The organism is Paracoccus sp. R86501 (assembly GCF_042466435.1).
Classification (GTDB): Bacteria; Pseudomonadota; Alphaproteobacteria; order Rhodobacterales; family Rhodobacteraceae; genus Paracoccus.
The window spans coordinates 2250420-2363308 of record NZ_JAXHPZ010000001.1 but is presented as its reverse complement, the minus strand read 5'-3'; the positions used below and the strand labels follow the sequence as shown (position 1 = coordinate 2363308).

General features: G+C 59.4%; 115 protein-coding genes, 2 tRNA genes, 9 pseudogenes and 1 other annotated feature (2 of these 127 cut by a window edge). Of the genes and pseudogenes, 84 read left to right on the top strand and 42 right to left on the bottom strand.

From position 1 onward, the window contains the following. A protein-coding gene (locus SJY40_RS11540) for a catalase (RefSeq protein ID WP_378946417.1) crosses the window boundary here: on the top strand, positions 1-633 show its final stretch. The gene continues 1392 nt to the left of window position 1, outside the view; 633 of the gene's 2025 nt are visible here — the last part of the coding sequence; its start codon lies off the left edge, out of view; the stop codon is at positions 631-633. 79 nt (positions 634-712) lie between these two features. Here the strand turns inward: SJY40_RS11540 and rocF are convergent, their stop codons facing one another. From rocF to metG, 3 genes are all read right to left on the bottom strand, one after another. Beyond that, the gene (gene rocF / locus SJY40_RS11535) at positions 713-1642 is read right to left on the bottom strand and encodes an arginase (RefSeq protein ID WP_378948407.1); all 930 of its coding nucleotides are present in this window, start codon (positions 1640-1642) and stop codon (positions 713-715) included. 67 nt (positions 1643-1709) lie between these two features. Continuing rightward, positions 1710-3767, bottom strand: a complete 2058-nt coding sequence (locus SJY40_RS11530; RefSeq protein WP_378946415.1) for a TonB-dependent receptor domain-containing protein — start codon at positions 3765-3767, stop codon at positions 1710-1712. A gap of 156 nt (positions 3768-3923) precedes the next feature. After that, positions 3924-5642: a methionine--tRNA ligase gene (gene metG, locus SJY40_RS11525; protein WP_378946413.1), complete on the bottom strand. Its 1719-nt coding sequence runs from the start codon at positions 5640-5642 to the stop codon at positions 3924-3926. 186 nt (positions 5643-5828) lie between these two features. On the opposite strand from metG, the gene SJY40_RS11520 reads away from it, so the two are divergent. Then, on the top strand, positions 5829-6473 hold the full coding sequence (locus tag SJY40_RS11520; RefSeq protein ID WP_378946411.1) for a hypothetical protein: 645 nt from the start codon (positions 5829-5831) through the stop codon (positions 6471-6473). A 43-nt stretch (positions 6474-6516) separates the two neighbouring features. On the opposite strand, the gene SJY40_RS11515 is transcribed toward SJY40_RS11520, so the two are convergent. Then, positions 6517-7146, bottom strand: coding sequence for a GcrA family cell cycle regulator (locus SJY40_RS11515; protein WP_378946409.1), 630 nt, complete (start codon positions 7144-7146; stop codon positions 6517-6519). Between the two features lie 117 nt (positions 7147-7263). Here SJY40_RS11515 and SJY40_RS11510 point away from each other — a divergent pair, with 117 nt between their 5' ends. The 3 genes from SJY40_RS11510 to argF all read left to right on the top strand — a co-directional run bounded on the left by SJY40_RS11510 (position 7264) and on the right by argF (position 10479). Next, positions 7264-8082 carry an ABC transporter permease gene (locus SJY40_RS11510; RefSeq protein WP_378946407.1) on the top strand — a complete coding sequence of 273 codons (819 nt, stop codon included), beginning with the start codon at positions 7264-7266 and terminating at the stop codon, positions 8080-8082. 165 nt (positions 8083-8247) lie between these two features. Further along, entirely contained in the window at positions 8248-9420 is a 1173-nt protein-coding gene (locus tag SJY40_RS11505; RefSeq protein WP_378946405.1) for an aspartate aminotransferase family protein, read from the top strand. 132 nt (positions 9421-9552) lie between these two features. After that, positions 9553-10479, top strand: a complete 927-nt coding sequence (argF, locus tag SJY40_RS11500; RefSeq protein WP_378946403.1) for an ornithine carbamoyltransferase — start codon at positions 9553-9555, stop codon at positions 10477-10479. Between the two features lie 119 nt (positions 10480-10598). Here the strand turns inward: argF and SJY40_RS11495 are convergent, their stop codons facing one another. Continuing rightward, positions 10599-12194, bottom strand: a complete 1596-nt coding sequence (locus tag SJY40_RS11495) for a phosphoenolpyruvate carboxykinase (protein ID WP_378946401.1) — start codon at positions 12192-12194, stop codon at positions 10599-10601. 201 nt (positions 12195-12395) lie between these two features. On the opposite strand from SJY40_RS11495, the gene SJY40_RS11490 reads away from it, so the two are divergent. From SJY40_RS11490 to SJY40_RS11465, 6 genes are all read left to right on the top strand, one after another. Next, on the top strand, positions 12396-12809 hold the full coding sequence (locus SJY40_RS11490) for an HPr kinase/phosphorylase (RefSeq protein ID WP_378946399.1): 414 nt from the start codon (positions 12396-12398) through the stop codon (positions 12807-12809). Between the two features lie 30 nt (positions 12810-12839). Then, positions 12840-13805 (top strand): RNase adapter RapZ, encoded by a 966-nt coding sequence (gene rapZ / locus SJY40_RS11485; protein WP_378946397.1) that lies wholly within the window; start codon positions 12840-12842, stop codon positions 13803-13805. Between the two features lie 31 nt (positions 13806-13836). After that, positions 13837-14259 (top strand): PTS sugar transporter subunit IIA, encoded by a 423-nt coding sequence (locus SJY40_RS11480; RefSeq protein ID WP_378946395.1) that lies wholly within the window; start codon positions 13837-13839, stop codon positions 14257-14259. After that, on the top strand, positions 14256-14534 hold the full coding sequence (locus tag SJY40_RS11475) for an HPr family phosphocarrier protein (RefSeq protein ID WP_378946393.1): 279 nt from the start codon (positions 14256-14258) through the stop codon (positions 14532-14534). The genes SJY40_RS11480 and SJY40_RS11475 overlap by 4 nt, the downstream gene beginning before the upstream one ends. Then, positions 14534-15148: a TetR/AcrR family transcriptional regulator gene (locus SJY40_RS11470; RefSeq protein ID WP_378946391.1), complete on the top strand. Its 615-nt coding sequence runs from the start codon at positions 14534-14536 to the stop codon at positions 15146-15148. Before SJY40_RS11475 ends, SJY40_RS11470 begins: the two co-directional genes overlap by 1 nt. 85 nt (positions 15149-15233) lie before the next feature. Beyond that, complete coding sequence (locus tag SJY40_RS11465; protein ID WP_378946389.1) at positions 15234-15644, top strand: DUF2852 domain-containing protein; 411 nt, start codon at positions 15234-15236, stop codon at positions 15642-15644. A gap of 40 nt (positions 15645-15684) precedes the next feature. Here SJY40_RS11465 and betC read toward each other — a convergent pair whose 3' ends face one another. From betC to SJY40_RS11420, 9 genes are all read right to left on the bottom strand, one after another. After that, positions 15685-17181, bottom strand: a complete 1497-nt coding sequence (betC, locus tag SJY40_RS11460) for a choline-sulfatase (protein ID WP_378946387.1) — start codon at positions 17179-17181, stop codon at positions 15685-15687. Further along, positions 17181-18116, bottom strand: coding sequence for a choline ABC transporter substrate-binding protein (choX, locus tag SJY40_RS11455; RefSeq protein ID WP_378946385.1), 936 nt, complete (start codon positions 18114-18116; stop codon positions 17181-17183). The genes betC and choX overlap by 1 nt, the downstream gene beginning before the upstream one ends. Positions 18117-18189: 73 nt before the next feature. After that, entirely contained in the window at positions 18190-19065 is an 876-nt protein-coding gene (locus tag SJY40_RS11450) for a 3-hydroxybutyryl-CoA dehydrogenase (protein WP_378946383.1), read from the bottom strand. Positions 19066-19202: 137 nt separating this feature from the next. Then, positions 19203-20129 carry an electron transfer flavoprotein subunit alpha/FixB family protein gene (locus SJY40_RS11445; RefSeq protein ID WP_378946381.1) on the bottom strand — a complete coding sequence of 309 codons (927 nt, stop codon included), beginning with the start codon at positions 20127-20129 and terminating at the stop codon, positions 19203-19205. Further along, entirely contained in the window at positions 20129-20887 is a 759-nt protein-coding gene (locus SJY40_RS11440; RefSeq protein ID WP_378946379.1) for an electron transfer flavoprotein subunit beta/FixA family protein, read from the bottom strand. The genes SJY40_RS11445 and SJY40_RS11440 overlap by 1 nt, the downstream gene beginning before the upstream one ends. A 135-nt stretch (positions 20888-21022) precedes the next feature. Next, entirely contained in the window at positions 21023-21595 is a 573-nt protein-coding gene (locus SJY40_RS11435) for a cob(I)yrinic acid a,c-diamide adenosyltransferase (RefSeq protein WP_378946377.1), read from the bottom strand. Between the two features lie 3 nt (positions 21596-21598). Next, entirely contained in the window at positions 21599-21796 is a 198-nt protein-coding gene (locus tag SJY40_RS11430; protein WP_072296372.1) for a twin transmembrane helix small protein, read from the bottom strand. A gap of 25 nt (positions 21797-21821) precedes the next feature. Next, positions 21822-22646, bottom strand: a complete 825-nt coding sequence (locus tag SJY40_RS11425) for an SDR family NAD(P)-dependent oxidoreductase (protein ID WP_378946374.1) — start codon at positions 22644-22646, stop codon at positions 21822-21824. Continuing rightward, positions 22643-23155: an SH3 domain-containing protein gene (locus SJY40_RS11420; RefSeq protein ID WP_378946372.1), complete on the bottom strand. Its 513-nt coding sequence runs from the start codon at positions 23153-23155 to the stop codon at positions 22643-22645. The genes SJY40_RS11425 and SJY40_RS11420 overlap by 4 nt, the downstream gene beginning before the upstream one ends. 117 nt (positions 23156-23272) lie before the next feature. Here SJY40_RS11420 and parC point away from each other — a divergent pair, with 117 nt between their 5' ends. Then, complete coding sequence (gene parC / locus SJY40_RS11415; protein WP_378946370.1) at positions 23273-25513, top strand: DNA topoisomerase IV subunit A; 2241 nt, start codon at positions 23273-23275, stop codon at positions 25511-25513. Positions 25514-25552: 39 nt separating this feature from the next. On the opposite strand, the gene SJY40_RS11410 is transcribed toward parC, so the two are convergent. From SJY40_RS11410 to SJY40_RS11395, 4 genes are all read right to left on the bottom strand, one after another. Continuing rightward, entirely contained in the window at positions 25553-26461 is a 909-nt protein-coding gene (locus SJY40_RS11410) for an SDR family oxidoreductase (protein WP_378946368.1), read from the bottom strand. A gap of 68 nt (positions 26462-26529) precedes the next feature. After that, complete coding sequence (locus SJY40_RS11405) at positions 26530-27114, bottom strand: cytochrome b/b6 domain-containing protein (RefSeq protein ID WP_378946366.1); 585 nt, start codon at positions 27112-27114, stop codon at positions 26530-26532. Next, positions 27114-27563, bottom strand: coding sequence for a c-type cytochrome (locus SJY40_RS11400; RefSeq protein ID WP_378946364.1), 450 nt, complete (start codon positions 27561-27563; stop codon positions 27114-27116). The genes SJY40_RS11405 and SJY40_RS11400 overlap by 1 nt, the downstream gene beginning before the upstream one ends. Positions 27564-27695: 132 nt before the next feature. Beyond that, positions 27696-28514, bottom strand: coding sequence for a tellurite resistance TerB family protein (locus SJY40_RS11395; protein WP_378946362.1), 819 nt, complete (start codon positions 28512-28514; stop codon positions 27696-27698). A gap of 248 nt (positions 28515-28762) precedes the next feature. Here SJY40_RS11395 and tuf point away from each other — a divergent pair, with 248 nt between their 5' ends. From tuf to rpmD, 21 genes are all read left to right on the top strand, one after another. Continuing rightward, the gene (gene tuf, locus SJY40_RS11390) at positions 28763-29938 is read left to right on the top strand and encodes an elongation factor Tu (protein WP_378946360.1); all 1176 of its coding nucleotides are present in this window, start codon (positions 28763-28765) and stop codon (positions 29936-29938) included. Between the two features lie 271 nt (positions 29939-30209). Further along, positions 30210-30518 (top strand): 30S ribosomal protein S10, encoded by a 309-nt coding sequence (rpsJ, locus tag SJY40_RS11385; protein ID WP_042247848.1) that lies wholly within the window; start codon positions 30210-30212, stop codon positions 30516-30518. An 11-nt stretch (positions 30519-30529) separates the two neighbouring features. Beyond that, entirely contained in the window at positions 30530-31384 is an 855-nt protein-coding gene (rplC, locus tag SJY40_RS11380) for a 50S ribosomal protein L3 (RefSeq protein ID WP_378946358.1), read from the top strand. Then, a complete protein-coding gene (rplD, locus tag SJY40_RS11375; RefSeq protein ID WP_378946356.1) occupies positions 31384-32004 on the top strand; it encodes a 50S ribosomal protein L4 in 621 nt (206 codons plus the stop codon). The genes rplC and rplD overlap by 1 nt, the downstream gene beginning before the upstream one ends. Next, positions 32001-32297 carry a 50S ribosomal protein L23 gene (locus SJY40_RS11370; RefSeq protein ID WP_378946354.1) on the top strand — a complete coding sequence of 99 codons (297 nt, stop codon included), beginning with the start codon at positions 32001-32003 and terminating at the stop codon, positions 32295-32297. The genes rplD and SJY40_RS11370 overlap by 4 nt, the downstream gene beginning before the upstream one ends. 92 nt (positions 32298-32389) lie before the next feature. Next, positions 32390-33229, top strand: a complete 840-nt coding sequence (gene rplB, locus SJY40_RS11365) for a 50S ribosomal protein L2 (protein ID WP_378946352.1) — start codon at positions 32390-32392, stop codon at positions 33227-33229. Between the two features lie 3 nt (positions 33230-33232). Continuing rightward, a complete protein-coding gene (gene rpsS, locus SJY40_RS11360) occupies positions 33233-33511 on the top strand; it encodes a 30S ribosomal protein S19 (protein WP_378946350.1) in 279 nt (92 codons plus the stop codon). 5 nt (positions 33512-33516) lie between these two features. Beyond that, positions 33517-33897, top strand: a complete 381-nt coding sequence (gene rplV / locus SJY40_RS11355; RefSeq protein ID WP_378946348.1) for a 50S ribosomal protein L22 — start codon at positions 33517-33519, stop codon at positions 33895-33897. After that, on the top strand, positions 33897-34607 hold the full coding sequence (gene rpsC, locus SJY40_RS11350; RefSeq protein ID WP_378946346.1) for a 30S ribosomal protein S3: 711 nt from the start codon (positions 33897-33899) through the stop codon (positions 34605-34607). The genes rplV and rpsC overlap by 1 nt, the downstream gene beginning before the upstream one ends. A 12-nt stretch (positions 34608-34619) precedes the next feature. After that, entirely contained in the window at positions 34620-35033 is a 414-nt protein-coding gene (rplP, locus tag SJY40_RS11345; RefSeq protein WP_304620596.1) for a 50S ribosomal protein L16, read from the top strand. Positions 35034-35242: 209 nt separating this feature from the next. After that, positions 35243-35449, top strand: coding sequence for a 50S ribosomal protein L29 (gene rpmC, locus SJY40_RS11340; RefSeq protein ID WP_304620595.1), 207 nt, complete (start codon positions 35243-35245; stop codon positions 35447-35449). 12 nt (positions 35450-35461) lie between these two features. Then, complete coding sequence (rpsQ, locus tag SJY40_RS11335; RefSeq protein ID WP_378946343.1) at positions 35462-35707, top strand: 30S ribosomal protein S17; 246 nt, start codon at positions 35462-35464, stop codon at positions 35705-35707. A 76-nt stretch (positions 35708-35783) separates the two neighbouring features. Beyond that, positions 35784-36152, top strand: a complete 369-nt coding sequence (gene rplN, locus SJY40_RS11330) for a 50S ribosomal protein L14 (RefSeq protein ID WP_072295573.1) — start codon at positions 35784-35786, stop codon at positions 36150-36152. Beyond that, on the top strand, positions 36152-36457 hold the full coding sequence (gene rplX / locus SJY40_RS11325) for a 50S ribosomal protein L24 (protein ID WP_378946340.1): 306 nt from the start codon (positions 36152-36154) through the stop codon (positions 36455-36457). Before rplN ends, rplX begins: the two co-directional genes overlap by 1 nt. Continuing rightward, a complete protein-coding gene (gene rplE / locus SJY40_RS11320) occupies positions 36457-37017 on the top strand; it encodes a 50S ribosomal protein L5 (RefSeq protein ID WP_378946338.1) in 561 nt (186 codons plus the stop codon). Before rplX ends, rplE begins: the two co-directional genes overlap by 1 nt. 20 nt (positions 37018-37037) lie before the next feature. Further along, a complete protein-coding gene (gene rpsN / locus SJY40_RS11315; protein WP_378946336.1) occupies positions 37038-37343 on the top strand; it encodes a 30S ribosomal protein S14 in 306 nt (101 codons plus the stop codon). A 16-nt stretch (positions 37344-37359) separates the two neighbouring features. Beyond that, entirely contained in the window at positions 37360-37752 is a 393-nt protein-coding gene (gene rpsH, locus SJY40_RS11310) for a 30S ribosomal protein S8 (protein WP_378946334.1), read from the top strand. Positions 37753-37764: 12 nt separating this feature from the next. Beyond that, positions 37765-38298 carry a 50S ribosomal protein L6 gene (rplF, locus tag SJY40_RS11305; protein WP_378946332.1) on the top strand — a complete coding sequence of 178 codons (534 nt, stop codon included), beginning with the start codon at positions 37765-37767 and terminating at the stop codon, positions 38296-38298. 12 nt (positions 38299-38310) lie between these two features. Further along, positions 38311-38670 (top strand): 50S ribosomal protein L18, encoded by a 360-nt coding sequence (gene rplR / locus SJY40_RS11300; RefSeq protein ID WP_111557843.1) that lies wholly within the window; start codon positions 38311-38313, stop codon positions 38668-38670. A gap of 116 nt (positions 38671-38786) precedes the next feature. Next, positions 38787-39353: a 30S ribosomal protein S5 gene (gene rpsE / locus SJY40_RS11295; protein WP_072295565.1), complete on the top strand. Its 567-nt coding sequence runs from the start codon at positions 38787-38789 to the stop codon at positions 39351-39353. A 12-nt stretch (positions 39354-39365) separates the two neighbouring features. After that, positions 39366-39551: a 50S ribosomal protein L30 gene (rpmD, locus tag SJY40_RS11290; protein ID WP_378946329.1), complete on the top strand. Its 186-nt coding sequence runs from the start codon at positions 39366-39368 to the stop codon at positions 39549-39551. Positions 39552-39613: 62 nt separating this feature from the next. On the opposite strand, the gene SJY40_RS11285 is transcribed toward rpmD, so the two are convergent. After that, a complete protein-coding gene (locus SJY40_RS11285) occupies positions 39614-40228 on the bottom strand; it encodes a hypothetical protein (protein ID WP_378946327.1) in 615 nt (204 codons plus the stop codon). Positions 40229-40462: 234 nt separating this feature from the next. Between SJY40_RS11285 and rplO the strand changes: the two genes are divergently transcribed. The 18 genes from rplO to SJY40_RS11195 all read left to right on the top strand — a co-directional run bounded on the left by rplO (position 40463) and on the right by SJY40_RS11195 (position 56335). Beyond that, on the top strand, positions 40463-40939 hold the full coding sequence (gene rplO, locus SJY40_RS11280) for a 50S ribosomal protein L15 (protein ID WP_378946325.1): 477 nt from the start codon (positions 40463-40465) through the stop codon (positions 40937-40939). A gap of 108 nt (positions 40940-41047) precedes the next feature. Continuing rightward, complete coding sequence (gene secY / locus SJY40_RS11275) at positions 41048-42418, top strand: preprotein translocase subunit SecY (protein ID WP_378946323.1); 1371 nt, start codon at positions 41048-41050, stop codon at positions 42416-42418. A 67-nt stretch (positions 42419-42485) separates the two neighbouring features. After that, positions 42486-43133 (top strand): adenylate kinase, encoded by a 648-nt coding sequence (locus tag SJY40_RS11270; protein ID WP_378946321.1) that lies wholly within the window; start codon positions 42486-42488, stop codon positions 43131-43133. A 179-nt stretch (positions 43134-43312) separates the two neighbouring features. Next, positions 43313-43681 carry a 30S ribosomal protein S13 gene (gene rpsM / locus SJY40_RS11265; RefSeq protein WP_378946319.1) on the top strand — a complete coding sequence of 123 codons (369 nt, stop codon included), beginning with the start codon at positions 43313-43315 and terminating at the stop codon, positions 43679-43681. An 11-nt stretch (positions 43682-43692) separates the two neighbouring features. Further along, on the top strand, positions 43693-44082 hold the full coding sequence (gene rpsK / locus SJY40_RS11260) for a 30S ribosomal protein S11 (protein WP_042247912.1): 390 nt from the start codon (positions 43693-43695) through the stop codon (positions 44080-44082). A 115-nt stretch (positions 44083-44197) separates the two neighbouring features. Further along, positions 44198-45214 carry a DNA-directed RNA polymerase subunit alpha gene (locus tag SJY40_RS11255; protein ID WP_072295554.1) on the top strand — a complete coding sequence of 339 codons (1017 nt, stop codon included), beginning with the start codon at positions 44198-44200 and terminating at the stop codon, positions 45212-45214. A 117-nt stretch (positions 45215-45331) separates the two neighbouring features. Then, a complete protein-coding gene (gene rplQ, locus SJY40_RS11250) occupies positions 45332-45751 on the top strand; it encodes a 50S ribosomal protein L17 (RefSeq protein WP_378946316.1) in 420 nt (139 codons plus the stop codon). A 286-nt stretch (positions 45752-46037) separates the two neighbouring features. Next, on the top strand, positions 46038-46649 hold the full coding sequence (locus SJY40_RS11245; protein WP_378946314.1) for an autoinducer binding domain-containing protein: 612 nt from the start codon (positions 46038-46040) through the stop codon (positions 46647-46649). A 58-nt stretch (positions 46650-46707) separates the two neighbouring features. Further along, complete coding sequence (locus SJY40_RS11240; RefSeq protein WP_378946312.1) at positions 46708-47298, top strand: acyl-homoserine-lactone synthase; 591 nt, start codon at positions 46708-46710, stop codon at positions 47296-47298. Between the two features lie 54 nt (positions 47299-47352). After that, positions 47353-48675, top strand: a complete 1323-nt coding sequence (locus SJY40_RS11235; RefSeq protein WP_378946310.1) for a replication-associated recombination protein A — start codon at positions 47353-47355, stop codon at positions 48673-48675. Between the two features lie 31 nt (positions 48676-48706). Further along, positions 48707-49081: a fluoride efflux transporter FluC gene (locus tag SJY40_RS11230; protein WP_378946308.1), complete on the top strand. Its 375-nt coding sequence runs from the start codon at positions 48707-48709 to the stop codon at positions 49079-49081. Next, the gene (locus SJY40_RS11225; protein WP_378946306.1) at positions 49078-50127 is read left to right on the top strand and encodes an RluA family pseudouridine synthase; all 1050 of its coding nucleotides are present in this window, start codon (positions 49078-49080) and stop codon (positions 50125-50127) included. The genes SJY40_RS11230 and SJY40_RS11225 overlap by 4 nt, the downstream gene beginning before the upstream one ends. Then, positions 50124-50780 carry an HAD-IA family hydrolase gene (locus SJY40_RS11220; RefSeq protein WP_378946304.1) on the top strand — a complete coding sequence of 219 codons (657 nt, stop codon included), beginning with the start codon at positions 50124-50126 and terminating at the stop codon, positions 50778-50780. The genes SJY40_RS11225 and SJY40_RS11220 overlap by 4 nt, the downstream gene beginning before the upstream one ends. Beyond that, entirely contained in the window at positions 50777-51490 is a 714-nt protein-coding gene (locus SJY40_RS11215; protein ID WP_378946302.1) for an ATP12 family chaperone protein, read from the top strand. Before SJY40_RS11220 ends, SJY40_RS11215 begins: the two co-directional genes overlap by 4 nt. A gap of 173 nt (positions 51491-51663) precedes the next feature. Then, on the top strand, positions 51664-52689 hold the full coding sequence (locus SJY40_RS11210) for an amino acid ABC transporter substrate-binding protein (protein ID WP_378946300.1): 1026 nt from the start codon (positions 51664-51666) through the stop codon (positions 52687-52689). Positions 52690-52821: 132 nt separating this feature from the next. Continuing rightward, on the top strand, positions 52822-54078 hold the full coding sequence (locus tag SJY40_RS11205; RefSeq protein WP_378946298.1) for an amino acid ABC transporter permease: 1257 nt from the start codon (positions 52822-52824) through the stop codon (positions 54076-54078). Positions 54079-54080: 2 nt separating this feature from the next. Continuing rightward, the gene (locus SJY40_RS11200; protein WP_378946296.1) at positions 54081-55535 is read left to right on the top strand and encodes an ABC transporter permease subunit; all 1455 of its coding nucleotides are present in this window, start codon (positions 54081-54083) and stop codon (positions 55533-55535) included. An 11-nt stretch (positions 55536-55546) separates the two neighbouring features. Next, complete coding sequence (locus SJY40_RS11195) at positions 55547-56335, top strand: amino acid ABC transporter ATP-binding protein (RefSeq protein ID WP_378946294.1); 789 nt, start codon at positions 55547-55549, stop codon at positions 56333-56335. A 54-nt stretch (positions 56336-56389) separates the two neighbouring features. Here SJY40_RS11195 and SJY40_RS11190 read toward each other — a convergent pair whose 3' ends face one another. The 10 genes and pseudogenes from SJY40_RS11190 to rpmH form a co-directional block, all read right to left on the bottom strand. Then, positions 56390-56908, bottom strand: coding sequence for a SixA phosphatase family protein (locus SJY40_RS11190; RefSeq protein WP_378946292.1), 519 nt, complete (start codon positions 56906-56908; stop codon positions 56390-56392). Positions 56909-57028: 120 nt separating this feature from the next. Continuing rightward, positions 57029-57928 (bottom strand): acetylglutamate kinase, encoded by a 900-nt coding sequence (gene argB / locus SJY40_RS11185; RefSeq protein ID WP_378948404.1) that lies wholly within the window; start codon positions 57926-57928, stop codon positions 57029-57031. A gap of 62 nt (positions 57929-57990) precedes the next feature. After that, on the bottom strand, positions 57991-58641 hold the full coding sequence (gene yihA, locus SJY40_RS11180) for a ribosome biogenesis GTP-binding protein YihA/YsxC (RefSeq protein ID WP_378946290.1): 651 nt from the start codon (positions 58639-58641) through the stop codon (positions 57991-57993). Next, the gene (locus tag SJY40_RS11175) at positions 58638-59399 is read right to left on the bottom strand and encodes an MOSC domain-containing protein (protein WP_378946288.1); all 762 of its coding nucleotides are present in this window, start codon (positions 59397-59399) and stop codon (positions 58638-58640) included. The genes yihA and SJY40_RS11175 overlap by 4 nt, the downstream gene beginning before the upstream one ends. Further along, the gene (yidC, locus tag SJY40_RS11170; protein WP_378946286.1) at positions 59396-61243 is read right to left on the bottom strand and encodes a membrane protein insertase YidC; all 1848 of its coding nucleotides are present in this window, start codon (positions 61241-61243) and stop codon (positions 59396-59398) included. Before yidC ends, SJY40_RS11175 begins: the two co-directional genes overlap by 4 nt. Positions 61244-61379: 136 nt before the next feature. Next, positions 61380-62720 (bottom strand): EAL domain-containing protein, encoded by a 1341-nt coding sequence (locus SJY40_RS11165; RefSeq protein ID WP_378946284.1) that lies wholly within the window; start codon positions 62718-62720, stop codon positions 61380-61382. 58 nt (positions 62721-62778) lie between these two features. After that, entirely contained in the window at positions 62779-63666 is an 888-nt protein-coding gene (gene ttcA / locus SJY40_RS11160; RefSeq protein ID WP_378946282.1) for a tRNA 2-thiocytidine(32) synthetase TtcA, read from the bottom strand. Between the two features lie 12 nt (positions 63667-63678). Further along, the gene (gene yidD, locus SJY40_RS11155) at positions 63679-63969 is read right to left on the bottom strand and encodes a membrane protein insertion efficiency factor YidD (protein ID WP_378946280.1); all 291 of its coding nucleotides are present in this window, start codon (positions 63967-63969) and stop codon (positions 63679-63681) included. Continuing rightward, positions 63966-64377: pseudogene (gene rnpA / locus SJY40_RS11150) on the bottom strand (ribonuclease P protein component). Before rnpA ends, yidD begins: the two are co-directional and overlap by 4 nt. Before the next feature lie 42 nt (positions 64378-64419). Then, on the bottom strand, positions 64420-64554 hold the full coding sequence (gene rpmH / locus SJY40_RS11145) for a 50S ribosomal protein L34 (RefSeq protein ID WP_072295533.1): 135 nt from the start codon (positions 64552-64554) through the stop codon (positions 64420-64422). A 261-nt stretch (positions 64555-64815) separates the two neighbouring features. On the opposite strand from rpmH, the gene SJY40_RS11140 reads away from it, so the two are divergent. The 7 genes and pseudogenes from SJY40_RS11140 (at position 64816) to SJY40_RS11110 (ending at position 71194) form a co-directional block, all read left to right on the top strand. Beyond that, positions 64816-66228, top strand: a complete 1413-nt coding sequence (locus SJY40_RS11140; RefSeq protein WP_378946278.1) for a sensor histidine kinase — start codon at positions 64816-64818, stop codon at positions 66226-66228. Positions 66229-66311: 83 nt separating this feature from the next. Beyond that, positions 66312-66388: transfer RNA gene (locus SJY40_RS11135), tRNA-Arg, on the top strand. 986 nt (positions 66389-67374) lie between these two features. Continuing rightward, positions 67375-67653 (top strand): hypothetical protein, encoded by a 279-nt coding sequence (locus tag SJY40_RS11130; RefSeq protein ID WP_378946276.1) that lies wholly within the window; start codon positions 67375-67377, stop codon positions 67651-67653. Positions 67654-67692: 39 nt separating this feature from the next. Next, positions 67693-67959 carry a hypothetical protein gene (locus SJY40_RS11125; protein ID WP_378946274.1) on the top strand — a complete coding sequence of 89 codons (267 nt, stop codon included), beginning with the start codon at positions 67693-67695 and terminating at the stop codon, positions 67957-67959. 853 nt (positions 67960-68812) lie between these two features. Next, positions 68813-69997: pseudogene (locus SJY40_RS11120) on the top strand (IS3 family transposase). A gap of 18 nt (positions 69998-70015) precedes the next feature. After that, positions 70016-70453 (top strand): annotated as a pseudogene (locus SJY40_RS11115) (transposase); the annotation flags it as partial. 204 nt (positions 70454-70657) lie between these two features. Beyond that, positions 70658-71194 (top strand): YaeQ family protein, encoded by a 537-nt coding sequence (locus tag SJY40_RS11110; RefSeq protein ID WP_378948401.1) that lies wholly within the window; start codon positions 70658-70660, stop codon positions 71192-71194. Positions 71195-71199: 5 nt separating this feature from the next. Here SJY40_RS11110 and SJY40_RS11105 read toward each other — a convergent pair whose 3' ends face one another. Together SJY40_RS11105 and SJY40_RS11100 are read right to left on the bottom strand one after the other, a co-directional pair. Further along, entirely contained in the window at positions 71200-71802 is a 603-nt protein-coding gene (locus SJY40_RS11105) for a poly-gamma-glutamate hydrolase family protein (RefSeq protein ID WP_378946272.1), read from the bottom strand. Between the two features lie 55 nt (positions 71803-71857). Further along, on the bottom strand, positions 71858-72808 hold the full coding sequence (locus SJY40_RS11100; protein WP_378946269.1) for a class II glutamine amidotransferase: 951 nt from the start codon (positions 72806-72808) through the stop codon (positions 71858-71860). Positions 72809-73619: 811 nt separating this feature from the next. On the opposite strand from SJY40_RS11100, the gene SJY40_RS11095 reads away from it, so the two are divergent. After that, a tRNA-Arg gene (locus SJY40_RS11095) sits at positions 73620-73696 on the top strand. Between the two features lie 213 nt (positions 73697-73909). Then, positions 73910-75394, top strand: a complete 1485-nt coding sequence (locus SJY40_RS11090) for a TniQ family protein (RefSeq protein ID WP_378948398.1) — start codon at positions 73910-73912, stop codon at positions 75392-75394. Between the two features lie 134 nt (positions 75395-75528). Here SJY40_RS11090 and SJY40_RS11085 read toward each other — a convergent pair whose 3' ends face one another. Continuing rightward, positions 75529-75858, bottom strand: coding sequence for a hypothetical protein (locus SJY40_RS11085; RefSeq protein ID WP_378946267.1), 330 nt, complete (start codon positions 75856-75858; stop codon positions 75529-75531). A 546-nt stretch (positions 75859-76404) separates the two neighbouring features. On the opposite strand from SJY40_RS11085, the gene SJY40_RS11080 reads away from it, so the two are divergent. Together SJY40_RS11080 and SJY40_RS11075 are read left to right on the top strand one after the other, a co-directional pair. Continuing rightward, positions 76405-77763: a P-loop NTPase fold protein gene (locus SJY40_RS11080; protein WP_378946264.1), complete on the top strand. Its 1359-nt coding sequence runs from the start codon at positions 76405-76407 to the stop codon at positions 77761-77763. 482 nt (positions 77764-78245) lie between these two features. Further along, a pseudogene (locus SJY40_RS11075) lies at positions 78246-78485 on the top strand (VOC family protein); the annotation flags it as partial. A 39-nt stretch (positions 78486-78524) separates the two neighbouring features. Here the strand turns inward: SJY40_RS11075 and SJY40_RS11070 are convergent. Further along, positions 78525-79753, bottom strand: a protein-coding gene (locus SJY40_RS11070; RefSeq protein WP_378946261.1) for an IS3 family transposase whose coding sequence is annotated in 2 segments (ribosomal slippage) — positions 78525-79465 and positions 79465-79753 — 1230 coding nt in all. Because the reading frame shifts where the segments join, the coding sequence is not laid out codon by codon here. Continuing rightward, positions 79356-79472, bottom strand: a sequence feature (AL1L pseudoknot). It overlaps the preceding gene by 117 nt. A 49-nt stretch (positions 79754-79802) precedes the next feature. Here SJY40_RS11070 and SJY40_RS11065 point away from each other — a divergent pair. Then, a pseudogene (locus SJY40_RS11065) lies at positions 79803-79928 on the top strand (IS6 family transposase); the annotation flags it as partial. Between the two features lie 204 nt (positions 79929-80132). Here the strand turns inward: SJY40_RS11065 and SJY40_RS11060 are convergent. After that, positions 80133-83234, bottom strand: coding sequence for an efflux RND transporter permease subunit (locus SJY40_RS11060; RefSeq protein ID WP_378946258.1), 3102 nt, complete (start codon positions 83232-83234; stop codon positions 80133-80135). Positions 83235-83238: 4 nt separating this feature from the next. Then, positions 83239-84510 (bottom strand): efflux RND transporter periplasmic adaptor subunit, encoded by a 1272-nt coding sequence (locus SJY40_RS11055; protein WP_378946255.1) that lies wholly within the window; start codon positions 84508-84510, stop codon positions 83239-83241. A gap of 248 nt (positions 84511-84758) precedes the next feature. Here SJY40_RS11055 and SJY40_RS11050 point away from each other — a divergent pair. Then, positions 84759-85010: pseudogene (locus tag SJY40_RS11050) on the top strand (IS6 family transposase); the annotation flags it as partial. On the opposite strand, the pseudogene SJY40_RS11045 reads toward SJY40_RS11050, so the two are convergent. Continuing rightward, a pseudogene (locus SJY40_RS11045) lies at positions 84978-85346 on the bottom strand (integrase core domain-containing protein); the annotation flags it as partial. The pseudogenes SJY40_RS11050 and SJY40_RS11045 overlap by 33 nt on opposite strands. A gap of 120 nt (positions 85347-85466) precedes the next feature. Here SJY40_RS11045 and SJY40_RS11040 point away from each other — a divergent pair. Continuing rightward, positions 85467-86626, top strand: a protein-coding gene (locus tag SJY40_RS11040) for an IS3 family transposase (protein WP_378943025.1) whose coding sequence is annotated in 2 segments (ribosomal slippage) — positions 85467-85716 and positions 85716-86626 — 1161 coding nt in all. Because the reading frame shifts where the segments join, the coding sequence is not laid out codon by codon here. Between the two features lie 22 nt (positions 86627-86648). Here SJY40_RS11040 and SJY40_RS11035 read toward each other — a convergent pair. Both SJY40_RS11035 and SJY40_RS11030 read right to left on the bottom strand, forming a co-directional pair. Next, positions 86649-87179: pseudogene (locus SJY40_RS11035) on the bottom strand (IS481 family transposase); the annotation flags it as partial. A gap of 312 nt (positions 87180-87491) precedes the next feature. After that, on the bottom strand, positions 87492-88706 hold the full coding sequence (locus SJY40_RS11030) for a multidrug effflux MFS transporter (RefSeq protein ID WP_378946252.1): 1215 nt from the start codon (positions 88704-88706) through the stop codon (positions 87492-87494). Between the two features lie 329 nt (positions 88707-89035). Between SJY40_RS11030 and SJY40_RS11025 the strand changes: the two genes are divergently transcribed. From SJY40_RS11025 to SJY40_RS11010, 4 genes are all read left to right on the top strand, one after another. Beyond that, positions 89036-89668, top strand: a complete 633-nt coding sequence (locus SJY40_RS11025) for a tyrosine-type recombinase/integrase (RefSeq protein WP_378946250.1) — start codon at positions 89036-89038, stop codon at positions 89666-89668. Positions 89669-90032: 364 nt separating this feature from the next. Further along, the gene (locus SJY40_RS11020; protein WP_378946247.1) at positions 90033-91010 is read left to right on the top strand and encodes a YHYH protein; all 978 of its coding nucleotides are present in this window, start codon (positions 90033-90035) and stop codon (positions 91008-91010) included. Further along, entirely contained in the window at positions 91007-91612 is a 606-nt protein-coding gene (locus tag SJY40_RS11015; RefSeq protein WP_378946245.1) for a YbhB/YbcL family Raf kinase inhibitor-like protein, read from the top strand. Before SJY40_RS11020 ends, SJY40_RS11015 begins: the two co-directional genes overlap by 4 nt. 32 nt (positions 91613-91644) lie before the next feature. After that, positions 91645-92292 (top strand): PEBP family protein, encoded by a 648-nt coding sequence (locus SJY40_RS11010; RefSeq protein WP_378943078.1) that lies wholly within the window; start codon positions 91645-91647, stop codon positions 92290-92292. 435 nt (positions 92293-92727) lie between these two features. Here the strand turns inward: SJY40_RS11010 and SJY40_RS11005 are convergent, their stop codons facing one another. Further along, the gene (locus SJY40_RS11005) at positions 92728-93333 is read right to left on the bottom strand and encodes a helix-turn-helix domain-containing protein (RefSeq protein WP_378946242.1); all 606 of its coding nucleotides are present in this window, start codon (positions 93331-93333) and stop codon (positions 92728-92730) included. A gap of 222 nt (positions 93334-93555) precedes the next feature. Here SJY40_RS11005 and SJY40_RS11000 point away from each other — a divergent pair, with 222 nt between their 5' ends. The 11 genes from SJY40_RS11000 to SJY40_RS10950 all read left to right on the top strand — a co-directional run bounded on the left by SJY40_RS11000 (position 93556) and on the right by SJY40_RS10950 (position 107469). Beyond that, positions 93556-93813 carry a transcriptional regulator gene (locus SJY40_RS11000; RefSeq protein ID WP_378946239.1) on the top strand — a complete coding sequence of 86 codons (258 nt, stop codon included), beginning with the start codon at positions 93556-93558 and terminating at the stop codon, positions 93811-93813. Positions 93814-94186: 373 nt separating this feature from the next. Next, complete coding sequence (locus SJY40_RS10995) at positions 94187-94705, top strand: TnsA endonuclease N-terminal domain-containing protein (protein ID WP_378946236.1); 519 nt, start codon at positions 94187-94189, stop codon at positions 94703-94705. Then, complete coding sequence (locus SJY40_RS10990) at positions 94705-96864, top strand: hypothetical protein (RefSeq protein ID WP_378946233.1); 2160 nt, start codon at positions 94705-94707, stop codon at positions 96862-96864. The genes SJY40_RS10995 and SJY40_RS10990 overlap by 1 nt, the downstream gene beginning before the upstream one ends. Further along, positions 96845-97813 (top strand): ATP-binding protein, encoded by a 969-nt coding sequence (locus tag SJY40_RS10985; RefSeq protein ID WP_378946230.1) that lies wholly within the window; start codon positions 96845-96847, stop codon positions 97811-97813. Before SJY40_RS10990 ends, SJY40_RS10985 begins: the two co-directional genes overlap by 20 nt. Next, complete coding sequence (locus SJY40_RS10980) at positions 97806-99647, top strand: TniQ family protein (RefSeq protein WP_378946228.1); 1842 nt, start codon at positions 97806-97808, stop codon at positions 99645-99647. The genes SJY40_RS10985 and SJY40_RS10980 overlap by 8 nt, the downstream gene beginning before the upstream one ends. A gap of 431 nt (positions 99648-100078) precedes the next feature. After that, positions 100079-101527 (top strand): N-6 DNA methylase, encoded by a 1449-nt coding sequence (locus SJY40_RS10975; protein WP_378946225.1) that lies wholly within the window; start codon positions 100079-100081, stop codon positions 101525-101527. Continuing rightward, positions 101524-102660, top strand: a complete 1137-nt coding sequence (locus SJY40_RS10970; RefSeq protein WP_378946222.1) for a restriction endonuclease subunit S — start codon at positions 101524-101526, stop codon at positions 102658-102660. Before SJY40_RS10975 ends, SJY40_RS10970 begins: the two co-directional genes overlap by 4 nt. A gap of 81 nt (positions 102661-102741) precedes the next feature. Beyond that, entirely contained in the window at positions 102742-103455 is a 714-nt protein-coding gene (locus tag SJY40_RS10965) for a hypothetical protein (RefSeq protein WP_378946220.1), read from the top strand. A 29-nt stretch (positions 103456-103484) separates the two neighbouring features. Beyond that, on the top strand, positions 103485-105809 hold the full coding sequence (gene hsdR / locus SJY40_RS10960) for an EcoAI/FtnUII family type I restriction enzme subunit R (protein WP_378946217.1): 2325 nt from the start codon (positions 103485-103487) through the stop codon (positions 105807-105809). Between the two features lie 474 nt (positions 105810-106283). Then, on the top strand, positions 106284-106967 hold the full coding sequence (locus tag SJY40_RS10955; protein ID WP_378946215.1) for a TniQ family protein: 684 nt from the start codon (positions 106284-106286) through the stop codon (positions 106965-106967). After that, positions 106939-107469: a hypothetical protein gene (locus SJY40_RS10950; RefSeq protein WP_378946212.1), complete on the top strand. Its 531-nt coding sequence runs from the start codon at positions 106939-106941 to the stop codon at positions 107467-107469. The genes SJY40_RS10955 and SJY40_RS10950 overlap by 29 nt, the downstream gene beginning before the upstream one ends. A 171-nt stretch (positions 107470-107640) precedes the next feature. On the opposite strand, the gene SJY40_RS10945 is transcribed toward SJY40_RS10950, so the two are convergent. The 3 genes and pseudogenes from SJY40_RS10945 to SJY40_RS10935 form a co-directional block, all read right to left on the bottom strand. Beyond that, the gene (locus tag SJY40_RS10945) at positions 107641-108099 is read right to left on the bottom strand and encodes a DUF305 domain-containing protein (protein WP_378946210.1); all 459 of its coding nucleotides are present in this window, start codon (positions 108097-108099) and stop codon (positions 107641-107643) included. 47 nt (positions 108100-108146) lie between these two features. Beyond that, positions 108147-108962 (bottom strand): MauE/DoxX family redox-associated membrane protein, encoded by an 816-nt coding sequence (locus tag SJY40_RS10940; protein ID WP_378948395.1) that lies wholly within the window; start codon positions 108960-108962, stop codon positions 108147-108149. Positions 108963-108990: 28 nt separating this feature from the next. Beyond that, positions 108991-109455 (bottom strand): annotated as a pseudogene (locus SJY40_RS10935) (DUF305 domain-containing protein). A 199-nt stretch (positions 109456-109654) separates the two neighbouring features. Here SJY40_RS10935 and SJY40_RS10930 point away from each other — a divergent pair. The 4 genes from SJY40_RS10930 to SJY40_RS10915 form a co-directional block, all read left to right on the top strand. Next, the gene (locus tag SJY40_RS10930) at positions 109655-109903 is read left to right on the top strand and encodes a metal-sensitive transcriptional regulator (RefSeq protein WP_378946207.1); all 249 of its coding nucleotides are present in this window, start codon (positions 109655-109657) and stop codon (positions 109901-109903) included. 427 nt (positions 109904-110330) lie between these two features. Further along, a complete protein-coding gene (locus tag SJY40_RS10925; RefSeq protein ID WP_378946204.1) occupies positions 110331-111425 on the top strand; it encodes a GSCFA domain-containing protein in 1095 nt (364 codons plus the stop codon). After that, positions 111409-112152 (top strand): hypothetical protein, encoded by a 744-nt coding sequence (locus SJY40_RS10920; RefSeq protein ID WP_378946201.1) that lies wholly within the window; start codon positions 111409-111411, stop codon positions 112150-112152. Before SJY40_RS10925 ends, SJY40_RS10920 begins: the two co-directional genes overlap by 17 nt. 640 nt (positions 112153-112792) lie before the next feature. Further along, positions 112793-112889, top strand: the start of a protein-coding gene (locus SJY40_RS10915) for a Hint domain-containing protein (protein ID WP_378946198.1). It continues 1070 nt past the right edge of the window; only the first 97 of its 1167 coding nucleotides appear in the window; its start codon is at positions 112793-112795; its stop codon lies off the right edge, out of view.

The window sequence follows — 112889 nt, the reverse complement described above, 5'->3', positions numbered from 1 at the left end:
CAGCGTCACATTGCCGATGCCATCGTGTTCGAGCTGTCCAAGGTCGGGCTGGGGCATGTGATCCAGCGCGTGCTGGGGCATCTGCGCGTCATCGACGAGGATCTGGCGGTCATGGTCGCCGAAGGTCTGGCCGAGGATCTGCCCGAGGCAGCCAAGCCGCACCGCGATGTGGTGGACATGCCGGTCTCGGACGCACTGTCGATCGTGAAGAGCGCCAAGCATACGTTGAAGGGCCGCAATGTCGGTATCCTGATCGGCGACGGTGGTGACATGGCCAAGGCCGATGCCATCAAGTCCGCAGTCGAGGCGCAGGGTGGCATGGTCACCATGATCGCCAAGGAGCGCGGCAAGGCCGAAGCGCAGCTGGCCGGGACGCCCTCGGTGCTGCTGGATGCAGTGGCGCTGGTTCTGGGGCAGGACGACGGGGCGAAGTTCGCCAAGTACAAACCGGCCATCGATTTCGTCTCGGATGCCTTTGCGCATCTCAAGGCGATCGGTTGCGACGATGCGGCGGCGCCGTTGCTGAAGGCGGCCGGTGTCGAAGCCGATGAGGGCGTGACCGGTCTTGATGCCGAGGCCTTCGTCAAGGCGGCGGCCATGCGGTTCTATGCCCGCGAAGAGAAGCTTTGGTAAGCTGACAGCCGGGGGTGCGATGCCCCCGACATGCCATCTGGTAAGGGGCGGGCGGTTGTCTGCCCCTTACCCATAAGTGTTATCCGTAACTGCGGGTCGGACGGTCGAAGACCTTGCGGCCCATCAAGCTGCCGACCAGATCGACCATCAACTTGGCCGTGCGCCCGCGTTCGTCGAGGAACGGGTTCAGCTCGACCAGATCCAGCGATGTGACCAGCTCGGATTCGTGCAGCAGCTCCATCACCAGATGCGCCTCGCGGAAGGTGGCACCGCCGGGGACCGTGGTGCCCACGGCGGGCGCGATCGAGGGGTCCAGGAAATCCACATCCAGACTGACATGCAGCAGGCCGTTGGCCGCCCGCACGCGGTCAAGGAAGGTGCGCAAAGGCGCGACGATGCCCTGTTCGTCCAGCACGCGCATGTCGTTGACGGTGATGTCGGTTTCCTGCATCGCTGCATATTCCGCCGGATCGACGCTGCGGATGCCGAACATGCAGATGTTTTCGCCGGGGATCGGGTTGGGGAAGGCCGGGAAGGGGTCGAAACCCGCCTGGCCATTGGCATAGGCCATCGGCGTACCGTGCAAATTCCCCGAGGTGGTCGAGGCGACCGTGTGGAAGTCGCTATGCGCATCCAGCCAGATCACGAATTGCGGGCGCCCGATGTTGGCCGCATGCGAGGCCACCCCCGCGACGGTGCCAAGGGCCAGCGAATGATCGCCCCCCATGATGATCGGCATGCCGTCCGGCAGCGCCGCTTGCGTGGCGGTGGACAATGCGCGGGTCCAGGCGATGGTCTCGGGCAGGTGGTGGACGGCGGTGTTGTCGCAGGTCTGGTCGCCGGGGGCGTCCGGGGCGACATCGCCGCGGTCCTCGACGCTGTGGCCAAGCGCGCCCAGGGTGCCCGCCAGCCCTGCGGTCCGATAGGCGGCAGGGCCCATCAGGCAGCCGGGGCGACGCTGCCCTTCGTCCACGGGCGCGCCGATGAGGATGCAATGGGTCATCCGGATCTCCGTTCTTGATATCCGGATAAGACCCCCCGGGGCGGCGAATGTCCACCGGCCCCGGGGAATGGCGTCAGAAGTTCGCCGTCAGGCCCATCCACAGCTGGCGGCCTTCGCCGACCGTGTTGCTGCTGCCCGCGGTGATGTCGCGGTCCAGCACGTTGTAGATGGCGCCGTTCAGGGTGACGCGGTCATTCACCTGATAATCCGCACCCATGTCGACGGTCAGATAGGATCCGTATTCATAGGCGATGGCTGTGCCGTTGTCGTCAAAGGCATAGGGCGTGCCATTGGTGCCGATCCGCGCACCCGCCGCGACTTCGTTCCCTTGATAGTTCACGGTGCCCCATGCGCCCAGACCGGTGACGGGCGTCTGCCAATCGGCGCTCAGGCTGGCCATGTGACGCGGCGTCCGTTCCAGCGGCAGCCCGCGATAATCGCCGGTTTCCTGTTCGCTGTCGGTGAAGCTGTAGCTGGCGCGGAACGACAGATCGGCGGTGGCATCCCACGACCCGGTCAGCTCGACCCCCTGCAGGCGGGCCTCGCCGACGTTGTACCAGCCCCAACGGTTGAAGGTGGTGCCGCCGACGGTGATCTGATCGGTGGATTTGGCGCTTTCGATCTTGTTCTTGAAATCGGTGCGGAAGACCGTGGCGCCGACATCCCATGTGCCGCCGTTGTACAGCGCGGCCAGTTCGTAGTTGGTGCTTTCCTCGGGCTGCAGGTCGGGGTTCGACACGATCGCCCCCGCACCGCCTTCGGTGGTGTAGTAGTAGCCCGGAACGATCGACCGCAGATCGGGCGCACGGAAGCCGGTTGACACACCGCCCTTGATCGTCAGATCCGCCGTCGCGTTCCACACCGCATAGGCACGCGGGGTGACATGGTTGCCGAATTCGTCGTGTTCATTATAGCGCGCGCCCAAGGTCAGCGCGAAATCGTCGCGCAGGCGCCATTCGTCCTCGGCAAAGATCGCCCATTGCGAGGTCGAGAAGTCGTAATCGACGCCATCGCCCAGACCGGGGTTCTGATCGCGCAGGCCCGTGCGGTCCAGCTGGCCACCGAAGACGACGGTATGTTCGCCATGGAAGGACAGCGGCGCGGTGAACTTGGCGTCATAGACGGTGTTCGTCACCTCAGGGCTGCGCGGATCGGCCGAAAGCGCCAGCGCGCCGTTGCCGGCATAGGTGGTGCGTTCGCCCTTTTCTCTCAGCACCGATAGGTCGGCGGTCACATCGCCCCACTGGCCGGTATAGGACAGCGACGCATGTTCGCGGGTGTTTTCCTGCAGGCTGTCGTTCTGGGGCGCGCCGCGGAAGTCGAAGGCTGCCAGAGTGCGGCCGACGCGGGCCAGATCCTCGATCCGGGTGCGGCCACCTTCCAGACGGAACAGGTGATCGGGGTCCGGGGTCCAGGTCAGGCGGGCCGACAGATCGGTCAGGTCACGGTCGCGCAACCCGTCGACCTGGCGTGCCTCGCTGCGCTGGAAGCTGCGGCCCCAGACCTGCAGGCCCAGCTGGTCGGCAATCAACGGACCACCGGCCTGGAACGACAGCTGCCGGGAATTGGCATCGCGGTCATGCTGGGACAGCGTGGTTTCGGCCGTGACCGAGCCGCTCCACTGATCGCCGACCGGCTTGGTGATGATGTTGATCACGCCGCCCATCGCGTCCGAGCCATAAAGCGAGGACATCGGGCCGCGCACGACCTCGATCCGGTCGATGGCGCCGACGGGGGGGATGAAGCTCTGCTCGATGCCGGCATTGCCATTGGTGCGCGATTCCCGCGTGCCCTGCCGTTTGCCGTCCACCAGGATCAGCGTGTATTGTCCCGACAGCCCGCGGATATAGATGTCTTCTTCATTGGCATTGCCGGTGGTGGCGACGCCCTGCACCTCGGTCAGTGCGTCGGTCAGGCTGGAAATGCCGCGCTTGGACAGCTCATCCCCCGAAATGACCGAAACGCTGGCCGGGGCCTCCGAGAGGTTCTGTTCGAACCCCGATGCCGTCAGGATGATCGGTTCCAGCATCACCGGCTGTTCGGCCATATCCTGCGCAAGCGCCGGGTGAACCAGCGCGGTCACGGTCAGAAGGGTTGCGATGACGGGGCGACGGCGCGTGCTGAACGGCATATCTGTGATCCTGGACTGTTGATTTCCTGCCTTGGGTCAACAGCCAGAGAGACGAACCGCATTACCTGGGTAATTCAGTCGGGAATAGAAGCCTGTCACGGCGGGGGCAAGATGACACCCCGCCGTGATCGTGATTGTTGCGCAAATGCAACGGTATCAGGCGCGGACGCCCTTGAACCGCTCTTCCCATTCAGCGCGGTTTTCGTCCGAGATCTTGGCGAACAGAACCTCGGGGACGGTAAAGGCGTGACCTGCGGGCAGGGCCTGCAGCGCGGCGGCGACATCGTCGGGCCAAGCGGCGTCTTCGGCATTCATCGCTTGCAGCGTGGATTTCGCTGCGAAGGGGATGAAGGGTTCGGACAGCACGCCGTAAAGGCGGATCAGGTTCAGGCCCATGCGCACCTGCATCGCGGCCTTTTCGGGGTCAGTCTTGAAGGCCGCCCAAGGGGCCGCCGCCTGCAGGTATTCGTTGCCGCGCACCCAGATGCCGCGCAGTTCGGCCGAGGCCTTGCGGATCTCCATGTCGTTCATCATCCGCTCGTAGTTGCGGATGCGGGCGGTCAGATCGGCGATCAGCTGCTGTTCCTCGGGACCGTAATCGGGGCTTTCGGGGACAGCCTCGCCGAACTTGCTGCGGCAGAACTTGGTGATGCGGCTGACGAAATTGCCCAGCACATCGGCCAGATCCTTGTTCACCGACTGCTGGAAGTTTTCCCAGGTGAATTCGCTGTCACCCAATTCGGGGGCGTGGGACAGCAGCCACCAGCGCCAGTAATCGGCGGGCAAGATCGACAGCGCGTGGTCCATGAAGACGCCGCGCCCCTGGCTGGTGCTGAACTGGCCGCCGTCATAGGTCAGATAGTTGAACGACTTGATGTAATCGACCATCTTCCACGGTTCGCCCGAGCCGATCAGTGTGGCGGGGAATGACAGGGTGTGGAAGGGGACGTTATCCTTGCCCATGAACTGGGTATAGGTCACGTCATCCGCGCCTTCATCCGTGCGCCACCAGCTGCGCCAGTCGGCATCGCTGCGACCGTTCGCATCGGCCCATTCGGCGGTGCCGGCGATATATTCGATGGGGGCGTCGAACCAGACATAGAAGACTTTACCCTCCATCCCCGGCCAATCCTTGTCGCCATGCTTGACCGGAACGCCCCAGTCCAGATCGCGGGTGATGCCGCGATCCTGCAGGCCGTCGCCGTCGTTCAACCATTTCTTGGCGATCGAGGTCGTCAGGATCGGCCAGTCCTTCTTGCTGTCGATCCATGCGGCGATGTCGGATTTCAGTTCGGACTGGCGCAGATAGAGGTGCTTGGTCTCGCGCACTTCCAGATCGGTGCTGCCGCTGATGGCGCTGCGCGGGTCGATCAGGTCGGTGGGATCCAGCTGCTTGGTGCAGTTTTCGCACTGGTCACCGCGTGCCTTGTCGTAGCCGCAATTGGGGCAGGTGCCCTCGATATAGCGGTCGGGCAGATAGCGGCCGTCGGTGATAGAATAGACCTGCTTTTCAGACACTTCGCGGATATAGCCCTGATCGGCAAGGCGGCCTGCGAAATGCTGGGTCAGGGCGCGGTTCTGGGTGCTGGACGACCGGCCGTAATGGTCGAAGGACAGCCCGAAGCCGCGCGCCAGTTCGGCCTGTTCGCCATGCATGCGGGCGCAGTAATCATCCACCGCCTCGCCGGTCTTGGCGGCGGCCAGTTCGGCGGGCGTGCCGTGTTCGTCGGTGGCACAGATGAACATCACCTCGTGTCCGCGGGCGCGCTGATAGCGGGCGAACAGGTCGGCGGGAAGCTGGGACCCGACAAGGTTCCCCAGATGCTTTATGCCGTTGATATAGGGCAGGGCAGAGGTGATCAGATGGCGGGCCATGGAATGCGTCCTTTTCAGTCGGCGCATCTCTAGCCCTTGTGGGGGGCAAATGAAAGATCTGCGCTGATCTGCGGGTCATATGCGCCGGACTTGCGACTAACCTGACGTCAATCCGGCGGGGTAGTTGCAAATATCGGTCCGATACGGCAGATGCGCAGGCTTTCACACAACTGTCACAGAGATCCCTTGTCCCAGAACGCCTCACTTCGATTCCCCGACCCGCTGCTGGTTCTGGCCGCTACTTGCATGACGACGCTGGTGGTGCTGATGGCCGGATTGGTCCTGTCCCACACCCCCAAAGAGGTCTTTGCCGAAAGCGGCCCGATCGAGCGTCTCTCGGCGGCCTATCTGATCGCATCGGCGCTGCTACTGGCGACGCTGCGCGGGACGGGTCGCTGGCACCAGGTGGTGCTGCTCGGTGCGGCAGGCTTGCGCGAACTGGATTGGGACAAGGCCTTTACCGACAGCGGCGTGCTGCAGCTGCGCCTTTATTCCGGGGATGCGCCGCTGGTGCAGAAGGCCGTGGGCTTGCTGGTGCTGGCCGCGCTGATCACCGCCGGTATCCGGCTGCTGCGCCGTGATCTGGGGCCGTGGCTGCGGGGCCTGCGGGGCGGGCAGCTGCGCGCATGGCTCATCGCGCTGATCCTTGCGCTGCATACGGTCGCCAAATCGCTGGACGGTCTGGGTCGCAAGCTGGCCCCTTGGGGCGTCGAGTTGGCCGATTGGACCAACAAGGTCGCCGGACGCAGCGAAGAAGCGCTGGAGCTGATCGCCGCGATTCTGATCCTGCAGGTCGTCGTCCTGATCCGGCACGATCACCACCGCGCATGAAAAAGCCGCCCCGAGGGGTGGCTTTTCCAATTTCCCTAATACCTTAGCGGCGGCGGTCGCGACGCGAACTCATGGGTTGGAAGGCGACGCCCACATGGGCCTCGCAATAGGGTTTGCCCGCTTGGCTGGGCAGACCGCAGAACCAGAACTTTTCGGTCGCCGGATCGCCGATGGGCCATTTGCAGGTCCGTTCGGTCAGCTCCATCAACGACAGCTTGCGCGCGCGCTTTTCCACTTCGCGGACCGAGGCCAGCGCTTCGGGGCTGATCTCATTCGCGGAAGGCTGCGGCGGCAGGGGTTGGCCTGCGGGCACGATCGGACGGCGCGGCACCGGGGTAAAGACCGGCTGCGGCGCGGGTTCTTCGGCCTCTTCGGGTTCAGGCTCGGGCTGGGCCGCGGGCTTGGGGGCTGCCGGAGCGGGCTGCGGCGCGGGGGCTGCGGCCTTGGGGGCTGCGGGTTTCTTGGGTGCCGCAGGTTCGGGCGCGGGGGCTGCCGCTGCGGGTGCAGGGGCGGCCTCGGCCTCGTCGTTGCGGTTGGACAGGCCAAGGCGATGCACCTTGCCGATCACGGCGTTCCGGGTGACGCCCCCCAGTTCTTTTGCGATGGCACTGGCCGACTGGCCCTCGGACCACATGCGCTTCAGCGTCTCGACACGTTCATCCGTCCAGGACATGGCTGCCTTTCCGGGCGGGTCTGACCTGCCGCCCCATCTTGTAACCTGCGATTGGTCCCGTCAGAAACGGGATGCCGAGATTTAGCTGTCGGTGCGCAGAAATTCAAGGACCGCATGATGACCCCGCAAATGATCCCCGACCGCCCCGCGATGGGTGTCCGCCGCTTTGGCCGCGTCAACTGGCTGGGCCTGCGAACGCTGGCCCGCCGCGAGGTGATGCGCTTCATGGCCGTCTGGCAGCAGACCATCTTTGCGCCGCTGATGACGGCGGGGCTGTTCGTGGTGGTCTTTGCGCTGGCGCTGGGGCAGGGCCGCGGAGAGATCATGGGCCTGCCCTATCTGGTCTTTCTGGGGCCGGGCATCCTGATGATGACGGTGATCCAGAACAGCTTTGCCAACACCTCCAGCAGCATCACCGCCGCCAAGGTGCAGGGAAATATCGTCAACACGCTGATGCCGCCCCTGTCGGCGGGCGAACTGCTGGCGGGATACCTGTCGGGATCGGTCGTGCGGGCGGGACTTGTCGCAACTGTGATCGGCACCGGCATGATGCTGGTGACGCAACGGGGCATCAGCCATCCGCTGTGGGCGCTGTGCTTTGTGCTGCTGGCGGCGGTGCTGCTGGGGGGCCTTGGCATCCTGGCCGGGATCATGGCGCAGAAATTCGACCAGATGGCGGCGATCACGAATTTCATCATCACGCCGCTCAGCTTTCTGTCCGGCACGTTTTATTCGGTGCAGACTCTGCCGCAGCCCTTCAACACGTTGTCGCATTGGAACCCGATCTTTTATCTGATCGACGGCGCCCGCTATGGCGTGACCGGTGTCAGCGACGCGCCGCCCCTGCGTGGCGCGTTGATCTGCGCCGCTGTGGCGACGGTGGTTCTGTATATCGCGTGGCGCTGGCTGAAGACCGGCTATCGCATGAAACCGTGACGGGCGCGCAAATAGCGCTTGCGTCGCGGGTGCATCCTGCGCATCTTTCCGCGCATGAGCAAACGACGTGCCCGCATCAACCGACGCTGACGCAGCCCCCGCGGGCCGCGTCCCGCCCTCGTTTTGCCTATCCGCTTCCCCTGATCCCGTTGCCGGAGCATTCCCATGATTTCGCATGTCTTGCCGACCTATAACCGCGCCCCTCTGTCCTTTGAACGGGGTGAGGGCGCTTGGGCCATCACCGCCGACGGAACCCGATATCTGGATCTGGGGGCGGGGATCGCGGTGAACGTGCTGGGCCATGCCAACCCCGATCTGGTCGCGGCGCTGACCGAACAGGCGGGCCGGATCTGGCATGTCTCGAACCTGTACCAGATCCCGCAACAGGAACAGCTGGCCTCGGCGCTGGTGGAAAACACCTTTGCCGATACGGTCTTCTTTACCAATTCCGGCACCGAGGCCGCCGAGCTGGCCATCAAGATGATCCGCAAATACTGGGATCACGCAGGCGATCCAGACCGGATCGAGATTATCACCTTCGAAGGCGCCTTCCATGGCCGTTCCACCGGTGCCATCGCGGCATCGGGTGCGGAAAAGATGGTCAAGGGCTTCGGCCCGCTGATGCCCGGCTTCCGCACCCTGCCTTGGGGCGATCTGGATGCGCTGAAGGCCGCCATGTCCGACCGCACCGCCGCGGTGATGCTGGAGCCCGTGCAGGGCGAGGGTGGCATCCGTCCCATTCCCGACGAAGACCTGCGCGCCATCCGCGAATTGTGCGACGAAACCGGCGCGTTGCTGGTTCTGGACGAGGTTCAATGCGGCGTTGGCCGGACCGGGCGTCTGTTCGCGCATGAATATGCAGGCATCACCCCCGATGTGATGATGGTCGCCAAGGGCATCGGCGGCGGCTTCCCCTTAGGTGCGGTGCTGGCGACTGAAAACGCGGCCGCTGCCATGGTTGCGGGAACGCATGGCTCGACCTATGGCGGCAACCCGCTGGCCTGCGCGGTGGGCAACCGCGTGATGCAGATCGTCGCCGATCCGCAGTTCCTGTCGGAAGTGAACCGCAAAGGCGGGCTGTTCCGGCAGAAGCTGGAGGGGCTGATTGCAGCCCATCCCGATATCTTTGAAGCCGTGCGGGGGCAGGGGCTGATGCTGGGCCTGAAATGCAAGGTCGCGCCCGTCGATCTGGTCAAGGCAGGCTATGACCAGAACATCCTGACCGTGCCCGCTGCCGACAACACATTGCGCTTGCTGCCGCCCCTGAACATCTCGGACGGGGACATCTCCGAGGCCGTGGCCCGTCTGGACCGCGCCGCCAGCGCCTTGGCAGCCTGAGATGGGCGGCGTGTCGCATCGCCGCCTCCGATGAGGGCATCTGCGTCGTGAAACCTTTATCCGGGGGCAGGGCCCTCTTGACCCCGGGGCCTCAAGCGGGCTTGCTTGCGAAAATCGCCGAAAGACAGACAGATGACCCATTTTCTGGATATCCACACAACCGACCGCGACGATCTGCGGACCATCATCGACAACGCCAAGGCGATGAAGCAGGCCCGAAAGGGGCTGCCCAAAGGTACACCCGATCAGGACCAGCCGCTTGCCGGACATATGGTGGCGCTGATCTTCGAAAAGCCCTCGACCCGGACGCGCGTTAGCTTCGATGTGGGCGTGCGGCAGATGGGCGGGCAGACAATGATCCTGTCGGGATCGGAAATGCAGCTGGGACACGGCGAAACCATCGCTGACACGGCCCGCGTCCTGTCCCGCTATGTCGATCTGATCATGATCCGCACCTTCGAGGAAGCGACCCTGCTGGAAATGGCCGAGCATGCCACCGTGCCGGTCATCAACGGCCTGACGAACCGTACCCACCCCTGCCAGATCATGGCCGACATCATGACCTTCGAGGAGCATCGCGGCCCCATCGCAGGCAAAAAGGTGGTCTGGTCGGGCGACGGCAACAACGTTTTTGCCAGCTTTGCCCATGCAGCCGGTCAGTTCGGCTTTGACCTGACCTTCACCGGCCCGCCGCCGCTGGATCCGGAACGCGAATGGCTGGACTATGCGGCCTCAAAAGGGCATCCGGTCACGATCGAGCGTGATCCCAACAAGGCCGTCATCGGCGCCGATCTGGTCGTCACCGATACTTGGGTCAGCATGCACGACCCCCAGTCCGCCAAGGAACGTCGCCATAACCAGCTGCGCGGATATCAGGTCAACGCCGATCTGATGGCCAAGGCGCGTGGGGATGCGTTGTTCATGCACTGCCTGCCGGCCCATCGCGACGACGAGGCCACCAGCGAAGTAATGGACGGCCCCCATTCCGTCATTTTTGACGAAGCGGAAAACAGGTTGCATGCCCAAAAAGCGATCATGCGCCATTGCCTGCAACGCTAGCACGCGTCATGATGGACCAATGCCCCGATGCGCCTGATCATGCCGCGTCGGGGCATTTCCATTGAATGCCTTGCCTATGCGGCCCGGATCACCCTGATGGCGATCCGGGCCTTTTGCGATCAGCCGATGGCTGCGGCACGGATTTCGTCATCGATGCCGTCCAGATATTGCGCGAAATTATCGCAGAACATCTGGACCAGCTTTCTGGCCTGCGCGTCATAGGCCGCGGGGTCGTCCCAGGTGCGGCGCGGGTCCAGCAGCACGTCGCTGACGCCGGGGACGCTGACGGGAACCTCGAAGCCGAAGTTCGGGTCCTTGCGGAATTCCGCCTCGTTCAGGCTGCCGTCCAGGGCGGCCGACAGCAGGTTGCGCGTCGCTGCGATGGGCATGCGTGACCCGGTCCCGAAGGCGCCGCCGGTCCAGCCGGTGTTCACCAGCCAGCAGGACGCGCCCAAGGTGGCGATCTTTTGCTGCAGCAGCTTGCCATAGACCTCGGGGCGGCGCGGCATGAAGGGCGCACCGAAGCAGGTCGAGAAGGTCGGGATCGGCTCGACCACACCCACCTCGGTTCCCGGCGTCTTGGCGGTGAAGCCCGACAGGAAGTGGTACATCGCCTGCGCCGGCGTCAGGCGTGCGATGGGCGGCAGCACGCCATAGGCATCGCAGGTCAGCATGATGACGTTGCGGGGATTGCCACCAAGGCTGGTCGGCGATGCGTTCGATATCGCATCCAGCGGGTATGCGCAGCGCATGTTATCGGTGATCGAGTTGTCCTCGAAGTCGAGTTCAAGGCTGTCGGGATCGCTGACCATATTCTCGATCACGGTGGCGAAACGCGAGGTGGTGGCAAAGATCTCGGGCTCGGCCTTGGGCGACAGGTTGATGGTCTTGGCATAGCAACCACCTTCGAAGTTGAAGATGCCATCGTCCGACCAGCCATGTTCGTCGTCACCGATCAGCACGCGCGAAGGATCGGCCGAAAGCGTCGTCTTGCCTGTGCCCGACAGGCCGAAGAAGACCGCGCTGTCATCGGGATCACCCGGTGCATGGTTCGCGCTGCAATGCATGGGCATGATACCCTTGCCCGGCAGGATGTAGTTCAGCAGCGTGAAGACCGATTTCTTGTTCTCACCGGCATAGGCGGTATTGGCGATCAGGATCAGCTTCTTGTCGAAGTTCAGCGCGATGACCGTTTCCGAACGGCAGCCATGGCGGGCCGGATCGGCCTTGAAGCCGGGGCAGTTGATAATGGTGAATTCGGGCGCAAAGGTCGCCAGCTCGTCGGCCTCGGGGCGGCGCAGCAGGTGGCGGATGAACAACCCGTGCCAGGCCATTTCGGTGATGACGCGGACATCCAGACGATGCGCGGGATCGGCGCCCCCGAACAAATCCTGCACGAAGTAGTCGCGGCCCTTCATGTGCTCCAGCATGTCGGCATGCAGCAGATCGAAGTTTTCGGGCTGCATTGGGGCATTGTTTTCCCACCAGATCGAATCCTCGACCGATGGCGTACGGACGACGAATTTATCCTTGGGCGAACGGCCGGTATGTGCACCGGTTGACACCAGGAAGGTCCCGCCAAGACCCAGCTTGCCTTCGCCACGCGCGACGGCCTCGGTCATCAGGGCGGGTTCCAGAAGGTTGTAATAGACCTGGCCCAGCCCGTTGATGCCTTGATCTTCCAGTCGGCAGTTCGGGTTCACGCGCGTCGTCATGTGGGGCTCCTGATCCATGAAATGTTCGCCGTCATGTGCGTTGCAATGGAATCGGCTATAGCATGGCGGTTTTCGCGCGAAACAAGTCAGCGCAAACGGTTAGCGCAAACTGTGAATGTTATCGCCAACACGATGGTTTTTGGACCCGACAGGGCAGATCATGACCGCCAAGCGCCCAGTTTTCGACCCAAGGTGATTCGCATGCGGCAGATCCACGCAACCACGGTGGCCTTCGAAGGTCGGGGTCTGGTCATCACCGGCCCCTCCGGGTCGGGAAAGTCAACGCTGGCGCTGCAACTGATGGCCGTGGGTGCTCTGCTGGTGGCGGACGACCGGACCGATCTGCGCCTGTCGGCCGGTCACCTGATCGCCCAATCCCCTGCGCCTTTGCTGGGCAAGATCGAGGCGCGGGGCGTCGGCATCCTGTCGGCAGTTCCTTCGGCGCCCGTTCCGGTGGCCGCCGCGGTCGATCTGGGGCTGGACGAACAGGATCGTCTGCCACAGGTGCAACATCGCGAATGGCTGGGCATCCGGGTTTTGCTTGTATCGGGACCGTATCGCCCGCATCTTTACGCTGCGCTGCGGCAGTTGATGCTGGGCCAACGCCTGGCATAGCCGCCCGACCCGACATGCGAAGGAAGACGGATGGCCCAAGACGATCCGACCCCCGATGATGCGCCGCAGGGCGTGCAACGACTGGTGCTGGTCACCGGCCCGTCCGGCGCGGGCAGGTCCACCGCCATCAACGTACTTGAAGATCTGGGCTTCGAGGCGATCGACAATCTGCCCCTGTCGCTGATCCCGCGCTTGCTGGACGGTCCCGCACGCCCCGTGCCGCTGGCGCTTGGGCTGGATGTGCGTAACCGCGATTTTTCATCCTCGAACGTGATCGAGTTGATCGACCGTCTGACCCGCATGCCCGGCTATTCGCCCGAGGTTCTGTTTCTGGACTGCGACGCCGATGTTCTGGTCCGCCGTTTCAACGAAACCCGTCGTCGCCACCCGTTGACACCCGACAGCGAACCCATGGCGGGCGTGCTGGCCGAAATCGACATCCTGAACCCGATCCGCGCACGGGCCGACGTTCTGCTGGACACCTCCGAACTGTCGCCGCACGATCTGAAGGCCGAACTGACGCGCTGGTTCGATCTGCGGCCGGGCAAGAACCTCAGCGTTTCGCTGCATTCGTTCAGCTACAAGCGTGGCGTGCCGCGGGGGGTGGACGTGATGTTCGATTGCCGCTTCCTTGCGAACCCGCATTGGGAACCGGCACTGCGGGCGCTGGACGGTCGTGATGCCCGCGTTCAGGACCATGTGACCGCCGATGCCCGATTCGACGAATTTTTCCAGCGGACCCGCGGTTTGGTTGAATTTCTGCTGCCCGCACATCTGCAAGAGGGTAAATCCCATCTTGCCGTCGGGTTCGGCTGTACCGGGGGGCAACACCGTTCCGTCACTTTGGTCGAAAAGATGGCCGTGGCGCTTGCGGATGCTGGCTGGCCAGTGTCAATAAGACATAGAGAACTCGAGCGTCGCAATGCGGCGCTGCATTCTGCCGGAGATGCATCGCCCAATGGCGAGGCACGACCGACGCAGAGGCAGGCGTCATGATGGCGCGGGCTTTTGGACTTGGTGGGGCGCGTTGATCGGAATTGTCATCGTAGCGCATGGCGGCTTGGCCCGGGAATATCTCTCGGCGGTCGAACATGTCGTGGGTCCGCAGGTTGGCATCGTTGCCGTCGCGATCGAAGACGATCACGACCGTGCGGCCAAGACTGCGGAAATCAAAGCAGCGGCGAATGCCGTTGATCTGGGCGACGGCGTCGTCCTTGTCACCGATCTTTTCGGAGGTTCGCCCGCGAACCTGGCGCTGCCTGCATGCGCGGTTCAGGACCGCACAATCCTTTATGGCGCCAACCTGCCGATGCTGGTCAAACTGGCCAAGTCGCGCAAGCTGCGTGTCGCGGATGCCGTGGCATTTGCCAAGGAGGCCGGGCGCAAGTACATCAATTCCTACAACGTCCCGCTTGAAGCGGGGATCGCGACAGGAACCCACGCCCGATGACCGGACCGATTGAACGAGACCTCTCCATCATCAACGTCAAGGGCCTGCACGCGCGGGCCAGCGCCAAGTTCGTCAACGTGGTCGAGAATTTCGATGCGCAGGCGCAGGTGGAAAAGGACGGGCATTCGGTTTCCGGCGATTCGATCATGGGACTGCTGATGCTGGCCGCATCGCGCGGCAGCGACATCCGCGTCACGACCACCGGCCCGCAGGCCGCCGAACTGGCCGACGCGCTCGAGGCATTGGTCAAGGATTACTTCGGCGAAGGCATGTAGTGGCCGACCGCAAGTCCTATCACCACGGCAACCTGCGGCAGGCGCTGGTTGACGCCACTGCGGCGCTGATCCAGGAAAAGGGTCCGCAGGCGTTCACACTGGCTGAGGCCGCGCGTCTTGCCGGCGTGTCCCCCGCTGCCCCCTATCGTCATTTCAAGGGCCGCGACGATCTGCTGGAAGAGGTCGCGCGGCAAGGCTTCGTCGATTTCGCCGACCGGCTAATGGCAGCCTTCGATGACGGCAATCCCCGGGCGCTGACAGCCTTCCTGCGAACGGGGCAGGCCTATCTGGATTTCGCGTCGGACAGGCCAGGCTATTACATGGCCATGTTCGAATCCGGCATCTCGGTCGCGGGCAATGCGGATCTGGCGTCGGCCTCGGACCGCGCGCAAGGCGTGCTGATTTCCGCGGCCGAGGCCTTGGCCACACGCCTGCCTGCGGACAAGCGCCCACCGGCGCGGATGGTCGCCAACCACATCTGGGCGCTAAGTCATGGCGTGGTCGAGTTGTTTTCCCGCGGCAAGCCCGGCAGCCGAAGCCCTGTCGCCCCTTCCGAGATGCTGGAAAGCGGTGCGATCATCTATCTGCGCGGGCTTGGCCTGATCCCTGAGTAAAATTCGTCGCCCGATACTTGACGAAACCGCACTCAACCCCAATCTATGTAAATGTGATTAACATTAACATTGGGAGTGACGACAGATGAACACCGCCACCCAGGCCCTTTATCCGGCAGAACCCGCCAAGGCGCGCTTCGGCGACTTCCTTGCACGGGGTCGCGACTGGCTGGACAGCAAGGGCCGCATCGCCTGGATCGCCGCCATGATCCTTGGCTTCATCGCCGCCTGGCCCGTGGGTCTGGCACTTCTTGTCTACATGATCTGGAGCAATCGCATGTTCGGATGCAGCAAACGTACCGCCCCTACGCGAACCCGCTATACCGCCCCCAGCACGGGCAACCACGCCTTTGACGCCTATCGCGAACAGACGCTGAAGCGTCTGGAGGATGAGCATAACGAATTCGTCGGCTTCCTGCAGAAGCTGCGCGAAGCCAAGGACAAGGCCGAATTCGATCAGTTCATGGACAACCGGGGTCCCAAGGACGCCGCCTGATGCGACAAGCGGGGCCGGGATGACCGGCCCCGCCGCCTGATTATTCCCCGCGTGGGAAGCGCTGGTTTTCCTCCAGCACGTTCAGATCCATGTGGTTGCGCATATAGCGTTCGGATGCCAACTGCAGCGGCTGGTGATCCCAGGGGTAATAGGCCCCGTTGCGCAGCGCCTCATAGACGATCCAGCGCCGCGCCTGTGATTGGCGCACCTGGCCGTCATAGGCCTCCAGATCCCACCGCTGATGCGCCAGCGAGCGCAGATGGCCAAGCGTCTCGGCATGTTCGGGATCGCCCGCGAGGTTCAGCCGTTCGTCTGGGTCCGCATTCAGATCGAACAGCATTTCCGGGTCGGCCATGCAGGCGATATATTTCCACCGTCCGTCGCGCAGGGCGACCAAGGGCGTGATGCTGCCCTCGGCCGCATATTCCATCGGCACGGGTTCGCGCGTACCACCCTTGGCCAGCGAAACGCCATCGGTCCAAGGCGCAATTTCGTCCATCGGCAGTCCTGCCAGATCGCATAGCGTCGGCAGCACGTCGATGGTGCTGACCGGCTGTTCCACCAGCCCCGCAGGCATGTCGGGGGCGCAGATCATCAGCGGCACGCGGGCCGATTGTTCATAGAAGCTCATCTTGAACCACATGCCGCGTTCGCCCAGCATCTCTCCGTGGTCGGACAGGAACAGGATGATCGGGTCCTGGCGTGTGGCCTCCAGCACGTCCAGAATTTCGCCGATCTTGTCGTCGATATAGCTGATATTGGCGAAATACCCCTGCCTTGCGCGGCGGATGTGTTCCTCGGTGATCTCCAAGGACCGCCAGTCGCTGGCATCCATCAGGCGCTGCGAATGGTTGTCCATCTGATCATAGGGGATGGGCATCGGCGCGGCCAGTTCGGGCGCGTTGTTATACAGATCCCAGTATTTGCGGCGTGCCACGAAGGGATCATGCGGGTGGGTAAAGCTGACCGTCAGACACCACGGGCGGTCATCGCGCCCACGCGCCAGATCATAGAGCTTGCGCCGCGCATGATGGGCGACCTCATCGTCGTATTCCAGCTGGTTGCTGATCTCGGCCACGCCTGCACCGGTGACGGACCCCAAATTGTGATACCACCAGTCGATGCGCTCACCCGGCTTGCGGTAATCCGGCGTCCAGCCGAAATCGGCGGGATAGATGTCGGTGGTCAGGCGTTCCTCGAACCCGTGCAGCTGGTCGGGACCGACGAAATGCATCTTGCCCGACAGGCTGGTGTGGTATCCCGCCCGACGCAGATGATGCGCATAGGTCGGGATGTCGGAGGCGAATTCTGCCGCATTGTCATAGACCTGCGTGCGGCTTGGCAGCTGTCCCGACATGAAGCTGGCCCGCCCCGGCGCGCAAAGCGGGCTGCCGGTATAGGCATTGGCAAAACGGGTGGACCGTTCGGCCAGCCGCTTCAGGTTCGGCGTGTGCAGGAAGTCGGCGGGGCCGTCGGGGAACAGCACCCCCGACAGTTGATCCGCCATGAGGATCAGGATGTTCGGCTTGTCGGTCATCAGCCCTCCAGCTCGGATTTGAGTGCGGGCAGGCCGGGCTGACCGTCCAGCGTGGTCACATCCTCCAGCCAGACGGACAGTTGTTCGGGGTTCGCGGCCAGCCAGTCGCGCGCGGCATCGGTGGGGGATTCGCCATCGTTCAGGATGGCGCCCATCAGGACGTTTTCCATCTTCACGTCGAAGGTCAGCTGGGTGAACAGCTTGGCAGCGTTCGGACAGGCCTCGACCCATTCCTTGCGGGCGAGCGTATGCACCGTCGCGCCACCGAAATCGGGGCCGAAGCGCTCGTCGCCGCCCGACAGGTAGGTGATGTCGATGGCCTCGTTCATGGGGTGGGGCGCCCAGGCCAGGAACACGGTGGGCGTGTCGCTGTTGCGCTGGACCTGCGCCAGCATGGCCTGTTCGCCGCTTTCGACCAGTTCCCAATCGCCCAGCCCGAATTCATCGGCATCGATCATCGACTGGATGTTCAGGTTGGCAGGCGCGCCGGGTTCGATGCCATAGATCTTGCCGTCAAAGGCATCCTTATGCGCATCCAGATCGGCGAAATCCTTGACGCCCAGTTCGGCAGCGGCGGGGTTGATGGCCAGCGTGAACTTGGCACCTTCCAGGTTCTGGACCAGTTCGGATACCGATCCATCCGCGTCCAGATCGGCGCGGAATTCCTGCTGGGCGGGCAGCCAGTTGCCAAGGAACACATCTGTCTGCGCGCCTTTCAGCGCCTCGTAACCGACGGGGACCGAAAGGGTGGCGATGTCGGGCTCATAGCCCAAGCCTTCCAACAGCACCGAGGCGATGCCATTGGTGGCCGAAATATCGCTCCAACCCGGGTCGGACAGGCGGACGGTGCCGCAGGTCTTGGCATCATCTGCCAAGGCGGGCACCGCCGACAACGCGGTCAGGGCAAGTACGGCGGCGGTGATGGGTCTGCTCATGGTCGCTCCTGTTGGATTGGCCTGTCGCGGGACAGACTGCATCCCGCAGCAAGACCGGAAAAGGCGCGGGGTCCTAACGGGTCGGGACCGGAGTTTCCCCGCGATAGTCGTAAAAGCCCCGGCCGGTTTTGCGACCCAGCCAGCCTGCCTCGACATATTTCGTCAGAAGCGGGCAGGGGCGGTATTTCGTGTCGGCCAGACCGTCATGCAGCACGTTCATGATGGCCAGACAGGTGTCCAACCCGATGAAATCGGCCAGCTCCAGCGGGCCCATGGGATGGTTGGTCCCGAGCTTCATGGCGCTGTCGATCGAGCTGACCGAACCTACGCCTTCGTAAAGGGTATAGACGGCCTCGTTGATCATCGGCATCAGGATGCGGTTGACGATGAAGGCGGGGAAATCCTCGGCGGTGGCCGAAGTCTTGCCCAGCTTTTCGACAACCGCGTGCAGTGCCTTATAGGTCGGTTCATCCGTGGCGATGCCGCGGATCAATTCGACCAACTGCATCACGGGCACGGGGTTCATGAAGTGGAAACCCATGAATTTTTCAGGCCGATCTGTGCGGCTGGCCAAGCGCGTGATCGAGATCGACGAGGTGTTCGAGGTCAGGATCGTGTCGGGCTTCAGGTGCGGGACCAGATCCTCGAAAATCGCCTGCTTGACAGTTTCGCGTTCGGTCGCGGCCTCGATCACCAGATCGGTCTGACCCAGATCGGACAGCTTCAGCGTCGTGCTGATGCGGGCCATGGCATCGGATTTGACCTGCGCGGTAATCTTGTCGCGGCTGACCTGGCGTTCCAGATTGCGGTCGATCAGGGACACGGCCTTGTCCAGCGCGTCCTGGCTGATGTCGTTCATCAGAACGTCGAACCCGGCCAAGGCAAAGACATGGGCGATGCCGTTGCCCATCTGACCTGCACCGATCACGCCAACCGACTGAATTGCCATTCCGCACCCCCATTATTCATGGGCCGGACGATAGGGCGGGCCGACATGTGCTGCAATGCAAAACCGCCCCCGGATCATCCGGGGGCGGTTTCATGCGAAGGTGCTGCGCTGCATGGTGTGGCAGCGGCGTTTCCGCCTTACAGCTTTGCGGTCAGTTCCGGCACGATGGTGAACAAATCACCGACCAAGCCGTAATCGGCGACCTGGAAGATCGGTGCCTCTTCGTCCTTGTTGATCGCGACGATGACCTTGCTGTCCTTCATGCCCGCCAAGTGCTGGATCGCACCCGAGATGCCGATGGCGACATAAAGTTCGGGCGCGACGACCTTGCCGGTCTGACCGACCTGCCAATCGTTCGGGGCATAGCCCGAATCGACGGCGGCACGCGATGCGCCGACGGCGGCACCAAGCTTGTCGGCCAGCGTCTCGATGATGGCGAATTGTTCTTTCGAACCAAGCGCGCGACCACCCGAGACGACACGACCGGCCGAGGTCAACTCGGGGCGGTCGCTTTCGGCGACCTCGTCCGAGACCCATTTTGACAGCGCCGGATCATCGGCCAGTGCCGCATCCGATACGCTGGCCGATCCGCCTTCGCCTGCCGCATCGAAGCTGGCGGTGCGGATGGTCATGACCTTGGTCGCATCGGTGGATTTGACCGTCTGGATGGCGTTACCGGCATAGACCGGACGCTCGAACGTATCGGCGTCGATGACGGCGGAGACATCCGACAGTACCATCACGTCCAGCAGCGCGGCAACGCGCGGCATGACGTTCTTGGCATCGGTCGTGGCGGGCGCCACGATGTGGCTGTAATCGCCCGCCAAGCTGACGATCAGCGCGGCGGTCGGTTCGGCCAGACGGTGACCATAGCGTGCATCCTCGGCGACCAGCACCTTGGCAACGCCGTCGATCTTGGCGGCTTCGTCTGCGGCGGCACGGGCGGATGCCCCTGCACAGAGCAGCGTCACGTCGCCCAGGGATTTGACCGCAGCGACGGCCTTGGCCGTGGCATCGCGGCTGAGTTCACCACTGGTGACTTCGGCAAGAAGAAGAACTGCCATCACACGACCCCCGCTTCTTTCAGTTTCGACACCAGCTCATCGACCGAGCCGACCTTGATCCCGGCCTTGCGGCCTTCGGGTTCGCGCGTGCTGACGACGGTCAGGCGCGGCGTGACATCGACGCCGTAATCGGCGGCGGTCTTTTCATCCAAGGGCTTTTTCTTGGCCTTCATGATGTTGGGCAAAGACGCATAGCGCGGTTCGTTCAGGCGCAGGTCTGCGGTGACGATCGCGGGCAGCGTGACCTCGATGGTCTGCAGACCGCCGTCAACCTCGCGCGTGACCTTGGCGGCCTCGCCCTCAATCTCCAACTTGCTGGCAAAGGTCGCCTGGCTCCAGCCCAGCAGGGCCGACAGCATCTGACCGGTGGCGTTCATGTCGTTGTCGATGGCCTGCTTGCCGGCGACGACCAGCTTGGGCTGTTCCTCGTCGATGATCGCCTTCAGGATCTTGGCGACGGCCAGCGGCTCGATGTCCTGATGGACGTCATCGGCGGCGACGACCAGAATGGCGCGGTCCGCCCCCATCGCCAGCGCGGTGCGCAGCGTTTCGGCGGCTTGCTTTACGCCGATCGAGACGGCGATAACTTCGCTTGCGACGCCTTTTTCCTTCAGACGGATGGCCTCTTCGACGGCGATCTCGTCGAATGGGTTCATCGACATCTTCACGTTGGCCAGATCGACCCCCGATCCGTCCGCTTTCACACGGGCCTTCACGTTATAGTCGATCACGCGTTTGACTGGCACGAGCACCTTCATCGGCCTCTCTCCCTTTGTTGCGTCATCTGTCTGGGCAAAGTGTTAGACATGAGAAGCCGGCAGGAACAGGGGAAAAACGTCACAAGACGTTGCGTTTGCGGCTGTCCGCTGCCGGAACCCCATTGATTTCAGGCGCTAACGGCTTGCACCGGGCACCCAGAGGATGTCATCGGCACCGCCGTTGTTGGCCACGCGACCCGCCACGAACAGCCAGTCCGACAGCCGGTTCAGATAGCGGATGGCCGAGGCGTTCACATCGCCCCCCGCCAGCATTTCCGTGGCCCGACGTTCGGCGCGGCGGGCGACGGTGCGCGACAGATGCAGATGTGCGGCCAAGGCGCTGCCACCGGGCAGGATGAAGCTGCGCAGCGGCTGCAGATCGGCGTTCATCACGTCGATTTCGGCCTCCAGTCGATCCACCTGGGCGTCAACGATGCGCAGCACCGGGTATCCGGCCTGATCGTCGGCGGCCATGTTCGGACGTGACAGATCGGCCCCCAGATCGAAGAGGTCGTTCTGGATGACCGCCAGACGTTCGGCCAACTGGCCCGTCGCGTGCTGGCGGCAGAGGCCAAGCGTGGCGTTCAGCTCGTCCACGGTGCCATAGGCCTCGACCCGCGGGTCATGCTTGGCGACGCGGCTGCCGTCGGACAGGGCGGTGTCGCCCTTGTCGCCGGTGCGGGTATAGATCTTGTTCAGCACGACCATGAATCAGGCCCTCCACCAGACGAATGCAAGCATGATGACGATGGCAGCCGCCTGCGCATAGATCCGCCAGCGCATCACCTTGTTCGCGTGTTTCTTGTTGAAATCCCCGCCGCGGGCAAAGCCGCCGATGCCGGTCATCAGGATGGCCACGACCACGCCGATTGCCAGCAGGGATACGATCATCAGGCTTTTGTCTTCCATGGCTCACCGCCTTTCGCGCCCGACCCTAGCTGCGCCGTGCAAACCAGTCCAGAGCACGTCCGGGCAGAACCCGCCGCCCAACCGCCGAAATCCGCGTCGGAGCCGTGACATAGTAGCGCGCCTTGGGGTTCGGGGTGGTCAGCGCCGTCAGGATGCGGTCGCTGACGGCGGATGGGGGCAGTTCGAACCGATCCTTGCCCGAGGGTTCGTAAAGCCGCTTCAGCAGGCTGGCGCGATACTGATCGGCGCGTGGGCTGGCCTGCCAGTTCACCCACCGTTCGAAATGCGGAATGGCGTTTTCGCGGATGCGGCTGGTGATGGGGCCGGGTTCGATCAGCACGACCTTGACGGGCGTGCCGTGCATTTCCAGCCGCAGCACATCGGTCAGGCCCTCCAGCGCGTACTTGCTGGCGACATAGGGCCCGCGCCACGGAATCCCCACCAGCCCCAGAACCGAGCTGATGGTCACGATCCGCCCCGCGCCGCGCTGGCGGAAATGCGGGATCAGCCGCGTGGTCAGGTCATGGGTGCCCAGCAGGTTGGTTTCCAGAATGGCGCGCATAGCGCCGCGCGGCATATCCTCGACCGCGCCGGGCAGGGCGAAGGCGGCATTGTTGACCAGCGCGTCGATGGGCCCACCCGCCAGCGCTTGCATGACGCAGGTCGTGACGCTGTCTTCGTCGGACAGGTCCAGATGCAGGCATTCCATCCCCTCGGCCTGACGGGCAGTGATGTCTTCGGGTTTGCGGCAGGTGGCAACGACGGACCAGCCTTCGGACTGCAGGCGGCGGGCGGCATCCAGACCGATGCCGGACGAACACCCGGTGATCAGAACGCGTCCGGCGCTCATTGCGCCTCGGCCGACAGGAATTCGCCCGAGGTATAGCCGACGACCCCCTGCGCGGTGCGGATCTGCACCCAATCGCCATCAGGCGGGCCAAGTGCCTCGACCCTGGTGCCGCGCGTCAGGCTCTCCAGCACGCGGTTCTGCGTCCCCGGCCCGGACCGCATGTTCAGCCGCGAAGCGGTGACAAACATGATCTGGCCATCCTCACCCAGTTCGACGACCGGCTCGGCGGGGGTCTGGCCGGCATATTCCGGCGAGGGCTCCAACTCGGGGCCGGGATAATCAACGGTCTTTTCGGGTGTCTGGGCCTCGGCCTGGACCACAGGGGCGGCTGGCTGATCGTCTTCGGCCGTATTGCCGGTCAAAGGGTCGGCGCCCGCATCCTGCGCGGCACTGACCGCAGGGGCGGGATCGGGCTTGCGGTCGGCACGCAGGTTCTCGGACCCAAGGCTCTGCATTACCAGGAACAGTCCCAGCAGCGTTGCCAGCATCAGCAGTCCAAGTCGGATCATATCGCAGCCCTTCGCTTCGCGTCGTCCAGCAGGTTAACCGAAAGCCGCGGCAGACGCCAACCGCAGCCCGTGCATTTCCGTCTGGACCGTCACCGCCGCGCGGCCTATCCAATGCGCATGTCCGATGATCAACTTCCCGCACCCGACAAGGGTTTCCAGACAGAACCACTTAGCCGCGCGATCGGTGAACGGTATCTGACCTATGCGCTGTCCACGATCATGCATCGTGCCTTGCCCGATGCCCGTGACGGCCTGAAACCGGTGCATCGCCGCATCCTCTATGCGATGCGCGAATTGCGCCTTGCGCCGAATGGGCCGTTCCGCAAATCGGCCAAGATCACCGGTGACGTGATGGGCAACTATCACCCGCATGGCGATGCGGCGATCTATGACGCGATGGCGCGTTTGGCGCAGGATTTTGCCATGCGCTATCCGCTGGTCGATGGTCAGGGAAACTTTGGCAACATCGATGGCGACAACCCCGCCGCCGCCCGTTACACTGAGGCGCGTCTGGCGCAGGCCTCGGAATCGCTGCTGACCGGCCTGACCGAGGATTCGGTCGATTTCCGCCCGAATTATGATGGCACGCTGACCGAACCGGTCGTGCTGCCTGCCGCCTTCCCGAACCTGCTGGCAAACGGGTCGTCGGGTATTGCGGTCGGCATGGCCACCAATGTGCCGCCCCACAACCTGCACGAGGTCGTGGATGCCTGTCTGCATCTGATCAAGACGCCCGAGGCCCGCGACGACACGCTGGCCGGCATCATTCAGGGCCCTGATTTCCCGACCGGCGGGGTCATCGTCGAAAGCCGGGAAACCATCGCCGAGACCTATCGCACGGGCCGCGGCGCCTTCCGGGTCCGCGCCAGTTGGGAACAGGAAGATCTGGGCCGCGGCCAATGGCAGATCGTCGTCACCGAAATCCCCTATCAGGTCCAGAAATCCAAGCTGATCGAGCGTCTGGCTGAGCTGATCCAGACCCGCAAGATCCCGATTCTCGCCGATGTGCGCGACGAATCCGCCGAAGACATCCGCATCGTGCTGGAGCCCAAGAACCGCACCGTCGATCCCGAACAGCTGATGGGCGCGCTGTACCGGTCCAGCGATCTGGAAATCCGGTTCAACCTGAACATGAACGTGCTGATCGACGGCCGCGTGCCCAAGGTTTGCAGCCTGAAAGAGGTCCTGCGCGCCTTCCTTGACCACCGCCGCGAGGTGCTGCTGCGGCGCACGAATTTCCGTCTGGACAAGATCGCCGCTCGGCTGGAGGTTCTGGAAGGCTATCTGATCGCCTATCTGAACCTTGATCGCGTGATCGAGATCATCCGCTATGAGGATGAACCGAAATCCGTGATGATGGCGGAATTCAAGCTGAACGATGTGCAGGTCGAAGCAATCCTGAACATGCGTCTGCGCGCATTGCGCAAGCTTGAGGAAATCGAACTGCGCGCCGAACGCGATGCGTTGATGGAAGAACGCGCCGGTCTGCAGGCCATGCTGGACAGCGAAGACGCGCAATGGGCCAAGATCTCGGACGAACTGAAAGAGGTGCGCAACCTCTTTGGCAAATCCAAGCCCGAAGGTCAGCGTCGCACCCGCATTCAGGAAGCGGGCGAAACGGTTGTGATCGACATGGACGCCATGATCGAGCGCGAACCGGTGACCGTCATCCTGTCCAAGATGGGCTGGATCCGCACGATGAAGGGGCATCAGCCGCTGGATGCGGAACTGAAGTTCAAGGATGGCGATGGGCCGGGTCTGGCGGTCCATGCCGAAACCACCGACAAGCTGATGATCTATGCCTCGAACGGGCGGTTCTATACGCTTCCGACCAATACGCTGCCGGGTGGACGTGGCATGGGCGAACCCCTGCGCCTGATGGTCGATCTGCCGAACGAGGCCGACATCATCGCCATGTTCCCGTGGCGCGAGGGCGAGAAATACCTGTTGGCTTCGAAAGAGGCGAACGGCTTCATCGTCAATGCGGGCGACATTCTGGCCCAGACCAAATCGGGCAAGCAGGTGCTGAACGGCGACGCGCTGCTGTGCAAGCCGGTCAGCGGCGATCATGTTGCTGTGGTGGCGGGGACTCGCCGGATGCTGGTCTTCCCGCTGGCCGAACTGCCCGAAATGACGCGCGGCAAGGGCGTCCGGCTGATGAAGCTGAAGCCTGGCGGGTTGTTCAAGGATGAGTTTCTGACCGACGCCATCACGCTGAACCTGTCCGAAGGTCTGTCCTGGCCGATGGGCGGTGGCAAAACGCGGACCGAGAGCGACCTTGGCGATTGGCTGGGCAAGCGGGCGACATCGGGCCGGATGGCGCCGCGCGGCTTCCCGCGCGACAACAAATTCGCCTGAAGATGGCAGAAGGGCGGGGATCATCCCCGCCCTTTGTCCTTACAGACCGCCGCCGCCGACCGATCCGAAGTATTCGCCGGTGATATAGCTGCCCTCATCCGAGGCCAGAAGCACATAGATCGGCGCAATCTCGACCGGTTGGCCGGGTCGCCCAAGCGGCTGGCTCTTGCCGTGTTCCATCGCCTTGTCGGTCGGTTGACCACCGCTGATCTGCAGCGCGGTCCAATAGGGGCCGGGGCAGACGGCGTTCACACGAATGCCGCGCGGGGCCAGCTGCTTTGCCAGCGACTGCGCGAAGGCCACATTCGCCGCCTTGGATTGCGCATAGTCGAAGAGATGCGCCGAGGGCGAGAACGCTTGAACCGACGACGTCACGATGATCGACCCGCCCTGACCTATATGCGGCAGGGCCGCCTTGGTCACCCAGAAGGGCGCATAGATGTTGGTCTTCATCGTCGCGTCGAAATCCTCGGTCGTCAGATCTTCGAGGTTGTTGCAAAACTGCTGGCGACCGGCGTTGTTGACCAGGATGTCCAGCCCGCCCAGCTGCGAGGCGGCGCTTTCGACCATCTCCTTGCAGAAGGCTTCCTCGCGCAGATCGCCTGGGATGGCGACGGCGGTGCGGCCTTCGGCGCGGATGGTGGCCACGACACGGTCGGCATCGGGCTGTTCGTCGGGCAGATAGGTGATGGCGACATCGGCACCTTCGCGCGCGAATGCGATGGCCGCAGCCGCGCCGATGCCGCTGTCACCGCCGGTGATCAGCGCGCGCTTGCCCGACAGACGGCCGCTGCCGCGATAGCTGGTTTCACCGTGGTCGGGCAGGGGCGACATCTCGCGGGCAAGGCCGGGGAAGCGCTGTTCCTGCGCGGGAAAATCCGGTTTGGGCAGGTTGGGGTTGTCGATGGCTCCGCTGCGGAACACAGGGTTCGTGGAATCGCTGGACATGATGACCTCGTGCGCTTGATTTGCACGAGGCCAACGATGGCGATGGGCCGTGGTTCCTGCGCGGGGTCTTAACCTTTGCGAACCCACTTCCAGCCGGTGATCATCGGGCGGATCAGATCCTCATGCTTCCAGATGCGGTAGAACAGGATGACCGCGACATGCAGAACGACCAGGGCGAAAATCAGGTTCGATCCCAGATCATGCCAACCCACCGCCGAACGGTTGATCCCGCGACCCACCTGATCGGCCAACGGGCCGACATTGATGAAATCATCGGGGTCCATGACCAGCCCGGTTCCGACCTGCCACAGCAGCACCGAAAGGATCGCCACCACCGACAGCGCCCCCATCGGATTGTGACCGGGCGACAGGCTGGGACGGCGTTCAGGCAGGTGCTGCAGATAGGCCAAGGTTGCCCGCGGCCCACGAATGAAGCTGGTGAAGCGGGCAGGCCCGGGGCCGATGACCCCCCAGACGATACGAAAGATCACCAGCCCAAGGATCGTGTAGCCGATCCAGAAGTGCAGCGTCATGACCGACGGCCCGAACTTGCCCAACAACCAGTTGGCAATGACCAGTCCAGCCAGCAGCCAGTGAAAGATCCGCAGCGCCGGGTCCCAGACCTTGACGCGCTTGGCCTCAGACGAGGCCATCAGTCATCCATGCGGTAAGGTTTGTGGCAATCGCGGCAGGCGGTTCCCAGCTGTTGCAGGACGGGACCGACGTTGTCCTTGCCACCCATCACGGCCTGATCGATGCCGGCTGTAGCATCGGCAAAGGCGGCGAATTGGGCGTTGAAGTCTGCCTTGTCTTCCCAGATCGCGGGAAGGGCATCTGAATCGTCCATGTCGTCCGAGGACGTGCCTTCGACGAACAGCTTGGGGGCATCGTATTGCGCCAGGGCCATCAGGTTCGCGGCGGCGGCACTGGCGGCGGCCTCGTCATAATCGATCTCGCCCTTGGCCATCCCGGCCAGCGTCAACATCTCGATCGAGATCATCTTCATATAGCCGTGCCGTGCTTCCAGCGCATCTTCGGCGGGCGAGGCAAGGACGGCGCTGCCGGCAAGGCAAAGGGCCGCAACAAGAATTGGCTGACGCATGGTTGGCTCCTGTCACTGACTGAACTGTGATCGCAGCTTGGCAGAGGTGCGATCACGGATCAATCCGGCGTGAGGGCCATCACGCGAATGCGAAAGCCCGCTGCCCGTCGTCGGGGCAGCGGGTAAGGGGCCTCAGCCCTGATTGTACAGCGGCATGACGCCCGCTTCGTCGTGGATGCCGTTGACGGTCGCGCGGTCCAGATCCATTGCCACCGCAAGGTCGTTCAGATAGCGGGCCTCGGCCTCGCTGTCGAAATCGATAGCCAGCAGCGACATCAGATAGACCTGCGTCTCCATTCCCTTGGGGACATCTGCTGCAAGACCCTTGGCGTCGACAGGGGCGGACATCTGTTCGCGGATGAACTGGCGTTCGTCGTCGTCCAGATCATCGCCGACATGTCCCAGCAGACGTTGTTTTTCGGCATCGTCGATCTTACCGTCCGATTTGGCGGCCTGGATCATCGCACGCAGCATCAGGCCTGCGATGGCGTTCTGTTCCGCCGTCGGGGCGGTCGTCGGTTCGCCATCGTTCGCGATGGAATCGTTGAACAGCTCGCCGAAGGTCGCGTTGTTCGACGGTTGCGCGCCTTTTTGTGCAAGGCTGCCCGCCGCGCCACCTGCGGCAGCGCCACCCAGCAATCCCCCCAGCATGCCGCCAAGGCCACCGCCGGATGCGCCGGACTTGCCCGACAGGCTGTCCAGCAGACCGCCAAGCCCGCCGCCCGATTGCCCCGACCGTCCGCCAAGCGCACGACCCAAGGTGTCCGACAAGCTGCCGCCCGAGGATGACCCGCCGGTGTTGTTCCCCAAGAGGCTGCCCAGCAACCCGCCCTGCGTCGATCCCGAGCTGCCGGACGTGCTGCCCTGCTGGCCCTTGTTCATGACGGCACCGATGCCTTTGGCCAGCATCACGCCGGCGGCGACCTTGGTCAGACTTCTCATCAGGCTCATGCGAATCCCCCTTATGGTGATAGGTGCCCGGTTGGGCGTCACTGACCAATGATATGGGGGCATTGTGGTTCCGGACAATCTTTGCGCCGGCAATCACGTCTTTCGCAGTGGCTTGCCTGTGTTCCGCGTGCTGAATCGGACCGTCGATCACCGTTCCGGCCCTTGATTTTCCCCCTGACGCCTTATACATCGCTGCGCACGTCAAATTCGGGGCCGAACAGCCATGCCCCGCGGATCAGGAGGCCCTCATGGCAAAGGCAAAGTTTGAACGGAACAAACCGCACGTCAACATCGGGACCATTGGTCACGTTGACCACGGCAAGACGACGCTGACGGCTGCGATCACGAAGTACTTCGGCGACTTCCGCGCCTATGACCAGATCGACGGCGCGCCCGAAGAGAAGGCCCGCGGGATCACGATCTCGACCGCGCACGTGGAATACGAGTCCGAAGCGCGCCACTATGCGCACGTCGACTGCCCCGGCCACGCCGACTACGTCAAGAACATGATCACCGGTGCCGCCCAGATGGACGGCGCGATCCTGGTCGTGAACGCCGCTGACGGCCCCATGCCGCAAACGCGCGAGCACATCCTGCTGGGTCGCCAGGTCGGCATCCCCTACATGGTCGTCTACCTGAACAAGGTCAACCAGGTGGATGACGAAGAGCTGCTGGAACTGGTCGAGATGGAAGTGCGCGAGCTGCTGTCCAGCTACGACTATCCGGGCGACGACATTCCGATCATCAAGGGCTCGGCTCTTGCTGCCATGGAAGGCCGCGACCCCGAGATCGGCGAGAACTCGATCAAGGAACTGATCGCAGCCGTTAACAGCTACATCCCGACGCCCGAGCGCGCCGTGGACCAGCCCTTCCTGATGCCGATCGAAGACGTGTTCTCGATCTCGGGCCGTGGTACGGTCGTGACCGGCCGCGTCGAGCGTGGCGCTGTCAACGTCGGCGACGAACTGGAAATCGTGGGTATCCGCGACACCAAGAAAACGACCTGCACGGGCGTGGAAATGTTCCGCAAGCTGCTGGATCGTGGTGAGGCTGGCGACAACGTCGGCGTCCTGCTGCGCGGCATCGACCGTGAAGGCGTGGAACGTGGCCAGGTGCTGTGCAAGCCGAAGTCGGTGAACCCGCACACCAAGTTCGAAGCCGAAGCCTATATTCTGACCAAGGAAGAGGGTGGCCGTCACACGCCGTTCTTCGCCAACTACCGCCCGCAGTTCTATTTCCGCACGACCGACGTGACGGGAACGGTGAACCTGCCGGAAGGTACGGAAATGGTCATGCCGGGCGACAACCTGAAGTTCGAAGTCGAACTGATCGCGCCGATCGCCATGGAAGAAAAGCTGCGCTTCGCAATCCGCGAAGGCGGTCGCACCGTCGGTGCAGGCGTCGTCTCGAAAATCCTCGCCTGATCGGTTTCACGACCGGGACGCGAAAGGCCGCCTTCGGGCGGCCTTTTTTTGTGACAGGGGCCGCTGCGGGGCCAAGCCCCCTTGACGCAAGCGGCCATATCGGGCAGATGGCGGCATCGCCGTCGGGACTGTCGCTTTTTCGACAGAATCGGCTGCTGCCCGTAGGGCCGCCTTTCCAAGGGCGGCCTCTACTATTTCATACGGTCCGATGCTGGCGCCGCGCGGTGCGATGTCAGCCTCTCGACTGGAACTCCCCACCAAGGGAAGTGCAATGCAAAGCCAGAATATCCGGATCCGGCTGAAAGCCTTTGACTATCGTGTGCTAGACGCCAGCACGCAAGAGATCGTCAATACGGCCAAGCGCACCGGCGCTACCGTTCGCGGCCCGATCCCGCTGCCGAACAAGATCGAAAAATTCACGGTTCTCCGTGGTCCGCACATCGACAAGAAGTCGCGCGACCAGTGGGAAATCCGCACGCACAAGCGTCTGCTGGACATCGTCGACCCGACCCCGCAGACCGTTGACGCCCTCATGAAGCTCGACCTCGCCGCCGGCGTGGATGTCGAGATCAAAGTCTGAGGAGGCAGATCATGTTGCGTACTGGTGTTATCGCCAAGAAAATGGGCATGACGCGTCTCTTCCTGGAAGATGGCCGTCAGGTTCCCGTCACCGTCCTGCAGATGGACGGTCTTCAGGTTGTCGCTCAGCGTACCGCTGACCGCGACGGCTATACCGCCGTCCAGCTGGGCGCCGGCACTGCAAAGGCCAAGCGGACCACCGCTGCCATGCGCGGTCACTTCGCCAAGGCTTCGGTCGCGCCCAAGCGCAAGATCGCGGAATTCCGCGTCGCCGAAGAAAACCTGATCAACGTCGGTGAGGAAATCACTGCTGACCACTACTTTGCAGGTCAGTTCGTGGACATCGCCGGTATCTCGATCGGTAAGGGCTTTGCGGGCGCGATGAAGCGTCACAACTTCGGTGGTCTTCGCGCGTCGCACGGCGTGTCGGTCAGCCACCGTTCGCATGGTTCGACCGGTCAGTGTCAGGATCCCGGCAAGGTCTTCAAGGGTAAGAAGATGGCTGGTCACCTGGGTGCGGTTCGCGTCACCACGCAGAACCTGCAGGTTGTCCGGACCGATGCCGACCGTGGCCTGATCATGGTCAAGGGTTCGGTTCCCGGTTCCAAGGGTGGCTGGGTCACGATCAAGGATGCGGTCAAGAAGGCCACGCCCGAGAACGTCATCTATCCCGCCGCGCTGAAGTCGGCTGCGGAAGAAGCGAAGCGTCTGGCCGAGGAAGCAGCGAATGCCGCTGCAGCCGAGGAAGAAGCAGCACGCGTCGCCGCGGAAGAAGCTGCAGCCGCCGAACAGGAAGCTGCGCTGAAAGAAGCCGAGGCATCGACCGAGTCCGACAACGGCGAAGCCGCGCCGGAAGGAGACAAGTGATGAAACTCGATGTGATCAAGCTGGACGCCGGCAAAGCCGGGTCGATCGAGCTGGCAGACGACATCTTCGGGTTGGTGCCGCGTGGCGACCTCCTGCAGCGTGTCGTGCGCTGGCAGCGTGCGAAGGCACAGGCAGGCACCCACTCGGTGCTGGGCCGTTCCGACGTCAGCTACTCGACCAAGAAGATCTACCGCCAGAAGGGCACCGGTGGTGCTCGTCACGGTTCGCGCAACGCGCCGATCTTCCGTCATGGTGGTACGTACAAAGGCCCGACCCCGCGGTCGCACGCCTTTGATCTGCCCAAGAAGGTGCGGGCCCTGGGTCTGCGTCATGCCCTTTCGGCAAAAGCAACCGCTGGTGAACTGGTGATCATCGAGGACCTGAACCTCGACAACGCCAAGACCTCGGCAGTCGCGAAGGCCGTGAAGGAAAACGGTTGGAAGCGCGTGCTGGTGATCGACGGTTCCGAAGTGAACGAAAACTTCGCCCGCGCCGCCCGCAACCTCGAAGGCGTGGATATCCTGCCGTCGATGGGTGCCAACGTGTATGACATCCTCAAGCGTGACACGCTGGTGATCACGCGCGCTGGTGTCGAAGCTCTGGAGGCTCGTCTGAAATGAGCGCGAAAGCTGAACATTACGACGTGATCGTCAAGCCGATCATCACCGAAAAAGCGACCATGACCGCCGACAACAACGGCGTCGTGTTCCAGGTGACGAAGGATTCGACCAAGCCGCAGATCAAGCAGGCCGTCGAAGCCCTGTTCGGTGTCAAGGTGAAGGCGGTCAACACCACCATCACCAAAGGCAAGACCAAGCGTTTCAAGGGTCAACTTGGCCGTCGGGTTGACGTCAAGAAAGCTTATGTGACGCTGGAAGCCGGCAACACTATCGACGTGTCAACCGGTCTCTGATAGCAGAGCACGATTCTGCGGCCCCGGGCACGACCCGGGGCCGCATCGACTGAAACGGACCACCTCGGTCCAAAGCAACGGAAGACAGAAAGATGGCATTGAAGTCGTATAAACCGACGACGCCTGGCCAGCGTGGGCTGGTTCTGATCGACCGTTCGGAGCTTTGGAAAGGTCGCCCGGTCAAAACCCTCACTGAGGGTCTGACCAAGAAAGGCGGCCGGAACAACACCGGACGGATCACCATGCGTCGCCAAGGCGGCGGTGCAAAGCGCCTGTATCGCATCGTCGATTTCAAGCGGACGAAATTTGACGTCGCAGCTGTTGTCGAACGTATCGAATACGATCCCAACCGCACGGCATTCATCGCGTTGGTCAAATACGAAGACGGCGAGCAGGCTTACATTCTTGCCCCTCAGCGTATGGCCATCGGCGACAAGATCTTCGCTGGCAAGAAAGTCAACGTGAAGCCCGGTAACGCCATGCCCTTCAGCGGCATGCCGATCGGTACGATCGTCCACAACGTCGAACTGAAGCCCGGCAAGGGTGGCCAGATCGCACGTTCGGCCGGTACCTACGCCCAGTTCGTCGGTCGCGACGGCGGCTATGCACAGATCCGCCTGTCCTCGGGCGAGCTGCGTCTGGTCCGTCAGGAATGCATGGCCACCATCGGTGCCGTGTCGAACGCCGACCACTCGAACCAGAACCTGGGTAAAGCAGGTCGCAACCGTCACAAGGGCATCCGTCCTTCGGTTCGCGGTGTTGCGATGAACCCGATCGACCACCCGCATGGTGGTGGTGAAGGTCGCACGTCGGGTGGCCGCACGCCGGTCACGCCCTGGGGTAAAGACACCAAGGGCAAGAAGACCCGCAGCAACAAGGCGACCGACAAGTATATCTTGCGTTCGCGCCACGCGAAAAAGAAGGGGCGTTGATCCATGGCACGTTCTGTTTGGAAGGGCCCCTTTGTTGACGCCTATGTGCTCAAGAAAGCGGAAAAGGCCCGTGACGCGGGAAAATCCGACGTCATCAAGATCTGGTCGCGTCGTTCGACCATCCTGCCGCAATTCGTGGGTCTGACCTTCGCAGTCTACAACGGGCACAAGCATATCCCCGTTGCCGTCAGCGAAGAGATGATCGGTCAGAAATTCGGTGAATATTCGCCCACGCGCACCTACTACGGTCACGCTGCGGACAAGAAAGCCAAGAGGAAGTAATCGTCATGGGTAAGGAAAACAATCCGCGCCGCGTGGCGGAGAACGAAGCCTTCGCAAAGACGAAGATGCTTCGCACCTCGCCGCAGAAGCTGAACCTGGTTGCGCAACTGATCCGCGGCAAGAAAGTCAACAAGGCCCTGGCCGACCTGACTTTCTCGCACAAGCGTGTCGCCGGCGACGTGAAGAAATGCCTTCAGTCGGCAATCGCCAACGCTGAGAACAACCACGGCCTGGACGTTAACAACCTGATCGTCGCCGAAGCCTGGGTTGGCAAGAACCTGGTGATGAAGCGTGGCCGTCCGCGGGCACGTGGTCGTTTCGGCAAGATCATGAAGCCGTTTTCGGAAATCACCATCAAGGTGCGCCAAGTCGAGGAGCAAGCGTAATGGGTCAGAAGGTCAATCCGATCGGCATGCGTCTCCAGGTCAACCGCACCTGGGACAGCCGCTGGTACGCCGACGACAAGGACTATGGTAACCTGCTTCTTGAAGACCTGAAGATCCGGGACTTCATCAAGACGGAAGCCAAGCAGGCCGGCATCAGCCGCGTCATCATCGAGCGTCCCCACAAGAAGTGCCGCGTGACCATTCACGCAGCGCGCCCCGGTGTCATCATCGGCAAGAAGGGTGCGGACATCGAGGTCCTGCGCAAGAAGCTGGCGAACTTCACCGACAGCGAATTGCACCTGAACATCGTCGAAGTGCGCAAGCCTGACATCGACGCGGCGCTGGTCGCCGAATTGATCGCTCAGCAGCTGGAGCGTCGCGTTTCGTTCCGCCGCGCCATGAAGCGCTCGGTCCAGAACTCGATGCGTCAGGGTGCCTTGGGTATCCGCGTGAACGTCGCAGGCCGTCTTGGCGGCGCCGAGATCGCACGTACCGAATGGTACCGCGAAGGCCGCGTGCCGCTGCACACCCTGCGTGCGGACATCGACTATGCCCTGTGCGAAGCCACGACCCCCTACGGGATCATCGGCGTCAAGGTGTGGATCTTCAAGGGCGAGATCATGGAACATGATCCGCAAGCCCGCGATCGCCGCGCTGCCGAGGCCCAGGAAGGTCCGGCACCCCGTGGTCCGCGCCGCGACGCTCGGTAAGGAGTAACCAAAATGCTGCAACCGAAACGCACTAAGTACCGCAAACAGCACAAGGGCCGTATCCACGGTGATGCGAAGGGTGGTTTCGACCTGAACTTCGGCTCGTTTGCACTGAAGGCCGTCGAGCCCGAGCGTGTGACCGCGCGCCAGATCGAGGCGGCTCGCCGCGCGATCACGCGTCACATGAAGCGCCAGGGCCGCGTCTGGATCCGTATCTTCCCGGATGTCCCGGTTTCGTCGAAGCCGACCGAAGTCCGTATGGGTAAGGGTAAGGGCTCGGTCGATTTCTGGGCTGCCCGCGTCCACCCGGGCCGGATCATGTTCGAAATCGACGGTGTCAACGACACCATCGCCCGCGAGGCCCTGCGCCTTGGCGCGATGAAGCTGCCGGTCCTGACCCGCATCGTCGAACGCGAAGACTGGTAAGTCGGCGGCGCGCCAGTCGCGCCATCTGACGACGCCTTGACCCCGCCGGGAAACCGGCGGGGTTTCCCTTTTCCCGGCGGCGTCGGGATAAAGGGTTGCAAAAGCCCGGAATCGCCTGTATGCGCAGGCCTTCATCACGAAACTCCACCGGAATCAGGGTGGCCCTGGATGTCAGGGGCCCTCCGGTGATGTTGAAAGGAAGAGGCGTCATGGACGCGAATGAACTCAGGAATAACACGCCTGACCAGCTGAAAGACCAGCTGGTTGCGCTGAAGAAAGAAGCCTTCAACCTGCGTTTCCAGCAGGCCACCGGCCAGCTTTCAAGCACTGCTCGCATGCGCGAAGTCCGTCGTGACGTCGCACGTGTGAAGACCATTTTGAACCAGAAAGCGGCGGAAGCCGCGGCCTCTAACTAAGGAGCCCGGCACATGCCCAAACGCATCCTGCAAGGCCGCGTCACCAGCGACAAGAACGAACAGACCGTCACCGTCCTGGTCGAACGCCGCTTCAAGCACGCACTTCTTCACAAGACCGTCCGGTCCTCGAAGAAGTACCGCGCACATGACGCCGAGAACAAGTTCAAGGTTGGCGATATCGTCCGTATCACGGAATGTGCGCCCATCTCGAAGACGAAACGCTGGACTGTCCTGCTGGACGAAACCGCTTCGGCATAAGTCCATCATCACAGATCAGAAATGATCGAAACCCTGGGGCCGGACGATCCGGTCTCCAAAGGTCGGGAGAAACCAAATGATCCAGATGCAGACCAATCTGGATGTTGCTGATAACTCGGGCGCTCGCCGGGTTCAGTGCATCAAGGTTCTGGGTGGTTCGCACCGTCGCTATGCGTCGGTGGGCGACATTATCGTCGTGTCCGTCAAGGAAGCCATCCCGCGGGGCCGGGTCAAGAAAGGCGACGTCCGTAAGGCCGTTGTCGTCCGCACCGCAAAAGAAGTGAACCGTGAAGACGGCACCTCGATCCGTTTTGACCGCAATGCTGCCGTTATCCTGAACAACCAGGGTGAGCCGGTCGGTACGCGTATCTTCGGACCGGTCGTTCGTGAACTTCGCGCCAAGAGCTTCATGAAGATCATCTCGCTCGCGCCGGAGGTGCTGTAATGGCTGCCAAGCTTAAAAAAGGCGACAAGGTTGTCGTTCTGGCCGGCAAGGACAAGGGCAAGCAGGGTGAAATCACCGCTGTCATGCCCAAGGACGACAAGGCCATCGTTGACGGCATCAACGTCGCAATCCGCCACACGCGCCAGACCCAGACTTCGCAGGGCGGTCGCGTGGAAAAATCCATGCCGATCCACCTGTCGAACCTGGCATTGATGGACGCGAACGGCAAAGCGACCCGCGTCGGCTTCCGTGAGGAAGACGGCAAGAAGGTCCGTTTCGCCAAGACCACGGGAGACGTGATCTGATGCTGGACGCAACCAAATACACGCCGCGTCTTCGCGGGCAGTTCAACGACACCGTTCGTCCTGCTCTGAAAGAAGAGTTCGGCTACAAAAGCGACATGCAGCTGCCCCGTCTGGACAAGATCGTCCTGAACATGGGTGTCGGCGAAGCTGTCAAGGACACCAAGAAGGTCAAGCAGGCTGCTGAAGAGCTGTCCCTGATCGCTGGTCAGAAGGCTGTCATCACCTATGCCAAGAAGTCGATTGCCGGCTTCCGCGTTCGTGAAGAAATGCCCCTGGGCTGCAAGGTGACCCTGCGCGGCGACCGCATGTACGACTTCCTGGACCGCCTGATCAACATCGCGCTGCCGCGCGTCCGCGACTTCCGCGGCGTGAAGCCGACCTCGTTCGATGGTCGTGGCAACTACGCGATGGGCCTGAAGGAACATATCGTCTTCCCGGAAATCAACTTCGACAAGGTCGACGAAGTTCTGGGCATGGACATCATCATCTGCACCACCGCGAAGACCGACGCGGAAGCGAAGTCGCTGTTGAAGCATTTCAACATGCCGTTCACCAGCTGAGTCGCGGAGGGAAAGAAGATATGGCAAAGAAATCCATGGTCGAGCGCGAGAAGAAGCGCGAGCGTCTGGTTCAGAAGTATGCTGCCAAGCGTGCCGAACTGAACGAGATCGTTCATGACCAATCCCGCCCGATGGAAGAGCGCTTCAAGGCCACGCTGAAGCTGGCCGAACTGCCGCGCAACTCTTCGGCTACGCGTCTGCACAACCGGTGCCAACTGACCGGTCGTCCGCATGCGTATTACCGCAAATTGAAACTGTCGCGGATCATGCTGCGCGAGCTGGGCTCGCAAGGTCAGATCCCCGGCCTGGTCAAGTCCAGCTGGTAAGGGGGAACACAGAATGATGAACGATCCTCTCGGCGATATGCTGACCCGCATCCGCAATGCGCAGATGCGTGGCAAATCGACCGTTCGCACCCCCGCCTCCAAGCTGCGCGCTTGGGTTCTGGACGTGCTGAAAAACGAAGGTTACATCCGCGGATACGAGGAAGTGACCAGCGCCGCCGGCCATAACGAGCTGGAAATCGGCCTGAAATATCACGACGGCATTCCGGTTATCCGTGAAGTGGCGCGTGTCTCGAAGCCTGGTCGCCGCGTCTACACCGGTGCCAAGGCAATCCCGCAGGTTCGTCAGGGTCTGGGCGTTTCGATCGTCTCGACTCCGAAGGGCGTCATGTCGGATGCAGCGGCTCGCAGTGCCAATGTTGGCGGCGAAGTCCTCTGCACCGTGTTCTAAGGAGGGCAGCAGATGTCTCGGATTGGTAAAAAGCCGGTCGAACTGCCCACGGGCGTGACGGCCGAGATCAAAGGTCAGCAGATCGAAGTGAAGGGGCCGAAAGGCACCCGCAGCTTCACTGCGACCGATGAAGTGAACATCTCGCTTGACGACAACCTCGTCAGCGTGGAGCCGCGCAACAACACCAAGCGTGCTCGTCAGCAGTGGGGTCTTACCCGCTCGATGATCGAGAACCTGACGGTCGGTGTGTCAACGGGCTTCAAGAAAGAGCTGGAAATCCAGGGCGTGGGTTACCGCGCCACGATGCAGGGCAATGTCCTGAAACTGGCTCTGGGTTATTCGCACGACGTGAATTTCGATGTGCCCGCAGGCGTGACCATCACGGCTCCGAAGCAGACCGAGATTGTTGTCGAAGGTATCGACCAGCAGCTGGTCGGCCAGGTTGCGGCGAACATTCGCGAGTGGCGCAAGCCCGAGCCCTACAAGGGCAAGGGAATCCGCTACAAGGGCGAGTATGTTTTCCGCAAGGAAGGCAAGAAGAAGTAAGGGGCGCATGAAATGGCACTGAAGAAGCAAGAGCTGTTCCAGAAGCGTCGCTTGCGCGTGCGGAACAAACTGCGGGCAATGTCGAACGGGCGTCCGCGCCTGTCGATCCATCGCTCGTCCAAGAACATCTCGGTTCAGGTCATCGACGATCTGAAGGGCGTGACCCTGGCTTCGGCCAGCACGCTGGAGAAGGATTTCGGCCTGGTCGGCAAGAACAATGTCGAAGCAGCTGCAAAGATCGGCGCGGCAATTGCCGAGCGCGCGAAGGCAGCTGGCGTGGAAGAAGTCGTCTTCGACCGCGGTGGCTTCATCTTCCACGGCAAGGTCAAGGCATTGGCCGAAGCCGCCCGCGAAGGTGGTCTGAAGTTCTGATATTGCGGGTGGCGCGTTCCCTTGGGGACGCGCCACCCCGATGATCCGGGGATGTTTCATCCACCTGGATCGGTCAACACGGCGCGGTCTGCGCGCCACCGTATAAGGAATGCCTCATGGCAGAACGTGACAATCGCCGGGGCGGTCGCAACGACCGCGAAGAAAACCCGGAATTCCAGGATCGTCTGGTCGCGATCAACCGCGTGTCGAAAACCGTCAAAGGTGGTAAGCGCTTCGGCTTTGCTGCTTTGGTCGTTGTCGGTGATCAGCGCGGTCGTGTCGGTTTCGGCAAGGGTAAGGCCAAGGAAGTTCCGGAAGCCATCCGCAAGGCGACCGAACAGGCCAAGCGTGGCCTGATCCGCGTGCCGCTGCGCGACGGTCGTACGCTGCATCACGATATCGAAGGCCGTCATGGCGCCGGTAAGGTGATCATGCGCACCGCCGTTCCGGGTACCGGCATCATCGCCGGCGGTCCGATGCGTGCCGTATTCGAAATGCTGGGTGTCCAGGACGTCGTGGCCAAGTCGCAGGGTTCGCAGAACCCCTACAACATGATCCGCGCAACCCTGGATGGCCTGAAAAAGGAATCCAGCCCCCGTTCGGTCGCGCAGCGTCGCGGCAAGAAAGTGGCTGACATCCTGCCCTCGAACGACAAGCCGGCTGACGCCGCTGTCGAAGCGTAAGGAGCGAGGCACATGGCAACCATCGTCGTCAAACAGATCGGTTCTCCGATCCGTCGTCCCGCCATTCAGCGTGCAACGCTGAAAGGTCTGGGCCTGAACAAGATGAACCGCACCCGTGAACTGGAGGATACTCCTTCGGTTCGTGGCATGGTCGCGAAGATCCCCCACATGGTGGTGATCATCGAAGAAAAAGCCTGATCCTTTCCGGATTGGCAGATGAAGGCGCCCCGCGAAAGCGGGGCGTTTTTCGTTTCGTCAACCTATTCCGCCACGCGGCAGGCATAGACGGTGCCACCGACGGCCACGACCGAAACCGCGGCGCCTGTCAGCAGAACGGGCGATGCCGCGACAGCTGCCGCCGCGCCGCCAAGCGATGCCAAGGCGCCCGATATGGCGCTGCCCGTTCCCGAAACGATCACCGCGCCCGATCCATCAGGCATGGCGCGCAGCCCCTGAACCGACTTGCGCGCTGCCGCCGATCCGATGGCTGCCGCCCCGCCGCTGGCCTGATTGACGCGGCTGCACAGCGTGGCCGAGGCGGTCTTGCAGCGGCCCCATGCGTCGCGTTCACCCAGATCATATCCCGCCACCGAATCGGTCTGACTGTCCTGACGCAGGCAGAATGGTTGTCGCTGGTCGTCGCTAAGCTCGGGCGTCACACTGCGCAGGACGACATAACTGGGGCAATCATGCTGGCCGATGCGTGCGGCCAGCCGTTCACGGCGGGAATAATCGGCGACCATGCCGGCTTCCTCGCGGTCGTAGCCAAGGACGACGTCCTTGCCGTTGATGCGGGCGTGGCACATGGTCGGTTCGGCCGCAGCCGCAAGGGTCGTCAGGAAGGGCAGGGCCATCGCGGCCAGGAAAATGCGCATGTCGGGGTCTTTCGGGTCTGCTGTCCGTCCTGAGTAGCGCGGGTGGTGGTACGCTCAAGACACAAGGGCGTGGGGCGCACGCGAAAGGCCGCGACTGTGGCGCGCGGATCGCTTGAATGCCATGCGGTTTGCGCGTATAGGCCCACGGTGCCTTGAAGGCATCACGATTCACAAAACGATATGCCGTGTCCCCCTGTATCGCTTCTGGGGTGTGTCCGGCGAAGGAGAAGCGACATGAAACTGCATGAAATCCGCGACAACGAAGGCGCGAACCGTACCAAGAAGCGCGTTGCGCGTGGTCCCGGCTCGGGCAAGGGCAAGATGGCTGGCCGTGGTATCAAGGGTCAGAAGTCGCGTTCGGGCGTCGCTCTGGGCGGCTACGAAGGCGGCCAGATGCCGCTGTACCGTCGTCTGCCCAAGCGCGGCTTCACCGCGCCGAACGCAAAGTCATTCGCCGTTGTGAACCTGGGCCAGATCCAGGGCTTCATCGATGCCGGCAAGATCGACGGCAAGGCCGAGCTGACCGAAGACGCGCTGGTCGCATCGGGTCTGGTCCGCCGCAAGCTGGACGGTATCCGTCTGCTGGCCAAAGGCGAACTGAAGGCAGGTCTGACCATCGTCGTCACCGGCGCATCGAAGGCCGCTGTCGAGGCTGTCGAGAAGGCCGGCGGCAAGGTTTCGCTGCCCGCTCAGGCCGCGGCTGCTGAATAAGCTGTTGATCAGGGGTTTCGCGCCCCTAAGATAGCATCTAGGTTTTCAGGCGCCGCCGGTCCCCGGAATACGGGTCGGCGGCGCTGTCATGACACGGGACGGACACACATGGCGTCAGCCGCAGAACAGATGGCCGCGAACCTCTCATGGGGTCAGCTTGGAAGGGCCACGGAACTTCGCCAACGGATCTGGTTCACGATCGGTGTTCTGATCATGTATCGCATCGGCACCTATATTCCCGTTCCGGGGATCGATGGCGCCGCGTTGCGCAACTTCATGGATCAGGCCCAATCCGGGATCGGCGGCATGCTGTCGATGTTCACGGGTGGCGCGCTTGGCCGCATGGGCGTCTTTGCCTTGGGCATCATGCCCTATATTTCGGCCTCGATCATCGTCCAGCTTCTGACTTCGATGGTTCCCTCGCTGGAACAGTTGAAGAAAGAGGGCGAGCAAGGCCGCAAGAAAATCAACCAATACACGCGTTACGGCACGGTCGCGCTGGCGCTGTTCCAGGCCTATGGTCTGGCACGCAGCCTCGAGGCAGGTGGTCTGGCGCATGATGCCGGCCTGTTCTTCCAGGCTTCGGTCGTCATCACGCTGGTCGGCGGCACGATGTTCCTGATGTGGCTGGGTGAACAGATCACGGCGCGCGGCATCGGCAACGGCATTTCGCTGATCATCTTCGTCGGCATTCTGGCCGAGATCCCCGCGGCGCTGGCGAACTTCTTTGCCCAAGGCCGTTCGGGTGCGATCTCGACTCCGGTGATCCTGTTCGTGATCGTCATGCTGATCGCGGTCATCGCCTTCGTGGTCTTCATGGAGCGGGCGCTGCGCAAGATCCGCATCCAGTATCCCCGGCGTCAGGTCGGCATGAAGGTCTATGACGGCCAATCCAGCCACCTTCCCGTCAAGGTGAACCCGGCAGGCGTGATCCCCGCGATCTTCGCCAGCTCGCTGCTGCTGCTGCCGATCACCATCTCGACCTTCTCGGGGAATGAGGCCGGTCCGATCATGTCGACGATCCTGGCCTATTTCGGTCCGGGTCAGCCGCTGTATCTGCTGTTCTTCGCAAGCATGATCGTCTTCTTCACATATTTCTATACGCAGAATGTGTCGTTCAAGACCGATGACGTGGCCGACAACCTGAAAAATCAGGGTGGCTTCATTCCGGGTATCCGTCCGGGCAAGCGTACGCAGGAATATCTGGATTACGTCGTGAACCGCGTGCTGGTCATCGGCTCGGCCTATCTGGCGATCGTCTGTCTGATGCCGGAAATCCTGCGCACGCAGTTCTCGATCCCGGTCTATCTGGGCGGTACCTCGGTGCTGATCGTCGTCTCGGTGACGATGGACACGATCAACCAGGTCCAAAGCCACCTTCTGGCCCACCAATACGAAGGGCTGATTGAGAAATCCCAGCTTCGCGGTAAGCGTAAGCCGGGGACCGCCAAGCCGCGTCGCGCACCGTCGCGCCGCTGACTGTCGGCAAGCCTTTAACATGACGCGAAAAATGGCCCGATACCGGCCAGCCTGAGGGGGACACGCCATGACCATCAACATCATCCTGCTGGGGCCTCCGGGTGCCGGCAAAGGCACCCAGGCCCGCCGCCTTGTCGAAGAGCGTGGCCTGGTTCAGCTGTCCACCGGCGATATGCTGCGCGCCGCGCGCAGTTCGGGGACGGAAATGGGCAAGCGCGTGGCCGAGGTCATGGACCGCGGCCAGCTGGTCACCGACGAGATCGTTATCGGCTTGATCCGCGAACAGCTTGCCAAGGGTGGCAACGGGTTCATTTTCGACGGCTTCCCCCGCACGCTGGCGCAGGCCGACGCGCTTGGGGATCTGCTGGCCGATACCGGCATGGCCCTGGATGCTGTCATCGAGATGCAGGTCAACGATGAGGCACTGGTGCGTCGCATCACTGGCCGCTTCACCTGTGGCAGCTGCGGTGAGGTCTATCACGATCAGACCAAGCCGACCGCCGAGGAAGGCGTCTGCGATGTCTGCGGCTCGACCGATCTGAAGCGTCGCGCCGACGACAATGAGGACAGCCTCAAGACGCGCCTGCTGGAATACTACAAGAAGACCTCGCCGCTGATTGGCTACTACTATGCCAAGGACAAGCTGGCGCAGGTTAACGGTCTGGCCGCGATGGATCAGGTCGGCGCCGAGATTGCCAAGGCATTGGATGCCTGAGTGACGCTGTGCGGAACCGGGCTTGACCCGGCTTCGCAGTCTGGATAGATCACGGCATCTCGCAAGAGAATCGCCCGGTCACGGGTGGTCATCGATTTGGCCCGAAGGCATGGCTTTCGGGCCTTGCGTTGTGAAAAAAGGTTCCGGTGCTACGGAACCGCAACTGAAAAGGAAAACGCGTGGCTCGTATTGCTGGCGTCAACATTCCGACGGGGAAACGCGTCCCCATCGCACTGACCTATATCCACGGCATCGGCGACATGTACGCCAAGCTGATCTGCGAAGAGACGGGCATCGACCTGACCCGTCGCGTCAACGAACTGTCGGACGCCGAAGTCCTGCAGATCCGCGAATACATCGACGCGAACCTGACCGTCGAGGGCGACCTGCGCCGCGAAGTTCAGATGAACGTCAAGCGCATGATGGATCTGGGTTCCTATCGCGGTCTTCGCCACCGTCGCGGCCTTCCGGTCCGCGGTCAGCGCACGCACACCAATGCGCGCACCCGTAAAGGCCCGGCAAAAGCCATTGCCGGCAAGAAGAAGTAAGGGGTAGCGACATGGCACGTGATAAAACTCGCATGAAGCGTAAAGAGCGCAAGAACATCGCCACCGGCGTTGCTCATGTGAACTCCAGCTTCAACAACACCAAGATCCTGATCTCGGACGTCCAGGGCAACGCGATCGCGTGGTCCTCGGCCGGTACCATGGGCTTCAAGGGTTCGCGCAAATCGACCCCCTATGCCGCTCAGATGGCTGCTGAAGATGCAGGCCGCAAGGCGCAGGAACACGGCGTTCGCACGCTGGACGTCGAAGTTCAGGGCCCGGGTTCGGGTCGCGAATCGGCTCTGCGCGCGCTGGCCGCTGCCGGCTTCAACATCACGGCAATCCGTGACGTGACGCCGATCGCGCATAACGGCTGCCGCCCGCCGAAGCGTCGCCGCGTCTGATTTCGGACCAACAACGACCGGACCGCACGTATTCCGTGCGGTCCGGATTTTCGCATTTCACCTCGGGCGTTTCCGACTTTGGTCATGAGACGGGGACAGGTATGGAGGCAAACCCATGATCCACAAGAATTGGGCCGAACTGATCAAGCCGACTCAGTTGGCCGTCAAGCCGGGCGCTGATGCGACCCGCACGGCGACCGTGGTCGCCGAACCGCTGGAACGCGGTTTCGGTCTGACGCTTGGCAACGCGCTGCGCCGCGTTCTGATGTCGTCGCTGCAAGGCGCGGCCATCACCTCGGTTCAGATCGACAACGTCCTGCATGAATTCAGCAGCGTCGCCGGCGTTCGTGAAGATGTCACCGACATCGTCCTGAACCTGAAGGGTGTCACGCTGAAGATGGACGTCGAAGGCCCCAAGCGTCTGACGCTGTCGGCCAAGGGTCCGGGCGAAGTCAAGGCAAGCGACATCCAGGAAACGGCCGGGATCACCATCCTGAACCGCGACCATGTCATCTGCCATCTGGACGACGGTGCCGACCTGAACATGGAACTGACCGTGCAGACGGGCAAGGGCTATGTCGCGGCCGACAAGAACCGTCCGGAAGATGCGCCGATCGGCCTGATTCCGATCGACGCGATCTTCTCGCCGGTCAAGCGCGTCAGCTATGAAGTCACCCCGACCCGCGAAGGTCAGGTGCTGGATTATGACAAGCTGACCATGAAGATCGACACCGATGGTTCGCTGACCCCGGAAGATGCCGTGGCCTATGCCGCACGCATCGTTCAGGACCAGCTGTCCGTCTTCGTCAACTTCGACGAGCCGGAAGCCGCAAGCCGTCAGGACAGCGATGAAGGTCTGGAATTCGATCCGCGTCTGCTGAAGAAAGTCGACGAGCTGGAATTGTCGGTCCGTTCGGCAAACTGCCTGAAGAACGACAATATCGTCTATATTGGCGATCTGATCCAGAAGACCGAAGCCGAGATGCTGCGCACCCCGAACTTCGGCCGCAAGTCCTTGAACGAGATCAAGGAAGTGCTGTCGGGCATGGGTCTGCACCTTGGTATGGACGTGGTCGACTGGCCGCCGGAAAACATCGAAGATCTGGCTAAGCGTTTCGACGACCAGTTCTGAGATAGCGGCGGGGCGCCTGCGGGCGCCTTGCCACACGATGGGTTCACAGCCCCAAGGAGAGCGGCCCGCTACGCATGGGTCGCCGGACAAAGTAAAAGACGTTTTTAGGAGAATAACATGCGTCACGCACGTGGCTATCGCCGCCTCAACCGTACCCATGAACACCGCAAAGCGCTGTTCGCCAACATGTCCGGCTCGTTGATCGAGCATGAGCAGATCAAGACGACCCTGCCCAAGGCGAAAGAACTGCGCCCGATTATCGAAAAGCTGATCACGCTGGCAAAGCGTGGCGATCTGCACGCCCGCCGTCAGGCTGCTTCGCAGCTGAAGCAGGACATGCATGTCTCGAAACTGTTCGACGTTCTGGGTGAGCGTTACAAGGATCGCCAAGGTGGTTACGCCCGCATCCTGAAGGCCGGTTTCCGTTATGGTGACATGGCTCCGATGGCGATCATCGAACTGGTCGACCGTGATACCTCGGCCAAGGGTGCAGCAGACCGTGCACGCTTGGAAGCGGAATTCACTGCCGAAGATTGATCCTTGGATCGATCGATTTTCGAAAGCCCCGTCATGCAGCCGCATGGCGGGGCTTTTTCGTCACAATGATGACGTGACGTTACGCAAGCTTGAGCATGTGAAACTTTCACGTGAGCAGCAGCTTGGAGTAAGCTTGCGCGATGTGGCTGCGTAAGCCGCATTTGTTTTACGGAGGATATTCGATGACGCAGGCGGAATTATCACGCCCGTTAACTTGCTGGAAACTATATCCCAGCAAGGTGACTTTGAAGATCGCCCCCATTCATTTCAACTTGTATAAAAAACCATGTCCTCTCGTGCAGATATAAACGCCGGTCTTGCGAAGTTGGGCAAACTTGCCCAATCGGGGTATTTCGTCGGTCTGCACATCCGCTTTGCAGCGCCCCTGATGCAGTTCCAGACCTATTCCGAGGAATGGTCGGAATTCTATTCGCAGAATGGCTATGCCTTGCGTGACCCGACCATTGCCTGGGGGTTTTCGACGACCGGTGCCTGTCGCTGGTCGGCCCTGCCTATTCCCGATCCGTTCAATATTTTGCGCGAAGCGGCGAATCATGGCCTGACATATGGGTTGACCGTATCCAACGGCCCCATCTCTTCGCGGACGATCGCCTCATTCGGGCGGGCCGACCGTGAATTCACCACAGACGAGATCGAACAGATCTCGGTCACGATAAAGCGGCTTCACGAAATTACCGAGCCGCCCGCGAGCCTTACAAAAGCTCAGAAAGAAGCCCTTCGCTGCATCGCGCAGGGTGACCGTCACGCGGCGGCGGCTGCAAAACTTGGCATTACCGAAAGCGCGTTCAAGGCGAGGCTTATTTCAGTCCGTGAACGGCTGAAGGCGCGTACCACCGCCGAGGCGCTGCAACGGGCCAAGGAATACCGTCTGTTGTAGATGTCACCCTGGGGTCCACGTGGCAGGGAAGGGGGCCCTTACACCTCAGGAGCACCGAATGCAGATCACGACCCTGTCTTTTTCAAACCTTCACAACCACGGTGAATTATTCGCCAATCTTTTCCGGGCCAGAAAGCAGAGCTTTATTGTTCACAAGAACTGGGACCTGCCCGAATCCGACGATATGGAGTTCGATCAGTACGACACCCCGCAAAGCCGCTGGATCGCCATCCATGACATGGGTGAGGTTCTGGCCGGCATCCGTCTGACGCCGACGACGGCGCGTTGCGGCATCTATTCCTATATGATCCGCGATGCGCAGGAGGGTATTCTGGGCGGCTCGATCCCGCAGGACCTGTTGACCGATGCGGCACCGGTGGATCCGCACATCTGGGAATGTTCGCGTGTCTTCGTCAGCCATTCGATCCCGCAGATGTATCGTCGCAAGGTCCACTTCAAGATGGTCGAGGCGATGACGTCGTCGGCCCGCGATCTTGGCGCGACCAAATTGATCGCGCTGACGGGGTCGAACTGGCCGCGGTGGTACGGTCGCTGCGGTCTGACCGCCGAAGCATTGGGTCCGGAACTGTGGATCGATGACGGCAGCTTCCAATGTGTGGCCATCGATCTGGCATCGAAGATGCACTGACGGTTGCTGATGGGGGCTGTCGCATATGCTGCGACGGCCCTAGACTGCGCCATCATGGCTGATCTTTTCGACACGACCCCGCCCCAGACCCCGTCGCCCGCCGGCAAGGCGGGTCCGCGCCCATTGGCTGATCGCATCCGGCCCACCCGGCTGTCCGAAGTGATCGGTCAGGGGAAGGTCTTAGGGGCCGACGGTCCGCTTGGCAGCATGCTGGCGGCAAACAGTCTGTCATCGCTGATCCTGTGGGGGCCTCCGGGGGTGGGAAAGACCACTATCGCGCGGCTTCTGGCTGATGAAACCGATCTGGCCTTTGTCCAGATCAGTGCGATTTTCACCGGTGTTCCCGATCTGCGAAAGGTGTTCGAAGCGGCGCGCCTGCGGGCCAGCCAGGGACGCGGAACGCTGCTGTTCGTCGATGAAATCCACCGCTTCAACAAGGCGCAGCAGGACAGCTTTTTGCCGCATATGGAAGATGGGACCATCCTGCTGGTCGGCGCGACCACGGAAAACCCCAGCTTTGAATTGAACGCCGCTGTCATGTCGCGTGCGCAGGTCATCGTGCTGGAACGCCTGTCGCTGGCCGATCTAGAACTGATGGCGCAACGGGCCGAACGTGAGCTGAACCGCAAGCTGCCCCTGACGGCCGAGGCCCGCGAGGCCTTGCTGGAGATGGCGGACGGCGATGGCCGCGCGGCCCTGAACCTGATCGAACAGGTCGCTGCGTGGAAAACAGACACCAAGATCGACCGCGATGCGCTGGCGCAGCGGCTGATGAAACGCGCGGCGAAATACGACAAATCGGGGGATGAGCATTACAACCTGATCTCGGCCCTGCATAAATCGGTGCGTGGCAGCGATCCCGATGCGGCGCTTTACTGGTTCGCGCGGATGCTGGAGGGCGGTGAGGATCCCCGGTATCTGGCCCGCCGCATCACCCGTATGGCCGTCGAGGATATCGGTCTGGCCGATCCCGCCGCGGCACGTCATTGTCTGGACGCATGGGCGATGTATGAACGCCTTGGCAGCCCGGAAGGCGAATTGGCCCTGGGGCAGGCGGTTCTGTATCTGGCTTTGGCGCCGAAATCGAATGCCGGTTATGCCGCCTATAAGAACGCCCGCGCCGAGGCCAAGCGCACCGGCAGCCTGACGCCCCCCGCCCATATCCTGAACGCGCCGACCAAGATGATGAAAGAGCAGGGCTATGGCGCGGGCTATGCCTATGACCATAACGCCGAAGACGGCTTCAGCGGCCAGAACTATTTCCCCGACGGCATGAAGCGGCCTGTCCTTTACACACCTGTCGAGCGGGGCTTTGAACGCGAGTTGAAACGGCGTTTGGACTGGTTCGTGGCGCAACGTCTCAAGCGTGGCGGTTGACTTTGGCGGCTGCTGACGACACACACCCGCGATGATGAACCCCTTTCTTCAGGTCGCAATCGGCGGCGCGCTTGGCGCCACCGGTCGTTTTGCCGTTTACCGGATGATCCCGTCACATTGGGCCGCGCTTGGTCTTGCGACGGGGCTGGTGAATATTGTCGGATCGTTCCTGATGGGACTTCTGGCGGCGCTCTTCGCGCAGCGGCTTGGGAATGCCTATGCGCCCCTTCTTTTGACGGGGTTTCTGGGCGGGTTCACGACATTTTCGGCATTTTCCTTGGATGTGCTGACAATGTGGGAACGGGGTCAGGGCGGCATCGCCTTGGCATATGTGGCGGGCACGGTCCTGCTGTCGCTGGTCGCCGTCATGGCGGGGCTGGCATTGGGTCGAGGAATTTGGGCATGAGCGGCGTACAGACAATTCAAGTCACCGAAGAAGATGGCGAGCAGCGTCTGGACCGCTGGTTGCGCAAGCGTTTCCCGCATGTCTCGCAGGTCGCGATCGAAAAGCTGTGCCGCACCGGCCAGCTGCGCGTCGATGGCGGGCGGGTCAAGGGCGCCTCGCGCGTGCAGCCGGGGCAGGAAATCCGCATTCCGCCGATGCCCGAACCCGGTCCCGCGCGTGAACGCAGCGAACGCCCCATGGGCCCGCAGGTCAATGACGCCGATGTTGAGATGATTCAGTCCGCAGTCCTGTGGAAGGATGAACATATCATCGCGCTGAACAAGCCGCCGGGTCTGCCCAGTCAGGGCGGCAGCGGTCTGGGCGGTCGTCATGTAGACGGGCTGACCACCGCGCTGATGTTCGGCTTCAAGGAACGCCCCAAGCTGGTTCACCGGCTGGACAAGGACACCTCGGGGGTTCTGCTGCTGGCGCGCACCGACCGTGTGGCGCGCGCCCTGTCCGAGGCGTTCCGTCTGCGCAGCACGCGAAAGATCTATTGGGCCGCCGTTGCAGGCGTGCCCCATCCCCGCATGGGGACGATCCGCTATGGTCTGGTCAAGGGCGGCCATCGTGGCGGCGACGAAAAGATGATGGCGGTCCACCCCCGCGACATCGACAAGACCGAGGGCGCAAAGCGCGCCACCACCGATTACGCCGTTCTGGATGCACTTGGCACGCGGGCCAGCTGGTGTGCGCTGGTGCCGATCACCGGCCGCACCCACCAGCTGCGCGCCCATATGGCCGAACTGGGCCATCCCATCGTGGGTGATGGGAAATATGGCGGCTCGGGTCAGGAAAACCTTGGCGATGGCTGGGGTGCCCAGCTGGGCGGAGAGATCAGCAAGAAGCTGCATCTGCACGCCCGCAGCCTGACCTTCGATCACCCGATTACCAAGAAGCGCATCACCATCACCGCGCCCTTGGCCGAACATATGACCCGCACGTGGAAATCCGTGGGTTGGCATGAAAACGACGTCCCCGCCGATCCCTTTGCGGAGGACGAATGAAGCTTGTCGTCTTTGACGTTGACGGCACGCTGGTTGACAGCCAAGGCCTGATCCTGGCGGCGATGGACAGCGCCCTTGCCGGGGCAGGGCTGGCGCCTTTGCCGCGGGCGGATGTGCTGTCCATCGTCGGGCTGTCCCTGCCGGTGGCCGTCGCCCGTTTGCTGCCCGAAGCACCGCCCGGGGTGCAGCAGTTGGTGACCGACGGCTATAAATCTGCCTATGCCGCCGCCCGTTCGGCGCAAGCGGCGCCCTTGTATGACGGCGTCGGCGATTGTCTGGACCGTCTGGCGATGCGCGACGATCTGCTGTTGGCCGTCGCGACCGGTAAATCGCGCCGGGGTCTTGATGCGGTGATTGCCGCGCATGGTTGGCAGGGGCGCTTCATCAGCCTGCAGACCGCCGACGCCCATCCGTCCAAGCCGCATCCGGCGATGCTGCACGCGGCACTGTCGGAGTCCGGCGTCGATGCCGATGATGCGCTGATGATCGGTGACACCAGCTTCGACATGCAGATGGCGCGCAACGCCGGTATGGCGGGCTTTGGCGTCGCTTGGGGCTATCACCCGCGGGCCGAGCTGATGCAGGCCGGGGCCGCGCACATCTTCGACGATTACGCATCCCTCACCCAAGCCATCGAGGAGTGGTCGGCATGACCGAATGGAAAGCACGCCGGTTCTGGAAATCCGCCGAGCCCCGCCCCGCGGATGACGGATGGGAGGTCGCCCTGGACGACCGCCCCCTGCGCACGCCGGGCAAGAAACCCCTGATCCTGCCCACCCGCGACCTTGCACAGGCCGTGGCGCAGGAATGGGATGCGCAGGACGATATCATCCGTCCCGACAGCATGCCGCTGACCCGCGCCGCCAATTCCGCGGTCGAGAAGGTCGCCCCGCAATTCGACGGCGTTGCCGCCATGCTTGCCGAATATGGCGGCACCGATCTGCTGTGTTATCGGGCAACCGATCCGCAGCCCCTGATCCGCCTTCAGGCCGAGGCCTGGGACCCGCTGATCGAATGGGCAGCCACCCGTCACGATGCGCCGCTGACCGTCACCCATGGCGTCATTCCGGTCGATCAACCGGCCGAATCGCTGGCACGCCTTCATGCGCAGGTGGCGGCGCTGGACCTGTATGGGCTGACCGCGTTGCATGATCTGGTGACAATTCCCGGGTCCCTGGTTCTGGGTCTGGCGGTCGTTCAGGGCCGGATTGACGCCACGGAATCCTTCCGCCTGTCGCGTGTGGACGAGGAATTCCAGATCGCCAATTGGGGCGACGATGAGGACGCACAGCAGGTTGCAGCCTCGCGATTGCTGGCCATGAAACAGGCAGAACGCCTGTGGAGCTTGTCCCGCAAGGGTTGAAAGCGCTTGGCATCGGGGTTGGGGTTCTTGACGCGGGACTTTGTATCGGCACAATGTCGCCTATTGGGGCAACACTTATGCGCCGAGATAAAAGAACAAGGGCCGGAAATTCGGTCCATCCCGCGTCCGGTCCGATCATGCATCGGACCAGCCGCTCCAACACAGAGGTAGCAATGAAAAAATCGGTTTTCCTGGGGACAGTGGCCGCAGCGACGATGATCGCCGGCATGGGTATGGCCCAAGAGGGTTCGACCCTGTCCCAGGTCAAGGAACGCGGTGAGCTGAACTGCGGCGTGAACACCGGCCTGGTGGGCTTTGCCGCACCCGACGCCAACGGCAACTGGGCCGGCTTCGACGTAGCGCTGTGCCGTGCGGTCGCTGCCGCCGTGCTGGGTGATGCGTCCAAGGTGAAATTCGTGCCGACCACCGGCCAGACGCGCTTCACGGCCGTCAGCTCGGGCGAGGTGGACGTTCTGGCCCGCAACTCGACCTGGACCTATTCGCGCGACACCGACCTGAAACTGGATTTCGTGGGCGTCAACTATTACGACGGTCAGGGCTTCATGGTCAGCAAGGATCTGGGCGTGACCTCGGCCAAGGAACTGGACGGCGCGACCATCTGCATCCAGACCGGCACCACGACCGAGCTGAACCTGGCCGACTATTTCCGCGCCAACCAGATGGAATACACCCCCGTCAACATCGACAGCAACGCCGAGGGTGAACAGCAGTATATGGCCGGCGCCTGCGACGCCTATACCACCGACGCATCGGGTCTGGCCGCGACCCGTGCAGCTTTCGCCAACCCCGAAAGCCACATCATCCTGCCCGAGATCATCTCGAAGGAACCGCTTGGGCCGGCAGTTCGCCATGGCGACAACAACTGGGGCGACATCGTCCGCTGGACTCTGAACGCGCTGATCGCCGCCGAGGAATACGGCGTCACCTCGCGCAACATCGAGGAACTGGTCCGCTCGTCCGAGAACCCTGAGGTCCAGCGCCTTCTGGGTACGACCGACGAACTGGGCGCCATGATGGGGCTGGATGCCGAATGGGCCAAGCGCGCCATTCTGGCCAACGGCAACTATGGCGAGATCTTCGCCGCCAACATCGGCGAACAGACCCCCATCGGTCTGGCACGCGGGCTGAACGCACAATGGACTCAGGGCGGTCTGCTCTACGCGCCCCCGTTCCGCTGATCCGGACGGCATGAAGGACCGGGCCCGTTCGGGGCCCGGTCCGCACCCTTCGGGGCCCTTCCAACAACGACAAACCCGCCACCGATATAAAACGGCGCAAAGCCGTACCGGCGGGCCACAGGGGTAATCAAGATGACGGACGTCTCGGCATCGGCGCATGCGTCGTTCCGGCCCAGCATGCTGATCTATGATCGGCGCTATCGGTCCCTGACCTTTCAGGTCATCGTGTTCATACTGGTCATGGCCGCCATGTGGTGGCTGGTCGGGAACACGATCAGCAACCTCGACGCCATGGGCAAGAGCTTTGACTTCGGCTTCCTGTTCCAACGCGCGGGTTACGATATTTCCGGGACGCCGATCCCTTATACCGGCAATGACACACACCTGCGGGCCTCGATCGTCGGGCTGCTGAACACGCTGATCGTCTCGATCCTGGGCTGCATCGCGGCCACGATCCTGGGGGTTGCGGTCGGCGTGGCGCGCCTGTCCAAGAACTGGCTGTTCGCACGGCTGATGACGGTCTACGTCGAGATTTTCCGCAACATCCCGCTGCTGCTGTGGATTCTGGTGATCTATGCCGTCTTCACCGAGATCCTGCCCGCCCCCAATGCCTATCGTGGCGAAGATCCGGCATGGTCGATGATCCTGTTCGACAATGTCGCGCTGACCAACCGCTATACCGCGATCCCGACGCTTGGGATGACGAACGACCCGGGCAGTCTGGATCTTGGCGCGCGCATCACCTTCAACTGGGCCACCATCGCCTTTGTCGCGGTGCTGCTTGGGGGCTGGTTCATACGCAGGGCAATCAATGCCCATGCGCAAAAGGTTCAGGACCGCACGGGCGTCCGTCCCGCGACGCTGTGGAAAAACCTGGCGATCATGATCCTGCCGTCGCTGATCCTGATCTGGTATTTCGGCCTGCACCTGCTGCCGCCGTCGCTGAAAGGGTTCAACTTCACCGGCGGGCTGAACATCTCGAACTCGCTGGTCGTACTGTGGCTGGCGCTAACGCTTTACACCGCCGCCTTCATCGCGGAAATCGTGCGTGCCGGCATTCTGGCCGTCAGCCGTGGCCAGTCCGAGGCCGCATTTGCCCTGGGCATGCGCCCCAAGCGCACGATGAACCTGGTGATCCTGCCGCAGGCGCTGCGGGTCATCATTCCGCCGCTGATTTCGCAATACCTGAACCTGACCAAGAACAGCTCGCTTGCGATCGCGGTGGGCTACATGGACCTGCGCGGCACGCTTGGGGGCACGACGCTGAACCAGACCGGCCGAGAGCTGGAGGCCATCGTCCTGATGATGCTGATCTATCTGGCGCTTAGCCTGATCATCTCGGCGGGGATGAACATCTTCAATTCCCGCGTCAAACTGAAGGAGCGGTAAGGATGAGCGATACCCATGCCCAGACCGTGCCGTTCGTGCGGGACACGATGCTGCCCTCGGCCCCGCCGCCCAACACCCAGGCCGGCGTCATCCACTGGCTGCGCGAAAACCTGTTCGCCGGGCCGGTCAATACGATCCTGACCATCGTCGGCGCGTTGATCATCTGGTTCCTGTTTTCGCATTACTGGGACTGGTTCGCGCATTCCGTCTGGAACGCGAACAGCCTGAACGAATGCCGACAGATCATCATCGACACGTGGGGCGAGGGCGCACGCGGCGCCTGTTTCGCGGTCATCCGCGAACGCTGGAACCAGTATGTCTTCGGCTTCTATCCGCCCGATCTTTACTGGCGCCCGACCATGACCTTCGGGCTGCTGATCGTGGCGCTTGTGCCGGTGCTGTTCTCGACCTCGCTGACGATCCGTCGCGCGGTGTTGGCCATCACCACCATCACCACGCTGGCCTGCATGGTCGCGCTTGGCGCACCGGTCATCTGGCTGGCTTTTGCCGTCGCGGTCTTTGCGGGTGGCTTCGTCGCATCCGAGCGGAAGCTGGCGTGGCTGTTGCCCTTCTCGATGCTCTATCCGCTGATGATGGTCTGGTTCCTCTGGGGTGGCAGCTTGTGGGGCCCAATCTTCATCCTTGCCGGACCCGTGCTGGGATGGGTCGCTTGGCGGGTCCTTGTCAGTCGGGCGCCGATGATCGCCGTGCTGGCGGGCGTTCTGGTCACGGTGCTGTTCTGGCTGTTCCTGTCGGGGGCCGCCGCCGAAGACGCGCAACGCCTGCTGCCCATGGGCATCGAGGCCGTGCGTTCCGACCGTTTTGGCGGCTTCCTGCTGTCGGTGACCATCGGCGTGGCGGGCATCGCCATTTCGTTGCCGCTTGGCATTATTCTGGCCCTGTCGCGACAGTCGGATATGTTCCTGATCAAATCGTTGTCGGTGGTCTTCATCGAATTCATCCGCGGCGTGCCGCTGATCACGCTGCTGTTCGTGGCCTCCCTGCTGCTGAACTATTTCCTGCCGCCGGGGACCACCTTTGACATCATCCTGCGGGTCATCATCATGGTCACCCTTTTCGCCGCTGCCTATATGGCCGAGGTGATCCGGGGCGGTCTGGCCGCCCTGCCGCGCGGTCAGTACGAGGCTGCCGATGCGCTTGGGCTGGATTACTGGAAGGCACAGCGTCTGATCGTCCTGCCGCAGGCGCTGAAAATCAGCATTCCCGGCATCGTCTCGACCTTCATCGGCATGTTCAAGGATACGACGCTGGTGACTTTCGTGGGCCTTTACGATCCGCTGAAATCCATGTCGGACGCCGTTCGCGCCAATATCGAATGGAAGGGCATCTACTGGGAGCCTTTCATCTTCGTCGGCGCCATCTTCTTCATCATCTGCTTCGCCATGTCCCGGTACTCGATGTATCTGGAACGTCGCCTGCAGCGTGACCACAAGTAAGGATCAGATCCATGAGTGAAGCGATCAACCGGCAGGTTGACCAAAGCCATATGCAGGTCAGCGACCAGGTGGCCATCGACATCCGCAACATGAACAAATGGTACGGCACCTTCCACGTGCTGCGCGACATCGACCTGACGGTCTATCAGGGTGAGCGGATCGTCATCGCCGGACCTTCGGGATCGGGCAAGTCGACGCTGATCCGCTGCATCAACCGGCTTGAGGAACATCAGGCCGGTCACATCAGCGTCAACGGGGTCGAGCTGACCAGCGACATCAAGAACATCGACAAGGTCCGGTCGGAAGTCGGCATGGTCTTCCAGCACTTCAACCTGTTCCCGCATCTGACGGTTCTTGAAAACTGCACGCTGGCGCCGATCTGGGTCCGCAAGACCCCCAAGCGCGAGGCCGAGGCCACGGCCATGCATTTTCTGGAAAAGGTCAAGATCCCCGATCAGGCCCATAAATATCCGGGCCAGTTGTCAGGGGGCCAACAGCAGCGCGTCGCCATCGCGCGGTCGCTGTGCATGCAGCCCAAGATCATGCTGTTCGACGAACCGACCAGCGCCCTCGACCCAGAGATGATCAAGGAGGTGCTGGATACCATGATCCAGCTGGCCGAAGAGGGAATGACCATGATCTGCGTCACCCATGAAATGGGCTTTGCCCAGGCCGTGGCGAACCGCGTGATCTTCATGGATCAGGGTCAGATCGTCGAACAGAACACGCCGAGCGAATTCTTCAACAATCCGAAATCGGACCGGACCAAGCTGTTCCTCAGCCAAATTCTGGGGCACTGAACGAAAAAGGGCCAAGGCATCGACCTTGGCCCTTCCAATACGTCGGCGGGGCGCTCAGTCGCGCCCGTCGAAGCGGACGAAATCCATCACGCTGCCCTGACCGGGCTGGATCTGGTCCCAGCTGTCCACCTGAAAATCGACCACCAGCGTCGCGGCAGTCGCATAGCGGCGGAATTCCGGGTCCATCGGAACGCGCGCGGGCAGGCGGGACGCGAATTCGGATATGCCGGGATTATGCCCCAGCATCATTACCGTGGGCTGCGTCGCGCTGCGCAGAACAGCCAACATCTTGTCAGGTCCGGCCTGATAAAGCGACTGTTCGATCCGCAACTGCGGACGCACCTCCAGCGCGGCCGCCGCGATGACGTTCCAGGTTTCCTGCGTGCGCGCCGCCGAGGAGCACAGAACCTCTTCGGGTTCGTAGCCGCGGCTGGCCATCCAGTCGCCCAAGGCCAGCGCCGATCGGCGGCCCCGGTCGTTCAAGGGGCGATCGTGATCGTCCAGCGTCGGGTCGTCCCAAGCCGATTTGGCATGGCGGGTCAGGATCAGGCGTCGATGTCCAAGTGGGGTCATGGGGTGCGGCCTCTTGCTGCCATGCTGTCTGTCTTGGCAGACTGCCACAGGATTTGTGGATACGGCAAGCAAATCAAGGAGGTTGCCCGAAGTTGGCGGCAACCTCCTTGGAAGCGGGACTTAAAGGCCGGGGTCGACCTGACGCAGACCGCGGGGCACGACGCGCGGTTCGGTCTTGCGGATCAGCGAGCCCGCGCCATGTTCGGTGAACAGTTCCAGCAGGCAGGCGTTGGGCACGCGGCCATCCAGAATGACGACGGCACGGACGCCTTTTTCGATGGCCTGCAGGGCGGTTTCGGTCTTGGGGATCATGCCGCCGGCGATCTGGCCGTCGGCAATCATCGCGCGGACCTGATCGGGGTGCAGCTGGGTCACGACTTCTCCGCTGTCATCCTTGACGCCCGCGACATCGGTCAGCAGCAGCAGGCGGTCGGCCTGCAGCGCCCCCGCGATGGCACCGGCCGCGGTGTCGCCGTTGACGTTGAAGGTCTCGTTATCCTCCATGCCGGTCGCGACGGGGGCGATGACCGGGATCATGCCGGCGCCATAGAGGTCGCGGATGATCTGGACGTTCATCTCGATCGGGCGACCGACAAAGCCCAGTTCGGGATCGTTGACCTCGCAGACCATCATGTCGTCATCCTTGCCCGAGATCCCGACCGCGCGCCCGCCCGCGTCGTTGATCGCCTGCACGATGCGCTTGTTGACCAGCCCCGACAGCACCATTTCCACCACTTCGACGGTTTCCTTGGTGGTGACGCGCTTGCCGCGCACGAAGCGGCTTTCGATGCCCAGCTTGGTCAGCAGATCGTTGATCATCGGGCCGCCACCGTGGCAGACGATGGGGTTCATGCCGACCTGTTTCATCAGGACGATGTCGCGGGCAAACTCGGCCATGGCCTCGTCGTCACCCATCGCATTGCCGCCGAATTTGACCACGACGACCGAATTCGAATAGCGCTGCAGATAGGGCAAGGCCTCGGACAGGGTACGAGCGGTGGCGATCCAGTCACGGTTCATGGTCTGTTTTCTCATCCTCAAGTTCCCTGGGCGACGGTCGGACCCTATGGCGCAAGGCCGGTTCAGTCCAGTCCGGCGATGATGGTGCGCAAGGTGGCGATGCCCTCATTCTTTTCCGAGGATGTCACGACCAGTTCGGGATAGGCCGCCGGGTGCTTCTGCAATTCCTCGGCCACCTGGGCCAGGACAGGCTTCAGCGCGTTCGGGCCCAGCTTGTCGGTCTTGGTCATCACCACCTGGAAGGGCACGGCCGAACGGTCCAGCAGTTTCATGATCTCATGGTCGACTTCCTTGACGCCGTGGCGGGCGTCGATCAGGCAGAAGGCGCGCTTCAGCGTCTGGCGACCGGCCAGATAGGTTTTCAGCAGCGCCTGCCATTTGGCCACGATCGCCAGCGGCGCCTTGGCATAGCCATAGCCCGGAAGGTCGACCAGATAGGAGTGTTCGCCAAGCGTGAAATAGTTGATTTCCTGCGTCCGGCCCGGCGTGTTCGAGGCGCGCGCCAGACCCTTTCGGCCGGTCAGCGCATTGATCAGGCTGGATTTGCCGACGTTGCTGCGGCCCGCGAAGCAGACCTCGGGGCGGGTGGCGGGGGGCAGGCCGTCCATATGGACGACGCCTTTCAGGAAATCGACGGGACCGGCAAACAGCAGGCGCGCGGCCTCGGCTGCAGCGGGGTCGGGGGCGGGGGCGACGGGGAAATTGACTTTCATGAGGTGATCCGGTCCTGAAGGCGGATCGCGCCGCCCGTGACGACTTCGGCAAAGACGCCGAAATCCGTATGTCCGTAATGGCGCTGCAAACAGTCGATCATGTCAAGATCGACGCGCCCCGTGGCCGTGTCGGCATTGGTGGCGGTGCAGCGACCGATATGGTCGGTGATGCGCAGTTCGGCCTGTCCGATATGGATGATCTGGCCGATCAGACTGCGTTCGTGGAAGGGCGCCCAGCCTTCGACCCACAGGTTGCCGCGCCAGCGATGGGTCCCCAGATCAAGGCCAGTCTTCGCCGAAAGGTCCGCAAGGCTGTCCAGCGACAGGATCGAGATCCACGGCCATTTCTGGTCGGTCCAGATGGCAGCTCCGCGAACAAGGCGGGTCGGTTGCGGGGCATCGGCAGGCCAGAGCGGCCGCAGCCAATCCACCAAGGCTTCGCCTTCGGCTTCGGGATCGACGCAGATCGGGGCCTGGCGCGGGTGGGACAGGGTCAGCCTGTCGCCATCCCAGCCGCCGGTGACGGCCTGCAGATCGGGGCAGACGGCCCCGCGAAGGAAACAGGATTTGGGCAGCCAGCGATCCGGCTGCCCGTCCGATTGGCTGGCGAGCGCGTGACGCTCGCCGTTTTCGGTCAGGACCGCATAGCTGCGGTCGCCGGGCAGGCGGCGTGCCGCCTGCAGGGTCACGCTGTCCAGCCCTTCACCACCGACCGATTTGATCGGATGGCGGCGGATCAGGGCCAGATGCGCGGTCACTTTCCTTTACCCTTGGCACCCTTCGCAGGGATCTTGGGTATCGAGGACTTGATGTTGCCGAAGAGGTCCGGACGGTGCCCGTGCATCGACATGATCGTGTACTGCTGCAGGATCGTGATGGTGTTGTTCGTGATCCAGTACAGCACCAGTCCCGAAGCAAACCCGCCCAGCATGAACATGAAGACCCACGGCATCCACGCGAAGATCATCTTTTGCGCGGCATCTGCGGGCGCCGGGTTCAGGCGCTGCTGCATCCACATGCTGACACCCAGCAGGATCGCCAGTGCCGGCAGCGACAGCGAGTGCAGCAGCGTGCCCTGCGCCGGTGCCGCATAGGGCAGCAGACCGAACAGGTTCAGCAGGCTTGAGGGATCGGGGGCCGAAAGGTCCTTGATCCAGCCAAAGAACGGCGCGTGGCGCAGCTCGATGGTGACGAAGATCACCTTGTACAGCGAGAAGAAGATCGGAACCTGCAGGATGACCGGCAGACAGCCGGCTGCGGGGTTTACCTTTTCACGCTTGTACAGCTCCATCGTTTCCTTCTGGAACTTCATGCGGTCGTCGCCGGTGCGTTCCTTCAGTTCCTGGATCTGCGGCTGCAATTCCTTCATCTTCGCCATCGAGATGTAGGACTTGCGTGCCAGCGGGAAGACCAGCGTCTTCAGCACGAAGGTCAGCGCGATGATGGCCAGACCCATGTTGCCGATGATGGCATGCAGCCAGTGCAGCAGACGGAAGATCGGCTTGGTCAGGAAATAGAACCAGCCCCAGTCGATCGAATTGACCAGACCCTTGATGCCGACGCCTTCTTCGTAATCCTTGAGGACTTCCCAGACCTTGGCGCCCGCGAACAGATAGCTGTCGGCGGTGACCTGCGTGCCCGGTGCGACGGTCTGCATCGGGAAGCGGGCTTCCGTCTGATAGATGTCGGCGCCCTCGGCGTATTTCACGACCGCGGTGAAGGCCTGCCCGGGGGCGGGGGCCAGCGTGGTCATCCAGTATTTGTCGGTGAAACCGACCCAACCATCTGCCGCGACATCATAGACCTGCGCACGGCCTTCGCGGGCGATGGGGTCCAGATCGGCGATGTTCTTGTATTTTTCCTCGATCAGCGTGCCGTCATGCATGCCGACGACGCCTTCGTGCAGAACGAAGTAGTTCTGCGTATCAGGGCGACCGTGGCGGGCGATGATGCCATAGGGCGCGGCCGAGAAATCTGTGTCGCCGTCGTTCTGCAGGCTCTGCGAGACGGTGAACAGGTAATTCTCGTCCAGGCTGAAGGTGCGGCGGAAGATCTGGCCGGCGCCGTTGTCCCACGCCAGCGTCACCGGCTGGCCGGGGGCCAGGGTTTCACCCGATTCCTGCGTCCAGACGGTCGTCGGGTTGGGAACCAGTTCCGGGTCGGTGCCCGAGCCCGGGGTCCAGCCATAGACGGTGTAATAAGGCTTGGTCACACCCGTCCGGATGTTGTCGTCGGCCGTGGCCGAGGACGGCGACAGCAGCCGCACATCGGGCGAGCTGTCGTCCAGCGTTTCATGGTAGCGGCTGAGCAGCAGGTCGTCGATGCGACCGCCTGCCAGCGAGATCGAGCCTTCCAGCGCCGGCGACTTGATCTGGATGCGGCCCGCGGGCTGCGCCTGATCGGCCAGATCCGCCGGGGCGGCCGTCGTCGTGCCTGCGGGGGCATCTGCCGTCAGGGGCTGGTCGCCCACCGATTGCTCAGCCAGCGGCTGGCCCGAAGGTTGGTCCGATACGGGTTCCGGAGCGAAGACCGTATACCAGACCAGGATCACCAGAAACGACAGGACCGTCGCCAGGATCAGATTGCGGTTGTTGTCTTCCATTCCCTCACCACTGTCATCACGTCAGTCGGGCCGGTTCAACAGAACGGGCCCCGAAAGGTCAAGCGGATTTGGCCGAATGGGCAGGAATGCTTGGGGGAAATGGACGGTTCCGGCCCTTTGCAGGCCGATCCGGCGGTCAGCTGCGGCGTGCGATGCTGGGAAGATCGGCCGCGGCGGCGTTGTGACGGCGCAGGAAATCCATGCTGGCCGACAGCGGCATGGGCCGCGCGATGGCATAACCCTGAACCTCGTCGCAGCCCATCTGGGCCAGGAAGGCGTGTTCTTCGCGGGTTTCGACGCCTTCACCCAAGGCCGCGATGCCAAGCCGTTCGGCCAGCGCCAGGATGGCCAGGATCATCCGCTGCTGGGCCGGGTCGATGTCGCAGCCGGTGACAAAACTGCGATCCAGCTTGATGCGGTGGATGCCGAACTGGCGGATGGCATCCAGACTGGCATAGCCGGTGCCGAAATCATCCAGATCGATATGGCAGCCAGCTTTGGACAGTTTGCGTAGATTGACGCGGACATCGGCATTGCTGGTGACGGGGCCGACGCTTTCCAGAACCTCGATCACCAGGCGGTCGGGGCGGATTTCATGGCGGTCCAGCTCCCACAGCAGGCAATCGGCAAAGCCGCGTTCGGACAATTCGTTGTTCGAGATGTTGACCGAGACCGTCGGCACGCTGAACCCTGATTTGTCCCACTCTTTCAGCGCCATCAGGGATTGGGTCAGCATGGCCTGGGTCAGGGCGGTGTGATCGGCCTCGGACATCTGGGGCATGAAGACGCCCGGTGCAAGTATGCCGCGGACGGGGTGGTTCCAGCGGGCCAAGGCCTCGAAGCCGGTGATGGCGCCCGAATGGCAGCAGACCTGCGGCTGGAACCATGCCTCAACCTGATCGGCGCTGATCGCATCGCTGATCGTGGCGACAAGCGGCGCGCCGGTCAGCGTGGTGTCATAGGGATAAAGCCGCAGCCGCCCCAGATCATTGTCGGGCGTGGCCTGCAAACGGTGGCGGGCGTTGTCGATCAGCGTCTCGATGGTAGGAAGGTCGGGTTCGGGCAGATGGTCGCGCGCCAGATTGGGGCCCGACAGGCAGGTGCCATCGGCATGGACCAGCGCGCCGCTGATCACCGGCGTCAGCGTCTGACCCGCGATCGAAATCGGCGTCTGGCCCTTGCGGTGCAGCCTATGGGCCACCTGCATCGCATCGCGGTCGGTGCGATTGCGCAGTACGAAGGCGAACAGCCCCGGCGACAGCACCCGCACCGGATCATAGGGGCGCACCGCCCGGCCCAGGGTCATCGACAGCTGAACCAGCAGATGGCTCATGGCGGCCTTGTCCAGATTGCGCGACAGCAGTTCGGTGTTTTCAAGCTGAAGCAGCAGGACGCTGCGGGAAAGGTCGCGGGCCTGATCTGGGCGGCCCAGCAACTTGCGGATCGGAGCGAAGAGACGCGTTACATTCTTGGACATGCCGGACCTTTCACGGAATCACCGTGGTCAGTCCTAATCCCGAAAGCTTTGCGTTCCGTTAAAGTTCCGGTTCTGAATCGCGCAGAACCGGCACGGACACGTCGCCGGCGTCCTTCAGGCCGGGAACAAGGCCCGCGAAATCGAACAGCGCCGGGTCCAGCAGATGCGAGGGGCGCACGTTCATCAGCGACCGGAACATCACCTGACGGCGGCCGGGGGTCCGTGTTTCCCATTCGTCCAGCAGCCGCTTGACCTGCACGCGCTGCAGCCCTTCCTGACTGCCGCAAAGATCGCAAGGGATGATGGGATAGTTCATCGCCTTGGAAAACCGCTCGCAGTCGGCCTCGGGGACATAGGCCAGCGGGCGCAGCAGGGTCAGATCGCCGTCTTCGTTCAACAGCTTGGGCGGCATGGTCGCCAGCCGCCCGCCGTGGAACAGGTTCATGAAGAAGGTTTCCAGAATATCGTCGCGGTGATGGCCCAGTACGACCGCCGAACAGCCTTCCTCACGCGCGATGCGATAGAGGTTGCCGCGGCGCAGGCGCGAACACAGCGCACAATAGGTGCGGCCGGCCGGAGTCTTGTCCTTCACGATGGAATAGGTGTCGCGATATTCGATGCGATGTTCAACGCCTCTGTCCTTCAGGAATTCCGGCAGGACGGTGGCGGGAAAGTTCGGCTGGCCCTGATCCAGATTGCACGCCAGCAGATCCACCGGCAGCAGGCCGCGCCATTTCAGCTCGTGCAGGATCGCCAGCAGGGCATAGCTGTCCTTGCCGCCCGACAGACAAACCAGCCAGCGATCGCCGGGGCGGACCATGCCGTAATCCTCGATCGCGGCGCGGGTCTCGCGGACCATGCGCTTGCGCAGCTTGCGAAACTCGGTCGAGGCGGGGGCACCTGCGAAAAGCGGATGGATATCCTTGTCGTCCAGTTCGTCCAGCATGATGGCCCCCGTTCAGTGATGTTGGTCGCGGTCTTCGGTACAGGCGTCGTTGGTGCAGCCGCTGTTGGTGCAGGTCGTGTCGGTTCCGGGCACGGGGTCGAAACCCGACCCGCCCCAGGGATGGCAACGTCCGATGCGTCGCAGCATCAGCCACGTCCCGCGCAGGGGGCCATGATGTTCCAGCGCCTGCAACGCATAGGCCGAACATGTCGGCTGGAAGCGGCAGCCGTTCCCGACCCAGGGCGATGCGACCAGGCGATAGGCCCGCACCGGCAAGGCCACGACCTGCGCCAGCGGTTTCACTTGTGAACCTTGCGCATGGCGCGCGCGAAATCTTCGCACAACTGGGCAAAATCGAGGCTGGCGGTGGCACCGGGGCGACCGACCAGCACATAATCCCATCCCGCTTGTGCGGTTTGCGGCATGATCAAGCGGGCGATTTCACGCAGACGACGCTTGGCACGATTGCGGGCGACCGCATTGCCGACCTTCTTGGAGCAGGTGAAGCCGATTTCGGGCAGGGCCGGCATCGTCGCGGTTGCGGGCCTGCAACAGAAAGCCGGGCATCGCCTGACGACGTGCCTTGGCAGCAGCCAGAAAATCGGCGCGCTTGCCGATCACGGGGGGCATCTTGAAGCCATAGGCCACGCGAAATGCCGCCCCGCCGGCATCCGTGGGCTGAGTGTCAGCAGGATGGGGCAGTGGCGGCATGTCGAAAGCCTTCATGTGGCAGCACAAGGCTGCCGGGCGCTATCAAGCCGACAGGCTCTTGCGGCCTTTGGCGCGGCGTGCGTTCAGAATGCGACGGCCGCCTTTGGTGGCCATGCGTGCGCGAAAGCCGTGACGGCGCGCACGAACAAGGTTCGAAGGTTGGAAGGTGCGCTTCATAATCAGTCTCCGGGTCGTATCTTGCGGGTGGCATCAAGTCAGGGCAGGGTAGCAGGATACTGCCCCGCGCGACGGCGCTGGTTGTTCGAAGCCCGCTCATTAGGGGACAAGCACGCCTGCGTCAACCGATTCCGGCAGCAAACCACCTGATCTTCGCGCGAACGCACAAGATGGAACCATGATACGATCACATTCGTTTGATCGGCACATACCACATTCGTCGGCTGACAAGTTGCACCGGCACAACCATATCCGGACACCATGCGACTGAACACGATCTCTGGCCGATTCGCCGCGTTGACGATGATGTTCGTCATCCTGGCAGAATTGTTCATCCTCTTGCCTTCACTGGCGTCCTTCAGGTTGGATTACCTCGAATCGCGCCTCGAGCGTGCGCAGATCGCAAGTCTGGCGCTGCTGGCGACGGATGAATTGTTGGCATCAGACCTCGAGGCCGAATTGCTGCAGAACGCCGATGTCTTCAACGTGGTCCTGCGCCGGAACGACATCCGCCAGCTTGTCCTGTCCTCGCCGATCCCCGGGCCCATCGCCGCAACTTATGACCTGCGTGAAGACGGTGTCTTGCAGACTATCGACGATTCGCTGGCAACGCTGGTCAGTCGCCAGAATCATGTCGTGCGCGTGATCGGGGCGCCGGTGAACCAAGCCGGTCAGCTGATTGAGATCACCATGCAGACTGCCCCCTTGCAGCAGGCGATGATGGACTATGGGCTGCGGTTGCTGGGGGTGTCGGCGGCCTTTTCCATCCTGACGGCGGTTCTGCTGTTCCTGGCGGCGCAAAGGCTGATCCTTGTGCCGATGCGTCGCGTCATCAGTCATATGTCCGCCTATGCCAGCGCCCCCGAGGACGCCCGTCACATCATCATCCCCGGCGCACGCCTCGAGGAACTGCGCGAGGCCGAGGACGCGCTAAGATCCATGCAACAGACCGTGACGTCGTCCCTGAAGCAGAAGGAACGCATGGCCCAATTGGGTCAGGCGGTCGCCAAGATCAGTCACGATCTGCGCAATATCCTGACCACGGCGCAGATATTTGCCGACCGGTTGGAGGATAGCGCCGATCCCAAGGTGCGGCGTGCGGCGCCCAAGCTGGTGAACTCGATCACGCGGGCGGTGAACCTGTGTGAAACCACGCTGGCCTTCGGCAAGGCCGAGGAACCGGCCCCCACGATGTCGCGCTTCAACCTGCACCAGCTGGCCGCCGAGGTGATCGAGGCCGAGGTTCTGGCCGCCGAAGCCGCCGGGCAGGTCGATTTTCTATCGGACATTCCTGCGACACTGATCATCCGCGCCGACCGCGATCAGCTGTATCGCGTGCTGTCCAACCTGATGCGCAATGCCCGTCAGGCGATCGAGGCCACCGGCAAACCCGGCACAGTCGAGGTCGGCGCAGGCGAGGGGGACAACGACTGGTGGATTCGCGTCGGTGACAGCGGGCCCGGCCTGCCCGACAAGGCCAAGGAATACCTGTTCAAGCCCTTCACCGGCAGCACGCGTCGCGGCGGCACCGGGCTGGGCCTGACCATTGCCGCCGATCTGGTGCGCGGTCATGGCGGCACGCTGGAACTGCTGCGCAGCGATGCCGAGGGCAGCCAGTTCTGCATCCAGATCCCCCGTGGCGTCGCCCGATCCGAACTGCGCCAGACAGCCTGAGACGGTTTTTTGGAAATTTGGCGAATTTTTTGTTTTCATCCCTTGCACCCCTCGAACACTGCAGCTATTCACCCCGTCATGTTGCACCCGTAGCTCAGCTGGATAGAGCACCAGACTACGAATCTGGGGGCCGGGCGTTCGAATTGCTCCGGGTGCACCATTTCACTTTTTGCCAGATGCCAAGCAAAATCGACTTTTGTGTCAGATCTCTGACCCAAATCGCGTGCGGTTCAGGAAAACGGTCGCTTGTGCTTGGTGCCGCGAAGGTCCGAAAAGAGCCCTTTGCGGTCATCCGGCGTCGTGCAACATTTGCCCTGTTGAATTGGGATAATGTAATGCGACTCTTGCCTTGTTTGCTCCTTCTATCCTGTCCCGTTCCAGCTGCGGCGCAGACTTATCTCGCAGATTTTTTGGACGCGCTGAACCGCTGCCAGAGTTCGATTGAGACGACGACAGGGTTTTTCGACGATGGTCTAGAGAGACTGGGTGAGGCTAACGCTGAACTTTCGTCAAACGTTAGAGATCATCGGATCTGGCGCTTCCCTTCGTCTCCTCTGCAGGTGACCTACTCCACATATGATCGCGGTGGTCAGTTGCATTCGACCTGCGAGGTGTCTCTGGTCAAAGGTGCCCCCCCTTTGACCTCAGAACAACGAGCTTCATTGCTGCAAAGCTTTACTCATAGGATGGAACAGCAAATAGCAGACGGCACTCACGAGCGCCGCGACGTCATCAGGATACCTCCTATTGTCAATCTCGGCTACGGCCCCTTGAAAAGGGGTATCCATGGCTGCCCTGTGATGATCTCATTGGCGTTCGACCCTGAGAGCGATTTCTTCTCGGCGGGAGTAGGTGAGCAAATCACACACCCTTGCAAGGATTAAGGCGAGTGACCGCTTGGTCCCGCATAGCAGACCCAAAAGCCGAACCTTCCCGAGATCAGATTCGCGTTGCCCAGTGGGGTTTGCGAGCGTAAAGTCAGGCCAGTCCTGTCTTTATCCGATCGCGGAAGCCCCGTTTGGCCAAGAGCCTCCCTGCCGCCCCCGGAACGAGCTTTCCGATGTTGCCGCTGACGGTGTCGCATGCTGCGTTCGGCCGGCATCCTTCTTGCTGTCGCGGCTTGCGGCTAGGAATGGCACCAGCTCCATGCGACAGTTTTGCGGTGACATTGCTTTTCCGGTCGATTCACTCTTTCGTGGTGAGAAGGTTGCCATCGAGCAATTGGCCCAGCTGGCCGGGTACGATGCAGCCGCATTGGAAAAAGTGTCCATCCGTTATCTTCGCAATGGCCATTTTCGCCTGCGGGATGAATTTGCCTCTGTTCAAAGTTTTCAGAGCGCTCGCGTCCGGATTTGTCCGCAATATGTCAGGGCGGAGGTTCCATCTGCAGGCAAGGCATGGCGCTTACCACGTCGCCTCCACTGAAAATTCTCGTCGATCAGAAGCTGCGCGGATCGCGAATGCATGCTCGTGTGCCTCCCCGCCGAAAAATTCTACAAGGATGCCAAAGATTTTGCAGCGCAGCTCTGGAAGTATCACGGCTGGATTCTGGACCAGCCAGTGGCCCAAGTGAACTGCAGCGCTTTCGAGTTAGACCTGACCAACCGCATCCTGAGCGGGCAGGGCGAGCGATGGTTTGACCGGCTGGAACTCAATGTGGCGTCCCGCGCATATGAAGTGCTGGGCCTTACGCATTGCGAAAGGGCCACTCGCTGCGCTGAAGGGGCATAGCGAGTCCGAATGGGTGACTTATGGCGCTCGGGGCTACGACATTCTGAAAGATGGCCCCTCGGCCCTTTCTGACTGCCTTGCCGCGATGGCCCGTGAAGACGGGTTGGATAGTAGATTCTTCGGTCGGCTCTTCGGGCCTTGGATGGCATGGCTCAAAAGTCGGGGTCTCGGTGATGAGTTCGAGCCCCTTCGTGACGTCGTGCGGCGGACGTATTCTAAAACTTTTCCGTCAGAAAAGGTGTGCTCGTTCTTGGGGCGGCTTCGGATGGAATCGCTTCCTGGAACGAACAACAGTCACTCTCGCTGGAGGGGTATGCTACCCCCGAAATTCGGACACTGACATAAGCTACCATTTGCAGTCTGCTGATCTTTGACGAGAATGAGATCAGAGATGTCGAAACGGAAGCCGCACACGACTGAGTTGAGGATCAAGGTCGCGCTTGGAAGCCCTGATGAGGGTTGGAGGGACCGTCGCGCCAGTGGCGCGGCGTAAGTCCGAGCAGCGCCGCCGAGCCGGTTCGGCGTGCATTCGACGATGATCAACTAATGGAAACGCGCACTGCTGGACGGGGCGTTTGTTGTCTTTGAGCGCGGCAGCCGCAAGGCACCTGTCATCGACGAGGATCAGGTTCGGAATCTGCATGCCAAAATCGGAGATCTGGCGGTGGCCAACTCTTTTTTGGAAAGAATGCTCAAGCCCTGGGGCGGGAAGTGAGGCGCGGTATGGTCGAGCGCGACCATCCGGACCTATCGATCGGCCAACAGTGCGCGCTGCTGTTGATACCACGTCTGCGTGAGGTGCCCCTAGATTTGCAGGTGCTTTGCCCCCTAACTTTGAGGCTAGGAGGCCGAGATGGGGACAGGCAATGACAGTGACGAGTTCAAGCGGGACGCGGTGCATCAGATCACGGTGCGAGGATATTCTGTTGGGGAGGTTTCCGGGCGCTTAGGCGTCAGCACGCATTCGCTCTACAAGTGGATGAAGCTTTTTGGCGATTCTGAGCCGAAGAAGCCTGGTGTGGATCACGAGGCCGAGAACCGTCGGCTGAAGCGCGAACTGGCGCGAGTGACCGAGGATTGCGACATCTTAAAAAAGGGCGAGTCCTGTCCGCCATCGGTCCGAGGACAGTGGCGAGCGCGTACTTCGCGCAGAATGCAAAGTGAAGTACCCCTTCATGCAGGCGCATCGGGCCGAGTTCAGTGTCCGGGCCATGTGCCGGGTGCTGCGGATTCACGTCTCCGGCTTCTAAGCATGGCTTAAGGAACCGTTAAGTCGCCGTGCGCAGGACGATATGTGCCAGACGCAACTGATCCGGCAGGCCTGGTCCGACAGTGGCAAAGTCTATGGCTATCGCAAGCTGGCTGACGATCTGCGCAATCAGGGGGAGCAGGTCTCCGAGAACCGGGTCGCCCGGCTGGCCAGCCTTGCAGGCATCCTGGCCCAGGTCGGCTACAAGCGCCGTCCTGGGCGGTATGGCGGAAAGCCTGCTGTTGTCGTGTCCAACAGGCTGGACCGGCAGTTCGAGGTGGATACGCCCGACAAAGTCTGGGTGACCGACATCACCTACATCAAGACCCATGAGGGTTGGCTATATCTGTCTGTGGTCATTGATCTGTTCTCGCGGCGCGTGGTCGGCTGGTCCGCACAGTCCCGATGACAACCGACCTTGCGCTGCAGGCCCTGCTTGCAGCCGTCTGGCGGCGCAAACCCAAGGCCAGGGTGATGATCCATTCAGACCAGGGATCGCAGTTCACCAACCGCGAGTGGCAGCTATTCCTCGGCCAGCACAATCTGGAGGCCAGCATGAGCCGCCGCGGGAACTGCCATGACAATGCGGTTGCGGAAAGCTGCTTCCAGCTCCTGAAACGGGAACGTATCCGCCGCCGCACATACCAGACCCGCGCAGAAGGAAGACAGGACATGTTCGACTACATCGAGATGTTCTACAACCCGAAGCGCAAGCACACCAACAACTGCATACTGTCACCCGTTGACTTCGAAGCCAGGCAGCAAAAACTGAATAAGGCAGACGTCTAGGAAACTAGGGGCACCTCAGACAAGCATACCCGTATGGTCCTGTCATGGCGGATATCAAACACGCTGGATGCGGACTTCTGCGTCGAGACGCTGAACGAGGCCATTTATCGGTTTGGACCGCCGGACATCATGAACAGCGATCGGGGATCGCAGTTCACATCGTTCGCGTGGACAGACCGCCTGCGCCGGTCGGGCATCCGCATATCCATAAACGGCAAGGGCCGCTATCTGGACAACATTTTCATCGAACGACTATGGCGGACGCTGAAATACGAGTGCATCTACCTGCATGCTTGGGAGACCGGGGCACAGGCCCGCGCAGGTATCAGAACATGGATGGAGTTCTACAATCACCGCCGCCCGCACAAAGCCCTTGGCGGCCAATCACCAGCGGTGGTCTACTCGCTGGAAACCGAAGCAACGCAAGCCAATCAGCAGGAGAAGATAAGAGCTTGAAAAGCGCCAGATCCTGACCAGGAGATGGGGAGCACCTCAGGCTGCTACTGAATGTCAAAAGTTATGAATGGCGTCGCCATTCAGCTTGAGCGGCTGAAAGTGATCGAATGAACCGAACCAACTTGTTGTCGGCATCCCTATCCGCTTTCACAAAGCCACCAGACGGACTAGGCAGCGCTATCTTCGATGTTCCGGGACAGTATCATGGCGCAAAAATCTACGATCTATAAAGTTGAGCTTTCCGTGTCTGATATGGATCGTCACTACTATGAAACCCATAAACTGACAATCGCCAAGCATCCGTCTGAAACCGACGAGCGGTTGATGGTGCGTATTCTGGCATTTGCGTTGAATGCCCATGAGCATCTGGAAATGACCAAAGGTCTTTCAACGGATGACGAGCCAGATGTTTGGCAGAAAAGTCTGAGCGGTGAGATCGAACTGTGGGTCGCCTTGGGGCTCCCGACCGAGAAGGCAATCCGCCAATCCTGTAGCAAAGCGGATAAGGTGATCATCTATCCTTATGGTGGCAGGACAGCCGAAATGTGGTGGGACAAAATCAAGAACAGCACCACCCGTTTTGATAATCTTCAGGTCATCAATTTTTCCGAAAGCGACACTAACCATCTGGAAAGACTGGCAAGCCGGGCCATGAAGATGCAGGTCAATATTCAGGATGGCGAAGTGATGGTTAGTGTTGATGATCGCATCGTCAGCATGACGCCAGTGATTTGGAAATAAACGGTTTAATTATCGCGGGCCGCATAACGTTCCGCAAATTTTCCTTGCACGTCCCTGACTGCGGAACAGAACTTTTCCAATTCATTTCTGTTGGTTACCAGTTTTTGGCGCAATCTTCGTGGAAGCTCTAACTGCACTCCTGCGCCAGATCTGGTCTGATTGCAGATATTGGTTTCATGAAGCCCAGGCAGGGTTGTGTTGGGCTGAGCTTCAAAACCTGCATTGCGCAGCGAAGCACCAATGGCATCGCGCAAGGCGACTGCGCGTCCGCCAAGCCATACGGCGTCGCTTCCATCATCCCTGCGTCCGTGGATCGCAACAGCAGTGAATGACCTGCCAACAAGATCGACTGCACGAGGTTCATCGAAACGATGAGAGGTGATGTGAAAATCGCCATGAGAACCGGTTTTGAGAGCCTCGAAGCAGTAGAATGAGAAATCGCCTCCTGCGATTGCTTCGGCAATTTCGGATGTCCCGGGTTCGATGGTGCCGCCGTGAGGTGCAAGGATCACGGCGGATGTCCCGCGATCCTTGCTGCGAATGCGATAGTTGACACCCTCTTTCATCGCAATGGCGAGAGCTTCGAAGCTATGAAAGCGATCTGCCATGAATAACCTGCGTCAATGAACAAGAGGTTCGGCACGCATCCGCAACCTCCGGTGTTTATACGTTCAGTTTGCGAACGGATTTCGCAATTTTACCGTCCTTCTTTTCAAGCATGACGATCTCACCAAACTTGATATCCAACCATTCGTCGTGATCTTCGGTCAAAGGCTCGGATGCAAAGATCGCCGATGTTGCTTCGCCTTCCGGACAGGCATCAACCTTGTAGGATTTTGCGTAATCCTGAAAGTTCGTTCCCACCAGAACGTACACCGGCTCCAGCAGCATCGAGGTCGCATGGTCATCTGTTCCGGAATTGGCTTTGCGCAGCTGCTTCCAATCCCCTTGGGGCGCTGTTTCCCCATCATGATCAAAGCCATAATTGACGCCAATGATCCGGTCCGGCGCAACAAGCGCGATCTTCAGCTTGGTCAGTTCGACTAGATCGAGCTTTTGCATCGCTTGCAGAATGACCTTCTGCAACTCTTCGAAGCCTTGCTGGACATCATCGTCACTATCCCCCTTCAGCAGGGATAGCAGCAGAACATACAGAAACTCCGTGTCGGTCGTTCCACGCATTTGCTTGAGATATCTGTCCTCGCAGTGCTGCAGCAGCTCTTTTTGCAAGATCTGCCAATTCGGCACCGCGCCATTCTGCGCAACAATCCAAGGCGTCTCCGCAAAGGAAAAAGGATGACAGTTTTCATCGGCAAGAACGGTACGCGAATTGTAACCTGCTGCCCGAACATGAGCGAGCAGCGTACTGCCCTGAAGGCTGGGTATAACGGAGGCTGCATTGTCGTCATAGAAGGCAGCCATTGGTCTGCGATACAAAAATGGTTCTTCCGGCTTCAGAAGATGCTCGCTCCAAGCGGCGAAGCCCCACCCAGCCAATTGAAGCAACGGATGAAGTTCGGGGTCCAGACTTTGGTTGATCAGACTGTTCTCTGGCTCAAGAAGCAGACTTTGGAGGGGGATTTCTGGCCCGATATAGGCAAGGACACGGCACATACTGTTCCTGACTTTTCACCCTAACGCAGGCCGGGTTGGTTCGTTGCCGATATTGGCCAAAATCTGGGAAGTGAATGGCTGCGGAGAGGAGCAGGGGCTGTCGAAGATCAAGGCCTGAACAAAGCTAAATCATAAACGAGCACTTGGGGCGGCACAAAACCGAGACAGGTCCAAAACAACTGACATGCGGGAATTGCTGCTTGCATTCCCGGGTGCCTATGAAGCGCGGGGCGAGACTGAACTTGCCACTAAGAAGCTGGGTTCATTTCTGATAGCTCGATTTGGGAACGTAGGCGAGGGAAAGGCCCGATTGGGAGGGCTGTAAGCGGTGAGAAAGGCATTCCTTGCTATGCAGCAGGGCCTTTATCCAGCTAAGGTTTCGAGCGAACTTTAATCATGTCCGGTACCACTAATAGTGTCGCCCTCCAGACTATCTAATTCTTATTGATGCCGCGAACGACCGCTTCATAAAAACCGCCCCGCAGCGAACGGCTAAGGATGACCGGCGGATATGGGCCGCAAGCGTCAGGAGGCATGATGGCAGCCGACCCGGTAGCGATGCTCGCTTTCTCTACATAGCAGAGCCTTCTGCCGCTTGGGTGTCAAAGGTCAGTTTCGGTCGGAATTGATTGGCACGGCTTACTGATAAGATTTAGGAAATTCGCCGGGAAAGTCGGTTCCGCATGGCATTCGACACATTCCGCATTATCCCTTCAGGGTCTTCTGTTACAAACGCCCGTCGCCATCTGGAAGCGGGCGTTTTTCGTCTCTTGCATCCCGCGGCTATGGAGGCTATTCACCCCGTCATGTTGCACCCGTAGCTCAGCTGGATAGAGCACCAGACTACGAATCTGGGGGCCGGGCGTTCGAATCGCTCCGGGTGCACCATTTCCCTTTTTGTCAGTTGCCAGACAAAACCGACTTTTGTGACAGATAGCTGACCCAAAAGCCGAACCTTTCAGAGATCAGAGTCGCGTTGCCCAGTGGGGTTTGCGATCGTAAGGTCAGGCCAGTCCTGTCTTTATCCGATTGCGGAAGAACCGTTTGGCCAAGAGCCTACCTGCCACCCCCGGAACGAACTTTTCGCGTTTGCCGCTGACGGTGTCGCATGCTGGGTTCGAGCCGGCATCCTCCTTGCTGTCGCGGCTTGCGGCTAGGAATGGGGCCCGCTCCATGTTGCAGTTTTGCGGTGACATTGCTTTTCCCGTCGATCCTCTCTTTCGTGGTGAAAAGGTTGCTATCGAGCAATTGGCCCAGCTGGCCGGGTGCGATGCGGCCGCATTGGGAAGAGTGTCCATCCGTTATCTTAGCAATGGCCACTTTCGCCTGCGGGATGAATTTGCCTCTCTTCAAAGTTTTCAGCGCGCTCGCGTCCGGGTTTGTCCGGAATGTGTCAGGGCGGCGGTTCCATCCGCAGCCGAGGCATGGCGCTTGCCACGTCGCCTCCACTGGAAATTCTCGTCGATCAGAAGCTGCGCGGATCACGAATGCATGCTCGTGTGCCTCCCCGCCGAGAAATTCTACAAGGATGCTAAAGATTTTGCAGCGCAGCTCCGGAAGTATCACGGCTGGATTCTGGACCAACCGGTGGCGCAAGCGAACGCCAGTCCTTTCGAGTTGGACCTGACCAACCGCATCCTGAACGGGCGGGGTGAGCGATGGTTTGACCGGCTGGAACTCAACGTGGCGTCCCGCGCATGTGAAGTGCTGGGCCTACGCATTGCGAAAGGGCCACTCGCTGCGCTGAAGGGGCATAGCGAGGCCGAATGGATGACTTATGGCGCTCAGGGCTACGACATTCTGAAAGATGGCCCCTTGGCCCTTTCTGACTGCCTTGCCGCGATGGCCCGTGAAGACGGGGTAGATAGTAGATTCTTTGGTCGGCTCTTCGGGCCTTGGATGGCATGGCTGAAAAGTCGAGGTCTCGGTGATGAGTTCGAGCCCCTGCGTGACGTCGTGCGGCGGCACGTATTCAGCAACTTCTCCGTCAGAAAAGGTGTGCTCGTTCTTGGGGTGGCTTCGGATGGAATCGCTTCCTTAAACGAACAACAGTCACTCTCGCTGGAGGGGTATGCCAAGCGTAACGCAGAAGATCTGGTCTCACGTGGCCTCGCAGAGCGTGACGCAGCTGGCGATATCATGCCAATGAGCTTCGTGACCCAAAAAATGCTCGACGCCTACGAGCGCGAAAAGACGTCCTTCCGAGCCGCAGGGTATTCATCTCGCAATGCTGCAGATGAAGAGAATGCGCAATGCGGGAGCCTTATTTCCGTCAGCGAGGCTGCTCGGAGGCTACGAGTTACAGTTAAAACCGTCGCGTATTTGGTTCAGCACGGATTGCTGTGCGGCCTGGCTGCATCTTGTCGTTATCGTCGAGGGACGACCGTAGTCACGGCCAATAGCCTCAAGCAGTTCCAAGAGACCTTCATATCCTTAGGTCAGCTGGCCGCGGTCACACAGCGCCCACAAGGGGCGCTTTCGATGAAGCTTAGAAATGCCAGCGTAGCTCTGTTGGCGATGCCCCATGAACTAAGCCGGGTCTACTGGCGCGAGGATGTAAGTGCCGTCGCATTCAGAGAGGAATGACGCTTTCGGCCCTTTGCAGCCGGTCGGGACGGCATTTCTGCTGCAGCGCAACTTCCCAAGAGCAGACGATCATGCGCGGCGCAGCGAGATTGACAGGTCACTGGTCGCTCTGCGGGACCAAGTGCGGGTTGCTCTTATCGAATGTCAAAGTCGATACGGTCACGGGTTAGACCGTCCCACCCTTCGACGATGGAAAGCGAACTGTTGGAGCCAACGTCTTTACAATACGCCTCTCCATCCATCAGCACGCTCAATTCTCTCCCTTTGAGATCCTGGGGCCCTACGTATTCCAAACAGGGAGCGTTCGACACCGGCACAGCAAGCACGCTGCTTTCCTTCGCTCCCTTGCAGCGCGGCAAAGGCTCTCCAATCAAATCGTAGCCAACGAGGCAGACTTGCGCGTAACCGTCAAACCGTGGATCGTTCAGGAGAATTTCCTGCCCGCTCGAAAGTTCGGATAGCATTGCGGACCGTTGAAGAGTTTGTGCTTCTTCAATTTTTGTCTCCGGTGGAGTGGCAGCGCACACTGCTAACGCGACCGATGACAAAGCCAGACAGATTATAGTCGTAGATTTCAATGCGCGCCCTTTATGTCGGTTTCCAGTATTGCCCAGGTCCCTCATGGTGAAAGCTTTGCTTGGTTGGCTGCGCTACGGCAAGTCAGCGTTATGCCATCTATGCAGATGACCGCGGAGCGCTCTTGACATACCACGTCAATCTGCCGCCATTGGCGACGCCGCGAGGTCGCGGGAGCCCCGGACACGCGCTTTCGGCCCAAAGCGGTCATTCGCAGGCGTGGCTATCGCTGCAGTGCAGCTTCCCCGAACCGGCCTTTCGTTACATTGTGCAGCAAGACTGGACGGGAAAAGTTAGCAGTGCGGAACCTTTCTGCCGCGAGTTTCTGCGTCCCATTAGCCTAAGAAATATACACGCTGTCATGCATGGGATCCCTTTCTTTCATTGATCTCAGCATGCTAGCTTTCTTCGATCTTTGGCTAAGGGCATGACATATGAAACTGTATCCCCCGGATGCGGAGCTTATCTTGTACGAGACAGGCTTTGGAGCCGACGATCCTTTCGACCGGCTTGGAACGAGCAAGTCTTTGTCCAACTTGGTCGAACGGATAGAAGACCCCTTGGTCATCGCGCTTGATGGAGGGTGGGGTAGTGGAAAAACTTGGTTTCTGAAGCGCTGGATCGCCGCTCACAGGCTTGAAAACGATGGGCGGGCGACAACTGTATACTTCGACGCATTTGCCCATGACTTCATGGATGATCCACTGATCGCGCTGACGGGGGTTATCGGGGACCAGCTTCCAAAGAAAGCCGAAGCAAAAATCTGGAAAAGAGTCAAAGCTGCCGCAGCGAAGCTTGCTAAGCCGGCCGGACGAATTGGTTTGGCAGTAGCATCAGGTGGCGTAACAGAGGTTGCTGGTCCTTTGATCGACGCTGCTGCTGAAGCCGCCAGCAAGGAAATTCAAACCGCTGCCGAGGCATTTTGGGCGAGGGAGGACGGAAGGAGGGCGGCAATGGAACAGTTACGGGCCGCTCTAATCGACTTAACGATGATAGAAATTGACGGAAGCGCGGGCCCTGTTCCGCTTGTCGTTGTCGTTGATGAACTCGATCGCTGTCGGCCGGATTACGCTTTAGCCTTACTTGAGGTCGTTAAGCACTTCTTTTCAGTTCCGAATGTTCACTTTGTGCTCGGCGTAAATCTCGAAGCCTTGGCACACAGCGTACGCGCTAGGTACGGTTCCGGTATTGATGCTGAGCGGTACCTGCGTAGGTTCGTATCTCTTTCTGTTCATTTGCCAGATGAGATAGGCGAATACAACGCAAAGCCCTTAGCTTTATCTTACTTCACTCAGATGGCTCCACAGATGGGCATCGAAAGAAATGCCGTGGATAAGTTCAGCACGCATTTGGAAATGGTGGCAAAGACCAATCAGTTGACGATGCGAGATGTCAATCAACTTCTAAGTCAGCTTGCTTTGATCGACCCCGAAGTGTTCACTAAATATTATTGGGGTTACAGAGAGATTGTTATATCAATGATCCTCTTTCGATTCACTTCGTCGGGACTTGCAAACAAGGCTCTTTCCGACACCCTGTCTTTGAAGGAAGTTCACGATTTCTATGACATAGAGCCGAAAATGCTGGAAAGGGAAGACGGAGGCTACAACCATCAAGCCTATCTAATCTCAGGACTATGGGAACACATAATCTCACGAGGAACAGGACCAGAGAAGGATCAGAAGGAATTCGCCAGAGCGTTCAGCCAGTTCGGCGATGGCAACCCGCGCAAGGTGCTTAGGGTTGCGAACGGGGTAATCAGCAAGTTCGCCTTCCCGTCAGCCGAAGGATAATCATTATCAGCTTTCCCCCCGTGTCGGAGCAGTGAACCACTCTATGGGTGTCTCGCGCCGCAGATATGCCGCGTGATTAAGATGTGGGTCGGGAGGCTGTAAACAGGCGCGACGCCCTATCCCAATCCACGGTTCACGTGGGCAAGGCCCGGCCCATAGCGGACCTTCGAGCGCCGCGCAGCGATTGCCCGCTTAGAGCCCATTTTACCAAGCGAGCGGTTGCAGCATTTCGCAGCCGCAGCGAATTCCCATAAGTAAGACCGGCCCAAAGCTGCCAGTCGGTCTCTGACTAGCGCTGCGGTGAAGCTTCCCCAGACCGGACGTTCGTGCCGGGCGCAGCGAGATCGTCGGGTCACAGTCTGCTCTGCGGACAAAGTGAGCTTTCGCTGCGGCTACTACAATGGCAGCTTCCGATTGTGCTATTCTGTCATCGAACGGTGATCCCACCATCAACGCCGAACATCTTGGAGGAAAACCTCAATATGATAGCTTACGTCACCGTTGGAGCAGACGACATCGCGAAGGCAGAGCGCTTCTACTCGGCGTTCCTCCCAGCTCTGGGCTACGGGCTCGAAGAGTATCAAGGAGATCTGAGCTACATCTTGCCTACAGTGCCAGGTCAGCCCCCCGTTCAGCCAGATTTCTACGTCAAATCCCCCTTCAATGGGCAATCTGCGTCGGCTGGGAACGGCGTCATGGTCGCGTTTCAGGCGCGATCACAATGAACCGCGCCGGGTTTGCCGGAGGCTGATTTCGGTTAGTTACGCGGCCACGGCTTCTGTTTCCATAGTGGCGTAGAAGTTTGCCTCTGCTTCTGCCGGCGGGATGTTCCCGATCGGCTCGAGCAGGCGACGGTTGTTGAACCAGTAGACCCATTCGAGGGCGGCATATTCGACGGCTTCGAAGTTGCGCCAAGGACCGCGACGGTGGATGACCTCGGCCTTGAACAGGCCATTGATTGTCTCCGCCAAGGCGTTGTCGTAGCTATCGCCGACGCTGCCGACGGAAGGTTCGATGCCGGCCTCGCCGAGCCTCTCAGTGTATTTGATCGACAGGTATTGCGACCCTCGGTCGGAATGGTGGACGAGCCCCGCGCCCTTGACTGGGCGGCGATCGTGGACAGCCTGTTCTAGGGCATCGAGAACGAAGCCTGCGTGCGCTGTTTGGCTCGCCCGCCAGCCAACGATGCGGCGCGCGTAGGCATCGATGACGAAAGCGACATAGACGAACCCCCTCCAAGTGGCGACGTAAGTGAAATCACTGACCCAGAGCATGTTCGGCGCCGGCACGCGGAACTGCCGGTTCACCTTGTCCAAAGGGCATGGGGCCTTTTTATCCGGCACCGTCGTTCTGTGCGGCTTGCCGCGGATGATGCCTTGAATACCCATGTCCTTCATCAGCCTGGCGACTGTGCAACGGGCGACATCGAAGCCTTCCCGATCCAGCTGACGCCAGACCTTGCGCACGCCGTAGACCCTCCAGTTCTCCTCGAAGACGCGCTCGATCTCGGGCCGCAGGACTGCGTCGCGCCGAGCACGATCCGACAACCGGGCCGGATCGGCCCGCTTCGCCAGGTGATCGTAGTAGGTGGATGGGGCGATCGGCAGAACCCTGCAGATCGGCTCGACCCCGTGCGCCTCACGCTGATCGTCGATGAAGCCGACCATCACTTCGACCGGCGGTCGAGCTCGGCCATCGCAAAATATGCGCTCGCCTTGCGCAGGATCTCGTTTGCCTGACGCAGCTCCCGGTTCTCCCGTTCCAGCGCCTTCATCTTCTCGGTCATGTCGGTCGGGATGCCAGCCCGCTTGCCGCTGTTGACCTCGGCCTTCTTGATCCACTCGTTCAAGGTCTGGGGCGCACAGCCGATCTTCGCGGAAATCGACATGACGGCCTGCCAGCGCGATCCATGCTGGCCCTCATTGTCGAGGACCAAGCGCACCGCACGCTCACGCACTTCGGGGAAAAATTTGTTCGTCGTCTTGCTCATGATGCTCCATCCTACTCAGGAGTTGGAGCCTCCGGCAAACCCGGAGCGGTTCAAGGCGTTTCATTCAGCCCAAGCGACACTTGCCGGAATCGAAACAGCGCACATGATCCGTAAAGGGCAGTTTGGAGACAACAACCTCAGACCGGCGCAGCAGTTTGCCGCATTGGCAGCCTGATATCATCGAAAACTGTCCATACACGACCCGCAGCAAACTTTGCGACACTACCCATAGAATGATATGATGTCTGAACGGATTTGTGCTGGCATGCGCGACCTCAAGGCTCTGAAACTGGCTAGGTCAGTTGATAATGCAACAGTCCCAGCCAACATGATACGGCTATTATTACCTCACTTCAGGTTTATTATATCAATGGTTTCGTTACGCATCTGCGACGGAATTATCTGAATTTCCGACTATTTTTAGTACGGCTATATAAAGCACTGGCACCATAACGATCCCGAAAGTTGCAGAGAAAACAATTCCCCCAAGCATACCTGTGCCGATTGATTTTTGTGCAGCAGCACCTGCTCCACTAGCTGTGACAAGTGGTATGATACCAAACCCGAAAGCCAATGTTGTCATCAGAATAGGACGTAGTCGTTGATGGGCCGATGTCATGGTCGCATCTATTACGCTTTTTCCCGATTTACGCAGGGTTTCTGCAAATTCAATAATCAGGATCGCGTTTCGTGCTGCGAGGCCGATGGTAGTCAGCATCCCAACTTTGAAATAGATGTCGTTTGATTGACCGAATAAAGACGTCGTCAAGAATGTCCCCAGAATACCGATAGGTACGACAAGAAGAACTGCAAATGGTACTGTCCAGCTTTCGTAAAGCACCGCTAGACAGAGAAAGACGATCAATACGGACAAACTGTAGAGCATTGGCTCTTGGCTGCCCGATAGGCGTTCTTGATACGACAATCCCGTCCATGCTGTCGCGTACCCGCCGTCCATTTCTGAAACCATTTCGGACATTGCATTCATCGCGTCGCCCGAGCTAATGCCGGTTGTCGCTGCACCGGAAAGTTCAAGCGCACGTGTGCCGCCATATCGTTCAAGCTTCGGTGGAATTTGAACCCATTTTTGGGTCAGGAAGGCAGCGAATGGCACCATTTCATAGCTATCGTTGGCTGTATACCATGTATCGATGTCGTCAGGCTGCATCCGCCAGTCTGCTGCACCTTGCACCATGACTTGGCGCAAGTCGCCGTTCAGAGTGAAGTCATTGACATAAGTGCCCGCAAAAATTGTTGTCAGGGCCGAGTTTATACTCGACAGAGACAGGCCGAATGCCTTGGCTTTTTCCTGATCAATGTCCATCTGCAATGACGCTTGGTTTTCATTGTCATTACCGCGGATGTTTGTGACCCGACCATCCTCTTGCGCTGTAGCGACTAATTCGTTTGCAGCCGCATTCAGGGCGTCTGTACCATTTCCGGCTTGATCTACCAGATACATTGTAAAACCTGATGCGCTGCCCAGCCCTTGAATGGCAGGCGGTTGCAAAACGAGAATTTGGCCAAGACGACTGTTAGCAAACTTCTTGTTCGCACGGTCGGCAAGTGCACTCGCCGCATCTGTACGCTCATCGAAATCTTTCAGTTTGATGAATATTTGGGCTGCATTCTGACCGCTGCCGCTGAAACTGAATCCCAATGTAGCAAAAACATTTTCAACAGTATCGGCTTCTTCTGTCAGCAAGTAATCTTCGACAGACTTCACCGCAGCTTCGGTTTGGCTGGTGGTAGCGGTTTCTGGCAAGGTTACCATTGTCATCAGGACACCCTGATCTTCCGTCGGCAAAAAACCCGTATTCAGGTTACTATAGGTCCACCAACAAGCACCTGAGGCTATTGCAACCACAATCAGCATACGGGCGGGGCGCGTTATCAGGCGCCCTACAACCTTGACATAGCCGCCTGTAAGGCGATCAATTCCGTTATTGAACAGCCGCAGTGGTGCAGGCGGATTTTTTTCATGCGCGGGTTTCAGAAATTGCACGCACATGACCGGAGTCAGGATCAGCGCGACAAACAATGACAGGACCATTGCTGTGATGATGGTGATTGAAAACTGCTTGAAAATGATGCCAGTTGAGCCTTCGATAAATGCCATCGGCAAAAATACCACTGACAGTACCGTAACGATCCCGACCAAAGCGCCAGAAATTTCATGCATGCTTTTTTTGGTAGCATCTAGCGGTGACAAGCCTTCCTGGCTCATGACCCGCTCGACGTTTTCCACGACCACGATCGCATCATCCACCAACAACCCGATAGCAAGAACCAGTGCGAACATCGTCAGCGTATTGATCGACATACCGAGGAAGGCGAGCATTCCGAAGGTGCCAAGCAAGACCACGGGCACAGCAATAATCGGGATCAAAGTGGATCGCCAGTTTTGAAGAAACAGCAGGATAATGAGCAGCACGAGACCGATAGCCTCGGCCAAGGTATGGTAGACTTGCGTAATTGACTCTTCCACAAACGGCGATGTGTCAAAGGGATATTGAACGCTAATCCCTATCGGAAGCTGTTCACCGATACTGTCCAGCAGGGTGCGCACACGCTCTGCCGTATCAACGGCGTTCGCTCCCGTTGCCAGATTAACACCGAATCCTGCCGCAGGTTTACCATTGAAGCGGCTTGAAAGAGAGGCGTCTTCTTCGCCAATTTCAACCGTAGCAACATCTGCCAGATAGACTGTAGAGCCGTCCTCGGTGGTTTTCAGCAAAATACGTTCGAAATCCTCGACCGTTGAAAGCTGCGATTGTGCGCTAAGTGAAACCGTAAATTGCTGACCTTTTCGGACGGGTTGATCACCCAGAGATCCCACTGAAACATTTGTATTTTGCTCTGAAACTGCGGCGGTCACATCATCAGCAGAGATTTGATATTGGAACATGCGAGCGGGATCCAACCAAACACGCATGGCGTATTCCGTGCCAAAACTGTTGATGGATCCGACCCCTTCCAATCGCTGTACGGGATCTTCGATCAGTCGTCCGACCAGGTCGCCTAGTTCGACAGAGCTTCGGCTGCCATCATCCGATACCAGCGTACCAACCAGCAAAATCGATGACGTGGATTGGGTAACGCTAACGCCGCTATTGGTCACAGTGTCCGGAAGGTTTGCTTCGACAAGCTGTAGTTTGTTTTGCACCTGTACTTGCGCAATGTCGGCATCAACAGTGTCGTCGAAAACCAGCGAGATACTGGAAGACCCTTCAGAGGTGCTGGAAGTCATATAAGTCAGGCCATCAAGGCCGGTCATACCCTGTTCGATAATAGTCGTAACAGAGTTCTCAACGGTCTGGGCCGATGCACCAGTATAGCTAGCAGATATACGTACAGTCGTTGGCGCAATATCAGGATATTGCGAAATCGGGAGTGACATGATCCCGAACACACCCGAGAGCATTGTTATAATTGCCAGCACCCACGCAAAGACGGGGCGGTTGATAAAAAAGTTTGCCATTCGATTACTCCTCCGTCGCTGACGCGTCAGAGTTGTCCTGAACAAGCCCGTCTTCATCCACCGTGGCGTCAATAGAAATTATTTTTGCGCCGGCCTTCACAAATTTCAGACCGTCAACAATAACCCGCGTATCCGGCTCGATACCTTCAGTTACGATCCAGCTATTATTCCAGCTGCCCTCGTCTTCAAAGTTAATTGTCTGTGCTGTATCGTCATCCCCGACGATAAGGGCAGAAAGGCTGCCATTAGTTTCACGCGTTGCTGCCCGCTGCGGCACAAGAAGTGCGTTAATTGTCCCCAGCTCGACAGTGCCACGTACAAACATACCGGGCAGGATTATGCCTTCTGGATTATTGAACTGAAAGCGCAAGGCAACCGTACCTGTTGTGGTAGATACCGTGTATGCAGGTGCAATCAGTGATCCTGTCGTTTTATATACTTCGCCAGTTTCAAGGATTAATGACGCAGGAATACGATCATTCATCTTAAGTATTCCGGCTTCAGCCTGACGGCGAACCTTGAGAATGCGTGCGCTGGTCTCAAGAATGTCCACATCAATCGGATCAAGACTGGTGATCGTTGTCAGCGCATCTGATTGACCACTTGTTACAAGGTCTCCAACAGAAAAGTTTGGTGCCGATGCAAAGCCGTCAAGTGGACTTGCAATGGTGGTCCAGGACAGCTCAACATTTGAATAATCGAGTGCTGCCTGTGCCGCACTTAGTGTGGCTTTTGCACTGGCCAATGTGGACCGGGCTTGCTCAACGTCGGCCACTGAAACGCCGGAACCTTCTAACTTTGCAGCACGATCATAGGCAGCCTGCGCAACGGGCAGATCGGCTTCTGCAGCGGCGACCTCTGCTTCGTCAGAGGCAACAGCAGCTACCTTGCTTGCATCGTCCAATATAAATAATGGATCACCAACTTTGATCGGCAAGTTCGGGTCGTAATCGATGCTTTCGATTATGCCCTCAACCCGCGGCCTGATTTCTGCCTGGTCATGGGCAACCGCCCGACCTGGGATGGTATATGTGCGCGGTATATCCTGTTTTGTCAGAGCGACCACTCCAACCTCTATCGGCGGTTGGGAATCGCCAGAAAACATCTTTTGTGCAAAAGCCGGTGACCATAGCAGTCCAAAAATGATCAGTGCCAAGAAAGATTGAGACATTGTTATACGCATTGAATGCCGCCTAACCCCACAACATCTGAAATTTTCAAATCTGAAGATTACGATTTTACAGAGAAGACGTGTCATTTGTTCATAATCTTTCATTTTTAGGCTGTGGTGCGGTCGTTCACAAAATGGATCTATTTTAAGGGCATTCACATGTTTAGAATCCCAACATTCCCTTTCAATACATGAATGATAGTTTACATACTAACTGTTTTCTTATCACTTAAGTGTTAGGGGAGTGTCGTCACGTTAACGGGCCTGAGGTTGCTGGTGCATTGATCTGGGCGTAGGCGGTGTCGATGCAAACACAGAAGATCAGCTAAAAACGCCACCGGTTTCCGCCTCAGATCATCGCTCATGTTGTCTGGCTCTACGTCCGGTTCAACTTGAGCCTACGTGAGGCAGAGGAGCCGATGCTGGAACGTGGCGTGGATGTTGCGTATGAAACGATCCGGCGTTGGACCATAAAGTTCGGCCCCCTGATCGCCCACGTTCTACGGCGGCGGCAGCCGCGCCCCGGCGATGTCTGGCATCTGGACGAAGTCGTTGTAATGATCGCGGGCCGGTCATACTGGCTCTGGCGTGTTCAGTCCCGGCATTTGATGGATCGGATTTAGGGTGGACCTTTCGGGTTCGAGTGTCCATTGTTTGCAGATGAATTCATAGGGTGTCAGGCCTTTAAGCGTCTTCAGTCGTCGGCCGAAGTTGTAGGCGTTGATGAAGGTGTGGAGATGACTTCTGAGCTGATCGTGGCCGTCGTAGTGGAAGCGTTTCACGGTCGCATCCTTGATCGTGCGGTTCATTCGCTCGACCTGGCCATTGGTCCAAGGGTGTCTGATCTTAGTCAGCCGGTGGTCAATCTGATACTCGTGACAGACGCGATCAAAAATATGCGTGAATGCAGATGTATGATGTTTTTGGTTCGTGAACTGGATGCCCCTCACCATTGTCTTTCGGACCAATGGCATTCCAATGGCTCGATCGGTCATGACCTGCCCCCCGCGAAATCCCTCACCGTAATGTAGAGTTTGCGCCAACTCTTAGGGAGCAGACACATGAGAAAGAGCCGTTTCACCGAGGCGCGGATCATCGGGATGATCAAGGAACAGGAAGCCGGCATGCCGACGGCAGAGGTGTGCCGTAGGCATGGCCTCAGCCCTGCAACGTTCTACAAGTTCAAGTCCCAGTATGGCGGGATGGAGGTGTCCGAGGCGGCCAGATTGAAATCGCTCGAAGACGAGAACGCCAAACTCAAGCGCCTGCTGGCCGATACCATGCTGGACAACGTCGTCCTAAAAGACCTGCTGGGAAAGAGCTGACGACATTGATCAAACGGCGAGACGCGGCGCTTCGGGTGATACGGGATCATGATATCTCGCAGCGCCGAGCCTGCAGGCTGGTCGGTGTCGATCCAAAGACAGTCCGGCGAGAACGCCCGCCGGACAGTGTCGAGATCCGCAAGGAGATGCAGGAGATCGCCGGAAAGCGACGTCGGTTCGGTTATCGCCGGATCGGCGTGCTTCTAGAACGCAAGGGCATGATCATGAACCACAAGAAGCTCTACAGGATCTACCGCGAGGAAGGGCTGTCCGTGCAAAAACGACGCGGTCGCAAGCGAGCGCGTGGCACAAGAATCCCGATGCCATCGGCTGCGGGCGTCAACGCGCGCTGGTCGTTGGACTTTGTCTCCGACAGCTTCGGTGCCTCGCGGAAGTTCCGGATCCTCGCCGTGATCGACGACTGCACGCGTGAATGCCTGTGCCTTGTCGCGGACACCAGCCTGTCCGGCGCACGGGTCGTCCGGGAACTCAGTGCCCTGATCCGGCTCTACGGCAAGCCAGGCTGCATTGTCAGCGATAATGGAACCGAGTTCACCAGTCGGGCGATCCTGAAATGGGCCGACGAGAACGAGGTGTCGTGGCATTACATCGATCCGGGTAAGCCACAGCAGAACGCCTTCGTTGAAAGCTTCAACGGTAGCCTCAGGGATGAACTGCTGAACGAGGAAATCTTCGACAGCCTGGATGACGCGCGGCGCAAGCTGGCCCTGTGGCGCTACGACTATAACACGGTCAGGCCGCACTCGTCCTTGGGTAACCAGACGCCGCAGCAAGCGCGCCGTGCGCTTGAGCATTTTGAGGGCTCCGCGCCCGGCGCACTTGCGCCAGGAAGAGCAACCGAATACCCAGATCCAACCTGCAGACTCTCGTTATGAATGAGGGACCAGCAGGGGGCAGGTCAGTCAGGATAATGTTGATGCTGTAGGGAATTGCAGAAATAAGATTGCGCAGGAAATCTGCGGCAGCCATTTTTCCCGCTTTGGGATGCAGTTCAACATAAGCAAACTTCGACGTGCGGTCGATGCCGACGAAGAGATAAAGCCAATCGTCGGGACAACAGTCCACTGGACTGTTGTCTGTCCCTCCTCATACTTCAGCCGTTTGAACCTCGGCAATATCAACGTGAAACTAGCCGATGGGATAGGCTTTGAACGCCTTCTTCACAGACTTGTCGCCGGCGACTTCGGGCAGTCGGCTGATATCATGCCGCTGGAGACAACGGTGTAGCGATGATCGTGTCAGATGTGGAATGCTCGGCTGGAGCGCATAGAGGCAATCGTCGAATGGCAGCAGCGTATGGCGCCGGAACGCAACGATGATCGCCTCTTCATCAATCGTAAGAATTGTAGACCTGGCAGTCCTTGGACCGGTCGGAAAATCCGCAACCGAGGTCCGCTTACGCCATTTCGCGACCGTCTTCTGGTTGATGCTGTAACGCGTCTAAAGCGTCCTCAGGCTTTCTTTACTATTCTGTATTGCTCGACGGACTGCCTCAGTCGTCGTGGCGCTGCCGTGAAGAATTTGACCCATAGCGCATCCTTCCATTCCAAGGAAAACAGTGCACCATCAAAGTCCAAGATCAAACACCTAGCTCAGTCGCAAAACTGTTCAAATAAGTGGGACCACTTCAGACATTCAACCGTTGCGCAGCATATTGACGGCCCAGAGGTCCGCTGTGCGGGACAAAACTTTCTTTCGCGAAGACTGTAGTCTCGTCCGCTTACAGCCAGCGTACATCTCTCAGCGACCTTCAATCGGCTTTGTCACATTTTCTGCCACAAAGCGTTTATTGCGGACCAATAACCAAAGAAGGCCGCAGATGGCACCGATAACAATTAGTAAACAACCATAACTTTGAATAAGATTACCCGGGCGGGCCGATACAATCTGGATGCCTATTGCGCCCAGAATGGTGGCGCTGAATTGGATGAGCGCTGCGGCCGATCCTGTATCGCGTGTCTGTTGATCGAGCAGCAGGTTTGCGCCTGGAACACGCAAGACAATCACCGCAACGGTGTTAAGTGCTGCTACGAATGCAAATAGCCAAGGCGACATGGACCCTATCAGCAGCATTACAAATCCTGACAAGGTGATAAGACCAAAACACCCCTGCACAATAGTTTCGACCTTTACCTTACGAGATAGCCGCAGGTACAAAATCGGCCCTAACGTGGCGCAGGCTGCGTTGAACGCGAAGATAAAACTGAACGCCTGTTCAGACAGGCCAAAACCATCCACATAGACGTAGGCGGCGATACCCAAGAACGACAACAAGCACATCGGTGCCGCTGCGAAGATCACCAGAAGGTAAGCAAATTTTGGATTGAGGACGACAACTCCAAGTCTGACCCAAGATTGATATAGCGGTCCTGTCGATTTTTCGGCCAGCGTTTCTTGATAGAATACGACAAGTATAAATACGATGGATGCAAAGACGGCCAAGGCCACGAACATCATGTGCCAAGATGCTATTTTCAACAGGAACGCCCCTAAAACGGGGGCGACCATAGGGGCAATGATACCCAGTGACATCATCATGGCCATCACGCGTTCACGTTCGCGCCCATCGAACAGATCCTTCACGATAGTTGTTCCCACGACGGCCACACCGCCGCCTGCAAACCCTTGAATGATCCGAAATCCAATCAAATGCTCAATTTGCGGGGCCAATGCGCTAAGGATACTGGATACGATGTAAAGGGCGAGTGTCACAAACAGAAGCGGCCTGCGCCCAGTCCGTTCGCTTAGCGGTCCCCAAAACAGGATGCCGATGGCAAAGGCAATCATGTAGGCCGCAAGCGTCAGGTTCACCTTACTTTGGGTGGTCGCGAAGGTCTCGGTCATTTGGGGCAGCGCGGGTAGATACAGGTCAATGGTCAAAGGTGGAAATGCGCCTAAAGCAATTAGAAGAAATATCGTTCCATTTTTGCCCAATCTAGGCTGTGCGACTTTCATTTTAGTTGGACCAATTCGTGCTGTTTAAGTTCTAACGTCCGCAACGCCGTGTTTAGTGGCTGTTCGAGGAACATGCGATAAGCAATCTGAACGCATTAAGAGCGGCTAAACGGTACACCTCATAGAAGCACCAAAAGTGGTTGGCATTCGCACGCCAGCAAAACGCCTAGCTTGATATTTACTGTAATAGCAGTCGTTCGCTGCATTGTAGAAAACCGGTAGATGGGGCTCAGAGCCGGCCTCGGATGCAACGCGGCATCATGTGATATGATGTCTTGTCAACGTCGGGTTGTCGATTGGGGAGGGCATGGTGGATCGGAGTATCAGTCATGCAAGCACCAAACTTACCCGCCATTCGCGCGCTTCGTCCGGCCTGGAACAAGGGCCGGATCGTCGGTCAGAAACGACCACTCAAGCCCAAACATGTCTGGGCGATTCGCGTTCGGCTTGAGCTGGCCGAGAACCAGCGGGATCTGGCACTCTTCAATCTGGCCATCGACAGCAAGCTGCGCGGTTGTGATCTTGTTAAGATGAAAGTCGTTGATGTGATGGCGTCCAGTCAGATCAAGGAACGCGCGTCCGTTCTGCAAAGCAAGACGCAAAAACCTGTACGCTTCGAAATCTCTGAAGGCACACGGGCATCGCTTGATAGATGGATGCAAGACCCGCTGATGGTCGGATCCGAGTACCTTTGGCCCGGCCGTTTTCACGAACGGCTTCACATATCAACCCGCCAATATGCGCGGATAGTTCGTGACTGGGTGACGTCCATTGGATTGGAGGCGAGCGCATACGGCACGCATTCGATGCGGCGGACGAAGGTGACCCAGATCTATAAGAAGACCGGCAACCTGCGTGCCGTCCAACTGCTGTTGGGACATACCAAGATGGATAGCACTGTCAGATACCTTGGCGTTGAGCTTGAAGATGCGTTGGCTATCTCGGAAGCTATCGAAATCTAAACGACAGGGCCGTCTTCAGGGACGGCCCTGACCGTCCTTTGCCACTGCCTTAAAATGCCGCGGTGCGGCCCGCCATTGCGGACCTTCATTGCAGGCTCAAAATCAGCGCACCACGAACTTATACAATGCGGCGAAGGCAATGACTGATGATTATTCCGACAATAGCTGCTGTCTCAGCACGACGCTCACTTTATGGTGCAGTGAATTGCGGGGCCATGCCAACCTGCATACAATGAAGCTGTCGCACGGTAGAAACGTTCGACCGCACCATTCCGCGTACATTTCACCATCATGAAACGACGGGAAGACTCAGACGCATCGTATAAGCATCGATACCGTCACATATCCTATAAGAGGCATCCACATGCGACATCTGCTCATTCCGCCTGGCTTAGCCGTGCTGGCCTGCCTTTACGCCACCACAGGGCAAGCCCATGAAGACTCCTTTCACTGCGAAGCGGTGACGGAATCCGTCGCTGAGGCGGGTTTTGACGATGTGGTCACGGTGACCTGCACCGACAATCAGGCCCTGATCTCTGGCGATACCTATCCCGACCACGAGATGATGACGGGGATTATTGGTACGAACGAGCAAGTGCCCGTGCCTGCGGTTAACTACGCCTCCCCTATTACATTGGCCCCTATCAAAGGAACTGCGCCGCACACCCGCGATGCGGCTCTTGGCGTGGCAGTGAACGGGGTGCCGATCTATGACTACACCGCTGGTGGAGAGATGTCGCAAGAGGATCTGGGGACCTATCAGGCCAATCTGGATACCGTCGCGACGGGTCAGCTTGATGCCTGCGGCGGCCATGCGGGGCGTGGTGATGACTATCACTATCATGCCGCCCCGACCTGCATGATTGACCAGATGGCGAACAAGGGCTCCGATGCGATCATCGGCTGGGCCTTTGATGGCTTTCCGATCTACGCAGACACCAATCCTGACGGCACCGCCATTGCCGAAGGTGTTCTGGATGTGTGTAACGGGCAAGCCGATGATGTCTTTGGCTATCGCTATCACACGTCCGAAGGTGCGCCTTACATCATCCAATGTCTAATGGGCGAAGTGCCTGACATCGACGCCCTGCCGCGTGTGCGTCCTTTGGGTGCCGCAGAGGGCGGACCGGGGCCAGAGGCAGGTCAGCCACCGCGCGGCGGAGTTGATGACCTGGTGTTCGTGCAGGATGACGACGGCACGCGGACCATGACCTATAGCTATGAGGGCGGCGACTATTACATCAAATACGCTCCGTCCGAGACCGAGAATTGCTACAATTTCGAGACCCGCACCGTGACAAACGGCGGGGAGTTATTCGAGCAGGAGCTGTGCCGCGAATGACCCGTTTTTCCGCATTAGCCATCGCCCTGCTGTGCTGCACGACCGCATTGCCCGCCACTGCGCAGCAAACGCCGCTGCCAAAGCCGGGTGAAGCACCCGCCGCTCATGCAGAGGGGCCGAAGTTCACCGTGACAAGTTCAGCACTGGTGGACGGCGCTGCCTTGCCCGACGATCTGCGCTGCACGCGCAGCGGCGGGGACGGCGTCTCGCCTCCACTGTCATGGGAAAATGCGCCTGCTGATACCCAAGCTTATGCCATCGTCATGCAGCATTACCCCAATGGCACCTATCCGGGTGTAAACGAGCCGAGCCACTATTGGCTGGTCTGGAATATACCCGCCGATGCGGACGGCGTGGCGCAGGGCAATCCGGAGTCCTTGGGGGTAGAGGGCAGCGATAAAGATATTCGCGCGACCGGCTATACACCGCCCTGTTCACCAGCCGGTGCAGGCACTCATGAATACACGATCTGGGTCTATGCTCTTGATGCGCCGCTGGCTGATCTGCCGGAACAAGATGACATCGGCATTGGTTGGACCGACGTTATGGCCGCGCTGAAGGGTCATGTCCTTGCCGGCGACTCCATCACTTTCCTGAACTAAATCACGATACCTTCGACACGATTGGACACGATATGCGTTTTATCTTTGCGACAGTAGCAGCCCTGACAGCCTGCGCCGCTCAGGCCGAAACCCGCGACATCACCGCCGACGTTTGGGTTGATAACTGGTTCACCATGTCCGCCAATGGCGAGGTGGTCCTTGAGGACTCCGTGTCGATTACGACTGAGCGGTCTTTCAACAAAGAAACCGCGACCTTTTCGGTCGAGCTGCCAGCAGTGATCGCGATTGAGGCGAAGGATTTCAAGGAAAACGACAGCGGTCTGGAATATATCGGCACAGATCGCCAGCAAATGGGCGACGGTGGCATGATTGCCCAGTTCAAGGACGCGGTGTCTGGCAAAACGCTCGCCGTGACCGATGCGGATATGAAATGCCTTGTCGTGCAGTTCGCACCGGTAGAGCCGTCTTGCGCCGAAGAGGCGAACCCTGTCGCAGGGGAAGGGGCTTGCGGATTTGTTGCCACTGACATTCCGGCTGACTGGACCGCACCCGATTTTGATGACAGCGATTGGCCTGCCGCAATCGTCCATTCCGCCGCCGATGTCGGCCCGAAGGACGGCTATGACGAAGTCACATGGGACGACAGTGCAGAGTTGGTCTGGGGCGAAAGCCTGAAGCAAGACAACACCCTGCTATGCCGTTTGACGATCAGCGAATAGTTGGTCGATACCTGAAGGGTGTGGTGGTTGACGCGCCATCCCCTTCAAACTGGCTTTAAGCATAATGACGATGAAGCCGAAAAACGGGTTCTCACCAGCTGTTCGCTGCGTCTGCACATCAGAAGATCCGGACGCGACCCCGAGAGTCCGCTTTTTGCAGTTGGTCAATTGGGTTTGGGGGCGCAGCGAAGGTCCGCAATCCGCCCTTCGGGTCGGTCAAAGCGCCAACGGTGCTGCGCTTGCAACAAATGACCGCTCCTGCGTTCTGAGGCCGCTGGTTCGCCGCGCCGCCGCAAGTCCGCTCACCGCCCTTCAGGTCGATTACGGCAGTTGGGGGTATTGTGGCGCGAACGAACCTCCGCTTCCGTGACGCACGCCATACCCAAGCTGAACATCTGACAGGCCGCATTCCGCCCTCCAAACCACGATGCCTCTTTAGGATGTACCATGCGCCTTGATGCCTCTGAAAACGTGCTGTGCGGCCTTCAACAGGGGCAGGTCTGTGACGACAGATGAGAACAGAACCACAATCAAAATGAAGGAGGCGACAAACATCCAGTCAATTCCGTTAATTTCAAACCCGAAGGGAAGACCGAACGCCAATGCGATGTTTTCCGCCGCGAAATACATTGTCGCGCTGGCAAAAGTGTTATCGCGGATCTTCAGCAATATCTGTCCAAGGGCAGAATACTGCTGCTTCCGAAGGTCCTGACTCTCTCTGCGCATTGTTCTCCAGAACCCTTCATCGTTTGCCGTCTGCGACTGAGTTCCTGGCGAGATGTCGGTGTCTGAAAAACCCAGCTCGGCGGCTATTTGATTACTGGCGAGTGGATCGTTCTTGAACGCTTGGATGACCGCGATCCTTGTAACGAGAGGAAGCTCCCGTTCTCCACGCTCGTAGCGGCGAAGTGCACGGTCTGACAAACCGATGACCGCGGCGAATTGCGGTTGGCTCATTCCTGTCAACGTGCGAAGCGCCAACAAATTGGTCGCACCTAGCTGCCGAGCAATCAATTCGTATTGTTTATCTGACTTGGTCAAATCCGATGATCCAATGACTGAGCTTTCTAGAGGCGACTCAGGAACCTTACCTGAGAGAGCGTGTCAGAGGTCAAGAAAACAAAGTGACTGGACCAAATGGTCCGCGCGGACCAATTGGTCCAGCTATTTTTTTATTCTGGGACAATGGTTTGTAAGGTTGACCGCGTCGGCTGGAGTTCCTTAGCTGAAATGTGAATCCGGCTCATTTCGCACCCTTGGAACTTGGAGATCGCCCCGATGCGCACCCCGACAAAGGCAAATCTGGACGCCCATGAGCGTCTGAAAGCGGAACTCAGGATTCAGGGTACATCACTGGCGCAGATATCGCGTGAGCTTGGGGTTAGCGACTTTGCGCTGACATTGGTCGGCAAGCGGATGTGCCGATCTCAGCGCATTGAAGAAGCCTTGGCCTTGGCCGTGGGCGCATCGCCGGAGGATTTGTTCCCCGACTTCCGAAGGGAAGGAGCAATCATGCCCTAGAAAAGCAAAAGGCCTCGGAGTTGCAGCTCCAGAGGCCCTTCAGGTGTATCAAGTTGAAGCCCGATACACCTCATTCATGATCCAACTTTCGGCCTCGGTCAAGCATGCAGTGGATTCTGTGGGCCGGGGCCTCGTGTCTCAATGAAAGAGGAACCCGTCGCACCGAGAGGCATGTCTCCGGTGTCGGGAGCAGCAGCCTATGTATGAAAATGATGTCGGGGGGCCTTATGTCCCGCCAGAGCGAACCCGTGCGACCCGGATGTTCCCGGCGCGATCACGCGCAAGCGGACGCGGATTCGTGGTCGCAAAACTACATGCCAGTGCGGCTTGGCGGCAGCTCATCTTTGAAAGTGACCTTGAGCGGAAGTGCCTCTTGGTACTGCTGTCGCAGAGAGCTGTCGTCGATATTTGGGATCAGCCGCCGCAGATCACCTATCGCAACCAAGTGGGCAAGCTCTCATCTCACACGTTCGATTTTCTTATCACGTTGGAGGACAGGAAAAAGATCGCGATCGCCGTCAAGCCCGGCGTGCTGGCCGAACGAAATGGGTTCGACAGAGAGTTTGCGTTGATCAAGACACAGATTGCCAAGCAGTTCGCGGACGATGCGCTACTCGTCACTGACGGTAGCTTCTCGGCGGCGGAAGTGCGCAATGCAGAGCTGCTGCACATGTTCCGGCAGGCCGAGGATGTCGAAGCCGATGTGGCGATTCAGCAGATACTCCGAGGCATGAACTGTGAAACATCTCTGGGGCAAGTCGTGGCTGCGACCGGCCTGCAGGGGCGGGCATTCCGTGCAGGCTTCAAAGCGATCTTCGATGGGCTCGTCCTAACGGACCTGTCTCTTCCTGTGACCGAGGCCAGCGTGCTCTCGAATTCGGAGGTGCCCTGATGGCGGTCAGACTTCGCATCAGCAAATCGGATGCGGTGATCGCGGGCGGCACCGTACATGTAGTCAGCGCCGTCTCGGATCGCACGCTGGAGTTGCGTCCGCTGGATGGAAGCTCAGACCTCCTGTGCTTCAGCCATGCTGACGTCAAGCGCATGATTGATGAATGCAAGGCATCCATCGAATACGGGTATTTTTCTGGTGCGCAAGCTGCCCGCCGAGCTTTGGCGGGCAGCGCGCTTATCAGCCGGATGGGCGCAGCCGAAAAGGCTCTGATTTTCCGCAAGCAGCTTTACGTTGAGTGCTTTCTCGATGCGGAAAAAAATGGTGAAGTAAGCCGCTCCAATGATCCGTGCGTCGCATTCCTTCCCGAGTTGGGTAAGCGCGTCGAGGCCAAAATTTTAGAGCAGATACGCTGTGATCAGGACGGGGTAGGGCTTGGAAAGCTACTCTCCATGAAGCATCCGGGGCGGACTGCCCTTATGGCCTGGGTGCGGGAGTGGCAGAAAACACATGATCCTATGTGTTTAGTTAAAAGAAGCCGCTTCAACGGTGCCAACGCCAAGCGGCTCTCATCTCAGGTCGAGAATGTCCTGCATACGGCGATTAAGACCTATCTACACCCTAATCGGGTCAACGTTCGTCACGTGGCTGACGAGGCAAATCGGGCCATTCGTGAGTTGAACAAATCGCTCGTGCTCAATGATCAGCTCACAGTGCGGGAGGTGTCTGAGAGAACCGTCTACCGGCGAATTGAAGATCTAAACCAGTTCGAAACCTATGCGGCTCGCGAGGGTGCGGCAAAGGCCAAGAACAAGTTCGGCCCATATGGTCAGGGCCTTGAAATTGAAGCCCCGTTGCAACGCATAGAGATGGACGAATGGCAGATCGATCTCCTTGCGTACTTGGAAGGCGCGGGGATCGATGTGAGCGATCCTAAGTTCGACGAACTTCGAACCGGGCGCTTCTGGATGTGCGTAGCTATCGACGCTGCGACACGTGTGATCCTGGCCATCAAGGTAGCAAGGACGCCCAATGTCGAGGCGGCATTGGCAACCCTGTGGTTGGCCATGCGGAACAAGGGCGAGATTTCAAGACAGCTCGGGTGCAAGAAGGCTTGGAGTCAGCACGGCCACATTTTCAACGTGGTCGTGGATAACGGGTCTTCCTTCGTTAACCCGGACTTCAAAGCCGCCCTATCGGACCTCGGGATCGGATATGAAGTATTGCCAGCAGGCGTGCCGAAGTTGCGGTCGCGCATCGAGCGCGTCTTCCGAACTTTGGGCACCATGCTCATGCCATTTCTGACGGGTCGAACGTTTGGCAACACACAAGAACGTGGCGACTACCCGGCCGATCAGTATGTATTACATACTGCGGACAGCATTGTGGAACTCATGGTGCGCTTCGTCGTCAACGCTTACCATCACCGCCCGCATCGCGGCTTAGAGTATGCTACACCCGCGGATGCCTGGGATCGGTTGATGGGGCTGTACGGATATAGCCCTGCCAAGTCGCACCATGCTCTGCGCCATTTCCTTGGTATTCCTCTGCAACGCCAGCTTGGTCGGCACGGCGTACTTGTCTGCGGCATAGCCTACACCAGTCGCGATCTTGCCGCTTTTTTCCAGCGTCGCGGTGCCCAACAGATCGATCTGCGCATGGATCCCGAAGACATGGGATGTTTGTCCGTCTGGTTCGACGATGCATGGCATACGATCCCCGCAGGCTTACAGAATGCGCGCGGTGTGTCTCTTGCTGTATGGGAAGCGACCATCCGCGATCTGCGCCGATCAAACAAGGCCGCGGCGCGTCTCCATATCGAGATTGTCGATGCAGCACTCGAGCGTATCAAGCAGATCGACGATCACCAGCGTGCATGGCGTCAGATCGGTCCTCTGACCGTATCTGCGAAGGATATTCGCCGGGCAGAGCACGAGAGCTTCTTCGGCCTGAGTTTCGGCACTGTTCCGGGCGAGGCGGTCGAGGAAAATCCGTCCGTAGGCACGGCAAGCCTGACAGGCGCTCTCTCCGAAACTGCAGCGTCCAAGGAGCACGCCGATGAGGGTGAGCCTTCCGTCAGTGATGCCTCTGACCAACCCTCTCTTTCTGTCGATCCCCAACCCGAATGGAGGTTCAGTGATGAAGATGAGCAAGAATAACCCCGAAGTCCGCCAGATCATTCAAGACATTCGGTCCGCATATGTCCCGACGATGGCCTATGACCGTCTTGATGATTATTTTAACCAGCTGCTCGAACAGCGGCGCGCGGACCTCGACGAGGGCATCGTATCCGACCTAAGGGGGATCGTCCTCGTTGGCCGCTCAGGGGCGGGGAAGACGACGGCGATCCAAGAGTTGAGGCGGCGCTACCGGAACCGACTGGTCTGTGACGGCCCGGACGGCATCAACGAGATTGTCGGCCTCAAGGTGCCATCGCCAGCCACGATGAAATTCGTGGCGACGGCGGCGCTCCATGCTGCGGGTTATCCGCTAGTCCGTGATCGATCGGCGGCTGTTATCTGGGGACTTGTGAAACAGCAGTTCAAGTTGCGAAAAACTCTCTTCATGCACATGGACGAGGCGCAGGATTTGGCTCAGCACCAGACCGACAAGGAGCGGCAGGCTATCGTCAATACGCTGAAATCACTAATGGAGAACAGTCAGTGGCCAGTCGGTCTGCTTCTGACCGGAATGCCCGGCCTCAAGTCGATCATCAATCAGGATGCGCAGTTGGCGCGTCGTATGTACCCGATAGAAATCGAGCGCCTGTCGCAATACGCGGGGCAGGATCAGGTCCTTGGCCTCGTGGCGCGCTACTGTGACAGGGCGAAGGTGCCGCGCGATGAAGACTTGAGAACGACCGAGTTCGCTTCGAGGCTGATGCACGCGGCAGACTACGAGTTTGGCCTCTTGGCACAGTTCATCGTCGAAGCCCTAACGCGCGCTTTGCGCTCTGACGGCTTGGGAGCAGAGCTTTCCAAGCGCCACTTCTCGGAGGTCTACTTCATGCGGACTGCGGCCATACCGGGGCTCAACCCGTTTCTCGCGGAGGATTTCATCCGGATTGATCCGAGGCAATGCTTTGATGACGAGGGCGATGATGAGTGACGCTGAAAGGCATGAACGGCAACTTGGGCTGACTGTTACCCCCTTCGAAGGAGAGGTCCCTGCAAGCATTGTCTCGCGGATCGCGGCGAGAAACGGGATTTTCCCGCGAGACCTTTGCTCTGATTTTGGGTTGAGATGGCCGTTTCTTTGCTCCGGCTACCCGGACCAGCTATCTGGGCTTGCCGATGTTGCAGGGCTCGACCTAGCAAAACTGGCTCGATGGAACCCTGAAAAAATCGGGATCGGACGCTACCGGGTCGGGCATACCCGCACCAGTACTGGCGTCTTTCGACGTACAGCGACACGGGTCTGTCCGGCATGTATCGAAGAGGCGCTAGAAAAGGCCGGGCTTCATGGAGGCCACCAGCTTCTGGAGTGGAACGTCATGTGTTTGCACGGCTGCGTCCATCACAAGGTGCCTCTGGTTGAGCTTCCTCGTGCTGGAACTTCGCACGAAACCTACAACGTCATCGCCCAGATTGCCCGGCATCGTGACATTGTGAAAAAGGCTGCAGATGCGGATCCGACATATGCTCCTACCGCATTCGAGGCGTATGTAAGGAGCAGGATCAACCATGGGCCGCAGGCCGATTGGCTAGGCGAGCTTGAGCTCAGTCAATTGCACGGCGCTTGCTTAAGCCTCGGTGCCGCTATTTGCGGATCGCTCCTTCCAAGTCCTGCGAATGTTGACCTGGATCTTGAGCGTGAGTTCTGCGTCGAGGGGCTACGCGTTCTCTCCGCTGGACCAGACAGCCTGACGGTCTGCATGGAGGAGTTGAAATCGCGACCCGGCGCTCGACGTTCTTATTTCTCGACAGATCTGGGGACATTTTATGTCTGGCTGCGGGCAGCGCATGGGGACGCCGAGGTTCAATCTATCGTCGATAGCGTACATGCGTTTGCAGTCCGGAACTACACGATGAAACCCAAGAAACGCGTCTTGGGCAGGCCGGTACCAGCCGTTAAACGCATGTCGTTCGAAACCGCCCGTGAACAGTCGGGGCTAAGTGTAGGTTTTCTCAAACGGCTGATCCGTCACGTTGATATTCTTTCTGAGGCACAATCCGCTGCCCTGACTGAAACAACGCCTGAGCAGTTATCCAGGGCGATCGACTTCTGGGGTGGGTTGAGAAATCTCGAATCTACAGCAGTAGCGTTGAACGTGCATGGGATGCAGGTGAAGGGGCTGATTGAAAATGGAATATTGCGCTCGATTCGGTTTGGAACCGCGCTGCGCTATGTCTTCACTGAGGATGTAAATCGGCTTTTGGCAGAAGCGGCTGCGTTGCCTGAATTACCCGATATTGGATCCTACCTTCCGCTTCGCGAACATTGCCAAAATCAGCGCGTCGGGATTGTTCGTCTGATCACCCTCTGGCAGCAGGGCAAGGTTGGCGGTTTTGTCCGGGGGGCAGGTACGGTAGGACTTCAGGCGATCCATGTGCCGCAAGATGTGGACGTTGGCGCACGCTACACCCCGGTGGCCACGCGAGACCTTACGCCGCGAGAAGCCGCAGCCTACCTGAAAATCGGAGTGGGAGCCATTCGGGCGCTTCGGAAGGCGGGGTATCTTGGTCACGCGAAACGCCTCAACGCAGATACTAACCATCGTCATTCTCTAATAACCCAATCCAGTATTGCGGAGTTCGAAGCTCGCTTCCTCACTCTTGGACAGCTTGCGACATTGGAGCGGGTTGCCCCGATACATTTGGGGCGGCGACTGGATAGGGAAGGGGTTCCGACAGTCACCTGCCTTGGCCGACACGTTCGTGCCTACGAGCGATCGCATGTTGCAGCGCGTACGGTTGTCGCAAGGAGCATCAGTGTTGGATAGCGACGTTGAGCGCTGGAAGTCTCAGCTGTTACGGATGGCTGAATTGGATGTGTCGTCTGATATCTGCAATGATCACCTAAGGACGATGTTGCTTCGCGAACACCATCGTTTGAAAGCTGCCGTGCGGCAGGCGATTGGTTAGCCTGCGCCAAACGGCGTAAATACCAATCGGACTCCGGTCGCGGCTTGTCAAAGTTCTGTGGGAAGTCACGCCGAACTTCGTACATGTGTATGACAGGTGCCTCATACCAGCAGTAATCAACTGATCGTCGTTTTTTAACTTTAGCCGATGACCTTGCCGCTCGGTGAACGCCGATTTTGGCTTCAAAAGACACCCCATAATCCTCGATAATAGGCCTGCGTGCGGGTCGCTGCCTCTTGCAGCGGCCCCTGACTGGTGGGACGATAAAGCCCATAATTGGAGAAGTAGTTTGTACGAAAACGCGTTTAATAAAATTGAGCGGGATCTCAGGTCCGAACAAGGCATCGCAAACGAGCTGGACTATGTTGAGCAAACGTCTTGGGTGCTTTTCCTGAAATATCTCGATGACCTTGAAAACGAACGCAAAGATCGCGCCGAATTAAACGGCGACGACTACACTCCGATCATCGGCGGTGCCTTCCGGTGGGACAAATGGGCAGCGCCCAAAGTTGATGGCAAGTTTGACCACAACACCGCCCGTATCGGCGATGATTTGATCGCGTTCGTGGATAAGGACCTGTTTCCCTATCTCGCGTCATTCCGTCAGTCCGCCACCGGTGCCGACACAATCCAATACAAGATTGGTGAGGTCTTTACCGAACTGCGTAACAAGTTCCGCTCGGGCTATGTCCTGCGTGACGTGCTAGAGGCCGTGGACAGCTTGGCATTCAACACCCAAGCCGAACGGCACGAACTGTCACAGCTGTACGAAACCCGTATCCGCCGCATGGGCAATGCTGGCCGGAACGGGGGCGAATACTATACGCCACGTCCGTTGATCCGCGCCATGATCAGCGTCATCGACCCCAAGATCGGTGAGACGATCTATGACGGCGCTGTCGGCTCTGCGGGCTTTCTTTGCGAAGCCTATGACCACATGCGCACCGATAGTCTGTCGGGTTCGGACTTTGAGACCCTGCAAACCAAAACCTTCTATGGGCAGGAAAAGAAGGGGCTCGCCTATGTGATCGGGATCATGAACATGGTCCTGCACGGGATCGAGGCTCCGAATCTTGTCCACTCCAACACGCTCAATGAAAACGTGATGGATATTCAGGAAAAGGACCGCCACGACGTCATCCTTGCCAATCCCCCCTTTGGCGGCGGCGAACGGCGCGAGGTTCAGCAGAACTTTCCGATCCGCACGGGTGAGACTGCTTATCTGTTCCTGCAACACTTTATCCGCAAGCTGCGGGCCGGTGGGCGTGCTGCTGTCGTCATCAAGAACACCTTCCTTAGCAACACCGACAGCGCCAGCGTCGCCCTGCGCAAAGAGCTGCTGCAGGCGGCGGAACTGCACACCATCCTCGATTGCCCGCAAGGCACGTTTCAGGGGGCGGGGGTTAAGACTGTCGTTCTGTTCTTTGAAAAGGGCGCGCCGACAAGGGATATCTGGTTTTACCAGCTCGATCCGGGGCGCAGCATGGGCAAGACCAACCCGCTGAACGACGCTGATCTGGCCGAGTTCGTGGAATTGCAGCGCACCCGCCCCAACGGACCGAAAAGCTGGATCGTCAATCGCGCCGATCTAGACGAAGACACCTATGATCTGTCGGTTAAGAACCCCAATGCGCCCGAGGCCGAAGCGTTGCGTAGCCCCGAAGCCATTATCGCCGACATGCTGGCGCGGGATGCCGAGACGGCGGATATTCTCGAGAATATTCGGGGGATGTTGTGAAGGCGGGGTGGAAGGTAAGGCAGATTGAGGACGTAGCCTTCATTCAAGAGGGGCCCGGCATTAGGAAGTATGAGTACGAAGAAGGTGGCTTCCCGATGATCAACGTCCGGTGCGTGCAGGATGGTTACATCGATATGTCAAGCGCGAGGGCGGCGAACACCGAACTCGCGACTGGAAAGTGGAAGCACTTTCAAGTTGATGAGGGTGATATCCTGTTTACCATTTCAGGGACCATTGGTCGTTGCGCCATAGTCCAAAAAAGCGACCTGCCACTTTTGATGAACACAAGCGTAGTTCGATTCCGCCCAACCGTGCGAGAATTAGACTCTCGATTTCTATACCTATTTCTCCAGTCGGAGGGCTTTCAAGAACCCCTTAAGCTGCTGTCGAGTGGAACCGCCATTCGGAATGTGGGGCCAACTCATATCAAGACACTCTCCATCCCTCTCCCACCGCTTGAAGAACAACAGCGGATTGTTGCGGTTCTGGACGAGGCCTTCGAGGGTCTGGCCCGCGCCCGCGCCCACGCCGAAGCTAACCTCCAAAACGCGCGGGAGTTGTTTGAGAGTGTCCTTGATGAAGCAGTTCATTCAGGCAAGCCTAACTGGCGTACAATGACCGTCGCAGACACGATGAATTGCACCAAAGTACCAGCAAAAATCCAACGTAAAGCTTATTTGGAAAAAGGCGATTTTCCAATCGTATCTCAAGAGGCGGCATTGATAAACGGTTACTGGAGTGACGCAGATGATGTAATCCATCTACAGCAGCCTGTCGTCGTGTTTGGGGACCATACTCGCGCCCTGAAATACGTTGATTTCGATTTTGTGGTTGGCGCAGACGGTACGCAAATAATGGCACCTATCGAATGCTTCGATCCGCGTTTTTATTATTACGCCCTAAAAACGATCAATTTGGAAGGTAAAGGCTATGCTCGTCATTTCAGTCATTTAAAGAAGTGCGAAATTCATTTTCCAACTTCTATTGAAGAGCAGCAGGGCATAGCATCTCAACTTGATGAAGTATCAGTGAATGCGCATGATTTAGAGAAGCGGTATGCTCGGGTGCTCCAGAACCTCGACGATCTCCGCCAATCCCTCTTGCAGAAAGCCTTCGCAGGCGAATTGACATGATTTGACAAGAAGACCCCATGAAAATTTACAGTGAATCCAACGCCATTTCCGGTACTCAGCTAATCACCCCAAGCGCTCACCATGACTGAAGAGTTTGAAAAATTCGTTCGTATTACTGTCACTTTTAAGAATGGCGTTTGGATGACCTCAACAGGCCGCAAGCTGACTGCGGTAGAAGGAACCACGGCTGAATTTCTCCTGCCCGCGGAGGCCAGCTCAAAACTTTGGCCTCAACGAGAGGTGCCTGCGCGTAAGCTCTACCAGTTTCTCGCCCCAGGTGCGCATTTGATGTTTGCGCTTCGGGTTAGACAACATGACTCGTTGGCCGAGCCGCTTCTGCAGCACTTGATACCACCGCAAGACATGCGCGGAAAGGTTGAGTGGGGTTCCGTGAAAGGCTGGCACTCGACGGAAGCACATTTCATCCAAATCACACTGGACGCATCAAGCGAAGAGCAAAGAAAGAAAACCCCTGATTTCACGGGGGGTGTGCTGGTAGAGGTCCGAGGCAATGCGATCAAGGTGATGGACGTTTCGCCCTTCACGCTGCCAAAGGGGATAAGCGGCAAAAAGCTTATATCCTTAAATCATGCCTTCACGATCTTGTCGGAGGTATATGAAATACATCGCGCCGCTCATACGGGCAGCATCTACGAAACGGTTTTCTACCAAGGTAGCGATAACCGTTGGTATCCTCTGGGCCACCTTCGAAAGCTTGACGGCACTGACATTGGCAAAACCGTTCTTGCCCAGGAAGAGACTGCTGATCTGTTTTCGGAACTGGATGAACATTGAGAGAAAAACGATTTTAGGATGTTCCGTGCATGAGTATTTACGACGAAACCGAAGCTGATACCCGCGCCGAGCGTATTGACCCCGTTCTTGCTGCAGCGGGCTGGGGGCAGAATGGCAGTAAGGTTCGTCGCGAGGTCATCTGTCCGGGCCGCATTCAGGCAGGCGGCACGCGGGGCAAGGGGCTGTCTGCCGATTACGTCCTAATCCACAAAGGCCAGAAGCTGGCCGTGCTAGAGGCAAAGCGCGCTGGTATCAGTCATCGCAACGGTGTCGGTCAGGCCAAGGATTATGCCGATCGGCTGGGGTCGCGCTTTGCCTATGCCTCTAATGGGATCAATTGGTACCAAGTTGACATGACCACAGGGGCCGAGGCTGACATGGCCCTGCCGTTCCCTACGCCAGAAGAGTTGTGGGACCGGACCTTTACGACCCATAATGATTGGCGCGAACGCTTCGGGGCGGTGGAGTTCGAAACGGATGGCGGCAAGTGGGAGCTGCGCTATTACCAGCACAAGGCCGTCAACGCGGCACTTGAGGCGCTGGCGAAAGGCGACCGACGCATTCTGCTGACGCTGGCGACCGGTACCGGCAAGACCTCTATCGCGTTCCAGATTGCGTGGAAGCTGTTCCAGTCCAAGTGGAACCTGTCGGGTGAGCCGGTTCGCCGCCCGCGCATTTTGTTTCTGGCCGACCGCAACATCCTTGCCGATCAAGCCTATAATGCGTTCGGCGCCTTTCCCAATGATGCCGTGACGCGGATCGACCCTGACACGATCCGCAAGAACGGCGGCCAACCGCCCAAGAATGCCAGCCTGTTCTTTACGATCTTTCAGACCTTCATGACCGGTGAAGGCAAGGCGGTCTATACGCAGTACCCGCCTGACTTCTTCGATTTCATCGTCGTCGACGAATGCCACCGTGGCGGGGCCAAAGACGAAAGCGAATGGCGGCGGCTGCTTGAGTATTTTGAACCTGCGGCACAGCTTGGCCTGACCGCCACGCCCAAGCGTAAACACAACGCGGACACCTACGCCTATTTCGGCGAGCCAGCTTATACCTATGCCCTGCGAACCGGAATCGAAGACGGCTTCCTGACGCCGTTCAAGGTGCGCCAGATGGCCAGCACAATCGACGCCTACGTTTATCATCCCGAGGATGAGCTGGTGGCCGGTGACGCCGAGATTGGCGACGCTTTCACTGAAAGTGACTTCAATACGCGCATCGTTATCGAAGAGCGTGAGTTGAGCCGCGTGAAGGAATTTATGGGGCAGATCAATCAGCGTCAAAAGGCATTGGTTTTCTGCGCAACGCAGGACCATGCAGCCTTGGTTCGTGACCTGATCAACCAAGTGAAGGATGGCACGAACCCGAATTACTGCCATCGCGTAACTGCGGATGACGGGGCCGTGGGCGAACAGCATCTACGGAACTTCCAAGACAATGATAAGGCGACCCCGACGATTTTGACCACTTCCCAGAAGCTCTCTACCGGCGTGGATGCGCGAAACATTCGCCACATCGTTCTGATGCGCCCGATCCGATCCATGATCGAGTTCAAACAAATTATTGGGCGCGGGACACGCACCTATGAAGGCAAAGACTTCTTCACGATCTGGGATTTCGTAAAAGCCCACGAGAACTTCAGCGATCCTGAATGGGATGGCGAGCCGCTGGCCCCAGAGCCGCCTAGTCCTCGAACGCCACCTGTTGGACCAGGGCCGGACGGCGAGCCTCCCAAGCCTGACGATGGGGAGTCGGAAGAACCACCACGTGAGAAAATTGTTATTAAGCTGTCAGACGGTAAGACTAGAGCGATCCGGTATATTGCAACGACGACCTACTGGAGCCCTGAGGGAAAACCGATTTCGGCGGCCGAGTTTCTTGAGCGGCTATTTGGCGAACTGGCTGGACTGATTGCGGATGAAGATCAGCTTCGCAAGCTGTGGAGCGATCCCGACAATAGAGAGCACTTCCTAGGTCAACTGTCCGACCGTGGGTATGATCAAGACCGGCTCAACGATATCCGCGGATTGGTGGATGCGCCTGACAGCGACCTGTTCGATGTCCTGAGCTATGTTCTCTTCACAAGCCCGCCGAAGACCCGTCACAATCGCGCCGACCGTCTGAGAAGTGACGGCATGCCTGAAGTCGAAACAACTGACATGCGGGAATTGCTGCTTGCTGTCCTGAGTGCCTATGAAACGCGAGGCGAGACTGAACTTGCCACTAAGAAGCTGGGTTCATTTCTGATAGCTCGATTTGGGAGCGTAGGTGAGGGAAAGGCCCGTTTGGGAGGGTTGCCAGCGGTCAGAAAGGCATTCCTTGCTATGCAGCAGGGCCTTTATTCCAGCTAAAGTTCAAATGATCTTCAATCGTGTTTAGTACTATTGATGGTATCGCCCTCCAGATCATCCGATTTTTCATGATGCCGCGAATGACCGCTTCATAGAATTGCGTCCCGCAACGAACGGCTACGGATGGGCGGCCGGTCTGGGCGGGAGGCATCATGGCAGCCGACCCGGGGACCATGCTAACCTCCTCTACATAGCGAGCCTTCTGCCGCCTTGGCACCAAAGGTCAGGTTGGGTCGGAAATGCTTGGCATTTGGGTCGGAATTGCTTGGCACGGCTTACTGATAAGATTCAAAAAATTTGCCGCGAAAAGTCGGTTCCGCATGGCATTCGACACTTTTTGTCAGTTGACAGACAAAACCGACTTTTGTGTCAGATCGCTGACCCAAAAGCCGAACCTTCCAGAGATCAGAGTGGCGTTGCCCAGTGGGGTTTGCGAGCGTAAGGCCAGTCTTTATCCGATCGCGGAAGAACCGTTTGGCCAAGAGCCTCCCTGCCACCCCCGGAACGAACTTTCTGCGTTTGCTGCTGACGGTACCGCATGTTGGGTTCGAGCCGGCATCCTCCTTGCTGTCGCGGCTTGCGGCCAGGAATGATGCCCGCTCCATGTTGCAGTTTTGCGGTGACATTGCGTTTCCGGTCGATCCGCTCTTTCGTGGTGAGAAGGTTGCCATCGAGCAATTGGCCCAGCTCGTCGGGTGTGATGCGGCCGCATTGGAAAAGGTGTCGATCCTTTATCTTCGCAATGGCCATTTTCGCCTGCGGGATGAATTTGCCTCTGTTCAAAGTTTTCAGCACGGTCGCGTCCGGGTTTGTCCGCAATATGTCAGGGCGGAGGTTCCATCCGCAGCCGAGTCATGGCGCTTACCACGTCGCCTCCACTGGAAATTCTCGTCGATCAGAAGCTGCGCAAATCACGAATGCATGCTCGTGTGCCTCCCTGCTGAGAAATTCTACAAGGATGCCAAAGATTTTGCAGCGCAGCTCCGGAAGTATCACGGCTGGCTTTTGGACCAACCGGTGGCCCAAGCAAACTACAGCGTTTTCGAGTTAGACCTGACCAACCGCATCCTGAGCGGGCAGGGCGAGCGATGGTTTGACCGGCTGGAACTCAATGTGGCATCCCGCGCATATGAAGTGCTGGGCCTACGCCAGGCGTAACGCAGAAGATCTGATCTCCCGCGGCCTCGCAGAGCTTAAGGCAGTTGGCGATATCATTCCAATGAGCTTCGGGACCCAAAAAATGCTCGACGCCTACGAGCGCGAAAAGATATCCTTCCGAGCCGCAGGGTCTTCATCTCGCAATGCTGCAGACGAGGAGAATGCGCAATGTGGGAGCCGGATTTCCGTCAGCGAGGCCGCTCGGAGGCTGCGTGTCACGGCTAAAACCGTCGCGTATATGGTTCAGCACGGGGTGCTCTGCGGCCTGGCCGCATCTGGTCGTTATCGTCGAGGGACGACCGTAGTCGCGGCCAATAGCCTCACCCAGTTCCAAGAGAGCTTCATATCCTTAGGTGAACTCGCTGCGGTCACACAGCGCCCACAGGGGGCGCTTTCGATGAAGCTTAGAAATGGCGGTGTAGCTCTGTTGGCGATGCCACATGATCTAAGCCGGGTCCACTGGCGCGAGGATGTAAGTGTCGTCGCGTTCAGGGAGGAATGACGCCTTGGGCGGAAAGCAGACTTTCGCAGCCATCGACACCAGCGTCTGCTAAGCGGCACGAAGCATGAATTTATTGCGTTTGCGCCACTGGTCGTGTTGGCCAAAGAATTGTTCTTACGAAATACCTCAAAGAGATTGCTGCATGTCTTGAACCATGCAGCCAAACCCTTATCACTCGGCGTTCTCGACCAGCCAAGCGGCCATTTTCTCAATCTCACCAACCTGTGCGGCGATAATCTCTTCTGCGAGTTCGATCATCTGTGGGTCATCGCCATGCTCGAGCAGGACCTGCGCCATGTCGATTGCGCCTTGATGGTGGGCTATCATGGCACAGGCGAATGCCACATCGGCATCCTCATGCATAAGACCTTGTTCCATTGCCGGCATGGTGATTGCCATCCTGCGCATGTTTTCCTGCACATGCTCTGGCATTGAAGCTATATTGGTGCTCTCGGCCCCCGTATCGTCAGCCTGACCGCCGTGGGCCATTGCCGAATGATCCATTTCCCCTAATGCAGAGGCATTCGTGCATGGTTCGGGAAGTCGGAACCCGGCATCCTGCGCAAGGGCCGGTGCTGAAAGTGCAAATGCCGCAATGGCTGCTGCGAAGGCGGTCGTTGTCACGTTCATTTTAGAACTCTCCGGTTTTCATCAACAAAAAAATTGTGAGGCACGTTTCAGGCTAGGAACCACATCGCCAGCATCCAGAGACCCATGCCGAGCATGATCAGGTTCTCGCTAAGTGAAATGAAACCAAGCGGCACATTCGATCCGCCGCCAACACAGGCGCATTTCAGGTCACGCTTTTCGATATAGACTGCTTTGATGACGCTCACCGCACCGATGGTGCCGATGAAGATGCCAACCGGTGCCACCAGCCAGATCAAAGCGGAGCCAGAGCCGATCAGCGCCATCATGCCCACGCCCGCATAGAGTTCGGCGAAGGGATAGGCAAAGCCGTAGGGGACGTATTTCCGGGCCAGCAGATCGTAGCCGAGAAAGCCGTTCACGAAGCCCTCTACGTCCTGCAGCTTCTGAATCGCGAGAACGACCATCGAGGCGGCGAAAAACCACTTGAGGAACGTGAGGAATGGAAAGCCGTCGTAAAGGTTCATTACGATTGCAAGCGCCATCAACGCTGTGGCGGAAAAGATCGCGATGACGGGCGTATAGGTGGTCTCGTCCTTGCCCAGCACCTTATGCCCGAAATGTTTCTTCAGCTCGGTGTAGCCGCCGACCTGTTCGCCGTCGATGAAGGTGATTGGCGTTGTGGTAACGCCATGCGCTTGCTTGAAGGCATCCACTTCGTCGCGGGTCGTCAGCAGGTTGTCATCTACGGTGTAACCCTTGCGCTGCAGCATGGATTTGGATTTCAAGCCGAAAGGACAAAGATGGCGTGGCATGGCCATCCGATAGAGTGACGCGGTCCTTTCCGGGCCCTTGCTTTTGGCGCGGGCGGCCTTTGGGGCATCGATCATATTTTCAGTCGGCATGAGAAGTCCTCCGTTTATCTGCTGTGGGTCACTTGTATTGTTCATCGCGGGGGGTGCCGGCAGGCGCATCTCCATTCGCCTCGATATCCGCAATGTAGAGCTTCATTTCCGCAATTTCGGCGCGCTGCGCGTCGATGATCGCATCGGCGAGCGCCCGCATGCGGGGGTCAGAGATATTGGCGCGTTCACTGGTCAGGATCGCGATGGAGTGGTGTGGGATCATCGCTTTCATCTATGCCACATCGCTGACCGTCGCCTGTGACCGGACCAGCCCAAGGCCAAGTGCAAACGCGGCCAAGGCAACGACGAAGATCGCCACGTTCGCACGTCTGTTGGCATACATTCCCAGCATAAAGGCGAGCATGATGATCGCCATGATGCCCCCCATGTAGAGGGCCATCCACATGCGGGTCTGCGAGAAGAATACATGATCAAGCGAATAGGTATTAAGATACATCAGCCCGAACATCACGACCGTGGAAGTCATGATCATCGAAAGGAACCGTCCGTATCCGCCGCCCTTGCTGCCAGACCTATCGTGATGCGTCGCGCACGGATCCAATGTAATGTCGTCTCTCAGTGCCATCGCTTGCCTCGCTCATATACCCGTATGGGGTATATAACAAGGAAGTCGATGGCGGGTTCCAGAATGCGGGGAGACGCGACACGTGAAGGCAAATAAGGACAGGACGTTGGACCGGCTTTCCCGGCTGGAAGGACAGGTGCGCGGGGTCGCCGGTATGGTAGAGGCGGACCGCTACTGCATGGACATTCTGGCGCAGACGGCGGCAATCCGTTCTGCGATCCTTGGTGTCGAAAAGCTTATCCTGGAGAACCACGCAAAGCATTGCGTCGAAACCGCCATCCAAAGCGGTGACCCTAAAGAACAGCGCGCGAAGTTTGCCGAGCTGATTGGGCTACTGCAAAAGGCGTCGCGGTAAAGTATCCGGTCAGGCTACTTTGGACCCGCCAACAATAGTCATTTTTGAACGGCCCAATCCGAAACCAGACTTCAGGATAGATTTAACGAAGGGCGGCTAGGTCCGCTCTGCCGGTCCTCGCGTGTCCCATAGCGAAGGTCTGGTTTGCGTCGGAAATGCTTGGCATCTGGGTCGGAATTGCTTGGCACGGCCCACAGATGAAGTTCAGAAAAATCGCCGGGAAGAGTCGGAAATGCGCGGCATTTGACACCAAAACTTTCCGTCGCCGGATGAAAATTCGGGCAACCGGTGTCGATGTCGTCTTGGCGCGACAGGTGATGACCAAAATATATCCTTAAAGTTGTAGTGATCTTGAAACCGATCTGATCGCATGAAACTCTGTGAAACAAATTTCGCAACCGTGTCGGCACCAGATAAGGGTCACAGCATGTCCTCGGCAAATCCCTACAGCAGACTGCCCCGTCATGCCTATTGGCGGACCTCGGTCGCACGGGCGGCCAAGGCCGGAACGGTGCTGCCGGACCTCTGGCGGCCCAAGTTCGCGCTGACCCGCGAGGATCCGATCCTGACGGCGGGGTCCTGCTTTGCCCAGCATATCAGCCGTGCGCTTGTGCAGGCCGGTTTCACCTGGCGGCAGGCCGAACGTCCGCCGCATGGCCTGAACGACGCGACGGCCCGCGATTTCGGATATGGCATCTTTTCCTTCCGCACCGGCAATATCTATACGACGCGGATGCTGACCCAATTGCTGGGCTGGGCGCTGGACCCTGAGAGCCAAGATCAAGAAATCTGGGCGCAGGACGACGTCTATCTGGACCCGATCCGCCCGCAGATCGAACCCGGCGGCTTCGAGAGCGTCGAGGAGCTGTTCATGGCCCGCAAGGCCACGCTGATGGCCATCCGGCGGGGTGTGCAGGAAAGCAGCGTTTTCATCTTTACCCTTGGGCTGACCGAAGGGTGGGTGAACGACAACTCGGGGCTGTGCTATTCCTCCTGTCCCGGCACGATGGGTGGACAGTTCGACGCCAGCCTTCACCGTTTCGAGAACCTGCAGTATCCCGACATTCTGGCCGATCTGGAAAAGATCCGTGATCAGCTGCACCAGATCAACCCTGCCATGAGGATGCTGCTGACAGTATCGCCCGTTCCCTTGGCGGCCACGGCGATGGGGGGCAATCATGTCCTGACCGCGACGACCCATTCGAAATCGGTACTGCGCGCGGCTGCCGGACACTTCCAGTCGCTGTATCCGGACGTCGATTATTTCCCGTCATATGAAATCGTCACAAATCCCGGACTGGATCGGCAGATGTTCGAAGAGGATCGTCGTTCCGTCACGGCGGACGGTGTCAACTATGTCATGCAGCATTTTCTGCAGGGGCTGGGCATCGAAGGGGCCTCGACACCAGTAACCAACGCGCAGGACCATCGCATTCAGGATGCCGTCGCCAAGGCGACGGAAGCTCAGGACATCATCTGCGAAGAAATCGCATTGGACCGTTTTAATGAAGACCGTGATTGAGGCTGCGCTGGTCGGTGATTCACACGCGTCGGTCATGATCAAAAGCGGCGAAGCCAAGGGGCTGGAGTTCAAACGCGCGATTGCCGCCGCCGCGCCCAATTTTATCGGCGCCGAGTTCACCACTGACGACGACGGCAAGACCCGGTTCCAGATTTCACAACAGCGCCGGGACGACACGGTTTTCGGTGCCGACCGGACCGAGCGTTTCGCCCGCAAGGCGGCCAAGCTGGACGTGCTGTTCCGTCAGGCGTTCGATCTGAACCTGCCCATCTATGCGAATGTCGGAATGACGGCGATCCATTTCGTCAGGGATGTCACGACCGCGGCGCAGGCCAATGGGCAGGACGGCACATTGATCTCGGCCAGGATCGCGCGTGCCGCCGCCGAGGATTACATCGCGGGATACCTGCGTTTCTATCGGACCTTGGTGCATAAGGCGCCGATGGTGACCTGCGTGTTCGGCCCGACCCGTTTCCTGCCCGAAAACCGTCATATCTGGATGGCCCATGACAGGGTGATCAGCGAACACCTGACCGGAATGGGCATCCGCATTCTGGATCTGCGCGAACAGTTCGGAGACGATCAGCTGCTTTTGGATCGCCGCTACTATAAGGACCCGGGCGATGATCTGGTCCATGCCAATGATCAATGGGGCCTTGAGGTGATCGAGGCCATTCGCACGGATCTGGCCCGAATGGCTGATTCTGCCATGGCTTTTCAAGATTGAATGCATCGCCGAGCAAGTGATTCGGTCCGTATTTCGGCGGAAGAAGGGTCTTTTGCCTCATGCAAAAGATCTATGCTGCCATATATTCAGGCAGGCTCTCTTTATGTGCAGTGTTAATATTGCCGAATAATATAAGGCGCAATGACGATTAAACGTTAATGTATTCAACGTGATGTTTAAATCATCAAAACCTGATGGTGTAAATATATAGCCTTCTCGCTTTTAAGTTGAAGATATTTCCCGTTCAGACAAATTAATCATATTAACATTAATACTTTGGAACCAACCGCAACGTTGAACGGCAAGTTTGCTAAGGCTATGCTGTGTGCATGGGTTTTTGCGGTTTGATCGGAACTGAACCCGGTTGGTGCCGCGAAGATTGACGGATGATGATGGTTAAACGCGTTGTTTCCGGATCGGAGATACGCGACGGCGTCAACGGGTCTGCGGTGCGGATTCGAATAGCTGGTACTCGGACGCATGATGACATCATCCAAGTTATACGGGCCTGAGCGGGCGGATATTCCGCCCGAATAAGCGCAAGAAAAACGACGGTCTTTCATCGTGCATTCCCCAAGGACGTTTCCTGGGGCCGGACCCTTGATGTCTGGATTCATGTTCTGAATATCTGGAGGTAAAGATGGCATTTTTGACAGAAGCACCCGCCGGCCTTGTCAACACCGGCACGATCAGTGCTCCGATCCTGGATTTTCCGGCCAGCAGTGTGCTGAACAACC

Coding starts and splice junctions, on each gene's coding strand:
- argF (WP_378946403.1), top strand. CDS start 9,553: ATGACCCATTTTCTGGATATCCACACAACCGACCGCGACGATCTGCGG.
- SJY40_RS11085 (WP_378946267.1), bottom strand. CDS start 75,858: ATGCTATCCGAACTTTCGAGCGGGCAGGAAATTCTCCTGAACGATCCA.
- SJY40_RS11405 (WP_378946366.1), bottom strand. CDS start 27,114: ATGGCCTCGTCTGAGGCCAAGCGCGTCAAGGTCTGGGACCCGGCGCTG.
- SJY40_RS11100 (WP_378946269.1), bottom strand. CDS start 72,808: ATGTGCCGTGTCCTTGCCTATATCGGGCCAGAAATCCCCCTCCAAAGT.
- SJY40_RS11285 (WP_378946327.1), bottom strand. CDS start 40,228: ATGCGCATTTTCCTGGCCGCGATGGCCCTGCCCTTCCTGACGACCCTT.
- SJY40_RS11475 (WP_378946393.1), top strand. CDS start 14,256: ATGACCGGACCGATTGAACGAGACCTCTCCATCATCAACGTCAAGGGC.
- SJY40_RS11125 (WP_378946274.1), top strand. CDS start 67,693: ATGCTCGTGTGCCTCCCCGCCGAAAAATTCTACAAGGATGCCAAAGAT.
- SJY40_RS11425 (WP_378946374.1), bottom strand. CDS start 22,646: ATGAGCGCCGGACGCGTTCTGATCACCGGGTGTTCGTCCGGCATCGGT.
- rplQ (WP_378946316.1), top strand. CDS start 45,332: ATGCGTCACGCACGTGGCTATCGCCGCCTCAACCGTACCCATGAACAC.
- rplP (WP_304620596.1), top strand. CDS start 34,620: ATGCTGCAACCGAAACGCACTAAGTACCGCAAACAGCACAAGGGCCGT.
- rpmH (WP_072295533.1), bottom strand. CDS start 64,554: ATGAAGCGCACCTTCCAACCTTCGAACCTTGTTCGTGCGCGCCGTCAC.
- secY (WP_378946323.1), top strand. CDS start 41,048: ATGGCGTCAGCCGCAGAACAGATGGCCGCGAACCTCTCATGGGGTCAG.
- SJY40_RS11435 (WP_378946377.1), bottom strand. CDS start 21,595: ATGGTCGTGCTGAACAAGATCTATACCCGCACCGGCGACAAGGGCGAC.
- SJY40_RS11105 (WP_378946272.1), bottom strand. CDS start 71,802: ATGGCAGATCGCTTTCATAGCTTCGAAGCTCTCGCCATTGCGATGAAA.
- SJY40_RS11015 (WP_378946245.1), top strand. CDS start 91,007: ATGACCCGTTTTTCCGCATTAGCCATCGCCCTGCTGTGCTGCACGACC.
- SJY40_RS10920 (WP_378946201.1), top strand. CDS start 111,409: ATGAAGACCGTGATTGAGGCTGCGCTGGTCGGTGATTCACACGCGTCG.
- rplD (WP_378946356.1), top strand. CDS start 31,384: ATGAAACTCGATGTGATCAAGCTGGACGCCGGCAAAGCCGGGTCGATC.
- rpsQ (WP_378946343.1), top strand. CDS start 35,462: ATGCCCAAACGCATCCTGCAAGGCCGCGTCACCAGCGACAAGAACGAA.
- rplE (WP_378946338.1), top strand. CDS start 36,457: ATGCTGGACGCAACCAAATACACGCCGCGTCTTCGCGGGCAGTTCAAC.
- SJY40_RS11510 (WP_378946407.1), top strand. CDS start 7,264: ATGACCCCGCAAATGATCCCCGACCGCCCCGCGATGGGTGTCCGCCGC.
- rapZ (WP_378946397.1), top strand. CDS start 12,840: ATGGCCCAAGACGATCCGACCCCCGATGATGCGCCGCAGGGCGTGCAA.
- SJY40_RS11020 (WP_378946247.1), top strand. CDS start 90,033: ATGCGACATCTGCTCATTCCGCCTGGCTTAGCCGTGCTGGCCTGCCTT.
- yihA (WP_378946290.1), bottom strand. CDS start 58,641: ATGAAAGTCAATTTCCCCGTCGCCCCCGCCCCCGACCCCGCTGCAGCC.
- SJY40_RS11205 (WP_378946298.1), top strand. CDS start 52,822: ATGACGGACGTCTCGGCATCGGCGCATGCGTCGTTCCGGCCCAGCATG.
- SJY40_RS11400 (WP_378946364.1), bottom strand. CDS start 27,563: ATGCGTCAGCCAATTCTTGTTGCGGCCCTTTGCCTTGCCGGCAGCGCC.
- SJY40_RS11010 (WP_378943078.1), top strand. CDS start 91,645: ATGCGTTTTATCTTTGCGACAGTAGCAGCCCTGACAGCCTGCGCCGCT.
- SJY40_RS10925 (WP_378946204.1), top strand. CDS start 110,331: ATGTCCTCGGCAAATCCCTACAGCAGACTGCCCCGTCATGCCTATTGG.
- SJY40_RS11025 (WP_378946250.1), top strand. CDS start 89,036: ATGCAAGCACCAAACTTACCCGCCATTCGCGCGCTTCGTCCGGCCTGG.
- rplC (WP_378946358.1), top strand. CDS start 30,530: ATGTTGCGTACTGGTGTTATCGCCAAGAAAATGGGCATGACGCGTCTC.
- rplV (WP_378946348.1), top strand. CDS start 33,517: ATGGGTAAGGAAAACAATCCGCGCCGCGTGGCGGAGAACGAAGCCTTC.
- argB (WP_378948404.1), bottom strand. CDS start 57,928: ATGAACCGTGACTGGATCGCCACCGCTCGTACCCTGTCCGAGGCCTTG.
- SJY40_RS11030 (WP_378946252.1), bottom strand. CDS start 88,706: ATGAAAGTCGCACAGCCTAGATTGGGCAAAAATGGAACGATATTTCTT.
- rplN (WP_072295573.1), top strand. CDS start 35,784: ATGATCCAGATGCAGACCAATCTGGATGTTGCTGATAACTCGGGCGCT.
- SJY40_RS11140 (WP_378946278.1), top strand. CDS start 64,816: ATGCGACTGAACACGATCTCTGGCCGATTCGCCGCGTTGACGATGATG.
- SJY40_RS11430 (WP_072296372.1), bottom strand. CDS start 21,796: ATGGAAGACAAAAGCCTGATGATCGTATCCCTGCTGGCAATCGGCGTG.
- SJY40_RS11165 (WP_378946284.1), bottom strand. CDS start 62,720: ATGTCCAAGAATGTAACGCGTCTCTTCGCTCCGATCCGCAAGTTGCTG.
- SJY40_RS11465 (WP_378946389.1), top strand. CDS start 15,234: ATGAACACCGCCACCCAGGCCCTTTATCCGGCAGAACCCGCCAAGGCG.
- SJY40_RS11225 (WP_378946306.1), top strand. CDS start 49,078: ATGAGCGGCGTACAGACAATTCAAGTCACCGAAGAAGATGGCGAGCAG.
- SJY40_RS11190 (WP_378946292.1), bottom strand. CDS start 56,908: ATGACCCCACTTGGACATCGACGCCTGATCCTGACCCGCCATGCCAAA.
- SJY40_RS10940 (WP_378948395.1), bottom strand. CDS start 108,962: ATGCCGACTGAAAATATGATCGATGCCCCAAAGGCCGCCCGCGCCAAA.
- rpsH (WP_378946334.1), top strand. CDS start 37,360: ATGAACGATCCTCTCGGCGATATGCTGACCCGCATCCGCAATGCGCAG.
- SJY40_RS11370 (WP_378946354.1), top strand. CDS start 32,001: ATGAGCGCGAAAGCTGAACATTACGACGTGATCGTCAAGCCGATCATC.
- hsdR (WP_378946217.1), top strand. CDS start 103,485: ATGAGTATTTACGACGAAACCGAAGCTGATACCCGCGCCGAGCGTATT.
- SJY40_RS11130 (WP_378946276.1), top strand. CDS start 67,375: ATGCGACAGTTTTGCGGTGACATTGCTTTTCCGGTCGATTCACTCTTT.
- ttcA (WP_378946282.1), bottom strand. CDS start 63,666: ATGCTGGACGAACTGGACGACAAGGATATCCATCCGCTTTTCGCAGGT.
- rpmC (WP_304620595.1), top strand. CDS start 35,243: ATGGACGCGAATGAACTCAGGAATAACACGCCTGACCAGCTGAAAGAC.
- SJY40_RS10945 (WP_378946210.1), bottom strand. CDS start 108,099: ATGAACGTGACAACGACCGCCTTCGCAGCAGCCATTGCGGCATTTGCA.
- SJY40_RS10950 (WP_378946212.1), top strand. CDS start 106,939: ATGAAGTGCTGGGCCTACGCCAGGCGTAACGCAGAAGATCTGATCTCC.
- betC (WP_378946387.1), bottom strand. CDS start 17,181: ATGACCGACAAGCCGAACATCCTGATCCTCATGGCGGATCAACTGTCG.
- SJY40_RS11495 (WP_378946401.1), bottom strand. CDS start 12,194: ATGACGACGCGCGTGAACCCGAACTGCCGACTGGAAGATCAAGGCATC.
- SJY40_RS11515 (WP_378946409.1), bottom strand. CDS start 7,146: ATGTCCTGGACGGATGAACGTGTCGAGACGCTGAAGCGCATGTGGTCC.
- metG (WP_378946413.1), bottom strand. CDS start 5,642: ATGGCCCGCCATCTGATCACCTCTGCCCTGCCCTATATCAACGGCATA.
- rpmD (WP_378946329.1), top strand. CDS start 39,366: ATGGCAACCATCGTCGTCAAACAGATCGGTTCTCCGATCCGTCGTCCC.
- SJY40_RS11220 (WP_378946304.1), top strand. CDS start 50,124: ATGAAGCTTGTCGTCTTTGACGTTGACGGCACGCTGGTTGACAGCCAA.
- SJY40_RS11245 (WP_378946314.1), top strand. CDS start 46,038: ATGTCCTCTCGTGCAGATATAAACGCCGGTCTTGCGAAGTTGGGCAAA.
- rpsC (WP_378946346.1), top strand. CDS start 33,897: ATGGGTCAGAAGGTCAATCCGATCGGCATGCGTCTCCAGGTCAACCGC.
- SJY40_RS11395 (WP_378946362.1), bottom strand. CDS start 28,514: ATGAGCCTGATGAGAAGTCTGACCAAGGTCGCCGCCGGCGTGATGCTG.
- rplF (WP_378946332.1), top strand. CDS start 37,765: ATGTCTCGGATTGGTAAAAAGCCGGTCGAACTGCCCACGGGCGTGACG.
- SJY40_RS11055 (WP_378946255.1), bottom strand. CDS start 84,510: ATGAAAGATTATGAACAAATGACACGTCTTCTCTGTAAAATCGTAATC.
- yidC (WP_378946286.1), bottom strand. CDS start 61,243: ATGGAAGACAACAACCGCAATCTGATCCTGGCGACGGTCCTGTCGTTT.
- SJY40_RS11240 (WP_378946312.1), top strand. CDS start 46,708: ATGCAGATCACGACCCTGTCTTTTTCAAACCTTCACAACCACGGTGAA.
- SJY40_RS11235 (WP_378946310.1), top strand. CDS start 47,353: ATGGCTGATCTTTTCGACACGACCCCGCCCCAGACCCCGTCGCCCGCC.
- rpsK (WP_042247912.1), top strand. CDS start 43,693: ATGGCACGTGATAAAACTCGCATGAAGCGTAAAGAGCGCAAGAACATC.
- SJY40_RS11490 (WP_378946399.1), top strand. CDS start 12,396: ATGCGGCAGATCCACGCAACCACGGTGGCCTTCGAAGGTCGGGGTCTG.
- rpsE (WP_072295565.1), top strand. CDS start 38,787: ATGGCAGAACGTGACAATCGCCGGGGCGGTCGCAACGACCGCGAAGAA.
- SJY40_RS11230 (WP_378946308.1), top strand. CDS start 48,707: ATGATGAACCCCTTTCTTCAGGTCGCAATCGGCGGCGCGCTTGGCGCC.
- SJY40_RS11445 (WP_378946381.1), bottom strand. CDS start 20,129: ATGGCAGTTCTTCTTCTTGCCGAAGTCACCAGTGGTGAACTCAGCCGC.
- SJY40_RS10985 (WP_378946230.1), top strand. CDS start 96,845: ATGAAGATGAGCAAGAATAACCCCGAAGTCCGCCAGATCATTCAAGAC.
- parC (WP_378946370.1), top strand. CDS start 23,273: ATGTCCGATGATCAACTTCCCGCACCCGACAAGGGTTTCCAGACAGAA.
- SJY40_RS11110 (WP_378948401.1), top strand. CDS start 70,658: ATGGCGCAAAAATCTACGATCTATAAAGTTGAGCTTTCCGTGTCTGAT.
- SJY40_RS11410 (WP_378946368.1), bottom strand. CDS start 26,461: ATGTCCAGCGATTCCACGAACCCTGTGTTCCGCAGCGGAGCCATCGAC.
- SJY40_RS11505 (WP_378946405.1), top strand. CDS start 8,248: ATGATTTCGCATGTCTTGCCGACCTATAACCGCGCCCCTCTGTCCTTT.
- rpsN (WP_378946336.1), top strand. CDS start 37,038: ATGGCAAAGAAATCCATGGTCGAGCGCGAGAAGAAGCGCGAGCGTCTG.
- rpsS (WP_378946350.1), top strand. CDS start 33,233: ATGGCACGTTCTGTTTGGAAGGGCCCCTTTGTTGACGCCTATGTGCTC.
- SJY40_RS11530 (WP_378946415.1), bottom strand. CDS start 3,767: ATGCCGTTCAGCACGCGCCGTCGCCCCGTCATCGCAACCCTTCTGACC.
- SJY40_RS11195 (WP_378946294.1), top strand. CDS start 55,547: ATGAGTGAAGCGATCAACCGGCAGGTTGACCAAAGCCATATGCAGGTC.
- SJY40_RS11450 (WP_378946383.1), bottom strand. CDS start 19,065: ATGGCAATTCAGTCGGTTGGCGTGATCGGTGCAGGTCAGATGGGCAAC.
- SJY40_RS11060 (WP_378946258.1), bottom strand. CDS start 83,234: ATGGCAAACTTTTTTATCAACCGCCCCGTCTTTGCGTGGGTGCTGGCA.
- SJY40_RS11215 (WP_378946302.1), top strand. CDS start 50,777: ATGACCGAATGGAAAGCACGCCGGTTCTGGAAATCCGCCGAGCCCCGC.
- rpsJ (WP_042247848.1), top strand. CDS start 30,210: ATGCAAAGCCAGAATATCCGGATCCGGCTGAAAGCCTTTGACTATCGT.
- SJY40_RS11255 (WP_072295554.1), top strand. CDS start 44,198: ATGATCCACAAGAATTGGGCCGAACTGATCAAGCCGACTCAGTTGGCC.
- SJY40_RS11200 (WP_378946296.1), top strand. CDS start 54,081: ATGAGCGATACCCATGCCCAGACCGTGCCGTTCGTGCGGGACACGATG.
- rplO (WP_378946325.1), top strand. CDS start 40,463: ATGAAACTGCATGAAATCCGCGACAACGAAGGCGCGAACCGTACCAAG.
- SJY40_RS11080 (WP_378946264.1), top strand. CDS start 76,405: ATGAAACTGTATCCCCCGGATGCGGAGCTTATCTTGTACGAGACAGGC.
- rplX (WP_378946340.1), top strand. CDS start 36,152: ATGGCTGCCAAGCTTAAAAAAGGCGACAAGGTTGTCGTTCTGGCCGGC.
- SJY40_RS11440 (WP_378946379.1), bottom strand. CDS start 20,887: ATGAAGGTGCTCGTGCCAGTCAAACGCGTGATCGACTATAACGTGAAG.
- rplR (WP_111557843.1), top strand. CDS start 38,311: ATGGCACTGAAGAAGCAAGAGCTGTTCCAGAAGCGTCGCTTGCGCGTG.
- SJY40_RS10980 (WP_378946228.1), top strand. CDS start 97,806: ATGAGTGACGCTGAAAGGCATGAACGGCAACTTGGGCTGACTGTTACC.
- choX (WP_378946385.1), bottom strand. CDS start 18,116: ATGAGCAGACCCATCACCGCCGCCGTACTTGCCCTGACCGCGTTGTCG.
- tuf (WP_378946360.1), top strand. CDS start 28,763: ATGGCAAAGGCAAAGTTTGAACGGAACAAACCGCACGTCAACATCGGG.
- rplB (WP_378946352.1), top strand. CDS start 32,390: ATGGCATTGAAGTCGTATAAACCGACGACGCCTGGCCAGCGTGGGCTG.
- SJY40_RS11210 (WP_378946300.1), top strand. CDS start 51,664: ATGAAAAAATCGGTTTTCCTGGGGACAGTGGCCGCAGCGACGATGATC.
- SJY40_RS11420 (WP_378946372.1), bottom strand. CDS start 23,155: ATGATCCGACTTGGACTGCTGATGCTGGCAACGCTGCTGGGACTGTTC.
- SJY40_RS10990 (WP_378946233.1), top strand. CDS start 94,705: ATGGCGGTCAGACTTCGCATCAGCAAATCGGATGCGGTGATCGCGGGC.
- SJY40_RS10965 (WP_378946220.1), top strand. CDS start 102,742: ATGACTGAAGAGTTTGAAAAATTCGTTCGTATTACTGTCACTTTTAAG.
- SJY40_RS11270 (WP_378946321.1), top strand. CDS start 42,486: ATGACCATCAACATCATCCTGCTGGGGCCTCCGGGTGCCGGCAAAGGC.